Here is a 113,566-nt window from a genome sequence, read left to right as displayed (position 1 = left end):
GCCGCGGACAACGCGCTGGAACTGCGCCGAGTAACGGTCACGCGCTACAACGAGCGCACCGTGGTGATCAGCCAGGGCATCAAGGAGGGCGAGCGCGTCGTGCTGCAAGGCGTGCATACGGTGACCGCCGGCGAGAAGGTCCGTGCGATCGCGCCGCTGCATCCCGAGGACTTCGCTTCATGAGCACCACGCCTGAAGAGGGACGCTTCAACCTGTCCGCATGGGCACTGCGCCACCAGGCGCTGGTCGTTTTCCTGATCGCGCTCGCCACCGCTTTCGGTATCCTCGCCTATACGCGGCTCGCGCAATCCGAAGACCCGCCCTTCACGTTCCGCGTGATGGTGATCCGCACCTTCTGGCCCGGCGCGACCGCGCGCCAGGTGCAGGAACAGGTCACGGACCGCATCGGCCGAAAATTGCAGGAGACGCCCGCGATCGACTTCGTGCGCAGCTACTCGCGCCCCGGCGAATCGCTGATGTTCTTCTCGATGAAAGACTCGGCGCCGGTCAAGGACGTGCCCGAAACCTGGTATCAGGTGCGCAAGAAAGTCGGCGACATTGCGGCCACGCTGCCGCAAGGCATACAAGGCCCGTTCTTCAACGACGAATTCGGCGACGTCTATACCAACATCTACACGCTCGAAGGCGACGGCTTTTCCGCCGCGCAACTGCACGACTACGCTGACCAACTGCGCACGGTGCTGCTGCGCGTGCCGGGCGTCGGCAAGGTCGATTATTTCGGCGATCCCGATCAACACATCTATATCGAGATCGCCAATACGCAGCTCACGCGTCTGGGCATCTCGCCGCAACAACTCGGCCAGGCCATCAATTCGCAGAACAGCGTCTCGCAAGCCGGCACGCTGACCACCACCGATGACCGCGTGTTCGTGCGTCCCACCGGCCAGTTCAAGGACGTCAACGCTCTCGCCGACACGCTGATTCGCATCAACAACCGCTCGTTCCGTCTCGGCGATATCGCCACGATCAAACGCGGCTACGACGACCCCGTCGTCACGCAAATGCGCTCCGGCGGCAAGGCCGTGCTCGGCATCGGTGTGACCATGCAGCCGGGCGGCGACGTGATCCGCCTCGGCAAGGCGCTCGATCAGCAGATGGTCCAGTTGCGCCGCGCGCTGCCCGCCGGCTTGCAACTGGTCGAAGTGTCGAGCATGCCGAACGCGGTCGCGCATTCGGTCGACGACTTTCTCGAAGCCGTCGCCGAAGCCGTGGCGATCGTGCTGGTGGTGAGCCTGGTGTCGCTCGGCGTGCGCACCGGCATGGTGGTCGTGATCTCGATTCCCGTGGTGCTCGCCGTCACCGCGCTGTGCATGTACCTGTTCGATATCGGCCTGCACAAGGTGTCGCTCGGCACGCTCGTGCTTGCGTTGGGACTGCTCGTCGACGACGCGATCATCGCCGTCGAAATGATGTCGGTGAAGCTGGAGCAAGGCTGGAACCGCACGCGCGCGGCAGCCTATGCGTACACCAGCACCGCGTTTCCGATGCTCACCGGCACCCTCGTCACCGTCTCCGGTTTTTTGCCGATCGCATTGGCCAAGTCGAGCACCGGCGAATACACGCGTTCGATCTTCGAAGTGTCGGCGATCGCGCTGATCGCCTCGTGGCTTGCCGCCGTGGTACTGATTCCGCTGCTCGGCTATCACCTGTTGCCCGAGCGCAAACGCGAGGCGCACGAGACACATCTGCCCGACGATCACGAGCACGACATCTACGACACGCGTTTCTACCGGCGCCTGCGCGGCTGGATCGGCTGGTGCATCGAGCGGCGCTTCGTCGTGCTGGCGATCACAGTCGTACTATTCGTGCTGGCCATGGCGGGTTTCACGCTGGTGCCGCAGCAGTTCTTCCCGAGTTCGGACCGCCCCGAGTTGCTGGTGGATGTGCGCCTGCCCGAAGGCGCCTCATTCGAAGCCACATTGCGTGAGGCCACGCGGCTCGAAAAAGCACTAGTGGGCCGCCCGGAAATCGATCATACGGTCGACTTCGTCGGCACCGGCGCGCCGCGTTTCTATTTGCCGCTCGATCAGCAATTGCCGCAACCCAATTTCGCGCAATTCGTGATCACGGCGAAGTCGGTAAAGGATCGCGAAAAGCTTGCGCAATGGCTCGAACCTGAATTGCGCGACCATTTTCCGGCCATTCGCACGCGCCTGTCGCGGCTCGAGAATGGACCGCCCGTCGGCTATCCGGTGCAGTTCCGCGTAAGCGGCGACGACATCGCCACGGTGCGCTCGATCGCCGAGCGCGTGGCCGCGACGCTGCGTGCGGACCACGGCACCCGCAACGTGCAGTTCGATTGGGACGAACCCGCCGAGCGCTCGGTGCGCTTCGAGGTCGATCAGAAAAAAGCGCGCGAACTCGGCGTGAGCTCAGAAGACATTTCGAGCTTCCTCGCGATGACGCTCTCCGGCTACACCGTCACGCAGTACCGCGAACGCGACAAGCTGATCAGCGTCGATCTGCGCGCGCCCAAGGCGGAGCGCGTCGATCCCGCGCAACTCGTCACGCTGGCCATGCCTACGCCGAACGGTCCCGTGCCGCTCGGCACGCTCGGCCATTTGCGCAACGATCTCGAATACGGCGTGATCTGGGAGCGCGACCGTCAGCCGACCATCACCGTGCAATCCGACGTCGCGCCGGGCGCGCAAGGTATCGACGTCACGCATGCCGTCGACAAAGCGCTGGGCCAGATTCGCGGCAGCCTGCCGGTGGGCTACCGGATCGAAATCGGCGGCTCGGTCGAGGAAAGCGGCAAGGGCCAGACGTCGATCAATGCGCAGATGCCGATCATGATCATCGCCGTGCTCACGCTGCTGATGATCCAGTTGCAAAGCTTCGCACGCGTGCTGATGGTCGTGCTGACCGCGCCGCTCGGGCTGATCGGCGTGGTGCTCACGCTGCTGCTGTTCGGCCAGCCGTTCGGCTTTGTCGCCATGCTCGGCGTGATCGCGATGTTCGGCATCATCATGCGCAACTCGGTGATTCTGGTCGATCAGATCGAGCAGGACATCGCCTCCGGGCATAAGCGGTTCGATGCGATCGTCGGCGCGACCGTGCGGCGTTTCCGTCCGATCACGCTGACTGCCGCCGCCGCCGTGCTCGCGTTGATTCCATTGTTGCGCTCGAACTTCTTCGGCCCGATGGCAACCGCGCTGATGGGCGGCATTACGAGCGCGACCATCCTCACGCTGTTCTATCTGCCCGCGCTGTACGCCACGTCGTTCCGCGTGCGTGCCGATGAACGCGAGCCGCAGACGCCGTCCGCGTCCGGCACGACGCATACGGGGAATTGAGTATGACCACGCCCACGTTCTTCCGATATTCGCGCCTCGCCGCGCTCACTGGCGTGGCATGCGCGCTCGCCGCCTGCTCGTTCGGACCGAGCGGCGAGCCGCCCGCGATGCCGCAGCCGGCGCACTACGGCGCCGCAGCGCAGCCGACGCAAACCGTGCCCGCGCAAGGCGTCACGCAGCAGTTCGTGGTCGGCGAAAAGCCGGTGCCCGAATGGTGGAAGCTTTATCAATCGGACACGCTGAACGCTTTGGTCGACGAAGGCCTGCGCAACAGTCCGACGCTCGCCGCGACCGACAAAAGCCTCGCCGCCGCGCGCGAGCAGTTGCGCGCGCAGATCGGCAGCTCGATGCTGCCGACCATCGACGCCGGCGGCCAGGCGACCCGCAATCGCGCGCTGGCGATCCCCGAGATCGGACCCAACACGTTTCTGTACAACGTCTTCGTCGGTCAATTGCAGGCGCATTACACCTTCGACCTGTTCGGCGCCGCGCGTCTCGCCGATGCCGCGCTCGCCGCGCGCGTCAACGTTCAGGCCTATCAGTTCGACGCCGCGCGCCGCGCGCTGGCCGCCAATATCGTGACGGCCGCGATCACCAGCGCCGCGCTGCATGCTCAGATGGAGACGACCGAACGGCTCGTGACGATCGCCAACGATCAGGCGCGCGACACGCAGCGGCGGTACGTGCTGGGCGCGGTCTCGCATGCCGATCAGTTGAGCGCGCAACAGAGCGCGGCGAGTCTGTCGGCGAGCTTGCCGGGTTTGAAGCAACAATGGCTGAGCACGCGCCACGCATTGGCGGTGCTGCTCGGACGAACGCCTGATGCGGCGCCGGACGATCTCGAGCTTGCGCAATTGCATGTGCCTGAGCAGGTACCGGTGGTGGTGCCTTCGGAGCTGCTGCGCTCGCGGCCCGACATTCAGGCTGCCGACGCCGCGCTGAAGGCCGCGGCGGCCGACGTCGGGGTCGCCACGGCGCAGATGTTCCCGAGTCTGTCGTTGAGCGCGTCGATGGGACAAGGCGGTTTTAGCTGGCCGGTCGCGCTCTCGGGCGCGGGCGCGATCTGGAGCATCGGAGCGTCGCTGTCGCAGCCGCTGTTTCATGGCGGCGCCCTGTTCGCGCAACGACGTGCGGCGGTCGATACCTACGACGCCACGGTCTCGCAGTACAAGCAAACGGTGCTGGCCGCGTTCCAGAACGTCGCCGACACGTTGGCCGCGCTCGAACACGACTCGCAAGCGCTGGATGCCGCGAATATTGCGGCGCGCTCGGCGCAAGGCATCTTCGATGAAACCTCCGGACGCTACCGGCTGGGCGCGCTGCCTGTTGCGTCGACCCGTTCGAGCGAGCAGCAGTTTCGCAACGCGCAGCTCGACGAGATCCGCTATACGAGCGCGCGGCTGACGGACACCGCGGCGTTGTTCCAGGCCATGGGGAATCCGCCGGTTGAGACGGGGGTGGGTGGGGCTTCGGCGGCGGCGGCTTCGGCATCAGCGGCGAGCGCGGGAGTCGCTGAGTAGCTAAACCTGGGATTCCGTACGGACGGTTAGGAAGTTATCCCCGTTTTCTGTTCGCAAGTCCGTGGATAAGTCTTCGCCAATCACGCGAAATCCCAACCCACAAAGGTTCGCGGGCCACCTGAGGGGAATTTAGGCATTCCCCACGGCCCGACAAACACCGTTGTATGCGATGCCTGTTAATAGTACGTGTAGTTCATCGCTTAACACGGACTTGTGCTCGGGACGAAGAACCAGCTCCACAGGTCCCGCGCCCCGGTGCTCTTTCAGATACCGGTAAAGCCCATCCGTGATAAAGGCGCACGCGCTCATGCCTGGCCGAAAACTCAACGTCATACATCACACCCCCATGATCTTTTTGAGGGTCACGCCGCCGCTTCTGCGGGTGCGCTGTGAAGAGAAGACCGCTTGGATGCTGACCTGGACTCATAGGACCAGCGGGCTACCCGGCGCTGCGATCAGAATTGCGATGGTCGCAGCGCCGGGCACTTGGTCAGTTACTCCTCTGGTGACGCGTCAATGGGGTGTTGCGTAACGTTTAAACGCTTTTTGACTTCGGGCCGCCCCTCCGCGATCACGTTAAGCATTGCTACGCCGAGCTGCCGCGCTAACTCGTCGTCAAATTCGAACTCGTCGTCGTCCACAAAGAATGGTACTTCCATACACTCGGCCAGAAGCGGAGCCACCCTAGCTGACTCAACAATTTGCATGATCAACTGTTGTGGATTCTCGACGTAGGTCACAACCATTGAATACGGCGGACGTTTAAGCATCAATACCCCCTGCATTGTTGATATCTGTCAAAAGCGTTCGCCAAGCATAGAGCCCAGTTTCGCTTCCCTCTTGGTCCGGCCAGGAGACGGCATTCGTCTCTGTCGTTTTCATACTGAGCATAGCATTCGGCTTCATGAGTTTCCCTACCGCCGCATTTAACGAATCCACCATCACCTCCCTTGAACAGGCCGCTGTAAAGCGTTGACCGCTTCGCAGAACTCGTCAAATCCGGCACGAGCGAAGGATAGGGAACCTGCGCCTGATCGCTCAGCATCAACTCGGTGGTTTCGCGCCATGCCGGCAGTCAGGCGGGGTTTCGGTTAAGTTACATTACTGATCAATTAGTGCGAGGTCGTTAATACACGCATAGTTGCCCATTCCGCCAGGCGTATTGCTGGTCACGTCGAGCTTGCATGTCTTGGAGCCCGGCGTGGCGCCGGACTTCGCGTACAGTGAGAAGCAGTCGTCTGCATTTGCGCTGAACGCAAGTATCAGCAACACGAACGCAGCCATTAGACGGCCCGAAGATCCGGCCGCCTCCCCGTACAGTCTTTGTCTTTTCATTTTTATCCCTATTGGCTTGCTTTGTACTTGTTTGACGCACAAGCAACCTATAGGGACCAAGATGACCGGAAAATCCGACAACTCTTAAAATTACGCGCGACTTGCGTTCACACAAACCCGGACCAGGGAATGCCGACGCAAGCTGTAGGAACCCATAACAAAAATTATCAGATATCGTTGAGCCAAAGCAAAAGAATGGCGAACCCAAGGCATCCGATTCAGCCATATTCCCCGAGGCAACGAAGAAAAAATTTTTGGAGCACCGAGGACGATTACGACGTTTTGATAGATGCAGAACTGGCGCGCCGCCTTCACTTCAGCAAATAAGCTCGGCATTCTCGCCGTAGAGATCAAGCGCAGATATCAGACTCTAGTGCTGCGCCCGCAGAAAGCGGGCTATAGGAGTGTGTTCGTGCTGTGGTCGAGCGTTCCCGCTGCGAGGGCCGTGCACGGCTCGGTTGATCTTGCGACGAGCGCCACGCGCGACCATGCACCAAGTGGCATTTCGCGCGACTCGCCATCGAAACGGTAGCGGGAGTGGACACTGGTTCCCTTCGCCCCAGTACTCACTCGGCCGGGGAAGCGGGTGCCCTCGTCCGAGTGCGGCCATGATCGGAGACCTTGTGCATCGTAGGACACTTTATCCACAGTTTGTGTTGATAGAGCTGTTGATAACATCCGGAGATACCTACTAAGTCCTTGGCCGCGCACGAGATTCGTCCATCGATGCGTTTAACTACGCCGCCTGCTCACGCTTGGCCTGGCGCCGCGACCCCCATTGCAGCAGCCCGTCACAGGTCTGCATCAATAAACACTCGCCTCACCCGCCGGCCGGTTCTTGAACCGCTTGTGCACCCAATAATATTGATCAGGAATCCGTCTAACCTGCGTCTCGAGAAACGCGGTGAGACGCCGCGCGTCGACCGACACGTCGTCGGACGGAAAATCGCTCAGCGCTTCGAAGATATTCAGCTTGTATCCGCGGTAGTCCGGCAACACCTCCGTGACGAACGGCACTACCCGCGCATTCGCCGCACGCGCCATCCGCGAGACGGAGGTCAGCGTGCAGGCCGGCACGCCGAAGAACGGCACGAACACCGAATCGCGCAAGCCGAAATCCATATCGGCGGCCAGCATTACGGGCTTGCCTTCGCGCAACGTGCGCAACGCGCGCCGCACGCTGTCGCTGCGCGGGATCATCTCGGTGCCGAAACGACCGCGCTGGCGCTTGGCCATCGCGTCGAAGAGAAGGTTCGACATCGGCGTATAGAGCGATGCGACCGGATGCCGCGTCGAATACATCATGCAGCCCGCCTCGATGCCGACGAAATGGAAGCCGACGAAAATCGTCGGCTGACCCGTCATATCCGAGAGATCGATTGCGCTCTCCACCTCGACGAGGCGTGCGAGCGCCTGCGCATTACCGAACCACTGCGGCCCACGCTCGACATAGCTGCGGATAACGTGACAAAAGTGCGCACGCGCCAGACGTTCGCGCGCCTCGTCGCTCATATCCGGAAAACACAGCTTCAGATTGGTATGTACGACGCGCCGGCGCGTGCTCGGAATGCGGTAGAGCAACGCGCCGATACCCGTGCCGATTCGTGCGACCACGCTATACGGCAGAAACGCAAACGCGCGCAGCAGACCTGTCATCAGACAGATCAGAATTCGATTTTTCACGAGGCGGGACCCGGTGGATGCTGGATGGCAAACACGCCGCCCGCCGCAACCTCAACATTGCCAACGGACGAAGTGACAGGCGCGCGCGTCATACCGGGTCTCGCGCGGCGCGGAGTTCGAGAATGGACGTCCCGCTCGCGGCGAGACGCAGTGGTGCTGGAGGCCGAAACCGTTTAGGGAATAGGCGTCCTTTAGGACCCTTGATAAATGCACCGCAGGCGTGATTAAAACACACTGCGCCTGCCGCGCACACAATCCGCCGGGTGGGCCACGCGGCAATCCGAGCGAAAGCCGCGCCAGGCGCCGCTTCGCTTCACTTTCAGAATCTTGCGTGCGCGGACTCCGCCGTGCTCATGCGGCCCGCACACGCCTGCTGCGCCCCACTGAACGTCCCCTTGCGGGACATCAGGGCTTGTTGGACTCGAACAGATCCATGATCTGCTTCTTCTCGTTCGACGAAACGCTAGGCGGTGGCACGACCGGCGGCGTCATGCCCGCGGGTCCCACGCCGCCGACCGCGTCGCTCACGCCCGCGGTCGGATTCGCCGAATCGAGACCGATGCTGGCCACGAAGCCATTGCCCGGCGTCATGTCCGTGTAGAACAGCTCGCCGTCGACCGAAGTCACGCCGTCCGGCTGCGCCGGCTCGCTCTGCGGCACGCCGCGCAACGCGCGCTGCATGTACTCCACCCAGATCGGCAAGGCCAGTTGCGCACCGAATTCACGGCTGCCGAGCGTCTTCGGCTGGTCATAACCCATCCACGCTACCGCCACGAGCGATTGCTGATAGCCGGCGAACCAGCCGTCTTTCGCGTCGTTGGTCGTCCCGGTCTTGCCCTGCAAGTCCGAACGATGCAGCGCGTTGGTGCCGGCACCCGTGCCGGCCGTCGCCACCGAATGCAGCAGGCTGTTCATGATGAACGCGTTACGCGGCTCGAGCGTACGCGGCGCATCGCGACCGGCTGTGAGCGGTTGCGCTTTGGAAAGCGGCTCGCCGCGCGCGTCCGTCACCTCGTTGATCAGATACGGATTGATCCGGTAGCCACCGTTTGCGAACACCGAATACGCACCCGCCGACTGCAACGGCGTGACGAGGCCCGCACCGAGCGCCATTGGCAGATACGGCGGGGTCTTGTCGGCGTCGAAGCCGAACCGCTGCGTAACGAAGTCTTGCGCGTACTTGGTGCCGATGAACGACAGAATGCGGATCGACACCAGGTTCTTCGACTTCTGCAACGCGAGACGCATCGGCATCGGACCGTCAGGCTGGTCGTCGTCCTTCGGCTCCCACGCGTCGCCGCCCGGCGTGCTCGACGGGAAATAGAGCGGCGCGTCGTTGATGATCGTGGCCGGTCCGAGACCCTTGTCGAGCGCCGCCGAATAGATGAACGGCTTGAAGCTCGAACCCGGCTGACGCCACGCCTGCGTGACGTGGTTGAACTTGTTCTTGTTGAAGTCGAAGCCGCCCACCAGCGCGCGAATCGCGCCGTCCTGCGGCGTGAGCGACACCAGCGCGCCCTCCACCTGCGGCAGTTGCGTGATCTGCCAGTTGCCCTTGTCGTCGGCGAGCACGCGCACGATCGAGCCGACCTTGATCTTCGTGGCGGCCGTGGCGCGCGCGCTCAATGCGCCGGCGACGAAACGAAGACCGTCGCCGCTGATCGCGAGCTGCGTGCCGTCCACCAGTTGCGCCTTGACCTGCTTCGGATTCACGTCCGTCACCACGGCGGCGATGATCTCGCCGTTATCGGGGTGATCGGTGAGCGCGTCGTCGATCGTCTGATCGCGGTCGTCACCCGGCGCGGGCAGTTGGACGAAGCCTTCCGGCCCGCGATAACCATGGCGCCGCTCGTAATCCATCACGCCCTTGCGCACCGCGCGATAGGCGGCGTCCTGGTCGGCGGAGTCGATCGTGGTGGTGACGTTCAGGCCGCGCGTATAGGTTTCGTCCTTGTACTGCGCGTACATCATCTGCCGGACCATTTCGGCGATGTACTCGGCATGCACGCTATATTCGTTGCCCGGATTCTTGGTGTGGATCTCTTCCTTCACCGCCTGGTCGTATTGCTCCTGGCTGATGTATTTCAGCTCGAGCATGCGCCGCAGAATGTACTCCTGACGTATCTTCGCGCGCTTCGGATTGACCACCGGGTTATACGCGGACGGCGCCTTCGGCAAACCGGCCAGCATCGCCGATTCCGCCAGCGTGATGTCTTTCAGGTCCTTACCGAAGTACACGCGCGCGGCAGCGGCAAAACCGTATGCGCGCTCGCCCAGATAAATCTGGTTCATGTACAGCTCGAGTATCTGATCCTTGGTCAGCGCGCGTTCGATCTTGTACGCGAGCAGCATTTCGTAGATCTTGCGCGTGTAGGTCTTCTCGCTGGAGAGGAAGAAGTTGCGCGCCACCTGCATGGTGATCGTGCTCGCGCCCTGTGAGGCGCCGCCGTGCGAAAGGTCGGACACACCCGCCCGCAGAATGCCGATGAAGTCGACGCCGCCGTGTTCGTAGAAGCGGTAGTCTTCGATCGCAAGCACCGCTTTCTTCATCTGATCAGGAATGTCCTGGAAGCGCACGAGACTGCGCCGCTCCTCGCCGAATTCGCCGATCAGCACATGGTCCGCGGTGTAGACGCGCAGCGGCACCTTCGGCCGATAGTCGGTCAGCGCGTCGAGCGACGGCAGTTGCGGCCCCATCACCACCAGCGCATAGCCGATGATCAGCGCGCCCACCACCGCGATAGTCGCGATCAGGCCGGCGAACCAGATGGCGAGGGTCGCGCCGATTGAACGGCGGCTGGCCTCGGCGTCGCGCGAAGCGGCATTGCGACCTGGCGTGCGTTGGTAGGAATCCCGGTCTTCACCAGACGGAGAATTGGATGAATGCGGTCGTTTGATGATTGGCATGACTGGAATAGTGGGCGCATGACTGAACGCCTTTCTGCACGCGCTCATGGCGCGCACATGGTTCGTGATCGAGCAGCGTAGCCTGAGGCGCAAACCACCGCGCGGCCCTTTGCCCCCGGCCGGCCGCACGGCATGCCCGGACACTGTCCGGCGCAACGTAACAGCGCATTTTAAAAGAAATCGCGCGCGCTCCAAGTTAGTTTTTTTGTAAGAATTCCCTTCGCGCGAAAGGAGTCTGTAGTTCCGGGCAGTGATACGAGCGCTTTTGCGCCCCGCTGGAGTTATTCACAGAAAATGTTGAAAGGCCTGTGGACAAGCCGCCCGCAAACGCTACAACTCGTTGATGTCACGGGATTTTCACGTCGCGCCCGTTCCGCATCGGAGCAACTCGTCATATGATGGACTCCGCGCGCTAACACGTGCGCGCGCCGCGGCGTCCGCCAAATGCCCGCTTTGAACCGCCCATGCCAACAAGTATGCGAGCCGACCATGAACAAGCCCAGCGAACGCATCGTCGTATTCGTCACCACCGCGCAGAAACGCGCGATCACCTCCACAGCGGAGAATCTGGGCATCAGCGTCAGCGAGCTGATGCGGCGCGCGGTGCTGAGCTTCGGCGCGACTAGCGAACAGGTGAAGGCGGCGAGCATCGTCGACCGGCTGCGCGCGCCACGCGCGCCAGACGCGCTCGACGCCGCGCTGCAACGGGTCGCGCGCGGCACGCGGCATGCACGCGCCGCGCTGCCGCCGGCCCTGCAAACGCGTGTCGATGGTGCAACCGGCGGGTCCGCGCATAGCGAGGCAGGTTCCGCTTCGTCAAGGCCGGTCGCGAGTGAGTCGCAGCGCGCGCCAGTCGAAGGCGAACCCGCGCCTTTGCTCCCGGCGGGCGTCGCCGCCGCCCTCGCCGCCGAAATCGACGAGGAAGCTGCGGCAACCGCGGAGGCAGTTGCGCGCGTGGCGGCGGCCAAGGCGGCTTCGGTGCAAGGCTCCGCGCCTGACCCGTCCGACTCGGAAGCGCAACTGCGCAGCGTTCTCAAACGCCCTCGCCTCGACAGCGCGCACGAAGACGACGATCCGCTCGGTGATCCGAGCACGAAGGGCGGCCGCTTCGCCTGACCATCTGGTGCGATGCCTGTCGCGCCATGCCAGTGGGCACGTTACCGTTGCATATCGTTACATGTCCGTTCATTCGAATGCGCGAGCTTTCGGCAAATCCTTTCAGCAAGCCCTTTCGGCAATACACATGTGCCAAGGTTGGCGAATCTGTCATCGCTCCCTTTAAGGCGGTTTTAAGAGAGCACGTGGTGTAATATCCGCGAGCGTCGGATTGACGCGCCGCGCGATTTAACGATTGAACAACTCGCCGCTCGATATTCGAATCGGACAATCGAACGGGACAATTTACGCCGCCGCTATTGCAATCGGTGCGGGTGCCCCGAACTCCGGTCCGAACGTTGCGCAGCTTCGCGCGCGGCGGCGTAAAGTAGCAGTTGAATGCAGTTGGGCGCGCGGGGTTATTCAGCGCCGTTTACATTCTTTGGAGGTTTTCATGTCGCTTTTTGACAGCATTTCGCGCACGCTCAAAGGTCTCCTGAACGACGCAGCCGATTCCGTGCAGGATCCGTCGCGCGACTCGCGCCAGATCGTGCGCGAACTCGACGAGAGCATCGCCAAAGCCGAGAACTCGCTGATCGAGATTCAGGCACAAGTGGCCACGCAGCAAAGCAAGCGCGATGTTGCAGCGGACAAGGCGAAGAAGTACGAAGACGGCGCCAAACGCGCGCTGCAATCCGGCGACGAAGCGCTCGCGCGCGAAGCCCTCGGCGCGCAAGCCACGGCCGAAGCCGAACGCGATGCGCTGGCGAAGGAGTTGACCACGCTGGAGCCGTCGGTGGCACAGCTGAAGAGTCAGATCGAAGACATGCGTACCCGTCGCAACGACCTGAACGCACGCTCGAACATTCTGCAAGCCAAGCAGCAGATCGCTCAAGCGAAAGATGTCGCGGCTACGGCGTTGGGCGGCATCGGCGGCAAGAATCTGTCCGAGGACTTCCAGAAGCTGGAAGACAAGGTTGCGCTGTCGAATGCGCGTTCGGACGCGCGCCTGAATTCGGCCGACGTGAAGAGTGGCAAGGCCCTCGACGACAAGCTCGCGGATCTGAACCGCGGTCCGTCCGTCGAAGATCGTCTCGAAGCGTTGAAGAAGCAGATCAACACGCCGGCCCAGTAATTGCGTCGGCAGCAGTACATACCGGCGGCCCTTGTGTGAGCCGCCGGAAACGACTGAAGGAGACGGGCGCAGCGCGCCCGGTCCGTAAATGAAAAAATTCCTCGCAACCGCGTTTGCCTCACTGCTGTTCGTGTCGGCTGCGGCGTTCGCCGTGCCGACGGTTCAGCAGATCGAATCGGCCATGTCGCAAGGCAACTGGCAACAAGCCGACGCCGGCCTGAGCGAAGTGCTGCAGGCGCATCCGAACAATGCGCGCGCGCATTATCTGTACGCCCAGGTGCTCGACCGTGAAGGCCGTTCCGCCGACGCCCTCGCGCAGGTGCAACAGGCCAAGACCCTCGACCCGCAAATCCGCTTCACCGACCCGACCCGTTTCGCGCAAACCGAAGCACGCATTCGCAAGGACGCGGAACGCGCGGGCGCGGCGGCCGGCAACACCACGAGCCACGCGGCCAACCCGTTCGTGCAGCAGACCGCGCCCGCCGTGCAGCAGCAGTCGGCCATGATGTCGCAAGCGCCGCAACGGCATGGTCCGGGCGTGGGCATGTGGATCGGCATTCTTGTCCTCGTCGGCGTGATCGCGCTCGTGCTGCGCTGGACCTTGCGTCGCGCCCGTACGCAGGGCGATACGCGCGCCGACGACGATCGTCGCGTGCAACTCAAGCGCGCCACTGAAATGCTCAACACCGTGCGTTCGCTCAAGCTCGACGTGAAGCTCTCCACGGTGCAAGGGCATGAGGCGCTGGAGAAGGAAGTCGAAGCGACCGAAGACCAGTTGCGCGGCCTCGTCGAATCCCTGTCGAACAGCAAGAGTCCGGTGCCGCCGTATCAGCTCGACGAACTCGAACAACGCCTCGGCAGTCTGCGCGCACGGGTGGATGGCAAGCCCGATCCGTATGCCGCGCCGGCCGCCGGCACGCAACAGTCGCCTTATGCGCAGGAAGCCGAACGTTTCGGCAATCCGCCGCAAGCGCCCTATCCGCAGCAAGGACCGTATCAGCAACAGCCGCAGGTCATCGTGCAGCAAGGCGGCGGCGGTTTTGGCGGCGGCATGGGCGGTCTGCTGACTGGCGTGCTGCTTGGTGAAGCGCTGAATTCCGGGCGTGAGCGCGTGGTGGAGCGTGACGTGGTCGTCGACGACGAAGCGCGCCGCCGTGGCAATGACGGCGGCAATGGCGGTGGCCTCGACTTTGGCCAGGGCTCGAACGACTGGAGCGACAACAGCGGCGGCGTCGATATGGGCAGCAACGACGACTCCGGCGGCTGGAACGACACCTGAGCCCAGTCGCGGCTGAGATTCAATCAGTCGCGCAGGCATGCGTGGATGAAAACAGGCTCCTTCATGGAGCCTGTTTTCGTTATGGCGCTGCGGTTCAGATTTCAGGCTTCGGGCTTCAAACCTCCGCCTTCATGCGCGCATCGAGAAAGGCGCCCTGCCCGCCTCATGCTGCGCCAGCAACGCCGAACCCGCGAACAACCTCACGATAAAGCGCTCCGCATACGCGACCAGCGCATCGCGGCGTGCGCTGTCCGCATGAATGTACTCCGCCGACAAGTGGAACAGTTGCAGCACGGTCTGCGTGCAGACCTCGTCGACGGTTTCGCGCGAGAGCGTCGGCATCAGATCCAGTTGCACGACGTCGTCGGCCATTTCCGCCGACACCTCGTGCAGGTTCGCACGCACGGCCTCGCGCAACGCCCTCGACGTGCCATGATATTCGGCCAGCGCGCTTAGAAACGCCTCGCGGTTCTCCAGCGCGAACGCAAAGAACGCGACGCAGGCACGGCGCGGCACGCTATGCGGCTCGTCGTGCGCAGCGAGCCAGCGCTCGCGACGCAGCATCGGCCGCAAGCGGCGGCTCACCGATTCGACGGCTTCGCGCGCCAGATCGTCGAGCGTGTTGAAATGACGATAGAACGTGTTGGGGTTGAGCCCGGCCTCGCGCGCCAGTTCGCGCAAACCCAGGCTCGCAAAACCGCGGCCGCCCGCGGTCAGGCGCAATGCGGCTTCGATCAGTTTGCGCTTGCCTGGCGGCAATTCCTGCCCCGCGGCAATGCCATGCTCGGCGGTGGACGCCGCTTCGGGTACGGATGTCATGTGGATTCAATCGAGGCGCGTCACGCGCGTTTAATAGCAACACTCTAAACGATCTTGACGCGAGGTGTACAGTTGTCTACCCTGCGCGTTATGCTGAAGTAGACATCTGTATACGCATGCAATTCGCCCCATGCCGGAGACCGCCGTGACGCCTGCCTCATCCGCCCCGCCTGCCGCCCCACCTGCCGCGCCACGTATCGCGATTGTCGGAAGCGGCTTTGCCGGCATCGGCATGGCAATTCGCCTGCAACGCATGGGCATCACCTCGTTCACGATTTACGAGGCTGCCGGCGATATCGGTGGTACGTGGCGCGACAACACCTATCCCGGCGCGGCCTGCGACGTGCCCTCGCATCTCTATTCGTTTTCGTTCGAGCCGAATCCGGCGTGGTCGCGTGCGTTCGGCGGCCAGGCCGAGATTTTCGCTTATCTGAAGCATTGCGCCCGCAAATATGGCGTGGACCGCTACGTGCGCTACAACGCGCGCGCGAGCGCGGCGCGTTTCGACGAAGCACGCCAGGTCTGGTGCGTCGAACTCGATGTGAATGGCGTGCGTGAAAGCGTCGAAGCCGACGTCGTGATCGCCGCGAGCGGCCCGCTGTCGCGCCCGGCCATGCCGCGAATCGCAGGGCTGGAACGCTTCGAAGGCAAGCTGTTTCATTCGGCGCGCTGGGACCACGCGTATCCGCTCGACGGCAAACGCGTCGCGGTAATCGGCACCGGCGCAAGCGCGATCCAGTTCGTGCCGCAAATCCAGCCGCGCGTCGCGCACCTCGATCTGTTCCAGCGCACCGCGCCATGGGTCATGCCCAAACCCGACAAGCCGATCGACGCGCGCGCCCAGTGGCTGTTCCGGCATCTGCCGTTCACGCAGCGCTTCGTGCGCAGCGCGATCTACTGGCAACTCGAATCGCGCGCTATCGCGTTCGTGGTCAATCCGAAACTGATGAAAGTGCCGATGAAGTTCGGCCTGAGCTATCTCGAACGGCGCGTCAAGGACCCCGCACTGCGCGCCAAGGTCACGCCGAACTACCGCCTCGGCTGCAAGCGCGTGCTGCTTTCGAGCGACTACTATCCCGCGCTCAGCCAGCCGAACGTGGACGTAGTGACAAGCGGCATTCGCGAGATCGTCGCCGACGGTATCGTGACCGAAGATGGCGCGCATCATCGCGCCGACGCGCTCATCTGCGGCACGGGCTTTCAGGTCAACGACGTCGGCGCGCCCTTCGACGTGACCGGCCTCGACGGTGCGGATCTCGGCGCCCTGTGGCTGCGCGACGGACCGGAGGCCTACCTCGGCGTCAGCATTGCGAACTTCCCGAACTTCTTCATGATCGTCGGCCCGAATACCGGGCTCGGCCACAACTCGATGATCTACATGATCGAGTCGCAAGTGCAGTACATCGCCGATTGCCTGCGCGTACTGCGCCGCCGCAAGGCACGCACGATGACTCTGCGGCCCGACGTGCAGCGCGAGTTCAACGCGCGTTTGCAGAAGGACATGCAGCACTCCGTATGGGTGAGCGGCTGTCACAGCTGGTATCAGACCCGAAGCGGCAAGGTCACTGCGTTGTGGCCCGGCTTCACTTTCAGCTTTCGCAAACGCACGCGGCGCGTGCGTCCGCACGACTATCGCTTCGCGCCCTGACGACATGAGCGGTGGCTGATGGACTGGGAGAGTGAGACGCCGCCGATGCAATCCGATTCGAAGCCAATCGAACCAAAAGGGAGACAACAACCATGGCAAGCATCGACTCCAGCACGTCCGCCTCCAACCCGTTGCCGTCGCGCTCGCTCGCCGCGCGCCTCGGCATCACCAGCGTGCCGCGCGAAGAACTGCGGCGGCGCTACACGCAAAGCGGCTCCAGATTCGTGAAGATCATGGGCGCCGACGTGCATTACGTCGACGAAGGCAGCGGCGACATCATCGTGATGATCCACGGCTTCGCGTCTTCGCTGCACACGTGGAATCGGGTCGCCGACGAACTCAAGCGCGAGTATCGCGTGATCCGCCTCGATCTCCCGCCGTTCGGCGTGACAGGACCGTTGCGTTCCAGCAGCGGCGCAATCGAAACGATGAATCTGCCGACCTATCGTCGTTTCATCGACACGTTCCTGCAGGCACTCGCCGTCTCGCGCGCGACCTTCATTGGCAATTCACTCGGCGGGCTGATCTCGTGGGACTACGCGGTTCGACATGGCGAAGCCGTTGAACGGCTCGTGCTGATCGACTCGGCCGGCTTCCCGATGAAGCTGCCGATTTACATCGGCCTGTTCAATAGCGCGCTGGTGCGGGTCAGTTCGCCGTGGTGGCTGCCCGAGGCCATCATCAAAAGCGCGGTGCGCAATGTCTATGGCGATCCGCACAAGATCGACGCGGTGACACTGCGCCGCTACGTCGAGTTCTTCCACGGCGAAGGCACGCGCGAAGCAATCGGCAAGATGGTGCCCACGCTCGACTTCAAGGAAGTCGACACGGACGTGCTGAAGACCTTGGACGTGCCGGCGCTGGTGCTATGGGGTGCGAAGGATCGCTGGATTCCGACGGCGCATGCGGCTGAATTCGCGAGCCGCATTCCGCGCGCGAAATCGGTCATGTATGCGGGGCTCGGCCACATTCCCATGGAAGAAGCGCCGGAGCGCGTCATGGCCGATCTGCGCGCGTTTCTCGGCACGCCTTGCGCGGGTCTTCCGGTTGACGAAGGCACGTATCGCGCGCCGGTATGATCCGACGCTTTTTCAGTTCCGCAGTTTTTCCCCGCTGACTCCTTCAATCGATGATTCGCGCGCGGCCGTAGCGCGCGAATCTCGCACGCCTTTTTTGCACGCCCTTCTCCTGCACCGCGCCGGCGCGCTCAGCCACCGCCAAGCAGAAGCAGCAACCCCCACAGAAACTTGCAGAGCATGACGATCAGCTCCCACAGATGAGAGAGCTGTTGCCAGCCCGAAACGCGCGCGAAGGAGTCGATCATGGTTGCTAATAAGAGAAAGAAAGGTCTGCGGTGAAGCTGCGGATCGCGATTTGACCGCACATGATAGCGACTGCGGGATACCCCGTATCAAGTCGACTGAAAGTCTGCCGTAGATGCATCAGGAAGACGCTGCATCCGTATTGGATGACTGTGTCGATTGAATGCGCCAAGCGCGCCATCCAGGAGACGACCATGACGCGTTTCAGCTTTCGCCGACCGGCCCGTTCGCAGACGGTTGTCGGCGACATTGCCGCGCAAGCCGGCAAGCTGGGCATCGAGATCTGCGACGTATCGGGCCACGTCGACGAAGTGGCCGCGCGCGTGCAGCGCCAGGCGCACGTATGCCGCGCGCTGCGCGAATCGGCAGCGCAGACGCTCGCGGGCAATCACCGCATTGCCGAGGCCGCGCGGAAAATGAGCCATGTATCCGCGGAAGCCGCGACCGGCGTGCAGGACTCGCAGCAGACGCTCGAAGCGTCGCTGGCCGACATCCATGGACTCGTGGAAGGCGTAACGGTGATCGAAAGCCAGATCGGCGCGTTGCGCAGCGCGCTGGCGCATGTGAGCCGCGTATCCGAGGAGATTTCGCTGATCGCCCGCCAGACGCATCTGCTCGCGCTGAATGCCGCGATCGAAGCCGCGCGCGCCGGCGATTCCGGCAAGAGCTTCGCGGTGGTGGCGGCCGAGGTGAAAAACCTCTCGGCGAAAACCGCGCAGGCCACGGGGCAGATCGAGACGACGCTCGCCCAACTCACGCAGCAGACCGAGCAGTTGATCACGGAGGGTTCCGCCAACACCGAACGAGCACACCGCGTGCGGGAAGGCACGCGGAAGATCGGCGACGTCGTGCACGCAACCGGCGATGCAATCGCGCATCTGAACACGGAAGCGGGACAGATCGCCGTGTTGACCGGCGAGATCGAAACGCAATGCGACGGGCTCGAGGCGCAGGTGTTGGAAATCGCGAGCGGCGTGGAGGATTCGAGCGAAAACTTCGTGCAGGCGAAGGACCGTTTGGGGAATCTGCTCGGCGTATCCGAGACCTTGATCGAACTGACTGCCGCGACGGGTGTGGAAACGGCGGATACGCGGTTTATCGAAGCCGTGCAGAAGGCGGCGGCGGCCGTGAGCAAGGCATTCGAAACGGCCGTGGCGCGCGGTGAAGTGTCGATCGAGGATCTGTTCGATCAGCGCTATGTGCCGGTGACCGGGAGCAATCCGCCGCAGTTTTTAACGCGGTTTACCGCATTCACCGACCGTGTGTTGCCGGCTATTCAGGAGCCTTTGCTCGATCTCGATCCGCGAGTGGCGTTTTGTGCGGCGGTCGATTTGCGCGGTTATCTGCCAACGCACAATCTCAAGTTCTCTTTGCCGCAGCGTGATGACGTGGTCTGGAATATGGCGAATTGCCGTAACCGGCGCATGTTCGATGATCGAACCGGGATCGCCGCCGCCTCGCATACGAAGCCGTTCTTGCTGCAAACCTATCGGCGCGATATGGGCGGCGGGGAGTTCGTGCTGATGAAGGACGCCTCCGCGCCGGTTTTTGTCGGAGGCCGGCATTGGGGCGGGGTTCGGATCGGCTATAAGGTTTGAGGTTACCGGTTGGGTGGCCGGTCCGTTGCGGACACACACCCAACCACCACCCTAAGCTCTAAACCGCCATGACTGCCCGCTTCCTCTCGGCCCGCTGCATGAAATAGTTGGCGAGCACCACCCCAACTGTCACCACCGCAATAAACAGCGTAGCCAACGCATTCATCTCCGGATTCAGCCCCAACCGGACGCGCGAGAAAACGACCAGGGGCAAGGTCGTCGAACCAGGCCCGGACAGGAACGCCGACAGCACCAGATCGTCGATCGACAAAGTGAACGACAACAACCAACCGGACACAAGCGCCTGGGAAATTAACGGCAGCGTGATGAAGAAAAACACCCGCAACGGTGTAGCCCCAAGGTCTAACGCCGCCTCTTCCAGCGAAGGATGCAACTCCTTCACCCTCGACTGCACGATGATCGCCACATAGGAAATACACAGCATGAGATGCCCGATCCAGATCGTGAAAATGCCACGTCCGGCCGGCCATCCCAACCACTTGGCCATTTCGATAAAGAGGAGCAGCAACGAAATCCCCTGAATCACCTCGGGAATCACCAACGGCGCGTTGATCATGCCCGTATACAGCGTGAAGCCGCGAAACCGCCCCATGCGCGCAAGCACGAACCCCGCCCACGTACCGATGATCACCGAAGCAAACGCCGTCAACAACGCCACCCGCAACGACAGCCACGCGGCCGCGATCAGCTCGTCATCCTGCAGCAACGCCGCATACCAGCGCGTCGAAAACCGCGTCCATACCGTGACCAGTTGCGATTCGTTGAACGAATACACAATCAGACTGACGATCGGTATGTAGAGAAACAGAAACCCGATTCCCAGGGCAATGAACTGCAATATCCGGTTCGGCTTCATCAGCGCCTTTCCTCCATCGCCTTCGCCTGCGCGTACTGGAAAAACGCCATCGGCACCAATAACAACAACACCATCGCGCACGTCACGGCTGACGCCATCGGCCAATCGGCATTGTCGAAGAACTCATTCCACATCACGCGGCCGATCATCAGCGTATTCGCGCCGCCCAGCAATTCGGGAATCACGTACTCACCCACCGCCGGAATGAACACGAGCAGGCAACCGGCGATAATGCCGTTCTTCGAAAGCGGCAAGGTGATCTGCCAGAACGCCTTCCACGGCCTCGCGCCGAGGTCGTAGGCGGCCTCCAGCAGCGTCATGTCCATCTTCACCAGATGCGCATACAGCGGCATGACGAGAAACGGCAGATACGAATAGACCATGCCGATATAAACGGCAGTGTTCGTGTGATACAGCTCGATCGGCGAATGAATCAACCCGACAGACATCAGGAAGTTGTTCAGCAAGCCGTTGTTCTTCAGGATGCCGATCCACGCATACACGCGAATCAGGAAGGAAGTCCAGAACGGCAGCATCACGGCCATCATCAGCAGATTGCGGCTGGCGGGATTCGAACGCGCGATGTAATACGCCATCGGATAGCCGATCAGCAGACACAGCAGCGTCGAGATCGCGGCCACCACCACGGAATTCACGTAGGTCGCGAAATAGAGGCTGTCGGTCAGCAAAAACGCGTAATGCGACAGGTCGAGCGTGATGTGAACCGCGCCGTCCGCGAATTTGGTCAACTCCGTGTACGGCGGAATGCCGAGCTGCAAATCGGCGAAGCTGATCTTGACGACCAGCAGGAACGGCACGAGGAAAAACAGCAGCAGCCAGATGAACGGCCCGGCCACCACCGCCGTGCGGCCGGTCAGGTTGAAGCGCCGCACCGGCCAGGTGGCGAAGGAATTGAACGAGCGCTTCATGACGTCAACACCACACCGGCCGAGGCGCTCCAGCGCACGTACACTTCGTCGCCCCAGGTGGGCGGATCGATCTCGGTCAGCGCGAGGCTCGTCACATTCGCGATTACCGTTTTGCCGGCGTCGAGCTTCACGTGATAGAGCGAATAGCCCCCCATGTAAGCGATATTCGTGACGACGCCTTTGCCCCAGTTGTACGCGCCCTCCGGCGGTTTGCGCGTGAGCGCGATGCGCTCGGGGCGCACCGAAATCGTCACCGGCATGCCGAGCGGACCGGTGATGCCGTGGCTCACATACAAGCGGCACGGCAGATCGGGCGTTTCGATGAACACGTGATCGGGCTCGTCTTCGACCGTATGGCCTTCGAACAGATTCGTCGAGCCGATGAATTCGGCCGAAAAGCGGCTATTCGGATACTCGTAGACTTCGTGCGGCGTGCCGAGCTGAATGATCTCGCCTTCGCTCATCACCGCGAGGCGGCCCGCCATGGTCATCGCCTCTTCCTGATCGTGCGTCACCATCACGCAGGTCACGCCGACCTTGTCGAGAATGTTCACCAGCTCGATCTGGGTGCGCTGACGGATCTGCTTGTCGAGCGCGGACATCGGCTCGTCGAGCAGCAACAGCTTGGGCCGCTTGACCAGCGAACGCGCCAGCGCCACGCGCTGCTGCTGGCCGCCGGAAAGCTGATTTGGCTTGCGCTTCGCGAAGCGGCCCATCTGCACGAGTTCGAGCGCGGTTTGCACGCGGTCCTTCAGTTCGGCCTTGGGCACGCCTTCCTGCTTCAGACCGAAGGCGACGTTGCCCTCTACCGTCATGTGAGGAAACAGCGCGTACGACTGAAACATCATGTTGACCGGCCGGCGGTACGGCGGCAATTGCGCGAGGTCTTCACCGTCGATCAGGATCTTGCCCGAGGTCACGCTTTCGAGCCCGGCCATCATGCGCAACAAGGTCGACTTGCCGCAGCCGGAACTGCCGAGCAGCGCGAACAGTTCGCCCTTCTTCACCGACAGGTTGACGCCCTTGACCGCCACGGTCTCACCGAACTTCTTCACGACGTCGACGATCTGGACGAAGTTGTCCGTGGCGTCACCCGTAACGGCGTTCAGGCTCGGGGACGGCGCGGCGGCCCCTGCCAGCGCGCCCGACTGGTCACTACTCATCACAATGCTTTACTCCGGCGTTTGACGAACAAAGCCCCCGGTGAACACCGAGGGCTTCATGATGATGCTTACCCGTTCACACCGGCCGCGGGTCAGCGGCCGGACTTGAATTCAGTCCACAGCCGCGTTTGCAGCCGCTGTATTTCCGGCGGCAACGGCTTGAGCAGGAACAGGGTCTTGATGACTTCAGGCGAAGGATAGACAGCCGGGTCGTTCGCCACGTCCTTGTCCACGTACTTGCGCGCTTCGAGGTTGGCGCTCGGATAGTAGACGGCGTTGGTAATCGCGGCGTGAACCTGCGGCGTTTCGATGTAGTTGATCCACTCGAGCGCGGCGTCCTTGTTCTTGGCGTCTTTCGGAATCGCCATCACGTCGAACCACACCGGCGCGCCGCCCTTCGGAATGTAATACTCGACCTTATAGGGCTTCTTCGCCTCGACCGCGCGATGCTTGGCGATCACGACGTCGCCCGACCAGCCGTACGCAAAGCACACGTCGCCACCCACCAGGTCGTTGATGTAGCCCGACGAGTTGAACTGCGTGATGTACGGGCGGATCTTCTTCATCATGTCGAGCGCGGCGCGATAGTCGGCCGGGTTCGTGCTCATCGGATCCTTGCCGATATAGTGCAGCGCGGCGGCGAACATCTGGTCCGGCGCGTCGAGCACGGACACGCCACAGGCCTTCAGCTTCGAAATGTTTTCCGGCTTGAAGAGCACGTCCCAGCTGTCGAGCGGAACGCTCTTGCCGAGGATCTGCTGCGCTTTGGTGACGTTGTAGCCGAGGCCGGTCGTGCCGTAAGCCCAGGGCACGGTGAATTTATTGCCGGGATCGGCGCCGGCGACGAGCGCCATCAGCGACGGATCGAGGTACTTCAGGTTCGGCAGTTTGGATTTGTCGAGCGGTGCGAAGATGCCGGCGGCGATCTGCTTGCCGGCGTAATTGCTGGTCGGCACGACGATGTCATAGCCGGAATTGCCGGTTAGGAGCTTGGCTTGCAGCGTGTCGTCGCTGTCGTAGTTGTCGTATTTGACCTGGACACCGGACTGCTTGGTGAAGTTGGGAATGGTGTCCTTGGCGATGTAATCGGACCAGTTATACACGTTCAGCTGCGTGTCTTTCGCAGCGGCCGTCAACCAGGGCGTCGCGCACAAGACCAGCGCCGCCACCTGCCCCACTACCCGTCTTTTCATCCCGTTCTCCGATCCTGGCCGGCCGAGCCGACCGTCTTCACCTACGCCGCGGCACAGCGCGCGGCTCCCCTGAAAAACCCGAAAAGTACCATCAATTATTGCGCGCTTCAAAAAAAATACCGGGCTGTCGCGCAAACGGTACAGCGTAAGCCGCACCGCTTTAAAATTGGCCGCAATTTTAGCGGGTTATGAGCGCGTGTCTACCCGAAATAAACACCTGTATCGGCTGCGCTCTGATCGCGTTGCCATTCCGCTGTCATCCCGCCATCGATTCGCCGCCGTGAAGGCGCGCCGCGCCCGCACAACGGGGCGCGGCCCATGGCGGCCTGGCATGGCCCGGATACGCGTCGCCCAGGCTGCGGCAAGCGCGAGCCGACTGGCGTCCGACGGAGCACAATAGTCCTCAATGGCCGGTGACAGCGCGCCACCAATCGCGCGGCGATGTCACCACCCCACGCCCACCGGGCACGCGGCTTGCAAGAAGATGCAGTCTTGAACCTCAGGCATCGATGAACACCAATCCGTCCGCATTGCGACCCCACCGCCGCCGGCGTCTGCCGGGCAGTGGACCTGCACGTCCGGCGCACTGGTTTTCATTCGTCGGCGCGGGGGCGCTCATCGCAGTCGGCTATATCGATCCGGGCAACTGGGCGACCGCGCTCGGCGCCGGCGCGGGCTACGGCTACCGTCTGCTCGGCATCGTGCTGCTGGCAAGCCTGATGGCAATGTTGCTGCAATGGCTGTCGTCGCGCCTTGGCGTGGTGACCGGGCGCGACCTCGCGCAGATCTGCCGCGAACGCACGGGCCGCCGCGGCACCCTCTTCCTGTGGCTGACGAGCGAGGTCGCGATCATCGCGTGCGACGTCGCCGAGGTGGTCGGCAGCGCCGTCGCATTACAATTGCTACTCGGCGTGTCGCTCACGGTAGGCGTGTTGATGTCGGCGGTGTGCACCTTCGCGCTGCTCGCGCTCCAGCACAAAGGCGGGCGCAGGCTCGAAGCGGTGATCGCCGCGCTGATCGGCTTCGTCGGCCTATGCTTCGTGGTTCAACTGGCGCTGGCGCGGCCGGACTGGCACGCGGCGCTCGCCGGCACCGTGCCGAGCGTCGAATTGCTGCGCAATGCGGGCATGGTGTGGCTCGCGGCGGGCATCGTGGGCGCGACGGTCATGCCGCACAACCTCTATCTGCACTCGGCGCTCGTCAAGCACCACGCACCGGACGGCAGCGACGCGCAGATCAAGGCCGCTCTGCACGTCGTCAATCTCGACACGTTCGGCTCGCTTTCCTTTGCGTTCGTGATCAACGCGGCCCTGCTGATCGTGGCCGCGGCGGTGTTCTATGTGAGCGGCCATCGTGACGTGACCGATCTCGCCGACGCCCACCGGCTGATCGCGCCGCTCGTCGGCACGCACTGGGCCGGCATTCTGTTCGCGGCAGCGCTGCTCGCCTGCGGACTGAGTGCGACTGTGACCGGCACACTGGCCGGCCAGGCGGTCATGGAGGGCTTTCTGCGCATCCGCCTGCCGCGCTGGCAGCGCGCCCTGCTGACCCGCGCACTGGCGATCGGCCCCGCGCTCTTCGCGGTCGCGCTGTTCGGGCAGCACGGTTCCAATCAATTGCTGGTGGCAAGTCAGGTGGTGCTGAGCCTGCAGTTGCCGCTCGCCGTCGTGCCGCTGATCCGCTACACGTCGGACGCCGGGCTGATGCGCGGCTGGCGCGTGCGCGGCCTGCCGCTCGCACTCGCGTGGCTGTCCGCCGCGTTCATTGTCCTGCTCAACGGCGCGTTGTTGTGGCAACTGGCGTTCGGGGGCTGAAGAACGTTTTCTCGACCTGGCGGAAGGTGAAGTGATTTTGTAAGTATTTTTCTGAGCTTCTCAACATGACCGGCGACGCTGCCCGTTAGTACGGCGCGCCGGCCGTGCGGCCCGTTTCACCTCGGCTGCCGGGTTTCTTGCGGCGGCCGTTTTTTTGCCCATTTTTTGCGCCACTTTGGCGCTTCCGCGCGATCGAGCCGGATGCGCGTTGCATGTGTCGCCGCCTGACGCCTGCCGCATCCGTTTCGCTCGTTGCCCTGCTCCTGGACGACAGCCCATGCGCTTTGACGCTTCCATCGACCGCGTTGCCCGCAATGCCCTCTCTCACGCGCGCCAACCCATTGCGCGCCTTTCCCGCACGGCGCTAGTCGCTGCCTTCCTCACCGGCGCTGTCGTGTGCGGCGAAGCCCGCGCGACGGTCGCGATGCTGCAGCCGCCTCGCGTGGCCGCGGCCAACGAGCCGCTGCAGATCACGATGCTCTACTCCGCCGACGACGCCAAGTCCTTGACCCTCACCGTCCCGCCGACCATTCGCGTGAGTTTGAGTGCAGGCGAGCAGTCGCCGCAGCCACTTGATTTACAGCGTGAGCCGGGCGTGCCCAACACGCTGCATCTGCGGCCGGGCCAGTTCCGCAAGGTGCGTTTCTCGGCGCCCTGGCCGGAGTCGGCGCGCGGCGAAGTACGCATCGACCCGGTGGGATTCGACGCCTCGCCCGCGCTCGTCGTGATCAATCGCGGGCCGCAGCAGGACGCGATTGCGCAGGCGGAACGCGCGGAAAGCCAGGCGACCACGCCTGCTCAGGCCGCGGCGACGGCGGCCGTGGTCGGCGGCCCGACCGGCGACGCCATCTCGCCGCCCGGCGACTCGCTCGCGACAACGGGGCGCGGCGTGTTCTCTCACCTTTCCTTTTATGAACCGATGTACATCGCCGCCGGCCACAACGGCGACACGAACGCCCGCCTGCAGTTGAGCTTCAAATACCGCATCCGGATACCGGACGATCTGCGCTCGAAGGCTTTTGTCGACAACCTGTACTTCGCGTATACGCAGACCTCTATCTGGGATCTGTCCGCCGATTCACGCCCGTTCCGCGACACGACCTACTCGCCGCAACTGTTCTACTACGTGCCGGACACCGGCTGGACAAGCCCATTCTTCACCCGCATGGGTTTTGCGGCGGGTATCGCGCACGAATCGAACGGCAGGGCCGGCGACGCATCGCGCAGCATCAACATGCCGTTCATCCGGCCGACCTGGGAGTTCGGCGATCTGACGGCTAACCATCTGACCGTGTCGCCGAAAATCTATTACTACGTCGGCACGAGCAGCAACCCCGATATCGCCGACTATCGGGGCTACGTCGATCTGCTGGTCAAATACGGCAGCCCGGACGGCTGGCAACTGGCGACCACGCTGCGCAAAGGCACCAAGCACTGGTACGGCAGCGTGGATACGCAATTCACCTACCCGCTCGCCAAAGTGCTGGGCAGCGCGTGGGGCGGCTATATCTGGGTGGGCTACTTCAACGGCTATGGCGAGGACCTGCTCGACTACAACAACCGTCAACACTGGATGGCGCGGATCGGCTACAGCATTGCGCGCTGACACGAGCGAGCCGTATCGCTGCGGAAAATGCGGCGAAACATGCCGCACAAGCGGCCAACCGTGCGGGAATGGCGGCCACGCCGTTCGCGCACGGCGCGGCCTAGGTCGCGCATCGGTTAACATAGCGGAACTTCGCTTCTTCGCCCCAAGGTTTCCGATGGCTTCGAATCTCCACGATCTTCCCGACAGCCCGTGCATCGGCGTCTGTTCCACGCTGTTCGACGAGGTATGCAAAGGCTGCGGCCGCACCGCCACTGAAGTGTCGAACTGGGTTTTCCTGAGCGACGAGGAAAAGCGCGCCGTGTGGGTCCGCATCGAGCAGGAAGGCACGGCCATGCGGTTCGCGAACGACAAGCTATAGGCTGGTCGGACGCTTCCCGCCGCTAGCCTGCGGCAAAGTCGCGTCCAGCTCGAAGCCCCAATGAAAACGCCGGGATATCCCGGCGTTTTTTGCATGGCGCTTGCGCTCGACGCTTCGCGGACGGGCCGCGAGCGCGCGTCAGAAACGCATCCCGACACCCAGGCCGACCACCACCGGATCGATGCTCAAGCGGCCGAGCGCCTGACCGCCGAGCGTCGCATCCGTGTGCATCCATATCTTCTTGATGTCCGCGTTGACGAACAGCGACTTGGTCACCTGGACATCGACGCCGGCTTGCAACGCCGGGCCCCAACTGTGGTTGGTGACGCCGATCGACTGACCGCCCGCGTTCAGGCCGTTGTTATAGAACAGCGTGTAGTTCACACCCGCGCCGACATACGGACGAATGCGTCCCGCGTGATTGAAGTGATACTGCAGCAGCAGCGTGGGCGGCAACACGTTCACGCCGCCGAGATTGCCGAGACTCGAGGTCAGTTGATGCCGCGACGTGGCAAGAATCAGTTCGACGCCGAGGTAATCGCGAATCATGTACGTGAAATCCAGCTCGGGCACGATGGCGTTGTTCACACCCACGTTGAGCGCCGACAGCGTTCCGGTCGTGCTCGAGTTCGGCATGATGCTGATGGCGCGCAGACGCACCAGTACGTCGCCGGCGTGAATGCCGCTCATCGTGTCGTCGCCCGCGGCATGCACCTGCGGCGCGAAAGCGCTTGCACATAGCAGGCTCGAAGCGATCGCGGCGGCCTTGAGTCGGTTCCTCAACGAGTAGTTCATGTGTTTCCCCAAGTAGTTGTTTGCGTGTGGGGATTGTCGAAGCTCTCGGCGCGCGACATGTTGACTCGTATCAAGCCAGCGAGAATGCCAATCGCCCTGCGACAGCCGGTCGCGCCGCGCCCGTGAGCAGCAGTTCGAGCAGGTCGTGCACGCTGCGAATGGCCGTGCCGAACGGCAATGCTTCGCGGCCGCGGAAGAACAGACCGTTCGCCACGTCCCCGCGCAAAGCCGCCGCGAGCCGCGTATCGATGCAGAAGTGGCCGAACTTCTCGATACCGTCGCGCCAGCCGCACGCGCTGAGACATTCGAGCGCGGTTGGGCAAGCGTGTTTGAGCGCGCCGACTTTCTCGCGGATTTTCGTTTCGTGGCGCAGATAACGCGCCAGCCACGGCGTCTTTACGGCACGCGCCGGCAATCCCGTCACGCTGACGAATTCGACGATGTCCTCGGGCGTCGCTTCGGCCAGCACGCGCTTGAAGTTCGGATGCGCGTCGCCTTCTTCGGTGACGGCGAACGGCGTACCGAGTTGCACGCCGCTTGCGCCCGCGTTCAGCAGCGCGCGCACCGCTTCGTGACTATTGATGCCACCAGCAACAATCAGCGGTACATCCTGGCGGTTCAGGCCGAGCGAAGTAAAGACCGCGTCGAGTTCTTCGAGAATGCGGAAGAAATCGAAGCGTTGATCGTGTTGATCGGCCAGGTTGTTGACACCGAGATGACCCCCAGCGTGCGCCGGATGTTCGATCACGACGGCATCGGGCAGCCGGCCTTTTTTCATCCACTTCTTCAACACGAGCGCGACGCCGCGGCTGTCCGACAGAATCGGAATCAGCGCGATGTCGTGACCTTGAGTCATGTCCGGCAAATCGAGCGGCAGCCCAGCGCCCATGACGATCGCATCGGCACCGTTCTCGCATGCGACGCGCACGTAGTCGGCTTGCGCGCTGACCGCTTTCATCACGTTCACGGCAATCATGCCGCGGCCTTCGCTCAATGCCCTCGCTGAATGGATCTCGCGGGCCAGCGCGGTGAGGTTGGCCTGTTCGAGCGTGGCGCGTTCGGGCGACTCGCGGCAGCGTTCGACCAGGTCGCGATGATGATGCCGCAGGTCGATGCTGGCGATCGTGCCCACTGCGCCTTCGCGGGCGACGCTGCCGGCCAGCCGGTGCGCCGAGATGCCGACGCCCATGCCGCCTTGCACGATCGGCAGTAACGAGCGGCCGCGGATGACCAGCGGCGGGAAAGAATGAGAGTTGAGCATGACTGGCCCAATGACGGATTATCGAAGCGGTGATAATCGTCGGTCGGGCGCAGCCTGCGTTGTTTCAGGTCAATGAGTCGGCACAAGACCGAATCGTATGTGCCGCTCAGTTGATGCCGGTCATCTGAATTGAATCACGCCTTGAATTGCATGGACTTGAGTTCGAGATACTCTTCGAGTCCATAGACCCCGTTTTCGCGCCCGAATCCCGATTGCTTGAAACCGCCGAACGGCGCGGCCATATTCCATGTTCCGCCATTGATATCCACCTGGCCGGTTCGAATCCGCCGCGCGATGCCCGCGGCACGCTCGTCGCTGCCGGCCCAGACCGCGCCGCCGAGACCGTATGGCGAATCGTTGGCAATCCGAACGGCTTCCTCTTCGTCCTTATAGGTCAGAATCGACAGGACCGGGCCGAAGATCTCATCCTGAGCGATCGTCGCCTTGGGGTGCACGCGGCCAAACACGGTAGGCTTGACGAAGAAGCCCGTCGACACCCCGTCAGGCAAGCCCGCACCGCCTGTCACCAGCTCGGCGCCCTCCTCGATCCCCTTCGCGATGTATTGCTGCACGCGTGCCTGCTGCGCCGCCGACGCCAGCGGGCCCAGGCGGGTCGTCTCGTTGCGCGGATCACCGGCGACATACTTCTCGGCGGCCTGCTTCGCCAGCGTGCGCGCTTCGTCGTAGCGGGCCTCGGGCACCAGCATGCGCGTGTGAGCGGAGCATGTTTGTCCGGAATTCAGAAAGCACGCGCTGACCGTGCCCTTGACCGCCGCGGCGAAATCCGCGTCGTCGAGAATGATCGAGGCCGACTTGCCGCCGAGTTCGAGCGCCACGCGCTTGACCGTCGCCGAGGCCAGCTCGGACACCCGCTTGCCGGCGCGGGTCGAGCCGGTAAACGACACCATGTCGACCGACGGATGGCTCGCCAGCACCTCGCCCACCACCGGCCCATAACCGCTCACCAGGTTGAACACGCCGGCCGGCAGCCCGGCCTCGTGAATCGCCTCGGCAAGCACGAACGCGTTCAGCGGCGCGATCTCCGAGGGCTTCAGCACGACTGTGCAACCGGCGGCGAGCGCGGCCGCGACCTTCAGCGTGACCTGATTGAGCGGATAGTTCCACGGCGTGATCGCGGCCACCACGCCGACCGGCTCGCGCACCACGAGCGAATTGCCGACACGCTCTTCATATTGGAACTCGCTCGCGAGCTTCGCATACGCGCCCCAGTTGTAGACGGGGCCGCCCACCTGAATCGCGCGAGCCAGCTTTATCGGCATGCCGACTTCGCCGGCGATCAGTCCGGACAGTTCGTCGGTGCGCGCTTTCAGGTTCGCCGCGATCTTGTACAGATACTCGCCGCGCTCGGCGGCAGGCGTCGCGGCCCAGGCGTCGAAGGCCACGCGCGCGGCGGCGATCGCGCTTTCGGCATCGGCCTCGATGCCTTCAGGGATGCGGCCCATGATCTCTTCCGTGCCCGAGTCGATCACGTCGATCGTGCCGGTGCCGCACGGCGCGATCCACTTGCCGTCGATATAGAGTTGGTTGTAGGTTTTCATGGTGGTCGGTCCCTGTCTTTGTCTCCGGAATGGTCTTCTATTCTAACCAGCAGGGCGGAGCGGGCCGATGCGTGGGGCGCGCGCCATAAAAAAGCCCGCTTCTTCGAAGAAGCGGGCTTTTTACGGTGCAACGAGATTCCGCGGGCGGTTCAGGCGCGCTTACTGCACGCCCTGGCTCAACAAAAAGTCTTCGTAATTACCGCCAAAGTCGTTCAGCGTGCCATCCGTCTTCACCTCGATGATCCGGTTCGCGAGGCCGCTCACGAACTCACGGTCGTGCGAGACGAAAATCAGCGTGCCTTCGAACTTGTCGAGCGCGATCTGCAGCGACTCGATCGACTCCATGTCCATGTGGTTGGTCGGCTCGTCCATCAGCAGCACGTTGTGGCGGCCCAGCATCAGCTTGCCCCAGATCATGCGGCCCTTCTCACCGCCGGAGAGCACCTTGACCGACTTGCGGATGTCGTCGGCATTGAACAACAGCCGGCCGAGCGTGCCGCGCACCATCTGTTCGTCGTCGCCTTCCTGGCGATAGCCGTCGATCCACTCCATCAACGTGATGTCGTCCGGAAATTCTTCGTACGTGTCCTGCGGCATGTAGCCGATGTTCGCATTCTCCGCCCACTTCACCGTGCCGTGATCGAGTTGCAGTTTGCCGAGCAGCGAACGCAGCAGCGTGGTCTTGCCCGCGCCGTTCTCGCCGATGATCGCGATACGCTCGCCCGGCTGCACGCTGATGCTGAAGTCGTTGAAGATGGTGCGCTCGTACTTCTTCGAGATCTTCTCGGCCACCACCGCGATGTTATGCAGCTTCTTCTCGTACTCGAAGCGAATGAACGGATTCTGCCGCGACGACGGCTTGAATTCCTCGATCTTGATCTTGTCGATCATCTTCAGACGGCTGGTGGCCTGACGCGCCTTCGACTTGTTCGCCGAGAAGCGGCGCACGAAGTCCTGCAGGTCGGCGACACGTTCCTTCGCCTTCGCGTTGGCGTTCTGCTGACGCTCGCGCGCCTGCGTGCTCGCCAGCATGTAGTCGTCGTAATTGCCCGGATAAACCTTCAGCGTGCCGAAGTCCATGTCGGCCATGTGCGTGCAGACCTGGTTCAGGAAGTGTCGATCGTGCGAGATGATGATCATCGTCGAGTTGTACTGGTTGAGCACGTCTTCCAGCCAACGGATCGAGTTGATGTCCAGGTTGTTGGTCGGCTCGTCCAGCAGCAGCACGTCCGGCTTCGAGAACAGCGCCTGCGCGAGCAGCACGCGCAGCTTCCAGCCCGGTGCGACGTTGCTCATCGGGCCGTTGTGGTCCTCGATCGCGATGCCGATGCCGAGCAGGAGTTCGCCCGCGCGCGCTTCGGCCGTGTAGCCGTCGTACTCGGCGAACTTCGCTTCGAGTTCGGCGGCGTGCATGTAGTCGTCGTCCGTCGCGTCGGGGTTCGCGTAGATCGCGTCACGCTCGGTCATGGCGGCCCACATTTCGGCGTGACCCATCATCACGACGTCGAGCACGCGCACGTCTTCGTACGCGAACTGATCCTGGCGCAGCTTACCGAGGCGGATGTTCGGCTCGAGCATGACGTTGCCCGAACTCGGCTCCAGGTCGCTGCCCAGAATCTTCATGAAGGTGGACTTACCGCAGCCGTTCGCACCGATCAGGCCATAGCGATTCCCTCCCCCGAACTTGACCGAGATATTCTCGAAGAGGGGCTTTGGCCCGAATTGCATGGTGATATTGGCGGTAGACAGCACGGCGCGTCCCTTTGAATGTGATATCGGCGAAAAACCCAATATTTTAGCAGGTTATCGCGATTTCAACCCGCGCGCGCGTCGCGCTACTGGCTTTGGATACCGCGCGGCGTCTGCAAAACGTCGATGAAGGCCGACAGGTCGGCCTCGCCGAGACCCATCGCCGCCCCCAGCCGCAGCAATTGCTGGACCGTCGACGAGACCGGCATCGGCGTGCCGGTCTCGTACGCGGTCGCCGCCACCGTGTCGATGTCCTTTTGAAAGGTCCGGAACGCGCCGACCGGTGCGAGGCCGCTTTGCGTCATGCGCGGCACGAAAATCTGCAACAGCACCGAATCGGCCCAGCCGCCGGCGAGACCTTCGGTCAGCCGGGAGGCGTCGAGCCCGCTGCGCTGCGCGAGGCTGACCGCCTCGGCGATCGCCGCCAACGTTGCCGTGACGATGGTCTGATTGCACAGTTTGGCGGTCTGACCCGCGCCGACTTCGCCCATGTGCGTGACACGCGACGCGTAGGCGGCGAGCAGCGGTTTGACGGCCGCGACGTCCGCCGCAGCGCCGCCCGCCATGACGGCCAGCGTCCCGGCCGTGGCGCCGGCCACGCCGCCTGAAACCGGGGCGTCGATCCAGCTCACGCCGCCGACCGACTCGCCCGCGCCTGCGTTCGTGCCTTCATTCGCGCGAATTGCCGTCAGCGCCGCCGCACGCTGCGCGAGAGCGCGCGTCGCGGCTGGCGGAATGCTGGAGTGATCGACGATCCAGCGCAAACGGCCGGCTATGGGCGCATCCCCGCTCAAAAGGCCCGACGCGCCGAAAACGGTTTCTTCGACCGCGGCCGCGTCGGCGACGCACAGCAGCACCGCCTCACACCGTACCGCGAGTTCGCGCGGCGTGTCGACCACCTGAGCGCCGTCCGCCAGCAGCGCTTCAGCCTTGGCACGCGTGCGATTCCAGACATGCACGGTATGCCCCGCGCGCAGCAGATGCCGGATCATCGGCGCGCCCATCAAACCGGGACCGCAAAAACCAATTTCCACTTTCGAACCTCGTCGGATTTCAGATTGAGTTGCGCGGACATAATAACGGCCGCGTCTGGCCGCGGTATAGCGGGCACGGCATGTGCGGATTGACTTGCTCGAGCGAGGGCCGTTCGCGGCGCTGGCGTTGCCTATACTTTTTGAACACCAACGAAGATCAAAGGAGGAAGTTCATGTCAGAACACGTCTACAAACAGATCGAACTGACCGGCTCGTCGACCAAATCGATCGACGACGCCATCAGCACAGCCATTGCCAAAGCGTCGAAAACGCTGCGCAATCTGCACTGGTTCGAAGTGACGGAGACTCGGGGCCAGATCGAAAACGACAAGGTGGCTTACTGGCAGGTGACGATCAAGGTCGGCTTGCGCATCGACTGACGTAAGGCCGGCGAGAGCCGGCAATGTCCGGCGGGAAAAATCCGAAGTAAAAAAAAGCTGCGTCCGAACCGGACGCAGCGCTCTAGAGCAGCGGTTGCTGAGACCGCCGCCTGGTCGACCTTCTGGCGCCGCTTCCTGACGCGGCACGCCACGGACGCAGTTACTTCGGCAGCGACCCGTCCACGCCTTCGACGTACCAGTTCAGGCGTTGCAGTTCCGGATCGGTGAGAGTCTTGCCGGCCGGCACCTTCACCGCGCCGGACTGGTCCTTGATCGGGCCGGTGAACACGTCCCACTTGCCGCCCGCCAGTTCGTCGCGCTTGGCCGAAACCTGCTTCTGCGCGTCAGCCGGAATCGCGGACGTGTTCAGATCTTCGAGGTTGACGGCCTTCTGCGGAATGCCCCACCACACCGGATCGTTCTTCCACTTGCCGTCCAGCACCTGCTGGATCGCCGCGTTGTAGTACACGCCCCAGTGCGCGACCACCGAACCGAGGTGCGCGTCGGGACCGAACTTCTTCATATCCGAATCCCAGCCGAACGCGTGCACGTGCTTGGCCGACGCCGTGGCGAGCGTGGCGCTCGAATCGGTGTTTTGCAGCAGCACGTCGGCACCCTGGCCGATCAGCGTTTCAGCCGCCTGCTTTTCCTTGCCCGGATCGAACCAGCTGTTGATCCAGATGACCTTGGTATGCACCTTCGGGTTCACCGAACGCGCGCCGAGCGTGTACGCGTTGATGTTGCGGATCACTTCCGGAATCGGCACCGAAGCCACGAAGCCGAGCGTGTTGGTCTTCGTCACGTAACCCGCGGCGACGCCCGCGAGGTAAGCGCCCTGGTACATGCGCACGTCATAGGTGCCGAAGTTCGGCGCCTTCTTGTAGCCGGTGGCGTGCAGGAAAACGGTGTCCGGAAAATCCTTCGCGACCTTCAGCTCGAAGTCCTGATAGCCGAAGCTCGAACCGATGATGATCTTGTTGCCCTTGTTCGCCAGATCGCGGAACACGCGCTCGGAGTCGGCCGACTCGGGCACGTTTTCAATGCGCGTGATCTTGACCTTGCTGCCGAACTTCGCTTCCGCTTCCTTCGAGCCCTGATCGTGCGCGAAGGTCCAGCCGGCATCGCCCGGATTGCCGAGGTAGACGAACGCGACGCCCGGCGCATCGGCGGCCTGCGCGCTTTGCGCGAGCGGCGCGGCGAGCGCGAGCGAGGCCGCGCCCCATGCGAAAGCGGTCAGCAGATTTCTTCTCTTCATGTTTTCTCCTGTCGTGTTTGTCGAATGATGTGAAACGTCGGGTCGATGGTCGGTCAGCCCGCCGAGAAAAACGGCTTGCCCAGCGATGCGGGCGCATTCAGACGAATCGTGTTCGGATTGCGCGAGATCAGCACCAGCACGACGACCGTCGCGACGTAAGGCAGCATCGCGAGGAATTGCGTCGGCACCGGCACGCCGATCGCCTGGGCGTAGAACTGCAGGCCGGTCACGGCGCCGAACAGCAGCGCGCCGATCAGCAGGCGCCCCGGGCGCCACGTCGCGAACACGACCAATGCGAGCGCGATCCAGCCGCGGCCCGAAGTGAGCTGCTCCTGCCACAGATGCAGATTGACGATCGAATAATAGCCGCCCGCGAGCCCGGCCATGCCGCCGCCGAAAGCCACCGCGCCGTAGCGCACGCCGACCACTGGAAAGCCCACCGAGTGCGCGACTTGCGGCGACTCGCCGACCGAGCGCAGCACGAGACCCGCGCGGGTACGGTACAGGAACCAGCCGATCACCGCGAACATCAGGAACGCGAGGTAATCGAGCGGCGTGAGGCTGAAGAACGCGGGCCCGAGCACCGGAATCTTCGAGAGGCCGGGAATGGTCCACGTGTCGATGGTCGCGCGCACCGCGGCCGACGTGTAGGGCTTACCGACATACGCCGAAAGACCAATGCCGAAGATGGTCAGCGAGAGGCCGGTGGCGACCTGGTTGGCGAGCATGGTGAGCGTGAGAAAGGCGAACAGCAGCGACATCGCGAGACCGGCGCCGATCGCGGCGAGCACGCCGAGCCACGGGTTGCCGGTGATCGCGGTGACCGCGTAGCCGGTCACCGCGCCCATCAGCATCATGCCTTCGACGCCGAGGTTGAGGACGCCCGATTTTTCGGTGACGAGTTCGCCCGCGCCCGCGAACATCAGCGGAATCGCGGCGGTGACGGCGCTCGAGGTGAGCGAGCTGGCTTGTTGAATGTCCATGGAGATCCGGCGCAAAAATCAGTGAGCAATGAGCGAATGTTGGCGAACCGGTCAGTGAACCTGGGCGGCCAGGGAGCGGCGGCGCACACGGTAGTTCACGAACAGGTCGGCACCCAGCAGGCAGAACAGCAACAGCCCCTGGAACACGCCGGAAAGCGCCTGCGGCAGTTGCATCGAGGTCTGCACCGCTTCGCCGCCGAGATACAGCAACGCCATCAGCAGGCTCGCGAGCACGATGCCGAGCGGATGCAACCGTCCCACGAACACGACGATGATCGCCGTGAAGCCGTAACCCGGCGACCACGTGGCCTGCAATTGTCCGATCGGGCCGGCGATCTCCCCCATGCCGGCGAGGCCCGCGAGGCCGCCACTGATCAGCAGCGAGGTCCAGATGGTTTTCTTGTCGGAGAAGCCGGCGTAGCGCGCGGCGAGCGGCGCGAGACCACCGACGTTCATGCGATAGCCCGCGAAGCTCTTGCGCATGAAGACCCACACGAGCGGAATTGCGATCAGCGTGACGAATACCGAGGCGTTCAGGCGCGTGCCGCGCAGCCATTTGATGTGCCAGTCGCCGGAGAAAGTCGGATAGAGCGCGTCGCCGCTGAACATTTCCGAGAGCGGGAAGTTCATGCCTTGCGGGTCGCGCCACGGGCCGCTCACCAGATAGATCAGCAGTTGCGTGGCCACATACGTGAGCATCAGGCTGACGAGAATCTCGTTGGTGTTGAAGCGGCTCTTGAGCAGCGCCGGAATCGCCGCCCACGCCATGCCGCCGAGCACGCCGGCGATCATCATGGTCGGCAAAATCCACCAGCCGGTGGCCTGATCGAAATAGATCGCGACGCCGCTCGCGGCGATGCCGCCGAGCAGCATCTGCCCTTCGGCGCCGATGTTCCACACATTGGCGCGATAGCCGATGGCAAGCCCGAGGCCGATCAGGCACAGCGGCGACGCCTTGAGCAGCAGCTCGGACCAGCCGTTCACGCTGGAGAGCGGCTCGATGAAAAACGCGTGCATGGCCTGTAACGGATCACGGCCGACGAGGCTGAAGATCAAAAAGCCGATCGCGAGCGTGAGCAACGCGGCGATCAACGGCACGGCGAGCTGCATGGTGCGCGAGGGCGTCGTGCGTGCTTCGAGTCGATACGGAAGGATCATGGGTAGCGTGTGCTTATCTGGGTTCTGCTTCTGGTTCTGGTTCTAATGCCAGGCGACCCGCCGCGCGTGCGCGGCAGACGTCGGATCAGGCGTGCGCCGGCTGTTCCGCGGATGGCGCCGCGCCTTCGCGGTCGCCGAACAGGCCCGCCATCCAGCGGCCGATTTCCTCGGCATTGGTCGCCCCCGTGGCGCGCACCGGCGAGAGTCTGCCGCCTGCGAGCACCGCGATGCGATCGCAGATGTCGAACAACTCTTCCAACTCCTCCGAGATCACCAGGATCGCCACGCCGCGCGCCGACAGGTCGAGCAGTTGCTGGCGAATGAACGCCGCCGCGCCGACGTCGACGCCCCACGTAGGCTGCGCGACCACCAGCACCTTGGGCGCCTGCAGAATCTCGCGGCCCATGATGTACTTCTGCAGGTTGCCGCCAGAAAGACTTTGCGCGAGCGCTTCGGAGCCGCCGCAGCGCACGTCGAACGCCTCGATGCAGCGTTTCGCAAACGCCCGCATCGCGCCCGCCTTGATCCAGCCCGAGCTCACCATCTGCTGACGATGCGCGGTAAGCAGCGCGTTTTCCGACAGCGTCATGGCCGGCACCGCGCCGCGGCCGAGGCGCTCTTCCGGCACGAAGCCGAAACTGAGCGCGCGCCGGCCGCCCGCGCCGAGGCGCCCTGCCGCCTTGCCGCAAATCGTGACGGCGTCGGCGCGCACGCCCCGCTTTTCGCCCGACAGGGCCGATAGCAATTCCGCCTGTCCGTTGCCCGAGACGCCAGCGATGCCGAATATTTCGCCGGCATGCACGCCGAACGACACATCACGCAGCGAGGTGCCGAACGGGTCGTCGCTTTCCACCGAGAGCTGCTTCACGTCGAGCAGCACCGCGCCCGGATTGTGCTCGCGACGCGTGTAATCCGGCAGTGAATGACCGACCATCAATTGCGCGAGCGACGCGTGGGTTTCGCCCTTCGGCTTCACATGACCGGTCACGCGCCCGCCGCGCATCACCGTCGCGGTGTCGCACAGTTCCTGGATTTCGTCGAGCTTGTGGCTGATGTACAGGATGCTGCAGCCTTCGGCGGCGAGGCGTCGCAGCGTCTCGAACAGCTTGCGGACCGCTTGCGGTGTCAGCACCGAAGTCGGTTCGTCCATGATCAGCAGACGCGGGTTCTGCAGCAGGCAGCGCACGATCTCGACGCGTTGCCGCTCGCCCACGGTCAGGCTATGCACGTGACGCTGCGGGTCGATATCGAGGCCGTAGTCGGCGGAGACTTCGCGGATACGCTTCGAGAGCGTCTTCAGATCGAAGGGTTCGTCGAGTGCAAGCGCGATGTTTTCGCCGACCGTGAGCGTCTCGAACAGCGAAAAGTGCTGGAACACCATGCCGACACCCAGCTTGCGCGCCGCTGCCGGACTGCCAATCTCGACCACCTCGCCTTCCCAGCGAATCTCGCCGGCGTCGGGCCGCACCGCGCCGTAGATGATTTTCATCAGCGTGCTTTTGCCGGCGCCATTCTCGCCGAGCACGGCATGGATTTCGCCCGGCGCGACGATCAACGTGACGTCGTCGTTGGCTCGCACGGCCGGATATTGTTTGGTGATGCCCTGGAGCACCAGCCGGGGCGCCGTCTGTTCCGGCCTGTGTGCCGGCTGCGCGGCGGCGCCGTCGCTATAAGAAGAGTCGCTCATGTGATTCCGTAGTACGCCAGTGACTGCCGGTTTCAGCGCGTCCGCCCACCTTGCCGGCAGACGATCCGTCACCACAACCGGATGACAATACCTAATTCGACCCAGTCAGTCGAGCCATCAAAATTCCCGCAAACCCGCGCCGCAGCGTGCTCTGCGGGTATCCCACTCTTGACGCGGCTTTGTGTTCATATTAAAAGTCATATACACCCACGCCCGCTCGATCAGCCAGAACATATATTTCGGAGAAGTCATGAGTCAGCAACGCGAGGCGATCGATACGTACCTATTACGCGTCTTGCATACCCTGTTGATGGAACGCAGCGTCACGCGCGCGGCCGTCAAACTGAATCAATCGCAACCCGCCATCAGCGCGGCGCTGCGCCGTTTGCGCGACATCACCGGCGACCCGCTGCTGGTACGCGGCAAATCCGGCATGGTGCCGACGGAATACGGTCTGCGCCTGCTCGAACCGGTGCAGAACGCGCTGCGCGAGATCGAACGCATCAAGTTCCAGCAGCACAACTTCGATCCGGCCACTTCCATCCGTTGCTACCGGATCGGCTGCCCGGACTATCTGAACGTGCTGTTCGTGCCGACGGTGGTCGAACGCTTTCGCCAGGCCGCGCCGAACGCGACGCTCGAGTTTCATTCGCTCGGGCCGGCCTTCGACTACGAACTCGCGCTCGAAGACGGCAAGCTCGACATCGTGGTCGGCAACTGGCCTGAGCCGCCCGAGCAGTTGCACCTGTCGAACCTGTTCGTCGATCAGATCGTCTGCCTGATGAGCAACACGCATCCCTTCGCCAAACGCGGCGGGCTCACGCTCGACCAGTACCTGAACGCTCCGCATCTCGCGCCTACTCCTTATTCGGTGGGCCAGCGCGGCGCGATCGACGTGCACCTCGCGCGCGAGCGGTTAAAGCGTCATGTGGTCGTGACCTTGCCGTACTTCAATCTGGCGCCGTACGTGCTGATCAAGTCCGACCTGATCTTTACGACGACGCGCCTCTTTGCCGATTACTACGCCAAGTTCCTGCCGCTCACCGTCGTGCCCGCACCGCTCGATTTCCCGCCGATGCAGTACTACCAGCTGTGGCACGAGCGCGTGCATTACTCCGACGAAGTGCGCTGGCTGCGCAGTCTGGTCGCCGAAGCGACCAAGACGTTGATCGACAAGCCTTAATCAGTTGTTTTGCCGGTTACCGGCGGCCGCGTGTGTCGCCGCCGGCAGCCTTGCCTTCACGGTGCTTGCTTCTTCGTTCTCTCTTCTTGTTACGCCGCCGCTTCGTAAAGCGTCTTCGCCAACCGGTTGTGCTGCTCGATGACCGGTGCAAGTTCCAGCGTCGTCAACTGCCCTTCCTTCACGACCACCTTGCCGCCGATCACGCTGTAGCTCACCTGCGAAGGCGCGCAGAACACCAGCGCCGCGACCGGGTCATGCAACGCGCCCGCAAAAAGCGGCTGGCGCAGGTCGAACGATACAAAGTCCGCCGCCATGCCTGGCGCCAGCGCGCCGATATCGTCGCGGTTGAGCACCTTCGCGCCGCCGAGCGTCGCAATCTCCAACGCTTCGCGCGCGGTCATCGCATCGGGACCGAAGCCGACCCGCTGGAGCAACAGCGCCTGACGCACTTCGGCGACCATCTGCGCGCCGTCGTTCGACGCTGAACCGTCGACACCCAGGCCCACCGGCACGCCCGCCAAACGCATGCGCTTGACCGGCGCGATGCCCGACGCGAGCCGCATGTTCGAACACGGACAATGCGCGACGCCAGTGCCGGTGCGCGCGAACAGTTCGATGCCCGCGTCGTCGAGTTGCACACAGTGCGCGTGCCACACGTCGTGACCGACCCAGCCGAGGTCTTCCGCATATTCCGCCGGCGTCATGCCGAACTTCTCGCGGCTATACGCGATGTCGTTGACGTTCTCCGCCAGGTGCGTATGCATCGACACGCCGTACTGCCGCGCCATGACCGCCGATTCGCGCATCAGATCGCGGCTCACCGAGAACGGCGAGCACGGCGCGACCACCACACGCAACATCGCGTAACGGCCTTCGTCGTGGTACGTCTCGATCAGACGCTGCGTATCCTTCAGGATGTCCGCCTCACGCTCCACCACCGAATCCGGCGGCAGTCCGCCGTCTTTCTGCCCCACGCTCATGCTGCCGCGCGCCGCGTGAAAACGCATGCCGATCCGGCGCGCTGCGGCGATGCTGTCGTCGAGCCGGCTGCCGTTCGGATAGATATACAAATGGTCGCTCGAAGTCGTGCAACCGGACAGCAAAAGCTCGGCCATGGCTGTGAGCGTCGAGACTTCGATCATCTCCGGCGTGAGGTTTGCCCACACCTTGTAGAGGCTGGTCAGCCAGCCGAACAACTCGGCGTTCTGCGCGGCAGGAATCGCGCGCGTCAGGCTCTGATACATGTGGTGGTGCGTGTTCACGAGACCCGGAATCACCAGATGCCCGCGCATATCCAGCACTTCGTCGGCGGCTTGCGGCAGTTCCGCCGTCGGGCCGACCGCGACGATGCGGTTGTCTTCGATATACAGGCCGCCGTCGCGCAGTTCGCGCCGGTCGCCGTCCATCGTAACCAGCACGTCTGCGTGCTTGACCAGCATCGTTTTCTTCGGCTTATTCGTTTGATTGGCCGTCTGTTCCATCGTCATTCGTTTCTCCGCTTCATTGCTTCCGTGCAAAGCCGTTCGAACGCGATGTGACGGCACGCCACCGTGCCGCCGCGTCCCGTCGAACGCCGTTGGCCCGGTTACCCAGCGTGTTTCCGCCGTCTTCGGGGTGCGTTGCGGCTGGTTCGTCATCGATTCCTGTTTGCTGCAACGCACAGACGTAACCTTCGACGGCCAAAATAATGCTGACAACTCACGCCAATGCGATACCCAACCTCACGCTGCCGATATAGTGGGCCTTTTTTGGCGCCGGTACGATCCGCCGGTAAGACAAATGCAGCGAAAAGGTCGGGAAAACCCGCTCGTTATGGCTTTCAGCAGGCTGTCTGTCATGCGCCAGCTATTATCTTTCCTATCTCGCGCGCGCTGAACGGAACAACCTTTTTACAATGGCTGCCACGGCGCTCGCTTCAATTCGCCGACGGGTATGTAGCCACTGACGTGGAGCCTCGATCCGCCGCAAACGTATCTGGATCGGGCTGCCGCCGAAACCTCGCATTCACATAAGGAAAATTGCGAATGGGAAAGCTCACTACCCATGTGCTCGACACCGCGAACGGCCGTCCCGGCGCGGGCATCAAGGTCGAACTCTTCGCGCTCTCAGGCGATACGCGCCGCGCGCTCAAAACCACCACCACCAATGACGACGGTCGTTGCGACCAGCCGCTGCTCGAAGGCGACGCGCTAGTCGCGGGCGAATACGAACTCGTGTTCGGCGCCGGCGACTACTTCGCGTCGATCGGCACGAAGGTTCCGGAGCCGCGTTTCGTCGATCGTGTCGTGCTGCGCTTCGGCGTGGCCGATGCCGGCGCGCACTATCACGTGCCGTTGCTGGTGTCGCCGTGGTCGTACAGCACCTATCGCGGCAGCTAAGGAGATATCTGCCACGAGGTGTTGGGAAATCGAGGTCGAGTTCGCGCCACCTGCCGATCGCGCTCGATTGCATTGCGCAGATGCTCGCGCAGACTCATGCGAGTACCCGCGAAACGCAATCGAACACATGCGGTTCCAGCGAACCCGATCCGACCCGACGAGCCAATAAAAAACGGCGCGTGCGAACTGAGCGCACCGCGTCTTTCGTCCTCAGGGGCCTGGCACCGAAAGATGGCCCCTTGGGGGCACCCCGCAGTCTGCGCAGCGACGTTTTGTCTGCCGACAACCCGCTAGCCGGGTTCCAGAAGGCACCCAACGTCGTTGCGTGTACAACGAATCAGAAGTGGAGGAGTTTCATGGAAGGCTTTATCACAGACTGGTTGAATCTGGCGATTCGCTGGTTCCACGTCATCGCCGCGATTGCATGGATCGGCGAATCGTTCTATTTCGTCGCGCTCGACAACAGCCTGAAACCGCCAACGGACCCGAACCAGCGCAAACGCGGCGTGTTCGGCGAGTTGTGGCACGTGCACGGCGGCGGCTTCTACAACATGCAGAAGTACACCGTCGCGCCGCCGGAAATGCCGGAAGATCTGCACTGGTCGAAGTGGCCCTCGTACACCACGTGGCTGTCGGGCTTTGGTCTTTTCACCGTGCTGTATCTGTTCTCGCCGAGCACTTACCTGATCGACAAGAACGTGCTGGATATGGGCCCGGTGGTCGCTGTGGCCGCGGCGCTCGGCTTCCTCGCCGCTGGCTGGATCGTGTACGACTCGCTGTGCCGCATCCTCGGTAACAAGGATAAGGTGCTGGGCATCTGCGTCGGCGTGTATGTGCTGATCGCGGCATGGCTCGCGTGCCATATTTTCGCGGGCCGCGCGGCTTACCTGATCATGGGCGCGATGCTGGCGACCATCATGTCGGCGAACGTGTTCTTCGTGATCATTCCGGGCCAGCGCAAGATGGTCGACGCCATGCTCAAGGGCGACACGCCGAACCCGATCTACGGCAAGCGCGGCAAGCAGCGCTCGGTGCACAACACGTATTTCACGTTGCCGGTGGTGTTCGCGATGCTGTCGAACCACTACGCGATGACCTACACGCATCCGTACAACTGGGCTGTGCTGCTGGTCATCATGCTGGCTGGCGCGCTGATTCGTCAGTTCTTCGTGATGCGCCACCGTGGCCAGGTGCTGTGGTATCTGCCGCTGGTGGGTATCGCGTTGATGTTCGGCGCGCTCTTCTGGACCATGCCGAAGCCGATCGTGCCGCAAGCGCAAGCCGCGAACGCGCCGACGGTGAAGGTGGCCGATATCGCCCCGGTTCTGCAACAGCGCTGCGTGGCTTGCCACTCCGCGCATCCGACGATGATGGGGAGCGCTCCTGCCGGCGTGCTGCTGGATACGCCGGATGAGATCTCGCAGAACGCGCAACGGATCTATCAGCAAGCCGTGACGTTGAAGGCCATGCCGCTTGGCAACGTGACGCATATGACCGACGACGAGCGGATGAAGATCGCCGCGTGGTTTGAAGGTGGTGCGGCGAAGTAACCACTAGCCGGGCATGCCGCCCGGCGTCGCGAAGAATCGAGCGACTTTGAAGCGGGCTTTTCGCGTGAGCGGAAAGCCCGCTTTTCATTGGCCGGCTGGTGTCGGTTTCTCCGTGACGAGCCGCATCGTCACGGGCTCGGACGACAACACGCCGGTTCCCGGCTTCAACGAGTTCTATTCCATGCGCGTGCTGGAGCCGCTCGGCGTCGCGCATCGAACGCTTCGACATCGACGCACTGGGAGTGCCGGCGTACGGCGTCGAGGATATATGTTGTTTATTGGGTTGTAATGGCACGCCGTCGGGAAGCAGAAGCTTCACGCCTGAGTCGATAGCATGGCGTCTTTGCGCTCGCCGAGGAAGAGCCTGCAATTCGAGAGACTCAAACCGGCGATAGAAGCGGCGGGTTTTTTCGCGCCTGACCCGGCGCAACGCGTGCGCCAAGTAATCGGGCAATCGCCGCTTCTCGCCAAACGGAGCTAAACGCACAACGACGGCGTAGCTCGGCTTTTGGGTTGGCCACCAAAACAAAAACCCACAGCACTGGTAATGCTGTGGGTTCTTTCAAATCAACCTGCTCGCTACGCCGTAGCGGTAAACCTCAAACCGCCACCGCGCTCAACGCATCTTCCGTGAGCCACAACGACTCCGCGAGGTCCCGCTCATTGAGATTGAGTCCATCCCCGCCGCGATCGACGACGATAAAGTCGCTCACCTCACCCAACGCAATCAGCGGATGATGCCACACGCCCTTCGCATAGTTCACGCCCTGCCAGCCGCTCGTCACGAAAGCGCGAATCTTCGACACGTCCAGCTCACCTGCCGGCGCCACGACCACCAGATACGCTTTGTCGTTCAGCGGGACGAACGCCTGGCTGCCGAGCGGGTGCCGCTCGAGCATCTTCACTTCGAACGGCAGCGTGCGCGGTTGCCCGCGAAACAGGTTCACGAGCGTACGGCCGTTCTCGTCGGCGACATCCACTTTCGCGAGATCGTGATAGCGGATCGTCGTGCCGAGGTTGATCGGGATCTGCTTCGCGCCTTCGAGTTCGATCACGTCGCCGAATGCGGCGAACGCTTCTTTCGTCAACGGTTCGATCGCGAGCGTTTTCATGATGCGAGCGTGCCCCACAGGCGCAGGCGCGACACGCCGCCGTCCGGAATGATATTGAAGCGCACGTGCGTCACCGGACCCAGTGCCGCGATCTCGCTTTCGAAATAGTGCTGGTTGTCCATCTTCAGTTTCTGTTCGCCGAGCAGCACCGGCCAGAACATGGCTTGCGTGATCAGCGAGCTGTTCGTGCCACCCGTGACATACGCGGCTTGAATCGAGCAGCGGTCCGGAAAGTTACCCTTGAAGTGCGCCGTATCGACTTCGATTTTCCTGATCACGCCCGGTTGCGCCAGTGCGACGATCGCCCAGTCGTTACCCGGCTCACGACGGCGGCGCGTTTCCCAGCCGTCTCCCATGTTCACGCCACGGCCCGGCATCAGGATCGTCGACGCTGCGCCGAAGTGCTGGTTGTTCGCCGCGACGAGATAGGCGCCGTTCTCCATCGCAGCCAGATCGAACTGCTCCGTGCGGCTCGCGCCGGCCCAATCGACTTGCGGCTGACCATACACCCGCAGACGCGCAATGCCGCCGTCCGGATAAATGTTTACGCGCAGGTGGGTGTAAGCGTTCGTGTCGCTGACTTCGTGATAATGATGGCTATTGCCTTGCAACGTGGTCGACGGCACGATTTCGGTCCATTGCGTCGACTGGTTCGGCGCGCCGTCCACCACGCGCGCGGCTTCCACCGACGCCGCCGGCGGGAAATTACCCGTGAAGTGGCTGGTGTCGAGATCCAGCCCCTTGATCACGCCCGGACGAGCCAGCTTCACGACGCACCAGTCATAGCCGTTGGCGCGCTTGCGGCGGGTTTCCCAGCCGTCCATCCACTTGCCGTTGTCGTCGTATTTGCCCGGAATGAAAACGGCCGGCTCCGGATTCAGCATGCGCTCCTTCGGTGCGAAGAAGTCGTCGCTGGCCTCGAGCGCCTGCGCGCCCAGACGCGGGTCCGCCAGGTTCACATAGCGGCGCGTGAATTCCGGTGCGTTGGGGTCGAGAATCGGGAGTGCCATTTTTGTCTTCCTTGATATTTGCCAGTGCTGAAAAAACGTTTCGGTTCGAGGTCCGCGACGCGTGGTTAAGCCTTATGCGTCGATCAGGTCGTCGAGCCTGAAACGTGCGATGCGGTAGATCTGATCGAGGCTCGCGCGCAGTTCTTCGGCGCGGCTATTGTTCACGCGCGCTTCGAAGTTCGCGATGATGCCGTGACGGTCATAACCGCGCACGGCGAGGATGAATGGAAAACCGAACTTCTCGCGATAAGCGGCGTTCAGCGCGAGCAGCTTGTCGAACTCTTCCTGCGTGCATTGCGCGAGGCCGGCGCCGCTCTGCTCGCGCGTGGATTCGGCGGTCAGTTCGCCGCGCACCGCGGCCTTGCCGGCGAGTTCCGGGTGAGCATTGATCAGCGCCAGTTGCTTCTCTTCACCGGCCGTTTCGACGATGTTCGACATCTTGCGATGCAACTCGTCGATACTGGCGAAAGGCCGTTGCTGCGCGGCGATTTCCGCGACCCACGGCGAGTGCTCGAAAATACCCGACAGCGTTGCCACGAACGCTTCGGTCGAGATGCTGTTGAGTTGGTCCAGAGTGTATTGCATCGCCTTCATGCCGCTGCCCCGCGGTTGTCTTGTTGGTAAGGGTGATGTTCGCGCCAGTGGCGCGCAATATCGACGCGCCGCGTCACCCACACGCGATCGTGCTGTTCGATATGGTCGAGAAAACGTTGCAGCGCGCGAAAACGCCCAGGGCGCCCGAGCAAACGGCAATGCATGCCGATGGAAAGCATCTTCGGCGCTTCGTCGCCCTCTTCGTAGAGCACGTCGAATGCATCGCGCAGGTACGTGAAGAAGTGGTCTGCCGTGTTGAAGCCTTGCGGGCTTGCAAAGCGCATGTCGTTGGTGTCGAGCGTGTACGGCACGATCAATTGCGGCACTGTCGTGCCGCCGGTAACGTCCACGTCCATCCAGAACGGCAGGTCGTCGCCATAGTAATCGGAGTCGTACAGGAATCCGCCGTATTCGGCGACCAGACGATGCGTATTGGGACTGTCACGGCCGGTGTACCAGCCAAGCGGACGCTCGCCCGTCACGCGTTCGATCGCTTCCATGCCGAGACGCATGTGCTCCGCTTCTTTCTCCGGCGACACGTCCTGATAGTGAATCCAGCGATAGCCGTGGCAGGCAATCTCATGACCGAGTTCCACGAACGCGCGCGCCAGTTCCGGATGCCGTTCGATCGCCATGCCAACGCCGAACACCGTGAGCGGCAGGCCGCGCTTTTCGAATTCGCGCAGAATGCGCCAGACGCCCGCGCGCGAGCCGTATTCGTAGATCGACTCCATGCTCATGTGGCGAGCCGGATAAGCCGCGGCGCCGACGATTTCCGACAGGAACTGCTCCGAGCCAGGATCGCCGTGCAGCACGCAGTTTTCACCGCCCTCTTCGTAATTCAGAACGAATTGCACCGCGACACGCGCTCGCCCCGGCCAGTTGGCCTGCACCGGGTGGCGGCCGTAGCCGATCAGATCGCGTGGGTAGTTCGGGTCGAGTGGCATGGTTTGACGAATGCGTGGTGACGTTACGTAAAATTCGCGTGGAGCTCACGTGTATGCACGTGGGGTGGGCGCGGCCGAATAAACACCGGAAACAGCGCCTGAAGCAACACAAAAAACCTTTCAGGCACCCCGCGCCGAGTTGGACCAGTGTAGCGAAAACGCCCCGGTGCGCCCATACACCGGGGCAGATAGTGCGTGTCACACTGAATGTATGTGCCGGCCCGGTTCCGTAGTGTTTACCCGCACCAGATCGGACGTTCCTGCATTTTCCGGCGCATTTGCCGAGGAAACTTCGGTAGATCCGCGCAGCGCACGCGGGTTCGGATCGGCGTCGACCGGACTGAACGATGCCAGCGCGCCGTCGTAGCGCTTGGCCAGCGGCCGCGCATAGTCGCCGCGTTTGGCGGTCGAAAGACGCAGCGAGACCAGCGCCTCGGTCCATTTCACCGCTGCTGTCACGCCTTCGATCACCGGCGCGCCGAGCGCGTCCTCGATCTCCGCGCACAGTTCGGCCATGCCCGCGCAGCCGAGCACGATCGCTTCCGAGCCGTCCTCGGCAAGCGCGCGCCGGCATTCGTCGAGAATGATGCGGCGCGCCGCCGAGCCAGGCTTGTCGAGATCGAGGACGGCGACGTCGGTGGCGCGAACGTTGCGGCAAAACCGCTTCATGCCGTAGCGCTCGGCGAGGTGCCACGCCATGCCGCAGGTGCGCGCCAGCGTGGTCACCACGGAGAAGCCAGGCGCCAGCACGCTGGCCGCGTGCATTGCCGCCTCGGCGATGCCGATCACCGGACCCCGCGCCAACTCGCGTGCCGCGTAGAGACCCGGATCGCCGAAGCAGGCAATCACGTAACCGTCGCAGCCTTCGCGCTCGCCGGCCGCAACCTCGGCCAGCAAGCCTGGCGTCGCCAGCGCTTCGTCGTAATAGCCTTCGATCGACGGCGGCCCCATGGTCGGATTCACCGCGATGACTTCAGTGCCCGGCGCGGCGACTTCGCGCGCGCAGCGGCCCATTGCTTCCGTCATGCGCTGGGTCGTATTCGGGTTGATCAGTTTGATGCGCATATCCACTCCTGTTGCATCTGCACAATTCAGCGTGCGATTCAGCGTGCAATCACGCGATAGAACAGCGCGGCGAGGCCGGCGCCAATGAACCACGAGAAATTCGCCATGCCGTCGAGCGCGGGCACCATCACGCAGAGCACGGCGATCACGGCAGCCGGCAGCAACGCGGCGACCGCCCGATAGTTCACGCCGTTGCGATACCAGTACGAGCCGGTGGGCGCAACCGTATACAGATCGTCGAGCACGATTTTCTGACGCTTCACGAGATAGTAATCGACGATCAGGACACCGTACAAAGGTCCGATGAAGCTGCCGAGAACATCGAGGGTGTAGTGGATCACGGCGGGGTTGTTGAACAGATTCCACGGCGTAATGAAAATCGATGCCACCGCTGCGAGCATGCCGCCCGCGCGCCAGCTGATCAGGCGCGGCGCGACGTTGGAGAAGTCGAATGCCGGCGAGACGAAATTGGCGACGATGTTGATGCCGATCGTCGCGATCGTGAAGGTCAGCGCGCCGAGAATCACCGCGGTCGGATAATCGATGCGGCCCACGGTTTCAACCGGGTCCGTGATCAGCTGGCCGAATACCGGCAGCGTGGCAGCGGTCGTGATCACCGTCACCAGCGAGAAGGCCAGAAAGTTGACCGGCAGCCCCCAGAAGTTGCCACGCTGCACGCTGCGAAAGCTCTTGCCGTAGCGCGAAAAGTCGCCGAAGTTGAGCATCGGTCCGGAGAAGTACGACACCACCAGCGAAGTCGCCGTGATCATCACCGGCACGACTTCCATGCCGTGATATTTGACGCCGCCCAGGTTGATGCCGATGTTGCGCCATCCCGCGCGATACACCATGTAGCCCGCGAGAATGAACATCACCACGTAGACGGCCGGGCCGGCGAAGTCGATGAACTTCTTGATGGTCTCCATGCCGTGCCAGAACACAAGTGCCTGCAGGACCCACAGCAGCATGAAACCGGCCCAGCCGAGCGTCGACAGGCCCATGAAGCCGTGATGATGGACATCGGCATACGGCAGCAGCTGGGGAACGAACTTCAACACCACGATCACCAGCGCGCTCGACGCCAGATAAGTCTGAATGCCGTACCACGCGACCGCGATCAGGCCGCGAATCACCGCGGGAATATTCGCGCCGAGCACGCCGAAGGTCGCACGGCACGCGACCGGATAAGGCACGCCGTTCGCCTGGCTAGGCTTGGCGATCAGGTTGCACAACAGGTTCACGATCGTAATGCCGACCAGCAACGCGATCAGCACCTGCCAGCTCGTCAGCCCGAGCGCGAACAGGCTGCCCGCAAACACATAGCCGCCGACGCTGTGCACGTCGGACATCCAGAACGCAAAAATGTTGTACGCGCCCCAGGTTTGGTGGCGCAACGGCGCGAGGTCTTCGTTATAGAGCCGTTCGCTGTAGCCTGCGGGCATTGACGGATCGCCGGTTGCGCCGCCGTCTGCGTAAGTGGGAATTGCGGGATTGCCGGGCGCTGCACTGAACTGAGCCATGATTCCTCCTTGGGATAGAGACCATCGATAGCGAATCGAAGGACGATGCATCGGCCATGCCAGTCGCGCGCGCTTTGCCCGTTCGGGACGAAGCACAGGCGAGCCGCCTGGTTTGCCGTGCCGCGGATATCTCCGTACTGAAGTACTTGTGGTTATCGCACCGTCAGCAGCCGCGGAGCGCCGGCGTTGCGTTGCTGCTACTCGATGTCCGTCGCCCGGCGACGGACACGCGTGCGCAAGCCGGCAGCGCTCACGTCGAGCCGCCTTGCAACACGTGATTCGTTCAGTTCAATTCAGTGCGGCGCGCACCAGTCAGGCGCGCACGCCGGCCGCCTGCCTCAGCATGGCGTGGACATTGTCGTGGGTCATTCTCTAGGCGCACCGTTGAGGGCGCCGAATACTTCCCGCAGATCGGCCGCACCACGCGCCGGGCGGTCCAGCATCTTCAGCTCGACGCTTTGCAAATGGCGCGACATGAGTGCCGCCGCCTCTTTTGCATCGCCGGCGTCGAGCGCGGCGAGTATGGCTTCGTGGTCTTCGAACGAGCATGGGCTGCGTCCGAGCGACTCGTACAACGCGGAAATCAGCGTGGAGCGCGCCACCAGCCCGTTCAGGCAATCGCACAACACCGTGTTGCCGGTCAGTCCCGCCAATTCGGTGTGAAACTCGCCCGACAGGCGAATCCACGCCGGAAAATCACGTGTTTCGAACGCTTTGCGTTCCCGGCCGATCATGCTGCCAATGCTCTTCAAGCGCCGCATGCCGTGACCGCTGCAAATCTTTTCCACCACCGCCAGTTCGATGATGCGGCGCATCTCGAACACCTCGTGCACTTCCTGTAGCGAGGGGCTCGCCACGAACGCGCCGCGATTCGGTTCGAGATCGACGAGGTGGTCCGTCGCGAGTTGCGTCAGCGCCTGCCGGATCGGGCCGCGCTTCACGCCGAATACTTCGCACAACTGCGCTTCGGTCAGCTTGGCGCCCGGCGCAAGCCGATGCTCGAGGATCGCGGCGCGGATGCGCTCGGCGATCACTTCAGGTTTCGTACTATTGGCGGCGGTAGGGTCTGCGTCGGACATGATGTGTGTCTCGGTATGTTGGTCATCTTAGGATGGACATAAAGATTGTCAACAATTTTTGATTTTAATTTTGACAATTTTCACGGCAAGGGAAGGCTGACGGGCTTATAGATCAGTCCCGAAGCCTTGATACAGGCTATGTATAAGTTTAATTAGACTGAAAGGACGCCGTCTGTTGAGGGCGGGTTTTGTCAACAAAACCAATGGACCTTCACGGGTCGTTCTGCTCGTGGTCGATTCCAAAACACAGGCCGTTAGTTGCGTTACTGGAGTAGAAATAAAGCGGGCAATGGCCCGCTTCGCTCGCACGTCCGCTCACGCGAGATACGGATAGCCCGACAAGCTCAGTTCGAATCCCTGTGCGTTGGCAACGAGATGCGCGTCCGCGCCCACCGGCAGCGTCAGCATGTTGCGGACATGACCGAATTGCAGCCCTGTCACGATCGGAATGCCGATCACCGACCTCGCCTGCTCGATCACCGAGTGCAAGTCGTAACCATTGTCGTAGTCGTAGGATTTGGCGCCGGAGAAATCGCCCAGCACGAGTGCCTGCTGCTGCGCGAGGATGCCGGACAGGTGCAGCTGATAAATCATCCGCTCGACCCGGAACGGTTGTTCGTTGACGTCTTCGATAAACAGGATTCCGCCACTCACCGGCGGCATGTACGGCGTGCCGATCAGCGACACGAGCACCGCCAGGTTGCCGCCCCACAACATGCCCGAGACATCTACTGGCTGTGCCTGCGGCGTGTTGCTCGAGACCGTCATGGTCGGTTTCGTCAACGCGGACCAGAAGTGCTGCATGGTGAACTCGCTGAGTTCCTCCGCCCCGAAATCACTCATCACCATCGGACCGCCGAAGGTTTTCACCCCGGCTCGCGCCAGCAACGCAAGCTGGATCGCGGTGAAATCGCTATGCCCCACGAGGGCAACCGGTTGATCGGTCAGCCGCCGTTGCAGCCCTTCGTAGTCGAGTCCGTGCAGAATGCGCACCGCGCCGTAGCCGCCGCGCACGGCCAGCACGATATCCGGCAACTCACGCGACGGGTCGGCGAGCCGGTTCAGATCGGCAGCGCGCTGGCCGTCGGTGCCGGCGAAGCGCAGGTAGCGACGCCGCGCCGCTTCCGCGCCCTCGATGCGATGGCCCTGGGCATGAAAACGCTGCAGCGCGCGATGCAGCACCTCCGGATCATGCGGATACCCGGACGGCGCGATCAGTTCGATGGTGCGATGGACGCTCATGAGCAAGACCTTGTTTGACGTTGTAGTTTCAGAGCGCCTCGGCCGGGCCCGCTTCGTTGCCCGCTTCGTTTCCCGCTTCGTGGCCCGATGCGTTGCCCGATTTGCTGTCCGATTCATTGCCCGCATCGCCACGTGCCGAAGCGCGCGCTTCGCGGCTGGCGCGCCGCCGCTCGGCAAAGAACGATTTGAGCGCGGCGCCGCATTCGCTTTCGAGCACGCCGCCGGTCACCGTGGTGTGATGATTCAACTGCGGATTAGCGAAAGCATCCACGACACTACCGCACGCGCCGGTTTTCGGATCGCGCGCGCCGAAGACGACACGAGCGATGCGCGCGTGCATGATCGCGCCGGCGCACATCAGGCAAGGTTCGAGCGTCACGTAAAGCTCGCAACCCGGCAGACGGTAGTTTTCGACGGCCTGCGCCGCCGCACGCAGCGCGGCCATTTCCGCATGCGCCGACGGGTCGTGCGCACCGATTGGGTGATTGAAACCTTTGGCGATGACTTCGTCACCTCGCACGAGCACTGCGCCGACGGGCACTTCACCGGCAGCACGCGCCTCTTCGGCGGCAGCCTGGGCGAGCGCCATGAAGCGGCGATCGCGCTCGGAGACAACGGGAGTTGCGGGTGAATCGCCGGGCGAGAGCTCAGCATCCGGCAATACGGCGGCAGAGCCAGAATCCGTCGCGGCCGATCCGGCGACACCACCCGCCAAGGCTTGAGAACTCATCGTATTCGGCACTTCGTGAGAATGGAAAGAATCCGCATCCGGCACGATGGAGTGAGCTAGCGGCTCGCTCACGGCGAACCCGCATCTGCCGCATTCAGGCTGCCGACGCGTTCGGACAGCCGTTCGGCAATACGCCGGCAGTATTCGCGCGGCAAAACCAGCGGGCCGCCGCGCAGCGATTCAAGCGCCATGTCGAGCGCAAGCATGCGCGCCTGCAGACGGCAGCGGGTAGCCTGGTCGCTCACGGCATTCAACTCCGCTTGCAGGTCGCGCAACGCGCGCAACTGCTCGACAGCGGGCGGCACAAAGCCCGCATTCTTCAAAATCCGGTTGGCGACGCGTACCTCTTCAGGAACCAGAGCGTCGTCGCCCAAGGATAGCGGCGCACCCGCGCCGGGTAACTCGTCGAACTCCCCGCGCGCGGCGGCGGCGGCAATACGCTGTTCGACTAATGCATCAAGCAATCTCATCTGCGATCCACTACGTTGCGGCCCAAGCATTCTATCAGGCAGCGCACGCTCGTTCCGGCTCCGCAACCGACGAAACCCCCTACGTTTTCAGATTTTTCGTCATTCGAGAGCACACGGCCGGACGCTAGGCTCAAGGGTTCGCCGCCACGCCGCGTGCCGCCCGCTCCCGCGCTAAAACCTGACAGAAAACTTTCAACGGACCGCGCAGTTCGCGCCTTTGCTCGTGGCCTCTCAAAACCACCGCCGATATGCAATCCGGAATGACTTACCCAAGCCGAAACCACGCCGCCATCACGTTCGAGACTGCCATAGCCGCACACCCTCTCCACCTGTGCAAACGCATATCCCGGGCACCCCTGCGCGCAGCGCTGGCCGCCGTGATGATCTCGCTCGTGCTATCCGGCTGCGGCGTGTTCTGCGGTGGCGCAGGCGGCAGCGGCGGCGGCTTCGCCGGTGGCTGCGCGACCGGCATGCGTTTCTGAGCCGTCGCGCCTGGACACGTCGGCATCAACTGCGGCGCCGTGCATTATGAGCGTGCATCCGCCAATGGCCATCGAGCCAGCATGACGTGCCGCGTACGCCCGAGCAAACTGTGCATCAACGCGAATTCGCGCACGTTCCAGCACAGCGGTTCAACCGGACGCGCAGCGGCCCAAGGCATGCCATACGCCAGTGTGACGTGCGGCGTATAGTCCACCGCGGCTGACATGGCATGCTCCCCGCACCCTGCGTCTTGCAACGCGCGGCATAAAGCGTCGTGCAGCCGATGCAGACCGTTCACGCCCTCGCCCCCGCCCAACACTAACGGCCCCGGTCGTGGCTTGGATGCAAAGCTCACCACCGTATCGAATTCGACGCTGAACGGCTCCATCCTGACCAACGAGGCAGCTTTCATGGCCGCCTCGACCCGCGCCTGAGGCAAACCGCCCGCGAAATTTCCGAGGTGCTGCAAGGTAACGTGCAGACGGGCCGCCGCGAGCGGTTTGCTGCGCGCGCGACTCTCCCCGCAAAGCTGTTGCGCGAGCTTCGAAATACTTGCCGCCGTATTGGCGTCAGGAAAGACAGCGAAAAACAGGCCGTCTGTCGGCGTTGGCGGCGCCTCGAGGCCAGGCAGCCAGAGTTGTTCAGGCATGGGATTTCTGACCAGATAAAGCCGGCATGTAGATGAATCTCCGTTCATTGTGCGGGCTTGCCTGAGCGCGTGATCGACTCAGACCACTCGACTATGCGAGGTTGCACGATCGCCTTGCTACGGCAAGCCCCGGAACTCGCAAGGTATGGCTGGGCCGCAGGCGAAAGCGTCGCCACCCGGCGCGCACGCCATTGCCGTTGAAGCGCTTTCGCTTCCCACTCAAGAATTGCTCGCCGTGACGGGCCCACGCACAAGACTGTACATCCATACAGTACGAACGGCAACGGGGGACTGGACAAAAAGTGGCAAGTATTCGCCAGCGCGGCGGAGGGTGAAACGGCGTGCGTCGGCGTATGCGGGGCTCCCGCGGAGATCGGCGCGGAGGTGGCAAGGATGCCGCGCCGACAGCACATGACGCGACCGGCGCAATGCATCAACCATGCCGTGGAGCGGCAAACCAACCGCGACCTGGCCCCTACCGGGTTCCAACTTGACTTGAGTCAATTGGCCGGAGCGATAGCGGCTCTATCTTCAGCAGACGCACCATACACAGGCTGGCGATCTCCGGTTTTGCATCTCTTCATCCGGAAGCGTTTGAACCGAACCAAAAACCATGGCCATATCGAAACACCGGATGCAGGCCCTGCTCGCGCTAGTCGCTCTTGCCGCGGCCGGCGTAGTGGTGTGGCGTTGGCCGGTGCTGTTCGGCTCCCATCATGATACGACCCATATCATCGTGTCCGGCAACATCGAGGCTCACGAGAGTGTCCTGAGCTTCACGCAGGTCCAGGCGCCGATTGTCTACCTGCCATTCGACGAAGGCGCTTACGTCAAGCGCGGCACCGTGCTCGCGCGCGTGGACGATCGCCTGTATCGGCGGCAGACGGAAATCGACCAGACCAACCTGCAAGTTGCCACGGCGCAGATCAGCGCCAATGAGAGCACCTTGGCGGCGGCACGTCACAACGTCGTCAGCGATCAATTCGATCTCAGCGAAAAACAGCTCGACCTGGGGCGAGCGGAAATCCTGGTGAAAGGCAACGCGATTCCGCGTCAGGCACGTGACCTCGCCTTCACCGCCGAACGGCAATCCGCCGCGGCCCTCGCGCACGACAAGGCGCTGGTGGAAGTGGCAAGCAACAACATCACGCTCGCGCGCGCCAATCAGGCCGCCGCCGCGGCGAAGCTCAAGCTCGACGAAGTGATGCTCTCCTACACCGAGCTGCGCGCGCCGTTCGACGGCGTCATCGCAGTACGCGAAGCGGAACTCGGGCAGCTCGCGGGATCGGGCGTCGCGATCGTTACGCTCGATGAACTCGATCACGTCTGGCTGCGCGCGTATGTGAACGAGCCCGATATCGGCAAAGTTCGCCTCAACGAAGCCGCCACCGTGACGACCGACACCTACCCCGGCAAGCGCTACCAAGGGCGCATCAGTTTCATTTCCCCGCAGGCCGAGTTCACGCCCAAAACCGTCGAGACGCACGCCGAGCGCGTGACGCTCGTCTACCGGATCCGTATCGATATCGACAACCCGACGCACGAACTGCTGCCGGGCATGCCGGCCGATGCGTCCATCGCTTTGCTGGCAGCGGGCAAATGAGCACCGACCCGGCAGCGGCGGCCATCCGCGCGCACGACCTGGTGCGCAGTTTCGGCGCCGTGCAGGCGGTGCGGGGTGTCAGCTTCGACATCGAACGCGGGGAAATCTTCGGCCTGGTCGGGCCGGACGGTGCGGGCAAAACGACCATCATGCGCATGCTGGCTGGCGTGCTGCGGCCCGACGCCGGCCAGATCTCGCTGGAAAATATCGACGTGATAGCGGCGCCGGAACGCGCAAAGGCTGCCCTCAGCTATATGCCCCAGCGTTTCGGCCTGTACGAAGACCTGACCGTCGCCGAGAACATTTTCTTCTACGGCGAACTCTTCGGGGTATCGCGCAAAGCCAATCGGACCCGCAGCGGCGAACTTCTCGAGGCCGCCGGCCTCGTGCCATTCCGCGATCGTCTCGCCGGTCAACTATCGGGCGGCATGAAGCAGAAACTCGGGCTGGTGTGCGCGTTGATTCACACGCCCCGCGTGCTGCTGCTGGATGAGCCGACCACGGGCGTGGACCCGGTGTCGCGGCGCGATTTCTGGGCGATCCTGTACAACCTGCGCGAAAGCGGTGTCACGATCGTGCTGTCCACCGCATATATGGACGAAGCCGAACGCTGCTCGCGGCTCGCGCTGCTGCATACCGGGCAGATCCGCCAGTGCGACACGCCGGCGCGGCTGAAGCAGGCCATGCCGGGTGCCCTGTTCGCCATCGCCGCGGCAGACCCGCGCGCGGTTCACGACGCCCTCGTGGATGCGCCCGGCGTGCTGAGCGCGTTGCTGATGGGCGACCGCGTGCACGTGCGCGTTGACGAGGCCGCGCGCCGTCTGCCGGAATTGCAGGAGCGGCTTGCCACACGCGCCATTGCAAACGCAACCATCACTTCCATCGAGCCGGGCATCGAAGACGTGTTCGTCGCGCTCGTCGGGTCGGGAAGCCCGACATGAGCGCCGCGGCTCCCGTCGTCGAGGCAATCGGCCTGACCAAGCGCTTTGGCAAGTTCACGGCGGTCGACCGGCTCGACCTGTCCATCGCCAGGGGCGAAGTCGTCGGCTTCATCGGGCCGAACGGCGCGGGCAAGTCGACCACCATCCGCATGCTGTGCGGGCTGCTTTCGCCCAGTGCGGGGCGCGCTTCGGTGGCGGGCTACGACATTGGCACCCAGGCCGAGGCGCTGCGCTCGCACATTGGCTATATGTCGCAGAAGTTCTCGCTGTACGGCGACCTGACCTGCTACGAAAACCTGCGCTTTTTCTGTGGCATCTACCGGGTTCCGCGACACGACATCGCCGAGCGTATCCGGCTCGCCATTTCGACCGCGGGACTCGAGGGGCGTGAAAATATTCTCGTGCGAACGCTCGCGGGCGGCTGGAAGCAGCGGCTCGCACTCGGCTGTGCGAATCTGCACCGTCCGCCCGTGCTGTTTCTCGACGAACCGACGTCGGGCGTCGAGCCCGAGGCGCGCCGCCGCTTCTGGGATCTGATTCACGGCCTCGCCGCGGGCGGCGTGACGGTGCTGGTCTCTACGCATTACATGGACGAGGCGGAATACTGCCACCGCATCGCGCTGATCGACGCGGGCCATCTCGTGGCGATCGGCAGCCCGAATGAGCTGCGCGAACACAATCTCGGCGGCAATCTGTTCGAACTGGTGTGCGCGCCGCCTGGCGCGGCTCTCGCCGCGCTGCGCGAGGCGCCCGAAGTAATCGACGCCGCGATCTTTGGCGACCGGCTGCACGTGCTGATGCACCCGGGCGTGCCTGAAACCGTGCTTCAGCCGTTTCTTGCAGGACGGCATATCGAGTTTATCGCCGTACGCGCCATCCGGGCCAGCCTCGAAGATGTGTTCGTCCAACTGGTCACGCACGCGGATAAGGGAGTGCACTCACCATGAGCCTGCGGCGGCTGCTGGCGATGGCCTTCAAGGAAACGCTGCAGATCTGGCGCGATCCGCGCAGTCTCGCCATTGCGCTGCTGATGCCGCTGTTGCAGATGGTGCTGCTCGGCTACGGCGTCAGCCTCGATATCCGGCAGGTGCCGCTATGTATCAACGACGAGGAACACAGCCAGTTGAGCCGTGAACTGGTGCAGGACTTCGTGTCGTCGCACTGGTTCCTCGCGGTTCGGAACGTGACCCACGAACGCGCATTGCGCGACGCGATGGATCGCGGCACGTGTGCCGGCGTCGTCACGATCCCCGTCGATTTCTCGCGCGTGTTCACCACGACGGGTACCGCCTCGGTGCAAACCGTGTTCGATGCGACGGACGCCAATACGACCAACATTGCAATCGGCTACGCCCAGAACGTGATCGCGCGCATTACGGCTGAATTCCAGTTGCGCTGGCGGCAAAGCCACGGCATTCGGCCGCAAACCGTCGGTCTGGTCGATCTCGAACCGCGGGTCTGGTTCAACGAGACGCTCGACAGCCGTAACTTCATTATCCCGGGCGTCGTCGCGGTCATTCTCGCGCTGGTCGGCGCGCAGCTGACGTCGTTGACCATCTCGCGCGAGTGGGAGCGCGGCACGATGGAGCAACTCATCTCCACGCCGGTCACCGCGCTCGAAGTCATGCTCGGCAAACTGCTTCCGTACTTCGTGATCGGACTCGTCAATGCCGCATTCTGTCTGCTCAGCACGGTTTACTGGTTTCACGTGCCGTTGCGCGGCAGCGTCGGCACCCTGATCGTCACGACCGCGCTGTTTACGCTGGTCGTGCTTGGCATCGGCTATCTGGTGTCGGTTCACATTCGCAGCCAGCTCGGCGCAAGCCAGGTTGCGCTGCTGCTGACGATGCTGCCGACCAGCATGCTGTCAGGCTACACCTTCGCCATCGACCAGATGCCCGCGCCCATTCGCCTTGCCACGCTGCTCGTCTACGCCCGCTATTACATCACCATCCTGCGGGCCGTATTCCTCAAAGGCAGCACCCTTTCCGATCTCGCCGTGCCGATTCTCGCGCTGGCCGTGTATGCGCTCGCCATCATCTGGATCGCCGCCCGGGCGTTCCGCAAACATCTGGACTAGCCCATCATGTTCGACCGTCTGCAGGTCATGTTGATGAAGGAGTTTCTCGAACTCAAGCGCGACCGGTGGGCGATGTTCCGGCTGGTCGTGCCGCTGTTGCTGCAGGTGATCATCTACGGCTACGCCGCGACTTTCACCGTCAATCATGTGAGCCTTGCCGTGCTCGACCTGGACCGCAGCCAGGCGAGCCGCAACCTCGTCTCGCACTTCGTCGCCACCGGTAAATTCGACGTGGTCGATAACGCCGGCACGGACCGCGATATCACGCATGACATAGATAGCGACAAGGCGACGATGGCGCTCGTCATCCATGCCGGCTTCGCGCAGCATCTCGGCAACGGCCAGAGCGCGCCGCTGCAGGTCGTCGTGGACGGCACCAACTCCAACACCGCGCTCATTGCGCTCGGCTACGTCAGCCAGATCGTCACGCAGTTCCAGAACGATCAGATGAGCGAACCGTGGTCGAACTATACGGGCCCCGCCCGCACCGAGGTCGCCGTGACGCTGCGTGAGCGCCCCTGGTACAACGACACGATCGACGATCGCTGGTTCTTCATTCCAGGCGTGGTCGGCACGCTCACGCTGATGCAGGTGGTCAGCCTCACGGCGTTTGCCGTGGTTCGCGAACGCGAGATCGGCACGTTGGAGCAGATCATGGTCAGCCCGATCAGGCCGGTCGAGTTCATCCTCGGCAAAACCGTGCCGTTCTTCCTGATCGGTCTGGTCGACGTTGCCCTCGTGACGGCGGTAGGCATAGGATGGTTTCGGGTTCCGTTCGTCGGCAACCCGCTCGTCATGCTGGTCGGCGCATCGCTGTTTCTGTTCGCGGCATTGGGTCTCGGTTTGCTGCTGTCCACCTTCTCGCGCACGCAGCAACAGGCGTTCGCGCTCAATTTCTTTCTGATCAATCCGCTTTTCATTCTGTCGGGGTTTGCGTTTCCTATCGCCGCGATGCCCAAAGTCCTGCAATGGATTACGTTGATCAACCCACTGCGTTACTTTCTCGTCGTGCTGCGCTCGGTTTTTCTGAAAGGCACCGGATTCGCCGTGCTATGGCCGCAGTTCGCGGCAATGGCAGCGCTCGGTGCAGTCATGCTGACGCTAAGCGTATTGCGCTTTCGCAAATCGCTCGATTGAATCGCAGTGTTTTCGGCTCGGGGGGGTGCTCATTTGGCGCATTGGCGATTTGGCGATTCGGCCCCGGCGGATATCTGCTGCATTCAGTAAGCCAGCGCTTCTCCCAGCAAGCCGATACCCACGCCCGCACAAATAGCCGAGTAGCCGCGATTGCAGGTCAGAATTTCTTTTTCAAACTGCATGGCGAATCTGAATTCGGGACATCTCTCGTAAGCGATAAATACCGAGCACACCAAGGCCGACAATACAACCATTGAAAAGGCAATCTTCTCCAGAATTCGATAATGATGCGACATACCCATGCTCCCAAATCTTCATTCGCCCGGTCATCGCTTCGAAAGCGATGAAGGGATCATGCAGCGAGCCGCTGTCCGCGAGGCCCGACGGACTGCAATACCGGACATGTGCCTACTGCACTTTTCGCCCGAGGCCTCAAGGTCGGTGCGTTCTCCGTGTTGAGACTACGCACATTTTCCCCAGCCCACTTGACGTGTCACAACAAATCGCGAACGTTGAAAAACAGCCATGGCCGACGGACTCAATCAACGCAAGATCGGCGATCTATCCCCATCGCTGTGTTCTAGCGCTGAGTTTGTTGACTTCGCTCAAACGTGAGCAACCGTTCTTTCGTGAAGATGTGAGTTACCGCGACCGGTGACATGGGACCAGACCCGTCCATTCATCGGCTGTGCTGTCTGTGTCATGCGCTTGCCGATTTGCGCACGCGTTTTGAACAGACTGAATAAATTCAACCGAAGTCGTCCATCGACCGATCATGACCATCACGCTGAACGACAGGAATCCGCCTCGCCCCGTCCTGCGCGCGCGACTCGCCGGCTGGGTGTCGAGACCAACTTTCAGGCGGGACATCGTCATTGTGCTTGTCGTCAAACTGGCACTGCTGATGGCGCTCAAATACGCGTTCTTCAACCATCCACAGGCAGAGCACATGTCGCTCCCGCCTGAGCAAGTCGCGCAGGCGCTGCTGTCCGTGCCTGCCTCGCATCCGTCCCAAGGTGATCAACATGCCCGTTAGCGAAGTCGTAGAACTGTCGCGCCTCCAGTTCGCCATCACGGCGCTCTATCACTTCCTGTTCGTGCCGCTCACGCTCGGCCTGTCCTGGCTGCTCGTCATCATGGAATCCGTCTACGTGATGACCGGCAAGCAGATCTACAAGGACATGACCCAGTTCTGGGGCAAGCTGTTCGGCATCAACTTTGCCATGGGCGTCACCACCGGCCTCACGCTCGAATTCCAGTTCGGCACCAACTGGTCGTACTACTCGCATTACGTGGGCGATATTTTCGGCGTGCCGCTCGCCGTCGAAGGCCTGATGGCGTTCTTCCTCGAGTCCACCTTCGTCGGCCTGTTCTTCTTTGGCTGGAAGCGTCTCTCGAAGGTCCAGCACGTGGGTGTCACGTTCCTCGTCGCGCTCGGCTCGAACCTCTCGGCGCTGTGGATTCTGGTGGCCAACGGCTGGATGAACAATCCGGTCGGCGCCACCTTCAACTACCAGACCATGCGCATGGAGCTCGACAGCATCTTCTCCGTGCTGTTCAATCCGGTCGCGCAGGTCAAGTTCGTGCACACTGTCTCGGCGGGCTACGTGACGGCCTCGATGTTCGTGCTCGGCGTGTCGTCGTGGTATCTGCTCAAGCGCCGCGACACCGAATTCGCGCTGCGCTCGTTCGCGATCGCCGCCGGGTTCGGCCTCGCCTCCACGCTGTGCGTGATCGTGCTCGGCGACGAATCCGGCTACCGCACCGGCGAAGTCCAGCAGGTCAAACTGGCCGCGATCGAATCCGAATGGGAAACCGCGCCCGCTCCGGCACCGTTTACGATCATCGGGATTCCGAACCAGAAGGAAGAACGCACCGACTACGCGATCCGGGTTCCCTACGCGCTCGGCCTGATCGCGACGCGCTCACTCGACGAACCCGTGGTCGGCCTGAAGGACCTGATGGTGCGCAACGAGGCGCGCATCAGGAACGGCATGCTCGCCTACGCCGCGCTGCAGAAGCTGAAACAGGGCGACGTCACCGACGAAGCCAAAGCCGCCTTCGACGCGCACAAGCAGGACCTCGGCTACGGCCTGATGCTCAAGCAGTTCACCGCGAACGTCACCGACGCCACGCCCGACCAGATCACCCAGGCCGCAAAGAAAACGATCCCGCCCGTGGCGCCCGTGTTCTTCTCGTTCCGCCTGATGGTGGGCCTCGGCATCCTGTTCCTCGCCACCTTCGTGCTGGCGTTCTGGTTCTGCGCGCAGCGCTCGCTGCTGCTGGAGAAGCGCCGCTGGTTCCTGCGCTGGGCCGTGTGGGCGATTCCGCTGCCGTGGCTCGCGGCGGAATTCGGCTGGATTGTCGCGGAAGTGGGCCGCCAGCCGTGGACCATCGCGGGCATTCTGCCCACCAGCCTGTCGGCCTCGAGCCTGACGGCAGGCGACCTGTATCTGAGTATCGGGGGCTTCGTGGTGTTCTACACGGTGCTGTTCATCATCGAGATCATGCTGATGTTCAAGTATGCGCGGCTCGGTCCCTCGTCGCTGCATACGGGCCGCTATCACCATGAACAACAGCCGCCGAATCAGCCGCTGAACCAGCCGTTGCCGACCAACACGGTCGCCTGATTCGCCGCCACCGAGTTTCAAGGGAAAAGAACATCATGGATTATGCAAGCCTCAAACTCATCTGGTGGGTACTGATCGGCGTGTTGCTGATCGGCTTTGCGCTCACCGACGGCTTCGACATGGGCGCGGCGATCCTGCTGCCCTTCATCGGCAGGACCGACGCCGAGCGGCGCATCGTCGTGAACACCGTGGGCGCGACCTGGGAAGGCAACCAGGTGTGGCTCATCACCGCCGGCGGTGCGATGTTCGCCGCGTGGCCGCTGGTGTACGCGGCCTCGTTCTCCGGGTTCTACTTCGCGATGCTGCTGGTGCTGTTCTCGCTGTTCTTCCGGCCGGTCGGCTTCGACTACCGCAGCAAGCGCGAAGACCCGCGCTGGCGCAGTGCGTGGGACTGGGCGCTGTTCGTCGGCGGCTTCGTGCCGGCGCTGGTGTTCGGCGTCGCGTTCGGCAACCTGCTGCAAGGCGTGCCGTTCTCGTTCGACACCGACCTGCGCGTGACCTATCACGGCGGCTTCTTCGCGCTGCTCAATCCGTTCGCGGTGCTGTGCGGGCTCGTCAGCGTGTCGATGCTGGCCGCGCACGGCGCCGCCTTCGTGAAGATGAAAGCGGACGACGTGGTTGCCGAGCGCGCATCGCTCGCGCTGCGCATCGCGTCGCTCGCGGCCGTGGTGCTGTTCCTGATTGCGGGCGCGCTGATCGCCACGATGATCGGCGGCTATCAGCTGGTCGACGCGGCGCCGCTCGATACGGTTGCCAATCCGCTGCTGAAGAGCGTGATCGGCGCACCGGGCTTATGGCTCACCAACTACGCCACCTATCCGTGGATGGTGGCCGCTCCCGTAGCCGGCCTGGTGGGCGGCGTGCTGGCCGCGTTGCTCGCGCGTTCGCGATTCGAAAAGAGCGCGTTCCTGTCGACCTCGCTGATGATCATCGGCGTGATCCTTACGGCGGGCTTCTCGATGTTTCCGTTCATCATGCCCTCCTCGCTCGACGGCCGCAGCAGTCTCACCGTATGGGATTCGACCTCAAGCCGCATGACGTTGCAGATCATGCTGATCGCCGTGATCGTGTTCCTGCCGATCATCCTGATCTATACGAGCTGGGTGTATCGCGTGATGCGCGGCAAGGTGACTGCGGCAGCGCTCGAAGAAAATCACCATTCGATGTATTGATCGCCAATACGCGAATCTTGCTTCAATCACTGGACCTGAACAACCGGGAGCACACAATGTGGTATTTCAGCTGGATTCTTGGTATTGGCGTGGCGCTTTCGTTCGGCATAGTCAACGCGCTCTGGCTTGAGTCACGCCAACCGGTTCAGGAAGCGAAGCGCCCTGAACAGAGAAGGACCTGAGCAGAGAGGTCTTGAGTCGGCACGGCGTTCAAGGCGACGTGCGCTCGCGCGGCTTGACTGAGATAACCGCGAGACTGACGCGCTCACCGTCCTGACTAAAAAACAGATGATCGGATAAGGACAGGTGCACGCTCAAGATCGTCGAAGCGCAACCGCTCATGCCGGGCAGGAAGGAGCATCGAATGAGCACCGCCACGCCGCTAGCGCAGACAACAGACGCATTCCCTCTGGAGCGCGGCTATCTGTTTTCAGCTGACGGCGTGGGCCGCAAGATAGACGCAGACTCGGCGACCCGGTGGTTAGCCAATCGCAACGACAACAGCGGCGAATTCATCTGGCTGCACTTTCATGATATTCCCGCCGTGCTGGAGAGTTTGCCGTTGCAACACAGCGTGGCCATGCCCGAGGCTTTCGCCGAAGCCCTCAGGGAAGGCTCCCGTTCAACCCGTATGACGCACGTCCACGACGACGTCATTGCCGTACTCAACGACGTCGAATACGACTTCGGAAGGCAAAAGCCTCTCCAGGTGGCAACGTTATGGCTCAATGTCAGCGATCGCTGCCTGCTCAGCGCGCACGCTCGGCCGCTGCGTTCGGTCAATCAATTGAGACTGGCTGTCGAAGCCGGGCAACCCTTTCGCAGCCCGCTGTCGCTCCTGATCAACCTGCTGGAAGAGCAGGCCGATGTGCTGATCGGGATTGTGCGGTTGGCGGCGAGATCGGCCGATAAGGTGGATGAAACGCTGCTCGCCGGTAAATTGCCGAAGCGTTCGGGCCTCGGCATCATTCGCCGCGATCTGGTCAGCCTGCGCCGCCTGTTGGCGCCGGAGCCCGCCGCGCTCTTTCGCCTCGTCAACCGGCCGCCCAAAGGGGCACGTGACGAAGACATGCAGTCACTGCGGCAATCCGCCGAGGAGTTCTCGCTAAGATTGCGCGACATGAGCAGCCTCGAGGAGCGCATCAAGTTGCTGGAAGCGGAGATTGCCGACCGCGTTGCCGAGCATACCAACAGGAGCGTGTTGATCCTGACCGCCGTCACCGTGATCGCGTTGCCGATCAACCTGATCTCCGGTTTGCTCGGGATGAACGTGGGTGGCCTTCCCTTCAAATACGACACGCACGGATTCTGGATCATCGCCACGATCGCGGTGCTGTTCACCAGCCTCGCAGCGTGGCTGATATTCCGCCCAAGGCGCGATTGATGTTAGATGCCTCGTCATCGCGCATGGCCTCGCCCAACACCAAGCGGGCTCGCAAACCAACGGGAGCAGCCCCTCTTGCGCGGAAGCGCAAAAAAAAAAGCCCGGACGAACCGGGCTCAACACGCTACTCCTTGGGGGTCCCCACCCCCAATACGAACCTTATCGCGGGCCCGCCCGATCATCTTTGTGCTGAATCAAGGCACGCGCTGAACATCATTTGATCAGACCAGTCACACTCCCGACTTCCAGGGCCACGACGGGTACAAGCGCTCGTCGTTTTCCACGCTCTCACGCGAAGCCGATGACGGGTCGCCACTTTCCCGTTCGACATCGCCGGCACCCGGCCGCGCCATCTGCGCGTCGCGAGCCAGAGGCTCCGGCTGTTCCGCATCACTGCTCGTGGCCTCGTCGGCTGCCTCGCTCGCTTCCATCGGTTCCTGACCCGAGCCAAACCACGCGACCGACTCGCGCAGTGTCGCGACATAGTCCTGCCAGCCTTGCGCGTTGCCGGCAAACAGCGCCTGCCGCACCGTACGAGCGAGCTGCTCGCGATCCAGTTCCAATTCAAGCAACGCTTTCGGCCACGAAACAAAACCAGCGGCGACATGCTCGATGAAATCCCGTGAGTTCATCGAGGGCAATACGTGCGTGAGCAACGGTAAGCCCTTGAGCGAATCATTCGCGGCCACCGCCTCGTTCACGGTATGCCTGTCGGCGCCACAAGCCATGAGACGATTGACCGTCTCCAGCACGTCGCCCAGATGAAGCAGCAATGCACGCCGCTCGTACGCATCTTTCACGTTTTCAACTCCCTGCACACAACATCTCTTCGAACCCCGCGCATGTCGGCCCGGGGTGCAAACGAGACAGTCCGAATCACACCACTGGCCACTCGCTCGAGGAACCCTTGTCTGCCCTGCGCAAACGGGCGCATGGTCAAAGAATAGCCGGCTTACTCGGCAGTTCCTCGAACGTCCCGGTTTCCGCGGGGAAATGCTTCTTGAGCAACTCCGTTACCTGCGCGACGCCACTCAGCACGCCAGCCTCGTAGTTACCCCGTCTGAATTCCGCCTCCATTCGCTGGCAGATGGCTTCCCACTCGCCCGGCTTGACCCTCGCATGCACGCCACGGTCGGCAACGATCTCCACATCATGGTCGGCGAGCAGCAGATAGATCAGTATCCCATTGTTGTGCTCCGTATCCCAGACTCGCAATTGGGAAAACACGTCGATCGCACGTTCTCTGGCCGACATGCCCTCCCATAGCGCCGCGATGTGGAGCGTACCTTCGACCGCAAACCGGATCTGCCCCATGTGCGCGCGATGGCTGTCGCGGACGGCTTTCTCGATGGCGCGCAGCACGGGGACCGGAAAGGCCCGGTTCACATGCCAGCGAGTCAGGAACAAATGTCTGACGATGCGCTCGAGGTTCATGGCTACCACCTGCCCGACGCGCCACCGCCGCCAAATCCGCCGCCACCGCCCCGGAAGATCGTGCGGCCCGAGTCGCCGCCGAACCTGCCGGGCTGCCCGCCGATCACGCGAGCGCCGGCGACCGCGCCGAGACCGCTGCCGAGCAGCGTAAACGCGAGCGCAATCACCCCCGCGACGGCGGCGATGAACAGCGCGCCCGACAACATCCAGGCCACGAGCGCAACCGCGCCCCCGGTCACGACGGCGCCGGGCAACCGCCCCAGCAAGACGCGCAACACACCGCCCGCGACGAGCGTCAGCACGAAAAGAACCGGCAGATAATGTGCAAGCTGCGCCGGGCCGCTTGCGCGCTGGTCCGGCGGCGGCAACGGCTCGCCATCGACCACACGCATGATGCTGTCGACGCCGGCGGCGACGCCGCCGTAGTAATCGCCCTGTTTGAACCGCGGAACGATCGTCTCGTTGATGATGCGACTGCTCGTCGCGTCGGTGAGCGCGCCTTCGAGGCCATAGCCGACTTCGATGCGAAGCGTCCGGTCCTCCTTCGCGATGATCAGCAGCACGCCATCATCGATATTCTTGCGGCCCAGCTTCCATTGCTCGACAACGCGAAGCGAATATTGCTCGATGGTTTCCGGCGCGGTGGTCGGCACCATGAGCACCGAGATCTGGCTGCCCTTTTTCGCCTCGAACGCCTGCAAGGTCTGTTCGAGCGATGCGCGTTGAGCGTCGGCGAGCGTGCCCGTCACGTCCGTCACATGCGTGGTCAGGGCCGGAATCGGCGCTTGCGCGCCGGCGCCGGACGACAAAAATGCTGAGAGCACAAATAGCCATGTGCCGGCGACTTTGAGGAAGTTCAATTGGCTGCTCCGCTTGCCGGCGTGGGCGCCGTAGTGAAATCGACCTGCGGCGGCCGAGCGATCTCCGCTTCGTTCGTGACCGAAAAATTGGGCTTTTCCTTGTAGCCGAACACACTGGCCGTCAGATTGGAAGGGAACGACCGAACCGTCGTGTTGTAGTCCTGCACTGCCTTGATGTATCGGTTTCGGGCCACCGCAATGCGGTTTTCGGTGCCTTCGAGTTGTGCCTGCAGGTCCCGAAAGTTCGCGTCAGACTTCAGCTGCGGATACGCCTCGGATACGACGAGCAGCCTCGAGAGCGAACTCGACAGTTGGGCCTGAGCCGATTCGAAACGGGCAAACGCCTGCGGGTCGTTCAGCAGTTCAGGCGTTGCCTGCAAGGATCCGACACGCGCGCGAGCCTCGGTAACGCCGATCAGCACAGACCGCTCCTGGCCAGCAAAACCCTTTACCGTATTCACGAGGTTCGGCACCAGGTCGGCGCGGCGCTGGTATTGGTTGACCACCTCCGACCAGTCTGCCTTTACCTGCTCGTCCTGCCTCTGAATGGCGTTGTAACCGCATCCGGAAACCGCCATGACCATGACAGCCAGCAAACCAAGACATAGGATGCGCATTGAGCCTTCTCCCTGTTTTAATGACCCCGTGGACTGGGCTGATGAATGCAGGCATCGGTGCACGCTACCCGGCGCAAACTCGTGTATCCCTGCAGACCTACAGTATTCGCTGTGAACCTGGCTTCGTTGATCACGGTCAAGCCCATGAGAACTGGCCGGCGCAACGTTATCCTCGGCTATGCAGAGAATTCTCCGGATCGCTCTCCGGGGCAGGTATGAAATCGTGCGAGACCGCGAACAGGCAAGAACAGCACACGAATAACGCCCGCGTGGCTTCGCAGGCGCGGCAAACGATCGGCGCCGGTATCGACTGACGGGTCCAATAGAACCTTGAGGAGGCAGCATGTGGTACGCATGGCTGGAAACACAGCGCAACCTGATGCGCATGCTTGGCGCGTGGAGTCTGCCTGCCGGCGACGGCAGCATGCAAGCGCCCGAGACGCGAGCCGCCGCGGTGGGTTACGACTGGCTCTATCGCCTGATTCAGCCGCCGGCGGAAGCGCCCCGTTTCGACATCCCGACAGTACGCATCGGCGGACGGGACGTTGCGGTCGTCGAGCAGGTGATCGAGCGCACGCCGTTTTGCGCGCTGCGCAAGTTCAGCCGCGCGCCGGACGTCGGGGCGTTCCTGCCGGAGCCGGGCAGCGACGCGCCCGCGGTATTTCTCTGTGCACCGCTCGCGGGCCACCACGCGGTGATGTTGCGCGAAGCCGTTGAAACGCTGCTGCAGGACGGTGACGTGTACGTCACCGACTGGGCGAACGCGCGCGACGTGCCGTTGGACGCCGGGTCGTTCGGACTCGACGACTACGTCCTCGTCATCCAGCAGTTCTTGCGCGCGACGGGAAGCGCCGCGCTGCACATCGTCGCCGTTTGTCAGGCAACGAGCCCCGCGCTAGCGGCCGCCGCGCTGTCGGCAAGCGCCGGCGAGCTGCCCGCGCGCAGCATCACGCTCATGGGCGGTCCGATCGACGCGCGTATCGCTCCAACGCAGATCGGCAAGTTTGCTGGAACCCATTCGCTCGACTGGTTTCGCAACACGGCGATCGACACGGTCCCGCCGCCCCACCCCGGCGCCGGCCGGCGCGTCTATCCCGGGTTCGTCCAGCATGCGGCGTTCGTCGCCGCCAACCCCGACCGGCAATGGGCGCTCGAATCGGGCTACTGGGCCGCCCAGTGTTCGGGCGATCAGCGGGCGAGCGCGAGTGCTTTGCGGCGCCTGAACGAATATGCGGCCGTCCTCGACATGACCGAGGACTACTTTCTCGATTCGATCCGTGTGTCTTTTCAGGAATACTCGCTGGCTCGCGGGACCTGGCAGATCGGCACGCAACCGGTGCGGCCTCAGGATATCGTTTCGACGGCGCTCTGCACGGTCGAAGGCGCACGCGACGACATTACCGGAGCCGGCCAGACACATGCGGCACAGACGCTTTGCAGCGGTATTGCGCCGGCCATGCGGCAAATGCTGACCGTTGAGAATTGTGACCACTACGACCTGTTCACCGGGCCGAAATGGCACGATGTCATTTACCCTGCGCTGACCGCGTTCTGGCGCTCCATCGATTAGCGCGTCGGCTCCGGTTCGTTTTATCGCCGGGTGCTGCCGTGCCGTTCAGGCGCGGGCAGTCCGGCGCGTGGATCGCTAACCGCTATCCGGGTCAACCGTGTTGCTCGACTGGAGACGGACTGCCTGCCACGTGCGCCTCAGGCGCCGCACGGCCGGAAGCGCCCGGCGCGACACCTGGTATCTCCGCCTCCGGCGTGCCTGGTTGCCGCCCTGCGGCCGGCGCCGCGTCGCCAGCCATCACCTGCAGCAAGGTGGCCTGATCGAGCACTTCGCACTCCAAAAGCCGCCTGGCGATGCGGTCCAACTGCTCGCGGCGCTCAGCGAGCGTGCGCGTGACACGTTCATGCGCCTCGGCGAGTGTGCGCCGAACCTCGTCGTCGACCAGCTTCGCCGTGCTCTCGCTGAAGCGCTCGCCGCGCCCGCCCGCCGACGGATAACCCAAGCCGGGATCGCTGCTGTCGAACGTGAAAAGCCCCAATGGTTCGCTCATTCCATAGCGGGTCACCATATGCCGCACCAACGCCGTGGCCCGATCCAGATCGTTCTCGGCGCCGGTCGAGACGTCGCCGAAGACGATCTCCTCCGCCACTCGGCCGCCGAGATACGCGTCGAGCCGGTCCAGCAGTTCGCTTTTGCGCAGCACGTAGCGGTCTTCGGTCGGCACCTGCTGCGTATAGCCGAGCGCGGCGACGCCACGCGGAATGATCGATACCTTCTTGACGGGGTCGCAATGCGGCCGGGTCAGCGCGACCAGCGCGTGTCCCGCTTCGTGGTAGGCAATAGTGATCTTTTCCTGTTCGTTCATCACGCGGCTTCGGCGTTCCATGCCCGTCATCGCACGGTCGATCGCTTCGTCGAAGTCCGCCATGCCTACCGCCGGCTTGTCGAGTTCGGCAGCATGCAAGGCCGCCTCGTTGACCACGTTGGCGAGATCGGCTCCGGCGAAACCGGGCGTGCGTGATGCGATCTCGGCCAGATCGACGTCGGCGGCCAAGGTCACTTTCTTCACGTGGACCTGCAGAATCTGGTGGCGTCCGTTGAGGTCCGGGCGGTCGATCGCGATGTGCCGGTCGAAGCGTCCAGGACGCAGCAATGCCGGATCGAGAATCTCCGGGCGATTGGTCGCCGCCAGAATGATCACGCCGGAATTCGGCTGAAATCCGTCCATCTCGACCAACAGTTGATTCAGCGTTTGCTCGCGTTCGTCGTTGCCGGACGTGACCCCGGCGCCGCGCACTTTGCCCAGCGCATCCAGTTCGTCGATAAAGACGATGCACGGCGCCTTCTTTTGCGCCTGTTCGAACAGGTCGCGCACGCGCGCCGCCCCCACGCCCACGAACATCTCGACGAACGCCGACCCGCTAATCGAAAAGAACGGCACGCCCGCCTCTCCCGCCACGGCTTTCGCGAGCAAGGTCTTGCCGGTACCCGGCGCACCGACGATCAGCACACCCTTCGGAATCTTGCCGCCGAGGCGGCGATAGCGCTCGGCGTTACGCAGAAATTCGACGATCTGTTTCAGTTCGGCTTTCGCTTCGTCAATGCCGGCGATGTCGTCGAACGTAACGTCGGTATCCTGCGCGACGTAGATTCTGGGCTTGCTTTTGCCGATCCCGCTGAAATCGCGCAAACCACCGCCACCGCGCCGCATGAAAACACTCCAGACGGCCGCAAACATCAGGACCGGAAAGATCCAGCCCAGCAATGCCGCCAAGCCCATCTTGTCGGCCACACCGGTATAGCGGACGCCCGAGCCGGCCAGATCCTCGATCAGATGCTCGTCGCTCACCCGCACGGTCGAAAAGCGCCACGGCTCGCCGTTGGCGGCGATTCCGCTTGCGGCGGAGGCCGGCAACAGCGCAGCCGCGCCGGGCATACGGACGCTGCCGGTGATCTGCTCCGTGCCGATTTCCAGATTGTCGAGTTGCCGCGCGACCAGCAGCCGGTGAAAGTCGCTGTACGCGATCGGTTCGATCGGCTGCCGGTACAGGAAGATCTGCGCCAGCAGCAGGAGGACGACGCCGATCGGTATCAGGAAGCCAGTGAAATTGGATTTTTCATTCATCGCGGTTTGCGTCGATCGTCGGTCAGTTGGGGAAAACCGGCCGCGCCTGTCACTTCACCGATGAACGGGCCCAATGGGCACGCAGTAGCCCTTCGTTGTCCCGGTAGCTGATCTCCAGCGTTCCCTGATGCGCATGCAACATCGCCGCGCCGAGCCGGCGAACCAGATGCGGCCCCGTCGTCTGCACGACGATATGCTCCGGGTTTTGCTGGATATCCATGATCCGTTCGAGCGGATGTTCCTTGCTCTCGCCATCCGCCTGGTGATGAAGCAGCGCCAGGACCTCGTCCGCGCGGCTCAGCAAATAGTCACCTTCGAACGTGATTTCTCCAGCCGGCGCCTGCTCGTGGATCCGCTTGCACGCCGGGCATTGCAACTGATGCATCTGCTCGGCCGACATGCGCCACGTCCAGCGGCCGTCGTCATAGATCGCGCCGCAGTCGGGGCAACGCGATGCGCCGGCACTCCGTCCGCGCGGCCGGTAACTGTCGTAGATATGGGCCTGAGGCTGTTTGTCGCGGCGCATCTGTTTGCGCTTCAATCGTGCTTGTATCGCGGTCATTTCGGAACCCCTCGTCATAGAAGTCGCAGTAGTTGCGAACAGGGTAGGAAGGCGCGTAGCGCCCACAGTGTTTCAGATCAAGCGCAGACGTTCCGGCGCGCGCATGCTGCGCCGATGCCATTCATGCGACGACCAGTTGGTCGACCACCCACCGGACGCCCTTGGTGCCCCAGGCGACGCCGCAGGCCACCCGCTTGTCGAGCAGCGAGTCGACCACGCCGGTCAAGCGGACGACGCCATCGTGCACGTCGACCGAAATACCGCCCGACTCATGCCGCGAACGTCGTTGCAATGCATCGGCCACCTGTTTGCTGACGTCGGCGGCGACCGGATCGATTCGTACCTCGATCTGATTGGCCACGCCTACGACCCCTCGCATCCGGCTCACGAGTACTTCGGCCATCTGACGCTGGAAGCCGTAATCCACCTCGCCGGTCAGCGTGACGCAACCGTGTTCCACCAACACCTGGATCGCGTCTCCGGGAAGTCCTTCCTGCCATCGCAACGCCGAGACGATCGCGTCAGCCAGTTCCTCGTCCGTGTGCTTCAGCGGGGACGGCGCGCGAACCACCAGGTCGAGCACCACCGCACGACTGCCGGCCACCCGCTGCACGGCTTTCTGCACGGCGAGTTTCTGGGCGCAACTGTTCACGGAACCTTCGAGCGTGACGATGCGGTTGAGCACCGTGGCGGTGATGGTTCTGGCATCGAGCGCAGGATCCCAAAGCAACTCCTGATCCACGTCATGCTTGAGTTCCAGATCTGATTTCATCGATATCTCCTGCCGCTATGCGCCCTTCGCCGCGCGCGATGCGCGCCGTGAATGCGAAAGAATCCGGGACCGGATGCGTGAACCATAGTCCTGCGCCGGCGACTCCCGATTGACTCAAGTCAAGCACGCCCGGACCACGTCACGCTCATGCGCCGCGTCGCGCCGTTCTGGTTCGGCAGTGACTTCGGGGTTGATGCACATCAACGGCGTCCAAGGTCGCGCGCATATGCTGAAAGAGTCACGGTGAAGCGATGCAGACCGTTTGGTTTGGTGCGCGGCTCGATGCGCGGCACAGTGCGCGGCGAGATCCGCGCCTGCATCACGTCGTGAACACCCGACGCTGTTGAGACCGGCATGGAACGACGACGTCCCCATGCCCATAGGAGGAGACAACATGAACTGGCTGGCCGAATATTTCGCTCAGCGGACTAGCCCGCTGACGCTCGCCCTCTGGGCCTATCCGCCCCTCCTTGTCGGGCCTGAAGGGCCTGTTGCGCCGCCGGCTTACGCTTTGTGCTATCCCGGCGTCCAACTGACTTTCACACCGCCAGAAACCGTCACACACGGAAAGTTTCGCTTCGAGCTACCCGCGCACTACGACACGGCGGAGCCGTTGAGCGCCGCGACACCCGACGCACTGCTCGATGAGCCATCGCTCAAGTTCTTCAAGAACGTTTCGATCTACGCGCCTTCCCGGTTCAACCCCGACTTTCTGGTCACGATCAACGACGTCTATTCATTCGTGCCGGCGTTTTCATCCGATGGCAGTCCGGGCTTCTCCGGCTCCTGCACCGGCCCGTTCGATGAGCCGACCCACGCTTCCCGTTTGAAGCTTCCCTGGATTTTCCAGGGTTTCCTTACGATTTGACGCCCGGCCAGGGCCGACAAGCCCGGCCCATCTCGCCGGCCGCGGCCGACGTTCGCGCCTGGCTCGCGCCTGGTTCACGGTTGGTTCACGTCTGCCGGCATATCGGTATCTGGCCGCCGCAAAGGAGTAGCACATGGACGATCAGCACGTTGTCTGGTTCGAGGAACTGCGGCGCACCGATGTGCCTCGCGTCGGCGGAAAGAATGCTTCGCTCGGTGAAATGGTGGCCAATCTCGGGGCGCGTGGCATTAAAGTGCCACCAGGCTTTGCCGTGACAGCCGACGCGTACCGGCACTTCATCGAAGCGAATGGCCTGACGAACACACTGTCGTCCGTGCTCGCGGAACTGGCTGACGGCAAGATCCCTTTGGCCGAAGCCGGGCAGACTATCCGCCGGGCCATCCTGCGCGGTGAATGGCCCGATGACACGGCTCAAGCCATCCGCCGCGGCTACGCGGAACTGAACCGCCGCGCCGGATCGACCGAGATGGACGTGGCCGTGCGTTCGAGCGCGACCGCCGAGGATTTGCCGGACGCCAGCTTCGCCGGACAGCAGGAAACGTTTCTGAACGTGAGGGGCGAGCGCGCGTTGCTGGAAGCCTGCAGGCGCTGCTATGCATCGCTCTTCACGGACCGCGCGATCAGCTATCGGCAGGCGAAAGGATTCGACCACCTGAAGGTTGCTCTCTCGGTCGGCGTACAACGCATGGTGCGCTCCGACCAGGGTGGAGCTGGCGTGATGTTCTCCATCGACACCGAAACCGGATTCGAGAAGATTGTCCTGATCAACGCGGCCTGGGGCCTCGGCGAAAATGTCGTGCAAGGCACGGTCGATCCCGACGAGTATGAAGTGTTCAAACCGCTTCTGTCCGACCCTAAACTGTCGCCCATCATTGAAAAGAAACGCGGCGGCAAGGGCCTCAAGATGATCTACACGAACGAGAGCGAGCGGCCCACCAAAAACGTGCCGACCTCGAAGGCGGAGCGCGCAGCGTTCGTACTGAACGACGAGGAAATTCTCACCCTGGCGCACTGGGCGTGCACGATCGAAAAGCATTACGGCCAGCCGATGGATATCGAATGGGCCAAAGACGGCAGTACCGACGAAATCTTCATCGTTCAGGCCCGGCCGGAAACTGTCGAGTCGCGCAGGGAGGCCAGTGCCGTCAAGACTTATCACGTCAGAAAGGCGGGCCGCAAGCTCGTATCCGGCGTGAGCATCGGCGAAGCCGTGGCAGCCGGAGCGGTTTGCGTGATCGACAGTCCGCGCGAGGCGGACCGCTTCGTCGACGGATCGATTCTCGTCACGCGAACGACGGACCCCGACTGGGTGCCTCTCATGAGACGTGCTGCCGCGATCGTCACCGATTTCGGCGGGCGTACCTCGCACGCCGCGATCGTGAGCCGGGAACTCGGTCTTCCGGCTATCGTCGGTGCGAGCAATGCGACCCATGTGCTGCACGATGAGCAGAACGTCACCGTTTCATGCGCAGAAGGCCGCGAAGGATTCGTGTACGAAGGCACCGCCGACTATGAGGTCGAGGAAATCAATTTCGACAACATCCCCGCAACGCGCACGAGGATCATGCTGAACCTCGCCAATCCGGCTGCGGCGTTCCGCTGGTGGCGAATCCCCGCCGACGGCGTCGGGTTGGCGCGCATGGAATTCGTGGTCAGCAACCATATCAAGATTCATCCAATGGCCCTTGTCCGCTACGACACGTTAAAAGACGAGGACGCAAAAAAGACCATCGCCGAACTGACCGCCGGCTATGAACCCCGAACCGAGTATTTCGTGGACCGGCTCGCGCGGGGTCTGGGCCGGATTGCCGCCGTTCAATACCCGCATCCCGTGATTGTTCGTATGAGTGACTTCAAAACGAACGAGTACGCCAACCTGATCGGCGGCTCCGAGTTCGAGCCGAAGGAAGAAAACCCGATGCTGGGTTTCCGCGGCGCGTCGCGCTACTACTCGGCGCGCTACCGCGAAGGTTTTGCGCTGGAGTGCCAGGCTATTCGCCGCCTGCGCAACGAAATGGGCTTTGACAACGTGGTTGTCATGATTCCGTTCTGCCGCTCGACGAAAGAAGCCGACCGCGTGCTCGAAGTCATGGCGGAAAACGGGCTGAAACGCGGGGAAGCAGATCTCCAGGTGTATGTGATGTGCGAGATACCGTCCAACGTGATTCTGGCCAAGGCTTTCGCGCAACGCTTCGATGGCTTCTCCATAGGCAGCAACGATCTGACGCAGTTGACCCTGGGCGTGGACCGGGACTCCGTCGAACTCGCCGAACTGTTCGACGAACAGGATGACGCCGTCAGATGGATGATCGAGCGTGTCGTGGCCGAAGCGCACAAGGCGGGCGTGCATATCGGTCTGTGCGGCCAGGCGCCGAGCGACCATCCTGAGTTCGCCGGGTTTCTCGTCGAATGCGGCATTGATTCGATGTCGGTGAGCCCCGATAGCTTCATCGCGGTCAAGCAACGCGTTGCCGCCGCCGAGCAGGCCGCGGTGGCGGCATCGGCGGCATCGGCGCTGCCGGTGATTTCGGCGGCCTAGCCGCTCGCCGCGCCGAATCGAAGGAGACTGGCCGACCATGCCGGACATCGTGACGATCACACTCAACCCCGCCGTCGATGTCGCGACATCGATCGAACGAGTGGTCGATACTCGCAAGCTGAGATGCAGCGCCGCGCGGCGTGATCCGGGCGGCGGCGGGATCAACGTCGCCCGCGTCATCCAGCGTCTTGGCGGAGACTGCTCGGCCTTCTATCTCGCGGGCGGCGCAACCGGCCAGATGCTGAGACGTCTGCTGGACGCCGAAGCGTTCACCGGCGTGTGCATCGAGATCGCCGGGGAAACGCGCGAGAATTTCTCCGTCCACGAGCAATCCACCGGTCTGGAATACCGCTTCGTGTTGCCGGGGCCGACGCTCGCCGCGCTCGAATGGCAGCGCTGCATCGACGAGGTGCGCGCACTGAGCGCGCCGCCGCGCTATCTGGTGCTGAGCGGCAGCCTGCCGCCCGGTGCGCCGGACGACATTTACGCGCGCTTCGCGAACCTCGCATCGGCGCAGGACACGCGGGTCGTGCTCGACACGTCGGGACCGGCACTCACCGCGGCGCTCGACGCGGGCGTCTGGCTCGTCAAGCCGAGTCTGAACGAGTTGCGGGATCTCACGGGCCGGCCACTGCGCGAAGAACCTGATTGGATCGACGCCGCGCAGGAGATCGTGCGGGCCGGTCGCGCCCGGATCGTCGCGCTGACGCTCGGAGAGCAAGGCGCGTTGGTGGTCACCGCCGAGCGGTGCTTGCGGGCGGCGGGACTGCCGATGAAAGTGACCAGTTCAATCGGCGCCGGTGACAGCTTTGTGGGCGCGCTGATCTGGGCGCTGAATCGAAATGCGGGTATCGATGAAGCGTTTCGCTATGGCATGGCTGCGGCATCGGCGACTTTGCTCGGTGCGGGCACGACGCTCTGTGAGCGCGGGGAAATCGAGCGACTCTATCGCGAGATATCGATCAGGTGAGCGACGAGTGCCGCAGTATCGCGCATTCGGAGGGAGACGGGACATGACAATCTATCCTCGCAAGATGGGCCGATTGTGGATCGAAGCGGTGATGCCATGATCTGGAACCGGATAGAGACAGAGCCTCCGTTCCGCGATCGCGCCGACGCAGGGCGCCTGCTCGCGCGGCAATTGGGCGACTACGCAGGGCGCGCCGATGTAATCGTACTGGCGTTGCCGCGTGGCGGCGTGCCGGTCGGCTACGAGGTCGCGCATGCACTGGGCGTCCCGCTCGACGTGCTGATCGTGCGCAAGCTGGGTGTGCCGCAAGATCCGGAAATGGCCATGGGCGCGATCGCCTCGGGCGGCGCGCTTTATCTCGACGAGCAGACGATCCGGATGGCAGGCGTCAGCCAGTCGGAAGTCGTCACCGTACTCAACGATGAACGCCGCGAGCTGGCACGGCGAGAAGCGCTCTATCGCGGACAGGATCCACCGCTAAATCTCGAGGGCCGCACAGTGATCATCGTCGACGACGGCGTCGCTACCGGCTCATCGGTACGTGTCGCCATTGCGGCGTTGCGCAGCGGCAAGCCGGCTCGGATCGTGGTTGCCGTACCGGTCGCGCCGGAAAGCACGGCCAGGCGGCTCGCCGCCCTCGCCGATGAGTTCGTCTGTCTGCACCGCGCGCGTCATTTCGGCGGCGTCGGCCAGTTCTATCAGGAGTTCGAGCAGACCAACGACGCTGAAGTACGCGCGCTCCTCGCCCGTCCATCTCAGGACACGCAGTAGTGCACGCGGCGTCACTTCGTGGCTGGCCCCGCAGCCTGAGCGGAAAGCGTCTGAGCCAGAGACGCATCAGCGAACGCTCGTTCAAACGCGACCGTAAATTCCCTCAGCCGATCATGCGGAAGCCGGCCGATACCCGCCGCAGCCTCGCGCCCTCCTCCGCCTGAGAACTGCCTGCACAGTTCGACGGCACCATAAGGATTCGCCAGCGGCGCGCGCACGCTGACGACGTATTCCCCCTGAACGCTCTGGCTCAGCACGGCGTGAGCACGATCAGGAGAACTCGTCGCCAGAAAATTGCCGAAAGCGCCGCGCACCCGTTGTGCCCACGGTTCATTGGGCAGCACATAGATGGTTCCGCCCGCTAAAGCGGTATCGGGCGGCAAACTCAGCGCCAGTGCCATGTCCCGGCGTAGCGCTTCACAGAGCGTCCGCGCGATCGGCTCGTTCTTCAGAAAGTCGAATGGGTCGGCATACGGGCGCAAAATTTCGTAAAGCCTGACAGGCGGGATCAGCAAATCCGCCTCACTCTCTCCGTAGGCGTTGTAGTTGATCGACTCGCCCAGTTCACGCAACTGGTCGAGTTGCGCGGGCTCGAGCGTACAACTCGCGGCAAGCGTGCGCGCCGCGTGCAGGAGGTTGTCGCCGTAAGCGCCCACGATAGCCCACAGCCGCTGTCGCCCGCCCACATGGCGATCCACGAGCAGGCTCGTACACGTGTCGGGCGCGGTATCGATGTGCGCCTTCAGGTTGTGATGCCCAGGAATGGCTCCGCAAAAGTGATGATCGAAGTACTCGACTTCGGCGCCGTGTCGAAGCAATTCGAGCAACGCGGCCCGATTGGAGTCCAACGAGATGTCCAGGACGGTCACGGATATGCCGGACCTGGCTGGAACGCGGGCGAGCAGTTCCACGTCACGCTTGACACCGGTGATCAGCAACGACTTCAACGGCTTCGTCAATCGCAATTGATGCAGCGCGCAGATTCCGTCGGCGTCACCATTGAACACATCGAAATGTTTCATGCCTTGTCACCGGACGAGGATGGAGCGTCGTCAAAAAGCAGATCCGCGAGTTCAGTGAATCTGCCCCGATGTCCGCATTGTGGCCCGCATGGCGCTCTCCTGGGGCGTATTACTGTCACTTTCGCGGGGCCCGTCGCAGCCTTGACACACGTCAATCTGCCATGAGCCGCGAACCTTATGCTCGATCAATGGAGAAACCAATCGGGGTCCGGAGGCGATATGTTGAGAAGCACAATACTCGTTGGCCTTTTAATGCTGCCGGGCGCGTTCCTCGTCCTCGGCCTCGCCTGTATTCATCCGCGCCTTCGCCGCGAGATCGTGAACTTCAGCGGCCTGTCCAGTTCATTGACGAAGGCCGGGCGCTCGTGTGCGGGGATCCGGGCAAGGTTGCTTCATCGCTAACCCATCGGATAAAAACTATGCACAAGTCAATCGCGTGCATCGCCTCGCTTGCCATTCTCCTTGCGGGGTGCGCGCATGATCCGGCGGTCCCGCCGCACGCGCAAGCATCCCAGTCCGCCTGCGTGGCAGGACCGCCAATCGATCTGCAGCGGTACATGGGCCGCTGGTACGTGATCGCGGACACCCCGTTTCTCAGCGAATCCGATTATGTCGGCAGTTACGACGAGTGGACCTTGCGCGACGACGGAAGCATCGACGACAAGTACCTCGGCCGGCGTCACGGTTTCGATCAGCCGCCGACGGGAAGCCAGTTCGTCGCGAAGGTGATGCCCGGAACCGGCAACACGAAATGGCGAGTGGGACTGATCTGGCCGTTCGAAGTGGTGGTTGTCACCGCGTATGTGGACCCCGACTATCGCTACACGATTCGCTGCATGGCCGACGGCAACATGGTGTGGGTACTCGCACGCGCGCCGGCGATGGACGATGCCACCTACGCCGGCATGCTCGCCCGGCTAGCCGCGATGGGCTTCAACACCGACAGGCTACGGCGGGTTGCGCAAAGCGCCGGGCAAATCGGTCAACCGGGCTTTCAATGAAAGTTTTGCGGTAACGAAGCGGGCGGGAGCGCGCATGACAAGCATCCATAAAAACGAGGCAACGCGTGTCGGCACGGTGGTCGAGCATCGTGCGGACCCCGCGTGCGCGCAGTGTCAGGACGCGCCCGCCGTGGCCGAATCCGTGCGAAGAGCGCGGCGTCTCCACGCGGACGCCCCTTCCGAACGTTCGGCGCGCGTGCGCCATATGATCGAAAGCCCAACCTACCTGGAAGCGGACGAAGACCTCGCCTTTCTGCGGCGCCCGGAAATGTGCGGCATCCGTCTGCAACTCGACTACTGGAAGACTGAGGAGACGTTGCAGCGCCATGCGATACAGCACACGATCGTGGTGTACGGCAGCACACGGATCATCGCGCCGGCCGCCGCCCGCCGCCGGGTCGAGGAAGCGCGGCGGACGCTCGAAAGCCGGCCCGGCGACCCCGAGAGCGAGAGCGCCTTGCAAGTCGCGAAGCAACTGCTCAAGCGCAGTCGCTACTACGGGATCGCGCGCGAATTCGGCCGTATTGTCGGCAGCGCGCGGTGTACGGGAGCGCTGTCGTCGCTCGCCGTCGTCACCGGCGGCGGCCCCGGCATCATGGAAGCAGCGAATCGAGGTGCGTACGAACTCAAGGCGCCGAGCATCGGCTTGAATATCGCGTTGCCGCGTGAGCAGGAACCCAATCCCTACCTCACACCTGAACTCTGCTTCAAGCTTCACTATTTCGCCATTCGCAAGCTCCATCTGCTGGAACGCGCGCAAGCCGCCGTGTTTTTTCCGGGCGGCTTTGGAACCTGTGACGAGTTGTTCGAAGTGTTGACCCTGCTGCAAACGAACAAGATCCGGCGGCTGCCCGTCGTGCTGGTCGGCGAATCGTTCTGGCGCCGCGCGATCAATTTCGAGTTTCTGATCAGCGAAGGCATGATCGCGCCACAGGACGCCGCACTATTCATTTTCTGCGAGACGGCGGCGGATATCTGGTCCGCCATCGTCCGTTGGCATGAAGCACACGCCGCGCTCGACAACCGCTCACGACAACCATGAGCGCGGCGGCAGCGGTCTGCTTCGTCAACCGACCACCAGACGGTCGACAACGGCCGTCACACCCGGCGTCGAGCGCGCCGCGCCCGTCACGATGGAGCGCTCGACGCCCGAACTGAGACGCCCCGACAAGGTTACCTTGCCGTCGTCGACTTCGACGCCCACATGCTTCAACTCGCGATCGGTATGGCGTTGAATGGCTTTGCGGATGCTGTACTCAATGTCGAGCGGAGAAGCCGAACCGCGGATCCTGATCTCATTCGTCACGCCCGTCACACCACGCATATGGACGACATTTTTCTCGGCGATGTGGCTGCGGTAACCGTCCTCGACTTCGCCACTCAATGTCACCCAGCCTTTCTCGACCTTGATCCTGATCGCATGCTCTTCGAGGCCGGCGATCCAGTCCAGGGCCGCGCGCACGCTCAAGGCGATGTCCTCGTCGGTACGCCGCTCGGATTCGCGCAGTTTCACGTCGATACCGACTACCACCGCGACGACACCGGCGATTCGCATCGCGCATTTTTCGGCCGCGACTTTCGCCGCATAGTTTGGAACGTGTCCGGTGATCGTGACCACACGGTCGACCACGGCAACACCTATCCCGTTTGCGTCGACGGCCGGACTGCTCATCAGTTCGTCCTCGACTTCCTGCTTCAATTGACTGTCCGACTTCATGGAATTTCTCCTCCGGCATGACCTGGCAGCGCGATTGCGCGCGGCTGCGAACTGATTCGACGCGGCAAGCATTCCCGCAAATAAGTTGCACCCCACCGGCAATGCGCCACCTCCTCAGACTATGGCCCTGCGGCACGATGCGATTGATCGAGGTCAAACCTGCCGTGATGGCTTCGCCGCATGGACAGACTCACAGCCATACGGCAAGAACAGGACGCAGAGCGAACAGCCGGGCAAGCGCCGGCCAGGTCATCAACACGCCCGCAGCGAGCGTCGTAAGCAACACGACGGCCCACCCATAAAAGTTCGTCTGGCGTGCGCGGCGCGCCGACGGCCGGTGCGGCAACGCGCGCACGGCGAACATCAGCCCGACGTTGCATGCCACGAGCAGCAGGAAGCCGGCCGTGCGAGCGTCGAGCGGATCGAATCCGCGCCCGAGCAGTGCCGCATACACGCCTACGACGATCAGGGCGGCTACGCACCCGAGCGCAATGCTCAGCCCCAGGATGCGGTTGGACATGAGCCGCTCGCCGATTCGCCGCGGCGGATCACGCATGAGCGAGCGGCTCTCCGGTTCGTTTTCAAAGACAATCGAGCAAACGGGTGTGATGATCATTTCGAGGAACACGATGTGCACCGGCGCGAGCATGAGCGGCCAGCCCGCCACCACGGGAAGGGTCGCGGCGGCGATCATCGGAATATGAACCGCGATCGTGTATGCCACCGCCATCTTCAGATTCTCGTAGATGCGCCGGCCGAGCCGCAGGGCCGACACGATCGGCGTCAGATCGTCACGCAGCAACACCAGCGACGCCACCTCGCGCGCAACCTCCGCGCCCCGCGTGCCCATCGCGATGCCGATATGCGCGGCTTTCAGCGCGGGCGCATCATTGACGCCGTCGCCCGTCATCGCGACGACCTCGCCCGCATGCCTGAACGCGTCGATGAGCCTCAGCTTCTGCTCCGGCCTGACCCGCGCGAACACGCTTGCGTCGACGATCGCGCGTTGCAACGCGGCATCGTCCATGCCGGCAAGGTCGGCGCCGCTTACGACGCGGCCGCTGTCGATGCCGACTTCCGCCGCGACCGCCCGCGCCGTCGACGGATAGTCGCCGGTAATCATCACGACCCGCACGCCCGCGACCTTCAACTGCGCAACCGCGCCTTCCACCTCCGGGCGCACCGGGTCGAGCAGTCCGACGAGCCCCACCAGCGAGAACGCGAAGTCGTGCTGCTGATCAGGCCACGTTTCGCCGCAATGCCGCGCCCGCGCCACGCCGAGCACGCGTAACCCGCTTTCCGCCATATGCGTGGCGCGCTCCATCAGCGCTCGCGCCTCACCGGCTTCGAGGTGGCACAGCGAGCAGATCGCCTCAGGCGCACCCTTGCACGCCACCAGCCGATGATCGAGTTCGGGGCTCTCCCATCCATGCGACATGGCGGGCAGTTCAGGCGTCAATGCGTATTCCTGCACGAGCGACCATTGTTCATGCAGCCGGTCCGTGCCGGCCAGACAGGAGCGGCCCGTCTCGTGGAACGCGCGCTCCATGGGATCGAGCGGCTCGATTTCGCTCGCGAGCACGAGGTACTCCAGCAGTTCATGAAACTGCGGGCCGATCTTGACCGCGCCGTCCTTCAGCCATAGCTCTTCGCCGCGTGCATACAGCACGCGCACGGACATACGGTTCTGGGTCAGCGTGCCCGTCTTGTCGACGCATAGCACCGAGGTTTGCCCGAGCGTCTGGATGGCACTCAGACGCCGTGTCAGCACGCCCTCCCTCGCGATCCGGCGCGCGCCCAGCGCCATGAAGACGGTGAATATCACCGGCAGCTCTTCGGGCAAAATGCCCATCGCGAGCGTAATGCCGGCCAGCAGACCCGGTATCCAGCCGCCCATGCGCCAGCGATAGGCGAAGACGAGCAGCACACAGATGATCACCGCGAGCGTCGCAAACCGCCTGACGAAGCCGCGCATCTCGACCTGCAAGGGTGAAGGTGGCTCGCTCACTTCGGCAAGGCTCGCGCCGAGCCGGCCAAGCTCGGTCTGCGCGCCCGTCGCCGTGACGTACATGCGGCCCTGACCCCGCACCACCATCGACCCTGAAAACAGGCAGCTCCGCGACGGGTCTGCGGGCGATTCGCCGGATGAACCGGCAAACTTCTCGACGGCGACGGACTCGCCGGTGAGCAGCGATTCGTCGACGCTCAGTTCGTGGGCTTCCGTTACCGCACCGTCGGCCGGCACCTTCGCCCCTTCCTCGATAATGACAAGATCGCCGGGCACCAATTCCGCCGCCGATACGTATTCCCGCTTGCCGTCGCGCAATACCTGCGCTCGCGGCGCCGACAGATCACGCAGCGCTTCGAGCACGCTCGCCGTCCGATGGCTCTGGACAATGGTCAGTACCAGCACGGCAACGACCAGGGCGAGCAGCGTCGATGCCTCCGTCATGTCGCCGATCAGGCCATACAGGCCGCTCGCGCTGAGCAGCAGCAGGAACATCGGCTCGGTGAACGCATCGCGCACGGTGCTCCACCAGAGATGGCGATTGCCCCGCGTGATCACATTGCGGCCGTGCCGCACCTGCAATGCCAGGACCTCCGCGTGCGTCAGTCCACCCGCCACATGCCGCGCAGGCACGGCGGACGCCGGCACGTCGGATGTCGCGCCTTGCGTCGCCATGATCAGGGTTCGCTCTGGCCGCGCATGGGTGCACGGCAATGCGCACAGTTGGTCCGCGCATTGCCGGTGGCACGTTCCTGCAACACGATGTGCAGATCCGCCCCGCCGCGGCGCGGCACGTCGACTGTCTTGCCGATCTCCGTGCTCCCGGCATGTGCGACGATACGATAGCGTCCGGCCGGCAGCATGACGAACAGGAACGGCCCTTCGGTGCGGGTGTCGAGGACAGCGCGCCCCGATGCGCTTGCGATCGTCACATCCACATCGGAGAGATAGTTGCCCGCAGCCGTGGTAAACATCATGCGCAGGCTGTAGCGAGGCGCGAGTGCGCGAAAGGCTTTCGCGTCGTCCTCGCCGATGCCGCCCGTCATGTACAGCACGCCGTCACGGCTGACCGCCTCGGGCAGTGATTGCCCGGCAACGGCGGCACTCAGGACAAGAAACCCGAATGCAACGGCGGTGCGCAGCGCGTGTGAGTTAAAGATCGACATGTCGGAAAGATCCCCAGGTTCGTGAGCGCCCGGAGGTGTGTCAGCCGGCGTTTCGCGCCGGCGTTTCGGCCACTCCCCGCGCTCGCATGGCGCGACAGGCGCGCAGTGTGTTCAGCCGATGTCCGTCGCCCGTTTCACGTTTCGTGGCCCGGTCGCGCCAGCAGTAAAGGCGTGCCGGCGAGACGCGCGGTGCGCGCGGCCACGCTGCCGAGAAACCAGCGCGCGACGCCGCGCCGCCCATGGGTGCCGACGACGACCAGGTCCGCGTGCCACTGTTGCGCGTCGCGGATGATCGCGTGCGCGACGTCGTCACGTGCGGGGGCCGTTTCGACCGCCGTGGTCTCAGCCTGATTCGGCAATTCGGCAAAGACCTTCGCTGCCGCGGCCAGAATCACTTTTCCTTCTTCGACGAACGCCTCCTCGAGCATGCGGATCGGCACGATATCGGTTAGCCGGACGGCGCGATCTATCACATAGACGGCGCGAAGGCGGGCCTCGGGTGTGGCGAGTTGAAGCCCGAAATGCAACGCGTCGCGCGACGCGGCGCTTCCATCCAGCGCGAACAGGATCCGGCGCGGCGACGACTGGATCTCCGTTTCGTAACTGGCCGGCACAACGAGAATCGAACAGGGTGCCTGGGTGGTGACGAATTCGGAAACCGTACCTTCGATCCAGCGCAACATACCGTGATGCTGACGCGCGCCCACGACGAGCAGATCCGCCTGCCATTGCGCCGCGGCATCGATCAATGCGTTAGCGGTATAGCCGCCTTGCCGCGAAATTTCCACGACGTCCGACTCGACGTCGATGCCGGCATCCGCGAATATACTTTTTGCGTGGGCCACGGCGTCACCCGCGTCGCGGGCAAGTTCGGCGCGTGCAAGCTGCAGCTCGCCATCCGTCATCGACCCGAGCGGCAACAGGGTGCGGGGATTTTCGGCGACACTCACCACGCGGACCCGCGCGCCGGGCAGCTTCAGGTGACACACATACGCCGCTGTGCGCGCTGACTCCGGCGAAGTGTCCACAGCCACGAGGATGCGTCGGATTGAGTGAATGGCATGACCGCCAAGGTGCGTTGTGCTCATGATCGGGTCCCCAAAGAGGGCGTGCGTTCGCCCAGCTGACGTCGATATCTGATTCTCTGCGCCCTGCCTGGTCACTCATTGATACACGTCAAGCCACTATCACCGCCGCCCGGACGACCGGCGCCAAATGCAGATTGGAGTTCCGGCCCGCCTATGCACACGAATGGACAGCGGTCGCGAGCGGAAACCACTCGTCCGATACACCACAGTGAGCATGCGGAGACAAGTGCGGTCCACACAAGCTCACACGGCAAATTGAATTAAACAGGCGTTTTCGCGTGATCTACGTCACGCGCCCTTGACGGCGATCAATCAAACCATCTGGGCGCACCTCTATGCTGGTCGATACAGCGGGACTGAGTCGCGCGTTGCGGCGCATTCACATGGCCCCGTCATGGACTTGTCTCGTCGGATCGCAACACGTCCTGTCATCACGAAATGGGGCCCGTCACGCACATGGCTCGAATCGATTCCAATGAACGAGACCTTGCCCATATCGGTTCGATGATCGGGCAACTCGAACGGCTACTCCAGTGTGAAGCGCCGCGCTCCGCTCACTTTGTTTTCCAGCCGGCCTACTGGCGAGCGCGTATCGAGTCCGCGGCGGCCCAAACCGACGCGCAGAGCCCGATAGGCGCGCGGGCGTCAGCGCTGCTCGCCAAACTGGACGCCCTCGACGGCGCATCGGCGCAACCGAGCGCCAAGCGCAAGCAATCGATCGATGAAACGACCCACGGCCTTTAAATGCCGTGATGGCGCATTCGCTCGTGCGCTTGCGCGCCCGATGCTGGCGCGCGCTGCCCATTGAACTGCGCGGACTCTCGTTCATGTTCGTCCAGCGCAGCATGGCAATGCGCTGCTCGACGCAGCGGGACTCGACCGGATCGACGCGATCCGTGTCGCGTCTTTGCACAACAGGCATGGGCGTTATTGCCCGCGAGCGTCTCTGCAAGCAGGGACCTGCTTCGCCTGATCTGTATCAATCGGCAGCGGAGATTTCGGACTAACGTGGAATGGCACTTGTCGTGGGCAGCGTGGCGGTGCCACGGCCACCCTCGGCGCAATTAAACGGAGTCCGATATGACCGACATGCCACTCCTTGCGTACCAGGCCGCGCCTCTCCTGCGGCCGCCGCTCGCCACCGGCGAAACTCCCGCTGTCATTACGCTGCCCAAGCCCGAATTGCACACCGGCGTGCCGCTGATGACCGCCTTCGCGCAGCGCGCGAGTTGCCGATCGTTCGCGCCGACAGCATTGCCGCCCACGGTGCTGGGCGAGTTGCTCTGGGCCGCCGACGGCATCAACCGGCCCGCAACCGGCGGCCGCACCGCGCCCTCACCGCACGCGTTCAACGAAATCGACATCTACGCCGCACTGCAAAACGGCGTGTACCGGTACGACGCGCCGAACCATCAACTGGTTCTCAAACATGCCATCGACGCGCGCGGGCAGACCGGCTACCAGGATTTCGTCGGCGAGGCGCCGCTCGACCTCGTCTACGTAGTTCGCACGTCGCGCTTACTGGACATGCCCGCGCAGCAGCGCGAGCGGTTTTCCGCCGTGACGGCCGGAGCGATCGCGCAGAACGTCTCGCTGTATTGTGCGTCGGCGGGGCTCGCCTGCGTGATCCGCGGCTGGATCAATGCGCAACTGCTCGCGACCGCGCTGTCGCTCAACGAAGACGAACTGCCGATTCTCGCGCAGACGGTCGGCTTCAGTCCGATCCAGCACTAGTGGCATTGAGAGCTTGGGCGTGGCGGCGACGGCCGCTGACGCCCGGCCGCCGGCGTCCTTTTTACAGCCCCGACGGTATCTCGTCCTGATCGCGTGGAGTCCTGACAAGCAGCACCGGAACGTGAGCGCTCCGCAAGAACGTTTCCGCAACGCTGCCCTGCAACAACCTTCCTATGCCGTGCCGGCCTTGCGTGCCCATCACCACCAGGCCGGCGCCCTGGCGCTGCACGCAACGGGCGAGGCAATGCGGGATATCGTCCGCTGCATTCTCTGTCTCCTCGATCTCGGTGTCGCCGGGCACGCCGCGCTCGGCCATGGCCCGGCGCGCTTCGTCGAGCGCGAGACGGCCGTCTTCGCGCAGCACGTTACGAAGCTGTTCGGCATTGAAATAGCCCGCGTAGCGCGACACGCACCAGGGATTGACGACGTACACCGCGTGAAGCCACGCTTGCGTCAGCTGAGCAAATTCGAGCGCTTCATACAGCGCCCATCTGGACGACTCGCTGCCATCCAGAGCCACGACGATCTTCTGATACATGACCGGCTCCTCGTAGACGTTGCAGAACCCCCGCTCGACGTCTTGATACTGTCCATCGCTGCAGATTAGATGGATGATCGGCGCGAATGGCTCTGTCGGCCTGACCTGCGTCAAGCAATCGCATTGCGCGCGGGAAGCGCGAAGGCGCATGCAAAAGCGGCATCGACCGCATGCGCGTATCACGCCGCGCGGCGGTTCGCATGCCGGGCCACCGGCCCACCCCGGATTCACGACGCGGCAACGCTTGATCAAGCTCAACGACTCGTACTGCCCGCCGCCCACAATGATCCGATCGACAGGCGGCGGGCACTACGACAGTCACCTTCCCGCTCGCCTGCTTTTCCAACACCGGTACATTCGGGAGATACGACATGGCGGAACATCTGTGCGAGCTTTGCGGCGTCAGGCCGGCAACCATCCGCGTCGCGGTCATTCAGGGAGGGCGCAGAAGGCAACTCGACGTCTGCGACTACCACTACGCGCAACTCACGCGGCATCAACGACAGGTGTCGCCGCTCGAATCGCTGTTCCGCGGCGGTCTCTTCGAAGGCTTGCTGGACCCGGCGGCGAATGGCCCGGGCCCCGAGTCCGCCCGCACGCAGCACGACGGTCCCGTGAACAAAGGAATCGACCTGCAACAGCACTTCAGCGAGCAGGCGAAGGAAATACTGCAACGCGCCGCCGAACGCGCGGTGCAATTCGGCCGTCACGAAGTGGACACCGAACACGTGCTTTATGAACTCGCTGAAAGCGAAAGCGTGCAGCGGATTCTGTCGGCAGTAAAAATCTCCGCCAGCGAGCTGCAAAAGTACATCGAGGCGAACGCTCCAAAAGGACATGCCACGACGAAAGCGCCGCAGGGCGAAATCTCCGTTTCTCCACGCCTGAAGAGTGCGCTCGAACGCGCCGTTATCGCGTCGCGTGAATTCGGACAGAACTACGTCGGCCCCGAACACATTCTCACCGGCCTTGCCGAGGTGACCGACAGCTTTGCCGGCGATCTGTTGATGAAGTACGGCCTGTCGCCTCACCAGCTGCGTCAGCAGACCTTGAAGGTGGCGGGCCAGGAAGAAGCCGCGCAGGCCCCCAGCGACACGCCGCAGCTCGACAAGTACAGCCGCGATATCACGCGGCTCGCCCGTGACGGCAAACTCGATCCGGTTATCGGACGGTCGAAGGAAACAGAGACGCTCGTCGAGGTGCTGGCCCGACGCAAAAAGAACAACCCCGTGCTGATCGGCGAGCCCGGCGTCGGCAAGACCGCGATTGTCGAAGGACTCGCGCAGCGGATGATCAGCGGCGACGTGCCGGAAACACTACGCGAAAAACGCCTGATCGAACTCAACGTCAACTCGCTCGTCGCGGGCTCCAAATATCGCGGTGAATTCGAGGAACGCGTCAAGCAGGTCATGGACGAAATCTCAGCGCACAAGGATCAGCTGGTCCTCTTTGTCGATGAGGTGCACACGATCGTCGGTGCAGGCCAGGGCGGCGGCGAAGGCGGCCTGGATATCGCCAACGTGTTCAAGCCGCCCATGGCGCGTGGCGAGCTCAATCTGATCGGCGCAACCACGCTCGCCGAATACCAGAAGTACATCGAGAAAGACGCAGCACTGGAACGGCGCTTCCAGCCCGTGCTGGTCGGCGAGCCGAGTGTGGACCAGACCATCGGCATTCTGCGCGGGCTTCGCGACCGTCTGGAAGCGCATCACAAGGTCACGATTCTCGACGAAGCCTGTGTGGCCGCCGCCGAACTGTCGGACCGCTACATCACGGGCCGCTTCCTGCCGGACAAGGCAGTCGACCTGATCGACCAGGCGGCCGCGCGTGAGCATCTGTCGTCCACGTCACGCCCGGCCGAGGTGCTGGAACTCGAATCGGAAATCGCCCAGGTTCGGCGCGAACAGGAATACGCGGCGTCGCACAAACAGTTCGAGCGTGCGAAGGCGCTCGGAGAACAACTGGCCGGCAAGCAAACCCAGCTCGACGACGCGACGCAGGCATGGAAGCGCCGCGTGAGCACGAGCAGCGCGGAGGTCACCCGCACGCTGGTCGCCGAGATCGTCGCGAAGATGACAGGCATTCCCGTTGCCGACCTGACGCAGGAAGAGAAAACCAAACTGCTGCAAATGGAGGCCCGTTTGCACCGCCGCGTGATCGGCCAGGAAGAAGCGATCGGCGCGGTCAGCGATGCGGTGCGGCGCAGCCGCGCCGGTTTGCAGGCCCGCCATCAGCCGCTCGCGGTGTTTCTGTTCCTTGGCCCGACCGGCGTCGGCAAGACCGAACTGGCCAAGGCGCTCGCTGAAGTCGTATTCGGCGACGAAGACGCCATTGTGCGTATCGACATGAGCGAGTACATGGAGCGGCACGCGGTGGCGAGACTGATTGGCGCGCCGCCCGGCTACGTCGGCTACGACGAAGGCGGCCAGTTGACCGAGCGCGTGCGGCGGCGCCCGCATAGCGTGATTCTGCTCGATGAAATCGAAAAAGCGCATCCGGACGTCTACAACGTTCTGCTGCAGGTATTCGACGACGGGCGGCTGACCGACGGCAAGGGTCGCGTGATTGACTTCGCCAACACTTTGATCATTGCGACCAGCAATCTCGCCTCGGACGTCATCATGGGCACGCCTCGCAAGCGTCCGGGTTTCATTGCGTCGGAAAATGGCAGCGATACCGGCAAGAGTGCCCGTAAAGGCCGACAGCCGGACGGCGTGCGCGAAGGCGTGATGACGGTGCTGCGGTCGCATTTCCGCCCCGAGTTCCTGAACCGCATCGACGAAATCATCATTTTCGAATCGTTGAGCGCGGATCAGATTCGTTCGATCGTGCGCTTGCAGCTCGAAAAGGTTGCGCGCGTCGCGAAGAGCCAGGACATCGACATCGTATTCGACGACAGTATCGTCGACCAGCTCGTGACCGAGGCTTATCGACCGGAATATGGGGCGCGTGAGCTGCGGCGGCGCATCCGCCAGACCATCGAGAATCCGCTCGCGAAGCAGATGCTCGACGGTGCGATCCGCGAGGGCAACCGGGTCTTGTGCCGTTTCGACGCGCTCCAGGATGATACGGTCTTCGAACTCACTGAAGCGCCACAGCCGGAACTCGCCGGCGCAATAAAGCCGGAAGACCATGCGCCCGTTAATGGAGAGGATGACGCCGGGCCGACCGGGAAACCCGCGCGCAAGCGTGTCAGCCCGGCGCGCAAGCGCGGCAAAGTCGACGGCGGCGATCTCGCGGCCGGATAAAGACGAGCGGCGTCGGGACGACGACCCGCCGCTCCGCTAGATCGGCTGCGTGGCGGTCGCCGCCAGTTCCGCGATATCGGCGGTGATTTCGTCCTGACGGACCCGACGATAGCTTTGCGTCAGTTCGTCGAGCGTGTCTCTCACATTGGTGCGGGCGGCCAGCATCGCCCTCACCCGCGCTTCGTTTTCCGCGGCGAACGAGAGCATCAACGCTTCGCATATCTCGACAAACACATATTCCTCGACCAGCCCAGGCAGCAGACGTTCGACCGGCAAGGTGAGCAACGGTGGCACGGCGCGCGCCGCCACCGGAAACCGCGAAAAATCGAACGGAATCAACCGGTGTTCGACCATCTCGCTGGCAGCAGCGACGCCAGGCAGCGCATGGATGATCGAGACGTGGTCCACCGCGCGAGCGCCAAGACGCACATAGAGCGCATCCGTGACACGGTTGGCCAGCGACGGCACGTCATCGGCATGGGACGCCGCCGGCGAGCTCCATGCGACCGGAAGGTGGCGTTCGTTCGCCGCCATCTCTCCGCGCGTGCCGACGAGCAGGAGTTCACACCGCGCGTTATCCAGACGAGGCCGCACATAGTCCAGAACCTGCTCGTTGAACGAGCCGACGAAGCCCTGTTCAGAACACAGCGCGATCACGATCCGCGCGCCATGATCCGGCTCCGACAGGGCGGCTTGCGCCGCTCTTCCATGAGCAAGGACGGCGCCGATCGCAGCCCCCACGGTCGCGGCCGAAGAGCGGATACCCGGCAGCCGCCGCTGCGCTTCACGCGAACGCGCCGCAGCGATGCCACGCATTGCGCCGATCACGGCGTCCAGTTGTTGCGCGGTCGCCGTGCGCGTTTCGATTTCCGCGAGTCGGCCGCTCATTTCGCGCTCCCGGCCGGGGCGGCGCCGTTCGGCGCTTGCAGCGTCGCTTGCAACGTCAGGCGCTGCACCAGTTCGCGAACCGCCGTAACGAGTCCCGCTTGAGTCGGGGCGTCCAGCGGCGCATCCGCCCATCCGGCTGCCATGCTGCCGCCCGGCAATTGTTCGGCGAGCTGGCTCCGCACTTCGGCGGCGATGGCTGGTGGCACGCCGTCGAACACGCCTTCGGACAACGCGGCCAGCAACGCGATTTCATCGAGCGTGCGCAGCGGCTTGAAGCGTGGCTGCGCGATCAATGCCCGGATGCGCTCCCCGCGTGCGATCTTGCCGGCCACATGAGCATCCGTCAGACCGCCGAAGCGGGAGAACATCTCCAGCTCCAGGAACTGCGCGTAATCGAGCCGCAAGCGGCCTGACACGTCGCGCAAGGCGGGATGCTGCGCCTTGCCGCCGACACGGCTCACGCTCAACCCGACATCGACGGCCGGACGCTGGTTGGCGGCGAACAGCGCGGTGTCCAGCACGATCTGGCCGTCCGTGATCGAAATCAGATTGGTCGGGATATAGGCGGACAGGTTGCCCGCGTCGGTTTCCGCAATCGGCAATGCCGTCAACGACCCGCCGCCGAGCGCCGCCGACAGTTTCGCCGCGCGCTCCAGCAATCGCGCATGCACGTAGAAGATGTCGCCGGGATAGGCCTCGCGCCCTGGCGGCTCGCGTGTCAGCAGCGCCAACTCCCGGTGCGTCGCGGCGTGTTTGGTGAGGTCGTCGATCACGACCAGCGCATGCTGTCCGCGGTCGCGAAAGTACTCGGCGATCGTGACGCCCGCAAACGGTGCGATCCATTGCAATCCGGCCGCCGAAGCCGCCGCCGCGACCACGAACACGCAGCGCTCGGGTGCGCCGTACCGCCGCACGGATTCGATCACTTGCTGCACCGCTGTCGAGCGTTGGCCGATCGCCACGTAGACACAGATCATGTCCGAGTGCTTCTGGTTGACGATGGCGTCGAGCGCCAACGCGGTCTTGCCCGTTGCACGATCGCCTATGATCAGCTCCCGCTGTCCGCGTCCGACGGCGAAGAGCGCGTCGACGATCAGCACGCCGGTTTCGACAGGCTCGCTGACCAGATCGCGATCGATGATCGCCGGCGCGGGCCGCTCGATCGGCATGCGCTTCACCGCCGACACAGGTTCGTCGCGATCGAGTGGCCGGCCAAGCGGATCGATCACACGACCGAGCAAGCCTTCGCCCACGGGCACTTCGATCACCGCGCCGGTGCGCGTCACGCGCGCGCCGGCTTCGACGGTGGCGCCGTCGTCGAGTAACACGACGCTCATGAGATCGGCCTCCAACGAGTGCACGAAGCCGCTCGCGCCGCTTTCGAATCGCAGCAATTCGTCGAGCGCCGCATCGGCCAGTCCCGAGACGAACGCGATCCCGTCACCGATCCGCTCGACACGGCCGAGCGTATCGGCATAAGGCGCGCATGCCGTGCGGGCCAGCGCCCCGCGCTGCGCCGCAAGCCAGGCGTCGTCGCTCGTTTCAGCGGGAAGCATGACTGTCATCGAGCAGCGCCTCCTTGATCCGGACGAGTTCCGCGCCGAAGCTGTTGCGCACCACGGCATGCGGCGAGCGCAGTTCGAGGCCGGCGATCAAATGCGGATCCACTTCGAAGTTGACCGGCGCATCACGTTTCAGGCAGGTTGCGAGCATCGTGCGGCACTGCTGCTGCTCCCGCTCGCTCAACACACGCGGCGCGGCGAGTGTCGGCACCGCGCCGTCGCCCCAAAGCGCCGCGCGGGCGGTTTCCGGAAGTTGTGCGATCCCCTCGGCGAGACCGTCGATAAAGCCGCTCACGCGCACGCTCTCGGGCAATCTGTCGAGCAGCTTTGCCGCGATATCGACGGCAAGCCGGCTGGCCCGTTCGGACGCGAGCTTGTCCTGCTCGGCGCGCGCCCCCGCGGCCTCGCCTTTCGCCGCCGCGCGCAAGGCGTCCGCGTCGGCTTGCGCGGCGCTCAGAAGCGCCTGCTTTTGCGCCGCGGCCTCCACGGCGACGGTTTTCATCGCTTCGCCGTGCGCCGCCGCCAGCTGTTGCGTTTCGTGGGCCGCCTTGTCGCGCTCCTGAATGGCTGCGAGCTTCGCCGCCTCGGCATCGGCGATCAGCGCGCGCGCCGCCTTCTGACGTTCGGCGATGATCCCGGCGACCGGGCGGAACAGAAAACGCGCGAGCAGCCATATCAACACCAGTGCATTGATGGTCTGGAGCGCAAGCGTCCACCAGTCGATTCGCATGGAGTCCGCCTATTTCGCAAACGGGTTGGCGAACAGCAGCAGCAAGGCGATCACGAGGCAATAGATCGCCATCGTCTCGATCATGGCCAGCCCGACGAACAGCGTGCGCGATACGGTGCCCGCCGAATCCGGCTGCCGAGCGATCGCATCCATCGCCGCGGCGACCGCACGGCCTTCCGCGAGCGCCGGCCCGATCGCGCCGAACGAAACGGCAAGCGCTGCCGCGGCGATACTGACCACTTCGATAAGGTTATTCATGAGACTTCGCCCTTTTTGACACTGACATGGTGCGGATCGCCGATCGCGGCACCGATGAAAACCATCGAGAGAACAGCAAAAATGTAGGCCTGCACCGCGCCCGTGAGCAGATCGAGCGCCATGAGCGGAATCGGCACCAGCAGGCCGGCAAGCGACAGCAGAATGCCGATCACGAACACGCCGCTCATGACGTTGCCGAACAGGCGCACGACGAGTGAAAACGTCCGCGTGATCTGCTCGACGACGTTTAGCGGAATCATTACCCAGCTCGGTTCCGCGAACGACGCGAGATAGCCCGTGGCACCCCGGCTGCGAATGCCATAGACGACCGTCGCGCCAAGCACGATCAACGCGAGCGCGGCATCCGTTTCGAGGTGCGCGGTGGGCGGCGTGACGCCCGGCACCAGCGCGCACCAGTTGGCGACCAGCACGAAGATGAACAGCGTGCCGATCAGCGCGCGATAGGTTGCGGCCTCGGTTTGCATGGTGTCGCGAATCTGCTGGTCGATGGTTTCGACCAGCAGCTCAACCGCGGTTTGCGTCTTGCCGGGCGCAAGCGAGAGTCTTCGGCTCAGCACGACAGCCGCCAGCGTGACGACGGCCATGATCGCCCAGGTGATCAACACGGGCGAGGTAAGCGCCACGGGTCCAATCCGCAGAAGCGGCGCGATCGTGAGCGGTGATTCGGTCATGACAGGCCTCCGTAACGCCGTAGCGCGATCCTGCGTGCGAGCAGCACGCCTGCCATGCCGGCGAGCAGCGCGAGCGCACCGATGCGTGCGAGCACCAGCAGCACCGCACAGGTCAACGCAATGCGCGCGAGTTGCAGCGCGAGCGCCGCAGCCGTTTTGCCCGTTGCGAACAGCGGCCAGTTCCAGCGCAACGAAAGGAAATGCCACGCGCCGGCCACCATGCCGAGCGTGAGACCGATCACGAGTTGGGCGGCGAGCGGCGGTAGCGGCCATGCCAGCGCGCTATTCACGGTGTGTTCCCTGTTGACGATGCATCCATTTCCACGCGGACCAGAAACCGAGCGCCGCCCCTAACATCAGAAGCGGCGCCGAGAAAAATACCCGCGTGCCGAACGTGCGGTCGAGCCAGTGCCCCAACGCGAGCCCGAGCAAAGTCGGCACGACGATCGCCCAGCCAAGAATGCCGATCTGGCCGAGCCGGCTGCCGAGCGACGGCTCCGGCTCTTCGCGCCCACGCGCCGCGCGCTCCGCAGCCTGTTGCGCCGCGCCGGCCAGCCTGTCGGCTTCGGTATTGCGCTTGTCGTGCCGTGGCGTGCTCATTGCGGTGTCGCCCCCGAGCCGGCCGGGTTGGCACTGTCGGTTCCGGGCCGCGGCCGCAAGTAGCGCAGCATCTGACGCACCGCGCGCGCATGCAGCCGCAACTGGTCGACCCGGGCACGGCGCGCCGCGTCGTCTTCGTCGGCGTGGCGGCTGCGCACCAGCACCTCGAGGCCTTCCAGCGAATCGCCCGGAATCGCTTCGCGGCAAGCGATGGACACCGTGGCGCCGCCCAATACCAGCAGCACGCCGCCGTTCACCGCGCAGTAGTGCGACACGTTGTCGGCACCCGTCCAGCGAACCACCGAAGAGGTCAGTTGCGTGACGAAATCGGCATGACCAATACGGATGCCGAACGAACCGCTTGCGTCTTCCGCGCGCAAGGAAACGATGTCGACGCCGTCGAACCATACCCGCGACGGCGTGGCGATGGTCAGCTTCAGTGCGCTGTTGCTCATGCCACGGGCTCCTTCTCCGCAGCAGCGGGTCGCTGCGCGGCAGCCTCTTCCCTGCTGCGCCCTTCGTCGAGTGAGCCGATCATGTAGAGCGAACTCTCCTGCCACGTATCGCACTCGCCCGCGAGAATCGCCTTGCAGCCGGCAATCGTGTCGGCGAGCGCCACCGAGCGGCCGGCTTCGCCCGTAAACGCTTCGGTGACCGCGAACGGCTGGGTCAGAAAGCGTTGCAGGCGACGGGCGCGGCCGACCAGCGCGCGATCGTCGGCGCCCAGTTCTTCCACGCCGAGCAACGAGATCACGTCCTGCAACTCGCGGTAATGCTCGATGATCCTGCGCACCTCGGTGGCCACGGCCGCATGCTCTTCGCCCACCACCAGCGGATCGAGCAGGATCGACGACGACGCGATCGGATCGACGGCGGGATACATGCCTTCGGCGGCCATCGCGCGGGACAGCACGACCATGCTGTCGAGGTGTGCTGCAATCGCGGTCACGGCGGGGTCGGTGAAATCGTCGGCCGGCACGTACACGGCCTCGATCGCCGTCACCGATACGCCGCCCACGGACACGATGCGCTCCTGCAAGCTCGCAACTTCGCTGGCCAGCGTGGGCTGATAGCCGACTCTCGAGGGCATGCGCCCGAGCAGACCCGACACTTCGGCGCCCGCCTGCACGAAGCGAAACACGTTATCCATGAGCAGCAGGACGTTCTGCCGGCGTTCGTCGCGGAAGTATTCGGCAATCGTCAATGCCGTGAAGGGCACGCGCCAGCGCGCCCCCGGCGGCTCGTTCATCTGCCCGTACACCAGCACCGTGCGCGGCAACACGCCGGAAGTGCGCATGTCGAGCAGCATCTCGTGGCCTTCGCGCGAGCGTTCGCCGACACCGGCAAACACCGAGATACCTTCATAGCGCTCGACCATCGCGTGAATCAGTTCCATCACGAGCACGGTCTTGCCGACGCCGGCGCCGCCGAACATGGCCGCTTTGCCGCCCTGCGCGAGCGGCGCGAGCAGATCGATCACCTTGATGCCGGTCGAGAACAGCGTGCTGGTGCCTTTCAGCGACGCGAGCGGCGGCGCCGCGCGATGAATCGGACGACGCTCGATCTGCGCGGGAAGCGCCGGGCCGTCGTCGCGGGTCGCGCCAGTCACGTCGAGCAGCCTGCCGAGCACGGCTTCGCCGACCGGCGCTTCAATGGGGCCGCCGGTGGCTCGCACACGCGTGCCGCGCCGCAACCCGGCGGTTGTCTGCAAGGCCAGCGCGCGCACCATGGTTTCGCTCAGATGCGCCTGCACCTCGGCGAGCACCGGCGCGAGATCGTCCGGCATGACAACGAGCGCATCGCCGACGGGGGGAAGCGAATCACCGTCGAACCGGACATCGACGATCGCGCCGCGCACGGCAACGATGCAGCCATCCCGTGCAGTCGACGGGCTGGCTGAAAACGCTGCTGCTGGACGAGTGGGCATGGTCGGGGTTTGAGGGTTTGCGCGGCGGTGATTGACCAATCAAAAGATATTCCTGGAATGCGCCGCGAAACTGACTTTCATCAAATGTCTGAGAGATAGGACCGAGAAATACGTAGGCTGCGCACAGACCCGCGCAAACCGTTCGCCCAATCGCCTGACATGCCCCGCTAAGGCGCGACCTTGCGCGGACTGATCCAGATCAACGGCCAAGCCTTCACGAAGTGACCTAATCCAGCTATCTGATGAACGGTGAGGTCCGTCATGAAGAACCTGGCAGATTCATTTTCGGCACCCTCCACTCCCGCCCCGGCCGGCCGGAGTGGCAACGCCGTGGCAAAACCATTGCGGCTCGGCCTGCTCACCGCGCTGGTGATCGGTTCGATGATCGGCAGCGGCGTATTTTCCCTGCCGCAGAACATGGCTTCCGGCGCGGGCGCCGCGGCTGTCCTGATCGGCTGGCTGATCACCGGCGTCGGCATGTTGATGCTCGCCTTCGTCTATCAGACGCTCACGACCCGCAAGCCCGAACTCGACAACGGCATCTACGCTTACGCGCGGGCCGGTGCCGGCGACTTCGTTGGCTTCAATTCGGCCTGGGGTTACTGGGTCAGCGCGTGGATCGGCAACGTCGGCTATCTCGTCATCGTGTTCGGCACGCTCGGCTACTTTTTCCCCGTGTTCGGCGAGGGCAATACGCCCGCGGCGGTGCTGGGCGCCTCCATCGCGCTATGGATCATGCATGCGGTGATCCTGCGCGGCGTGCGCAGCGCGGCGGTGCTCAACGCGATCACCACCGTCGCCAAGGTGATTCCGCTCGTGCTGTTCATCGTGCTCGCGGCCATTGCATTCAGAAGCCATGTGATTGCGCAGGACTTCTGGGGCAATGCGAAGCTCGGCAGCGTCTTCACGCAGGTCAAAAGCACCATGCTGATCACCGTGTGGGTGTTCATCGGTATCGAAGGCGCCAGCGTGTTCTCAGCCCGCGCGCAGCGGCGCGAGGATATCGGCCGCGCCACCCTGCTCGGCTTCGCGGTCGTACTGGTCCTGCTGATGGCGGTCTCCCTGCTGTCGCTCGGGATCGTCCCGCAAGGCGAACTCGCCGCGATGAAGAACCCGTCGATGGCCGGCGTGCTCGACAAGGCCGTCGGCGCCTGGGGCGCGGTACTCATCAGTCTCGGCCTGCTGATATCGGTCGGCGGCGCGTTGCTGGCGTGGACCCTGCTGGCGGCGGAAACACTCTTCACGCCGGCGAACGGCGGCGTCATGCCGAAGTTTCTGGCGCGCGAAAACAGTCACGGCGTACCCGCCAATGCACTCTGGGTCACGAACGGACTCGTGCAACTGTTTCTCATCATCACGCTCGTCTCCAACGCGACTTATCTGGCGCTGATCTCGCTCGCGACTTCGATGATCCTGATCCCGTACCTGTTCTCCGCCGTCTACGCGACTCGCATCGCCATACGCGGCGAGGGCTACGCGGCGGCGGAAGGCACCCGAACCCGCGACATGCTGATCGGTGCGGCCGCAACCGTTTATTGCTGCTGGCTGCTCTACGCCGCCGGGCCCAAGTATCTGCTGCTCTCCGCTCTGCTCTATGCGCCTGGCGTGCTTCTGTACGGCTGGGCAAAGCGCGAACGCGGCGCACGTCTGTTCAAGCCGTTCGAAGCAGTGATCCTCGCGGGCCTGCTCGTGCTCGCGGCCGTGGCGGCGTGGCTGCTGTCCACCGGCGCGCTCGGCTTGTAATCCGGCGATCTTCAGGAGAGAAAACTCGATGACATTCGGCGTCTATTCCGAAACAGGCACACTGCGCAAGGTCATGGTCTGCCGCCCGGGACTTGCGCAGGCACGCCTGACACCCGCCAATTGCCGCGACTTGCTGTTCGACGACGTGCTGTGGGTATCGCAGGCGAAGAACGACCATTACGCGTTTGTCAGCACGATGCAGGAGCACGGCGTCGACGTGCTCGAGATGCACGATCTGTTGGCCGACATTCTGCGAGGCCGTGAGGCGCGCGACTGGGTGCTAGAACACAAGCTCGCGCCCGGCACCGTGGATGCGGAACTGGCGGCACAACTGCGGCCGTGGCTCCAGGAGATGGAGCCGAGTGAACTGGCGACTCGCCTGATCGGCGGAATCGTTCGGGCGGAATTGCCGTTCAAGGCCGACGGGTTGCTCGCGCAATGCACGCTGCCTGCGGGATTCATCCTCCCGCCGCTGCCCAACACGCTCTTTACGCGCGACAGCAGTTGCTGGATCAACGACGGCCTCGTGCTCGGATCGATGTACTGGCCGGCGCGGCAACAGGAAACGCTGCTCGCCGCCGCGATTTACCGCTTTCATCCGCTCTTCAGCAGCGGGACGCGCATCTGGTGGGGCGGCCCGGAGGCGGACCACGGTGGCGCGACGCTCGAGGGTGGCGATGTCATGCCGCTGTCGCGCGACGTCGTGCTGATCGGCATGGGCGAGCGGACCTCGCCGCAAGGTGTCGCGCAACTCGCACGCGCGCTGTTCGCTCGCGAATCGGTCAAGCAGGTGATCGCCGCACAACTGCCGCGCTCGCGCGGCGCGATGCACCTCGACACGGTATTCACCTTCTGCGATCGCGACCTGGTCACGATCTTTCCAGAAGTGGTCGATGCCATCCGTTGCACGAGTCTGCGCCCCGGCAAGCTGCCGGGCCAGCTCGACGTGCGCCCCGAAAGCGCACCGTTTCTGCAAGTGGTCGGGCAGGCGCTGGGCATCGGCACGCTGCGCACCGTCGCCACCGGCGGCGACACGTGGGAATCCGAGCGCGAGCAATGGGACGACGGCAACAACGTGATCGCGCTCGCGCCGGGCATCGTCGTCGCTTACAACCGCAATGTGTACACCAACACGCTGCTGCGCAAGGCGGGGGTGGAAGTCATCACGATCCCGAGCGGCGAGTTGGGCCGCGGACGCGGCGGCGGCCATTGCATGACCTGCCCGATCGAACGCGCCCCCCTCTGACCCTCTGACGCGAAACACGCGCCGCACCCTTTGGAGAATTCGCCTATGGCATTCAATCTACGCAATCGCAGTCTGCTGAACATGCAGGACTTCGCGCCGCGCGACATCCGCTTCCTGCTCGATCTCGCCGCCGAGCTGAAGCGCGCCAAATACGCGGGCAATGAAGTCCCGCGGCTCAACGGCAAGAACATCGCGTTGATTTTCGAAAAGACCTCGACGCGCACGCGCTGCGCATTCGAAGTTGCCGTGCACGACCAGGGCGGCCACGTCACCTATATCGACTCCGCGAGTTCGCAACTCGGCCGCAAGGAGTCGCTCAAGGACACGGCACGGGTACTCGGACGGCTCTACGACGGTATCGAATACCGTGGCTTTCATCAGAGCGTGGTCGAAGATCTTGCGACCTATTCGCATGTTCCGGTCTGGAACGGCCTCACCGACGAGTTCCACCCGACCCAGGTGCTCGCCGACCTGCTCACCATGCAGGAATTCGGCGAGAAGCCGTTGCATGAGCTGTCGTTCTGCTACCTCGGCGACGCCCGCTTCAACATGGGCAACTCGCTGCTGATCGGCGGCGTGCAGATGGGCATGGACGTGCGCATCGCGGCGCCACGCGAATTGTGGCCGCATGACGAACTGGTCGCGCAAATGCGCCTGCTCGCCGAGCGCACCGGCGCCGGCGTGACGATCGTCGAGGACCCGCATGAGGCGGTGAGCGGCGTAGATTTCGTCTACACGGACGTCTGGGTGTCGATGGGCGAGCCTGTGGACGCGTGGGGTCCGCGGATCGAACTCCTGCAACCCTATCAGGTCAACGCCACGCTGATGAAAGCAACCGGCAACCCGCGCACCCGCTTCATGCATTGCCTGCCGGCCTATCACAATCTGGACACCGAAACCGGCCGGATGGTCCACGAGCATTTCGGCGTGTCCGAACTCGAAGTCAGCGACGAGGTGTTCGAATCGGATGCGTCGATCGTCTTTACCCAGGCCGAGAACCGCATGCACACGATCAAGGCTGTGCTTGTGGCGACCCTCGCTTAAAGTCGGCGCACAATGCGAATCTTCGACACCGACTCGACACTGACCTAACCTCCAACCGAAGTCCGCTATTCCGTGTGCATCGGTTGGATGGGCTTTTTGTGCGCAGACGTTTTCTCATTTTCAGTAGCGTCCGCCCCTGCGACGGCGGGCGCGGCAGACGTCTGCGGCTCGCCCACCACCTCGGCAGGCACGAGCGCCTGGGTGGCGAGCCCCCCCACCAGGCTGTCGGCCGAATGCCGTTGCCGCCCCGCGCCAACGGCGGGCGGCGCGGCGTCCCGCTGCAGGTCCGACAGGATCTCGAAGAACTGCCGGCTGTACGAGAGCGCCTGGGCCACGCCCACAGGCGCCAGCAACGTGGGAAGACACAGCATCTCCGGCAGATTGTCTGCCGCGCATGTCCGGGCCATCGCCTCCTGCGTTTCGGCAAGTCCAAACCGGATCGCCTCCAGGTTCAACGCGGTGAGCCGCTCAAAAGCCTCGAAGCTGCGCGTCGTGACGCCGAACAGATTGTCGAAACCGGCGCTTTCCATGTTGAGCCATTGCCCGGGAATGATCTGAGCCATCATGCCTCCAAAAGTTGATTGCCGAAACGCGCCGGCTCGCTGGTCCGCTAGATGCCCGGCATCACTGGATACGGCTCGGTGTGATCCTCCACACGTTTGACGCCGGGAATGTTCTGCGCCGCCACGCGAACTGCGTCGACGGCTTCCAGCGCATGAAATACGCCCCACAGGTGCACCACGCCATCGGTAACGACGATATTGCGGCCGGCGAAGCTCCATTTGCGGCCCGCCAGTTCGCCCATCAGCATCGCGCGGATCTCGGCGTCCGAGAGCGTCACATCCGATGTCGGCTCGTCCGGCACGCTTGCGAGCGCCTGCACGAGATTGGCGCGGCTTACGAGACCCACGAGCCGTCCCGCTTGCGTCACAGGTACACGTTTGATGCGCCGCGTCTCGAGAATGCCGGCCACTTCGCCGAGCGGCGTGTCGGGCTGAACGGTCACCACGTCGGCGGTCATGACATCGCGCACCTTCACCGCATGGGTCTTGATGTAATCCCGCGCTTCATGGTTCGCGGACCAGACGTCGAGCCATGAAGCGCGCTTGCGCTCGTCGGTGCCGATTTCAGTGCGGCGAAGCAGATCGCCCTCGCTGATCATGCCCGTGATACGACCCTCCGGATCCAGCACCGGCGCACCGCTGATGCCGTTGTCGACGAAAATTCTGGCGACGTCCCGCACAGTCATGTCGGGGGTGACAGAGATGACGTTGGTGGTCATGACATCGGATGCGCGCATAGTGAGCCTCCTGAACAGTTAGGATCATTGAATTCGCGGGACCGGCCCGTCTCGATCGTCAATATCTCGAAGCCGGTGAGCCCTCGGGTGACTTCAGATTAGGCCGCCACCGCATCCTCCCGTTTGACGTGGATCATCTCCAAGGTGGTACAGCACGAGCGTGATCCGAATAGCGCCGCGTAGCCATTGGATGACCCAAGTCAATTGCACCGTATGCATGACAGAGATACTGGTCGCCACGCGTTCAACGTCTGGAGAAAGGTTATGGCCCAAGTGATGAAAGCTGCTGTGGTTCACGAGTTCGGCGCTCCGCTGCGCATCGAAGAGGTCCCCGTCCCGAAGCCCGGTCGCGGTCAGATTCTCGTCAACATCAAGGCGTCCGGCGTATGTCACACGGATCTGCACGCGGCTGACGGCGACTGGCCGGTCAAGCCCACGCTGCCCTTCATTCCCGGCCATGAAGGAGTCGGCTATGTCGCTGCCGTGGGCGAAGGCGTCAAACACGTGAAGGAAGGCGATCGAGTCGGCGTGCCGTGGCTTTATACCGCCTGCGGTCATTGCGAGCACTGCCTTGGCGGTTGGGAAACCTTGTGCCATGAGCAGCAGAATACGGGCTATTCGGTGAACGGCGCCTACGCGGAGTACGTCCTGGCCGATCCGGACTATGTCGGCCATCTGCCAGCCGAAGTCACGTTCGAAGATATCGCGCCGATCCTCTGCGCGGGCGTGACCGTCTACAAAGGCATCCGCATGACGGACACGCGGCCGGGTCAATGGATCACGATTTCGGGGATCGGCGGGCTCGGCCACGTCGCGGTTCAATACGCGATTGCCATGGGCCTGCGCGTGGTAGCGGTCGACATCTCAGCGGATAAGCTCGCTCTCGCCCGCGAACTCGGCGCTACGCTCACGTTCAATGCTTCCGAATGCGACGCCGCGGCGGCGATCCAGAAGGAAATCGGCGGAACGCACGGGGTACTCGTCACCGCCGTATCGCGCAGCGCCTTCGCTCAGGCACTGGGCATGGTGCGGCGCGGCGGCACCATTGCGCTGAATGGTCTGCCGCCGGGTGAATTCCCGCTGCCGATTTTCTCGACCGTGCTCAACGGCATTACCGTGCGCGGCTCCATTGTCGGCACGCGCAAGGACTTGCAGGAATCGCTCGAATTCGCCGCGCAAGGCCGTGTGCGCGCTCGAATCCATCTCGATCGGCTGGACAATATCAATCAGGTTTTCGCCGATTTGAAGAGCGGGAAGGTAGAAGGACGTATTGTCCTGAAGCTCGACTGAAGCTCGACTGAGCGAGTGACGGGATGGCGAGATAAACGAACTAAAAAAAGCGAACTAAACCGAACGCGCGACAAAAGTCAGAAATCATTTAGGTTCGGCCGGAAATCCCCCCGGCAGAACCGACAGCGTATTCGACATCTTGAGGCGGACCCAGTCCATGCCTTCGCGCAAACCCGCCAGAACCGCTTCGCGCTCGGTAGGAAAAACACTGCTGTGTCTGAACTCGTGTTTGAAGATGCCCTCTGGGGTGTGGTGGCTGAGTTGGATCGAGCAATCGAAGCCGCCCGCTGTGCGATGTGTGGTTGCGGCGACCGACCAGTCGCCGTCACCCACACTACCCGAGATCGTCATGTGTCGCTCCTTGATAATGTGCGCCGCCCATGGATTGCCGTCCATGCTGCACCGTTCATGCGCCCGCGCACGGCTCACGCCACCTGCGCGGCGCCCGTCCCGTCCGCAGCCGGGCGGCGCATGGCGCCTGTCTATCCCACGGTCAGATTGTCGATAACCGCATGGACACCCGGCGCCGACCACGCCGCACCTCGCACGGCGGAGCGCTCCGCCATCGAATCGACCGAGCCCGTCAGCGTGACGGTTCCGTCATCCACCTTCACGGCAATGTGCTTCGCCTCGCGCTCCGCGTGACGTTGCAGCGCCTTGCCGATCTGTTCGCCGATATCGAGCGCGGCCACGTTGCCGCCGATCCGCACGAGGTTCGACACCCCTGTCACGCCGCGCATGTGCGACACGGTACGCATCGCGACATGGCTCTGATACGCCCAGTCGACCTCGCCGCTCAACGTCACCCAACCTTTCTCGACCTGCACCTTGACCGACTCTTCGCTCAAACCGACCGTCCAGCGCAAGATGGAACGAACGGCGTTGGCGATTTCTTCGTCGGTGCGCACGTCGGAATGCGGCAGGCGAACGTTCAGTTCCACTACGACAGCCTTCACGCCGGCCACACGTTGCGCGGCCTTTTCCGCCGCGAGCTTCTCCGCATAGCTCACTGGATGCCCGGACAACGTCACGACCCGGTCATGCACTTCAACGCCGATGTCCGTGACGGTCACCGCAGGATCCCAAGCCAGTTCGTCTTCGACCTGCTGCTTCAATTCCATGTCCGACTTCATTGCGTGCTCCTTGTTGGCATACGGCTAAAAGCCCGCGCGGCCCACGAAACCGCGGCGCTCCGCGCGGCCCCGGATCAATTGATCTGCAGGCGCTTGCGTTCGGAAGCCGCCTTCTTCGGCAGCGTGAGCGAGAGCACGCCGTCCTTGTACTCCGCTGCCGCCGCGCTCTCGTCGACTTCGCTCGCCAATGAAAAGGCGCGGCTGACAGCGCCTGCATAGCGTTCCCGGCGAATCACCCGTTCGCCCTCTTTCATTTCCTGATTCCGTTCGACTTTCGCGCTGATCGAAACAAGGTTGCCGTCGATTTTTACGTCGATGTCCTTTTTCTCGACGCCCGGCAGTTCGGCCTTCACGGTGTACGCGTTATCGCTTTCCGTCACGTCGACCTTGATATCGGCAAGCGGCGCTTCGCCGCCCGCGCCGCGCAGCGGCCGGAACAAACCTTGAAAGAGTTCGGACATGGGTTCGAGGGGAAACGGATCAAATCGGCTCAAGTTGCTCATCGTACTGCTCCTGATTTAGTCAATCACATCATGGATTTGCATTCGCGTCGCACGCCTCATACCGCCTCTTTCACGCTCGATCTTCAGGACGGGAGCGGTGCACTGCAGCGCGCTTCGATGCACGGCGTTCACCGTCGCGACGAGCAGGCTGTACCGGTAACTCTATGCTCGCCTTCGACTCGTGAATTGACGTGCGTCAAGCGGCCCACATCGCAGTCCGAGACCTCGAAAAGCATGACGTCGGTCAACCCCGCACGATGGGCCGCATCTATTCTGAAGAAACCATGATCGTGCGACGGAGAGTTCCATGCCTGCTGACTTTTCACCGGCACATCAGCGTCCGGTTCACCTACGGCAGCGCGAGCGGCTCGCGCAACGAGGCTGGCGTGCGCTCGACCGCGCCATGCAGAGGTCGTCTACCTACGGCCATCCGGCGGGACGCATTCGCCGTATCGAGACACATATCTCGGTCGTGTACCTGGCCGGGCGTTACGCATACAAAGTGAAGAAGCGCGTCGATCCGGGCTTCGTGGACTTCACGCAGGCGCAAGCGCGCGAACGCTCGTGCGCCGACGAGTTCAGACTGAACCGGCGGCTCGCACGCGAACTCTATTGCGGCGTCGTATCGATTACGCGCCGCGGACGCGCGTATCGCATCGCAGGGACAGGCAACACCGCCGAGCACGCTGTGCGGATGCGGCGCTTCGACGAACACGACGTGTTCAAGGCGTTGCAGGCGCGCGGCGAGCTCGGCTTTGCCGAAATAGACGCCTTGGCCGTGCAACTCGCCACGTTCCACCGGCAGTCACCACGCACGCCGACTCGCGAGGTCTTCGGGTCGGCGCCGTTTGTTCAGCAGCAGATGCGCACCGTGCTGGAGGCGCTCGACAGTGAGACCGGGGCGCGCTTGCCTGCGCGCCTCTCCGCCTGGTGCGAGAGCGAAGGCAAACGTCTTGCCGGGCACTTCGACGCGCGCCGTAGAGGCGGCTTTGTGCGCGAGTGTCATGGAGACCTGCACCTCGACAACATCGTGCGCCGCGGCAAGCGCGTACTCATGTTCGATTGCATCGAGTTTGACGACGCCTTGCGCTGGATCGACGTCGCCAGCGACCTGAGCTTTCCCTTGATGGATCTGCAGGCATACGGACGGCAGGATCTGGCAGCGCGGCTGTTGAACGGCTGGCTGCAACGTACCGGCGATTTCGCGGCGTTGCCTGCGCTGCGTTACTACATGGTCTATCGCGCGCTGGTGCGTGCCCTCGTCGCCTTGTTGAAAACACGAAATCAACCGCACGATGAGCACTTCGCGCGAGCCGCTGCCTACCTGAATCTGGCAGAGCGCCTGAGCGCGCCACAGCGGCACTACTTGCTGCTATGCCACGGCTATTGCGGATCGGGCAAATCGGTGGCGAGCGAAGCGTTAGTGAGCCTGCTCGGCGCCGTGCGACTGTCGAGCGACATCGAGCGCAAACGCGGTCGTCCGTTCACTCCCTTCGATCCCCGGCCTCTGCCAGCGGACGCGTACACACCGCACTCGATCGATCAGCATTACGACCTGCTGCAAGGGCTGGCGCAACAGGTGCTGTTGGCGGGCTACCCTGCGCTGGTCGACGCGACGTTTCTCAAGCGAGCGCATCGTGCCCGCTTCGTCGCGCTCGCGCGCTCGCTCGGCGTGCCCGTTTTCCTGCTCGATTTTCATGCGCGAGCGCGTCAACTCGAACAACGTGTGCAGGCGCGCGCCGCCGCTTCGAACACTGCGTCGGATGCCGGCCCGGTCGTGCTGATTCGCCAGATGGCCAACGAGGAACCGCTATCCGCCGAAGAAATGCAGCGAACGGTGAGCTTCGATACGGAGGTCCCGCTCGCTGATTTCGGCCGTCTGGATTACTGGCGAAAACTGCTGCGGCGGCTGTGCGAACCCGAAGCGGCCGCGCCGACGGAAGCGGCGCACGGCTAGCGCGGATGCACACACCCACCAAAAAGGTAAACCTTCAACGTTTCAGCGCATGTGCATGCCGCCGTGGATGGACGCAACGCCTTTAGCCGACAGGATGCCCTCGCTCCTGCGGCTGGCCCACCGGCGGTCGGCGCCGCGGCCGAACTCGCCGATTAGCGTTCATGGAGGACATCGCCGCCGAGTGCTCGCCCGCGAGGCATGCCCGCCGCGCTTTCCACGCGCTGTAGCCACTCCTGCCAAGGCTGCATGACGGGATTCATCGCGGCCTGCGTGGGCCATTGGTCAGTCGAAACCGCCTGCCAGGTCGCAAACGCTTCACGCATGCCTTCGAAGGATCCGGTTTGCAGCCGCACCGCCGCGCCGAGGCCTTGCTGCCAGAGATTGGTGGTGGTCGCCATGTAGTCGCGCAACACCGTTTGCCACGATACGGCGAGCGCGCTCCAGTCCTTTGCTGCCGAAGCGGCATTGCCAATTGCGCGCGCCGCCTCCAGATCACGCCGTATACGCTGCATCTCGAACTCGCATGCCTGCTGCCGGGCCTGGTGGCCGAAGCTCAGCGCCTGCAGCGCGAACGAGAGGTTGGCGCGGAACAGCTCGAAGGGCGTGACGGATTTGCCGGTCATAATGGACCTCCTGACGTGATGAAGCGGTCCGCCTGCGCGCTGTGGGACGCAGCGACGAGCACGCGCACGGCAGTAGTCAGTCCAATGTAGGCGTGCCCCCTGGAAGCCGGTTGACATGCATCAATCATCGAATGGCTTGCTGCGCGCGTAGATGGCACGCGCAGTTGCGCCGGCTATCGTCGGCGGAAAGGAATTATTCGGCGTAACCTCGGTGGATCTCGCTATCATTGCAGTGGACCGGTCGTTCGCCATTGACCAACTTTTCGGAGATGCCGGTGGTGTTCAACTGGAAAGATGCAAACCGTAAATCCGCCTCAGCCAACGACTCCGACGTACCGGTGGAGGACCGCTATCATCTGCTGATTGACGCGGTGCAGGATTACGCGATCTTCATGCTCGATCAGGACGGCCGCGTGGCGAGCTGGAACGGCGGCGCGCACAAGATCAAGGGGTATGCGCCCGACGAAATCATCGGCCGCCATTTTTCTGTCTTCTATACACCCGAAGACGTCGCCGCCGCGAAGCCGGAACGCGAACTGGCGCTCGCTATCGCGCAGGGCCGGGTGGCGGATCAGGGCTGGCGCGTTCGGCGCGACGGCTCGCGGTTCTGGGCGGACGTGACGATCACGGCAGTTTATGATGCGGCCGGTGCATTGCTCGGTTTCGCCAAGGTTACGCGCGACATGACCGAACGCATGCGCCTCGCCGAACTCGAGCATGCGAGCGAACTGGCCGCGCAGATCCAGCACACGCGCGAAGACGAGCAAAGACGAATTGCCCGCGAGCTGCATGACGACCTCGGCCAGCAGCTCACGGCGCTCAAGATGGGCGTCGTCGCGCTGGAACGGCGCATGGGCGAGAACTCGAGTGATCCGGAAGGACTCACCGCCGCGAGCGAACTGCAACGTCAGATCGACGCTATGGTGGCGTCTCTACGGCGTATCGCCGCCGACTTGCGCCCGCCATTGCTGGACGACCTCGGCCTCGTCGCGGCGCTGGAATGGCTGACGGACGATTTCACGCAACGCTTCAACGTGGTTGCCACGCTTCACAATACCGTGGACGATACGGGCTTCACGCCCTCCGCGTCTTCCGCGCTTTTTCGCATCGTGCAGGAAGCGCTGACGAATGTGGCCCGGCATGCGCAGGCTAGCCGGGTGGTGGTCGAAATATCGAGCGACGCAAACACCTGCTCGCTTCATATCGAGGACAACGGCCGCGGTGCGCTGCTCGAAGACACCGGCAGGCGCGGCTCGTTCGGTCTCCTCGGCATGGGCGAACGCGTACGCCAACTGCATGGCCACCTGGCGATCGACACCGCGCGAGGCCACGGCTTCCGAATCACCGCGAGGATTCCGCTGAGCGCGATTCGCCCGGATGAGACGCAGCCGGGCTGACCGGCTCGCTTGCAACCGCGGCAACGCGTGTTTCGCCGCCTGCGGACTGCACATCCTTTCTCAGCTCGGCAATCTCGTCGCGCAATGCCTTGATATCGCGATGCATTTCGCGCCGCAGAATCCGCTCTTCCTGTTCGACGAAAATCGCGGCAATGCTGGCAAAAACCAGCGACAACAGACCGTAGCCGAGCAACACCACGAAGGCCGCGAGAACACGTGACGCGGGCGTGGTCGGCGCCATGTCGCCATAGCCGACTGTCGCACTGCTTTCGAATGCGAGCCACACGCCTTCAGCGTACGTATGCACGCCCGGTTCGAGCCAGTAAAACCCCGCACCCGCGGACGCGAGCAGCAACACGGCTGTCACCAGCAGCAATCCCAGGCGCCCAGGCGAGAAAAACCCTCGTAACGACAACACGATGCGCGCCGCCACCAGCCCCACGAAAACGATGCGCAACACCCATTCGGCAGACGACCACGTCGACACGCCCCACGCCACGCTGATCGCCGAGCTGGCCGCGATCAGGACATCGTAACCGTTGCGCATGAGGAAACGCTTGGGCTTGCGGCTCAAACAGGCCATTCGCGCCAGCACCACCACGTATCCGGCGGACATGCAGGCGTAGAGCGCACGGCCGGCCAGATGAAACGGGGAGGCGGCGGCCAGTTCGAAATAGAATGCGGGAATGGCAAGCAGGCTCAAAGCGAATAGCGCCCACTGCATCCAGCGCCATGCCCGCACAGCTCGCGGGTCGTCGTGAGGGTCGACGCCGGCGAGACCGGCAATGTACCAACTCTCCTTCATATCGCCACCGTCGTCATGACGCCGCGCCGACGAACGCGCGGAAATCCGTTTCGACCGAGCGGATCTGTTTAGCACACGTTCCGTACAACCATCCGGGGTTGCCGTCCGCGCGGTACATACCCCGGCACATGCCTTTGACCTCGATGGTCGACACGCCGCTGGCGTTGCTTGTCCGCATTGCCCACACATAGACGGCGCCGAACATGTGCGGCTCTGCCGTTTCGATCGTCGTGTCGTCCGCGCGCCGGATCGGCGTCACTGAGCGTTGTGCGACGTACAGTCTCGTGCGGCTCCATATCCGGTCGCATTCGGCAGAAGAAGAACAGTCCACGTGCGCCTGATCGCGCGCCGTTTCCAACGCGATCTCGGTGTCGCGGTGCGCGGCGACGCTCGCTTCGGTGCTGCAGCCAGCAAGGATGATTATCGGCAGCGCAAAAGCTGCCAGCCGCCCGTATTTCATATCAGCCTGCCCATTGTTACGTTCAACCGCGCAATGCGCCGTTGCACACCACTGGCCTGTTTTTAGAAAGTTACCCATTTACAAAAGTATGGGCAGGACGCCCCAAGGCATTTGACCTGGATCATCGTCCAGCGTGGGAGCAGCATCGCGCTACGCCGCGTTTTCCCTAACATCCATCGTGCCCGGCCGTGTAGGGAAAGGCTGACATTGACGCAGGAACACCTACCCTAGTCTCAGCGACACCTGATTTATCCCGCCTGTTCGATGACCAATACTGAATTCATCCGAAGCACCAATCGATACGTTCACGCGGCAGGAAACGCAGTCTTGTCATACCTGCCCTGTCATCAGGAGACCATCATGCCGACCACCGCTTTGCACGCCCACACGATGTCGCCTGACGGCACGCTGCGCGA

105 protein-coding genes (2 of these 105 cut by a window edge) are annotated in these 113,566 nt (G+C 63.3%); 45 read left to right on the top strand and 60 right to left on the bottom strand.

What is annotated here, in order from left to right; genetic code table 11:
- The 3 genes in view from BLW71_RS04915 to BLW71_RS04905 are tightly spaced (at most 2 nt apart) and all read left to right on the top strand, a layout consistent with a single transcriptional unit that may run on beyond the window.
- Window positions 1–183: the 3' portion of an efflux RND transporter periplasmic adaptor subunit gene (locus BLW71_RS04915; protein ID WP_091793697.1), read on the top strand. Its footprint begins 969 nt before the window's first position; 183 of the gene's 1,152 nt are visible here — the last part of the coding sequence; its start codon lies beyond the left edge, outside the window; the stop codon is at window positions 181–183.
- Entirely contained in the window at window positions 180–3,317 is a 3,138-nt protein-coding gene (locus tag BLW71_RS04910; RefSeq protein ID WP_091793694.1) for an efflux RND transporter permease subunit, read from the top strand. The genes BLW71_RS04915 and BLW71_RS04910 overlap by 4 nt, the downstream gene beginning before the upstream one ends.
- 2 nt (window positions 3,318–3,319) lie before the next feature.
- Complete coding sequence (locus tag BLW71_RS04905) at window positions 3,320–4,837, top strand: efflux transporter outer membrane subunit (protein ID WP_091793692.1); 1,518 nt, start codon at window positions 3,320–3,322, stop codon at window positions 4,835–4,837.
- A 494-nt stretch (window positions 4,838–5,331) separates the two neighbouring features.
- On the opposite strand, the gene BLW71_RS04900 is transcribed toward BLW71_RS04905, so the two are convergent.
- The 3 genes from BLW71_RS04900 to BLW71_RS04875 form a co-directional block, all read right to left on the bottom strand.
- The gene (locus tag BLW71_RS04900) at window positions 5,332–5,607 is read right to left on the bottom strand and encodes a hypothetical protein (RefSeq protein WP_038457847.1); all 276 of its coding nucleotides are present in this window, start codon (window positions 5,605–5,607) and stop codon (window positions 5,332–5,334) included.
- A 1,369-nt stretch (window positions 5,608–6,976) separates the two neighbouring features.
- Window positions 6,977–7,855 carry a lipid A biosynthesis lauroyl acyltransferase gene (locus BLW71_RS04880; protein WP_091793688.1) on the bottom strand — a complete coding sequence of 293 codons (879 nt, stop codon included), beginning with the start codon at window positions 7,853–7,855 and terminating at the stop codon, window positions 6,977–6,979.
- A gap of 405 nt (window positions 7,856–8,260) precedes the next feature.
- On the bottom strand, window positions 8,261–10,762 hold the full coding sequence (locus BLW71_RS04875; protein ID WP_091793686.1) for a penicillin-binding protein 1A: 2,502 nt from the start codon (window positions 10,760–10,762) through the stop codon (window positions 8,261–8,263).
- Between the two features lie 489 nt (window positions 10,763–11,251).
- Here BLW71_RS04875 and BLW71_RS04870 point away from each other — a divergent pair, with 489 nt between their 5' ends.
- The 3 genes from BLW71_RS04870 to BLW71_RS04860 all read left to right on the top strand — a co-directional run bounded on the left by BLW71_RS04870 (window position 11,252) and on the right by BLW71_RS04860 (window position 14,271).
- A complete protein-coding gene (locus BLW71_RS04870; RefSeq protein ID WP_091793683.1) occupies window positions 11,252–11,878 on the top strand; it encodes a hypothetical protein in 627 nt (208 codons plus the stop codon).
- Between the two features lie 433 nt (window positions 11,879–12,311).
- Window positions 12,312–12,992 (top strand): PspA/IM30 family protein, encoded by a 681-nt coding sequence (locus BLW71_RS04865; protein WP_011488613.1) that lies wholly within the window; start codon window positions 12,312–12,314, stop codon window positions 12,990–12,992.
- Window positions 12,993–13,080: 88 nt separating this feature from the next.
- A complete protein-coding gene (locus tag BLW71_RS04860; RefSeq protein ID WP_091793681.1) occupies window positions 13,081–14,271 on the top strand; it encodes a tetratricopeptide repeat protein in 1,191 nt (396 codons plus the stop codon).
- A gap of 129 nt (window positions 14,272–14,400) precedes the next feature.
- Here BLW71_RS04860 and BLW71_RS04855 read toward each other — a convergent pair whose 3' ends face one another.
- Complete coding sequence (locus tag BLW71_RS04855; protein WP_091793679.1) at window positions 14,401–15,090, bottom strand: TetR family transcriptional regulator; 690 nt, start codon at window positions 15,088–15,090, stop codon at window positions 14,401–14,403.
- A gap of 145 nt (window positions 15,091–15,235) precedes the next feature.
- On the opposite strand from BLW71_RS04855, the gene BLW71_RS04850 reads away from it, so the two are divergent.
- From BLW71_RS04850 to BLW71_RS04840, 3 genes are all read left to right on the top strand, one after another.
- Entirely contained in the window at window positions 15,236–16,738 is a 1,503-nt protein-coding gene (locus tag BLW71_RS04850) for a flavin-containing monooxygenase (RefSeq protein ID WP_091800425.1), read from the top strand.
- A 92-nt stretch (window positions 16,739–16,830) separates the two neighbouring features.
- Entirely contained in the window at window positions 16,831–17,817 is a 987-nt protein-coding gene (locus tag BLW71_RS04845; protein WP_091793677.1) for an alpha/beta fold hydrolase, read from the top strand.
- A gap of 437 nt (window positions 17,818–18,254) precedes the next feature.
- Window positions 18,255–19,658 carry a methyl-accepting chemotaxis protein gene (locus tag BLW71_RS04840; protein WP_091800422.1) on the top strand — a complete coding sequence of 468 codons (1,404 nt, stop codon included), beginning with the start codon at window positions 18,255–18,257 and terminating at the stop codon, window positions 19,656–19,658.
- A gap of 58 nt (window positions 19,659–19,716) precedes the next feature.
- Here the strand turns inward: BLW71_RS04840 and BLW71_RS04835 are convergent, their stop codons facing one another.
- From BLW71_RS04835 to BLW71_RS04820, 4 genes are all read right to left on the bottom strand, one after another.
- Window positions 19,717–20,535, bottom strand: a complete 819-nt coding sequence (locus BLW71_RS04835) for an ABC transporter permease subunit (protein ID WP_091793676.1) — start codon at window positions 20,533–20,535, stop codon at window positions 19,717–19,719.
- Entirely contained in the window at window positions 20,535–21,464 is a 930-nt protein-coding gene (locus BLW71_RS04830; protein ID WP_091793673.1) for an ABC transporter permease subunit, read from the bottom strand. The genes BLW71_RS04835 and BLW71_RS04830 overlap by 1 nt, the downstream gene beginning before the upstream one ends.
- Window positions 21,461–22,627, bottom strand: coding sequence for an ABC transporter ATP-binding protein (locus BLW71_RS04825; protein ID WP_177204972.1), 1,167 nt, complete (start codon window positions 22,625–22,627; stop codon window positions 21,461–21,463). Before BLW71_RS04825 ends, BLW71_RS04830 begins: the two co-directional genes overlap by 4 nt.
- Before the next feature lie 92 nt (window positions 22,628–22,719).
- Entirely contained in the window at window positions 22,720–23,820 is a 1,101-nt protein-coding gene (locus BLW71_RS04820) for a polyamine ABC transporter substrate-binding protein (protein ID WP_091793671.1), read from the bottom strand.
- 509 nt (window positions 23,821–24,329) lie between these two features.
- Here BLW71_RS04820 and BLW71_RS04815 point away from each other — a divergent pair.
- From BLW71_RS04815 to BLW71_RS04805, 3 genes are all read left to right on the top strand, one after another.
- Window positions 24,330–25,634, top strand: coding sequence for an Nramp family divalent metal transporter (locus BLW71_RS04815; RefSeq protein WP_091793669.1), 1,305 nt, complete (start codon window positions 24,330–24,332; stop codon window positions 25,632–25,634).
- Between the two features lie 277 nt (window positions 25,635–25,911).
- Window positions 25,912–27,240: a phospholipase A gene (locus tag BLW71_RS04810; RefSeq protein WP_091793667.1), complete on the top strand. Its 1,329-nt coding sequence runs from the start codon at window positions 25,912–25,914 to the stop codon at window positions 27,238–27,240.
- A 157-nt stretch (window positions 27,241–27,397) separates the two neighbouring features.
- Entirely contained in the window at window positions 27,398–27,601 is a 204-nt protein-coding gene (locus BLW71_RS04805) for a DUF1289 domain-containing protein (RefSeq protein ID WP_091793664.1), read from the top strand.
- A 138-nt stretch (window positions 27,602–27,739) separates the two neighbouring features.
- On the opposite strand, the gene BLW71_RS04800 is transcribed toward BLW71_RS04805, so the two are convergent.
- From BLW71_RS04800 to BLW71_RS04780, 5 genes are all read right to left on the bottom strand, one after another.
- Window positions 27,740–28,396, bottom strand: coding sequence for an OmpW/AlkL family protein (locus BLW71_RS04800; protein ID WP_091793662.1), 657 nt, complete (start codon window positions 28,394–28,396; stop codon window positions 27,740–27,742).
- 70 nt (window positions 28,397–28,466) lie between these two features.
- Window positions 28,467–29,657, bottom strand: coding sequence for an NAD(P)H-dependent flavin oxidoreductase (locus tag BLW71_RS04795; RefSeq protein WP_091793660.1), 1,191 nt, complete (start codon window positions 29,655–29,657; stop codon window positions 28,467–28,469).
- 134 nt (window positions 29,658–29,791) lie between these two features.
- Complete coding sequence (locus BLW71_RS04790) at window positions 29,792–31,216, bottom strand: aldehyde dehydrogenase family protein (protein WP_091793658.1); 1,425 nt, start codon at window positions 31,214–31,216, stop codon at window positions 29,792–29,794.
- Window positions 31,217–31,375: 159 nt separating this feature from the next.
- Window positions 31,376–32,968, bottom strand: a complete 1,593-nt coding sequence (locus BLW71_RS04785; RefSeq protein WP_091793656.1) for an ABC-F family ATPase — start codon at window positions 32,966–32,968, stop codon at window positions 31,376–31,378.
- A gap of 83 nt (window positions 32,969–33,051) precedes the next feature.
- Window positions 33,052–33,999, bottom strand: a complete 948-nt coding sequence (locus tag BLW71_RS04780; protein WP_091793654.1) for an NAD(P)-dependent oxidoreductase — start codon at window positions 33,997–33,999, stop codon at window positions 33,052–33,054.
- Window positions 34,000–34,172: 173 nt separating this feature from the next.
- Between BLW71_RS04780 and BLW71_RS04775 the strand changes: the two genes are divergently transcribed.
- Window positions 34,173–34,379 (top strand): dodecin, encoded by a 207-nt coding sequence (locus BLW71_RS04775; RefSeq protein ID WP_091793652.1) that lies wholly within the window; start codon window positions 34,173–34,175, stop codon window positions 34,377–34,379.
- Window positions 34,380–34,539: 160 nt separating this feature from the next.
- Here BLW71_RS04775 and BLW71_RS04770 read toward each other — a convergent pair whose 3' ends face one another.
- From BLW71_RS04770 to BLW71_RS04755, 4 genes are all read right to left on the bottom strand, one after another.
- The gene (locus BLW71_RS04770; protein WP_091793650.1) at window positions 34,540–35,634 is read right to left on the bottom strand and encodes a BMP family ABC transporter substrate-binding protein; all 1,095 of its coding nucleotides are present in this window, start codon (window positions 35,632–35,634) and stop codon (window positions 34,540–34,542) included.
- Window positions 35,635–35,687: 53 nt separating this feature from the next.
- Window positions 35,688–36,617, bottom strand: a complete 930-nt coding sequence (locus BLW71_RS04765; protein WP_091793648.1) for an ABC transporter permease — start codon at window positions 36,615–36,617, stop codon at window positions 35,688–35,690.
- A 51-nt stretch (window positions 36,618–36,668) separates the two neighbouring features.
- Window positions 36,669–37,775, bottom strand: a complete 1,107-nt coding sequence (locus BLW71_RS04760) for an ABC transporter permease (protein ID WP_091793646.1) — start codon at window positions 37,773–37,775, stop codon at window positions 36,669–36,671.
- An 85-nt stretch (window positions 37,776–37,860) separates the two neighbouring features.
- On the bottom strand, window positions 37,861–39,462 hold the full coding sequence (locus BLW71_RS04755) for an ABC transporter ATP-binding protein (RefSeq protein ID WP_091793643.1): 1,602 nt from the start codon (window positions 39,460–39,462) through the stop codon (window positions 37,861–37,863).
- Between the two features lie 250 nt (window positions 39,463–39,712).
- Here BLW71_RS04755 and BLW71_RS04750 point away from each other — a divergent pair, with 250 nt between their 5' ends.
- Window positions 39,713–40,645 (top strand): LysR substrate-binding domain-containing protein, encoded by a 933-nt coding sequence (locus BLW71_RS04750; RefSeq protein ID WP_074764203.1) that lies wholly within the window; start codon window positions 39,713–39,715, stop codon window positions 40,643–40,645.
- 89 nt (window positions 40,646–40,734) lie between these two features.
- Here BLW71_RS04750 and BLW71_RS04745 read toward each other — a convergent pair whose 3' ends face one another.
- Window positions 40,735–42,132 (bottom strand): 8-oxoguanine deaminase, encoded by a 1,398-nt coding sequence (locus BLW71_RS04745; RefSeq protein ID WP_091793641.1) that lies wholly within the window; start codon window positions 42,130–42,132, stop codon window positions 40,735–40,737.
- Window positions 42,133–42,669: 537 nt separating this feature from the next.
- Here BLW71_RS04745 and uraH point away from each other — a divergent pair.
- On the top strand, window positions 42,670–43,023 hold the full coding sequence (gene uraH, locus BLW71_RS04740) for a hydroxyisourate hydrolase (protein ID WP_012433320.1): 354 nt from the start codon (window positions 42,670–42,672) through the stop codon (window positions 43,021–43,023).
- A 356-nt stretch (window positions 43,024–43,379) separates the two neighbouring features.
- Window positions 43,380–44,573: a urate hydroxylase PuuD gene (locus tag BLW71_RS04735; RefSeq protein WP_091793639.1), complete on the top strand. Its 1,194-nt coding sequence runs from the start codon at window positions 43,380–43,382 to the stop codon at window positions 44,571–44,573.
- 599 nt (window positions 44,574–45,172) lie between these two features.
- On the opposite strand, the gene BLW71_RS04725 is transcribed toward BLW71_RS04735, so the two are convergent.
- The 10 genes from BLW71_RS04725 to BLW71_RS04675 all read right to left on the bottom strand — a co-directional run bounded on the left by BLW71_RS04725 (window position 45,173) and on the right by BLW71_RS04675 (window position 54,342).
- Complete coding sequence (locus BLW71_RS04725; protein WP_091793637.1) at window positions 45,173–45,685, bottom strand: ureidoglycolate lyase; 513 nt, start codon at window positions 45,683–45,685, stop codon at window positions 45,173–45,175.
- Entirely contained in the window at window positions 45,682–46,695 is a 1,014-nt protein-coding gene (gene alc, locus BLW71_RS04720; RefSeq protein ID WP_091793635.1) for an allantoicase, read from the bottom strand. Before alc ends, BLW71_RS04725 begins: the two co-directional genes overlap by 4 nt.
- 72 nt (window positions 46,696–46,767) lie before the next feature.
- On the bottom strand, window positions 46,768–47,289 hold the full coding sequence (gene uraD / locus BLW71_RS04715; RefSeq protein ID WP_091793633.1) for a 2-oxo-4-hydroxy-4-carboxy-5-ureidoimidazoline decarboxylase: 522 nt from the start codon (window positions 47,287–47,289) through the stop codon (window positions 46,768–46,770).
- Complete coding sequence (gene puuE / locus BLW71_RS04710; protein ID WP_091793631.1) at window positions 47,286–48,236, bottom strand: allantoinase PuuE; 951 nt, start codon at window positions 48,234–48,236, stop codon at window positions 47,286–47,288. The genes uraD and puuE overlap by 4 nt, the downstream gene beginning before the upstream one ends.
- Before the next feature lie 198 nt (window positions 48,237–48,434).
- A complete protein-coding gene (locus tag BLW71_RS04705) occupies window positions 48,435–49,301 on the bottom strand; it encodes an aspartate/glutamate racemase family protein (protein WP_091793629.1) in 867 nt (288 codons plus the stop codon).
- A gap of 38 nt (window positions 49,302–49,339) precedes the next feature.
- Entirely contained in the window at window positions 49,340–50,821 is a 1,482-nt protein-coding gene (locus BLW71_RS04700) for an NCS1 family nucleobase:cation symporter-1 (RefSeq protein WP_091793627.1), read from the bottom strand.
- A 365-nt stretch (window positions 50,822–51,186) separates the two neighbouring features.
- On the bottom strand, window positions 51,187–51,900 hold the full coding sequence (locus BLW71_RS04690; RefSeq protein ID WP_091793623.1) for a GntR family transcriptional regulator: 714 nt from the start codon (window positions 51,898–51,900) through the stop codon (window positions 51,187–51,189).
- A gap of 315 nt (window positions 51,901–52,215) precedes the next feature.
- Window positions 52,216–53,142 carry a muramoyltetrapeptide carboxypeptidase gene (gene ldcA, locus BLW71_RS04685; protein WP_091793621.1) on the bottom strand — a complete coding sequence of 309 codons (927 nt, stop codon included), beginning with the start codon at window positions 53,140–53,142 and terminating at the stop codon, window positions 52,216–52,218.
- Between the two features lie 28 nt (window positions 53,143–53,170).
- Window positions 53,171–53,872, bottom strand: a complete 702-nt coding sequence (gene tadA, locus BLW71_RS04680; protein WP_502686814.1) for a tRNA adenosine(34) deaminase TadA — start codon at window positions 53,870–53,872, stop codon at window positions 53,171–53,173.
- A gap of 68 nt (window positions 53,873–53,940) precedes the next feature.
- Window positions 53,941–54,342, bottom strand: a complete 402-nt coding sequence (locus BLW71_RS04675; protein ID WP_091793619.1) for a DnaJ family domain-containing protein — start codon at window positions 54,340–54,342, stop codon at window positions 53,941–53,943.
- 260 nt (window positions 54,343–54,602) lie between these two features.
- Between BLW71_RS04675 and BLW71_RS40735 the strand changes: the two genes are divergently transcribed.
- Window positions 54,603–54,824: a hypothetical protein gene (locus BLW71_RS40735; protein WP_143048302.1), complete on the top strand. Its 222-nt coding sequence runs from the start codon at window positions 54,603–54,605 to the stop codon at window positions 54,822–54,824.
- 44 nt (window positions 54,825–54,868) lie between these two features.
- Here the strand turns inward: BLW71_RS40735 and BLW71_RS04670 are convergent, their stop codons facing one another.
- On the bottom strand, window positions 54,869–55,474 hold the full coding sequence (locus BLW71_RS04670; RefSeq protein WP_091793617.1) for a 2'-5' RNA ligase family protein: 606 nt from the start codon (window positions 55,472–55,474) through the stop codon (window positions 54,869–54,871).
- Window positions 55,475–56,087: 613 nt separating this feature from the next.
- On the opposite strand from BLW71_RS04670, the gene BLW71_RS04665 reads away from it, so the two are divergent.
- Genes BLW71_RS04665 through BLW71_RS04645 form a run of 5 tightly spaced genes read left to right on the top strand, consistent with a single transcriptional unit; the run spans window position 56,088 to window position 61,235 of the window.
- A complete protein-coding gene (locus tag BLW71_RS04665) occupies window positions 56,088–57,077 on the top strand; it encodes an HlyD family secretion protein (RefSeq protein ID WP_091793615.1) in 990 nt (329 codons plus the stop codon).
- Window positions 57,074–58,018, top strand: coding sequence for an ABC transporter ATP-binding protein (locus tag BLW71_RS04660; protein ID WP_091793613.1), 945 nt, complete (start codon window positions 57,074–57,076; stop codon window positions 58,016–58,018). The genes BLW71_RS04665 and BLW71_RS04660 overlap by 4 nt, the downstream gene beginning before the upstream one ends.
- On the top strand, window positions 58,015–58,965 hold the full coding sequence (locus BLW71_RS04655) for an ABC transporter ATP-binding protein (protein ID WP_091793611.1): 951 nt from the start codon (window positions 58,015–58,017) through the stop codon (window positions 58,963–58,965). The genes BLW71_RS04660 and BLW71_RS04655 overlap by 4 nt, the downstream gene beginning before the upstream one ends.
- Window positions 58,962–60,098: an ABC transporter permease gene (locus BLW71_RS04650; protein WP_091793608.1), complete on the top strand. Its 1,137-nt coding sequence runs from the start codon at window positions 58,962–58,964 to the stop codon at window positions 60,096–60,098. The genes BLW71_RS04655 and BLW71_RS04650 overlap by 4 nt, the downstream gene beginning before the upstream one ends.
- A gap of 6 nt (window positions 60,099–60,104) precedes the next feature.
- Window positions 60,105–61,235, top strand: coding sequence for an ABC transporter permease (locus BLW71_RS04645; RefSeq protein ID WP_091793606.1), 1,131 nt, complete (start codon window positions 60,105–60,107; stop codon window positions 61,233–61,235).
- A gap of 83 nt (window positions 61,236–61,318) precedes the next feature.
- On the opposite strand, the gene BLW71_RS04640 is transcribed toward BLW71_RS04645, so the two are convergent.
- Window positions 61,319–61,531 (bottom strand): hypothetical protein, encoded by a 213-nt coding sequence (locus tag BLW71_RS04640; RefSeq protein WP_091793604.1) that lies wholly within the window; start codon window positions 61,529–61,531, stop codon window positions 61,319–61,321.
- Window positions 61,532–62,010: 479 nt separating this feature from the next.
- Between BLW71_RS04640 and cydP the strand changes: the two genes are divergently transcribed.
- The 5 genes from cydP (at window position 62,011) to BLW71_RS04615 (ending at window position 66,421) form a co-directional block, all read left to right on the top strand.
- On the top strand, window positions 62,011–62,271 hold the full coding sequence (gene cydP, locus BLW71_RS04635) for a cytochrome oxidase putative small subunit CydP (RefSeq protein WP_091793602.1): 261 nt from the start codon (window positions 62,011–62,013) through the stop codon (window positions 62,269–62,271).
- Window positions 62,261–63,865 carry a cytochrome ubiquinol oxidase subunit I gene (locus BLW71_RS04630; RefSeq protein WP_091793600.1) on the top strand — a complete coding sequence of 535 codons (1,605 nt, stop codon included), beginning with the start codon at window positions 62,261–62,263 and terminating at the stop codon, window positions 63,863–63,865. The genes cydP and BLW71_RS04630 overlap by 11 nt, the downstream gene beginning before the upstream one ends.
- Window positions 63,866–63,900: 35 nt before the next feature.
- Window positions 63,901–65,037, top strand: coding sequence for a cytochrome d ubiquinol oxidase subunit II (cydB, locus tag BLW71_RS04625; protein WP_091793598.1), 1,137 nt, complete (start codon window positions 63,901–63,903; stop codon window positions 65,035–65,037).
- A gap of 56 nt (window positions 65,038–65,093) precedes the next feature.
- Window positions 65,094–65,219 carry a cytochrome bd-I oxidase subunit CydX gene (gene cydX, locus BLW71_RS04620; protein ID WP_091800412.1) on the top strand — a complete coding sequence of 42 codons (126 nt, stop codon included), beginning with the start codon at window positions 65,094–65,096 and terminating at the stop codon, window positions 65,217–65,219.
- 182 nt (window positions 65,220–65,401) lie between these two features.
- On the top strand, window positions 65,402–66,421 hold the full coding sequence (locus BLW71_RS04615) for a transporter (protein WP_091793596.1): 1,020 nt from the start codon (window positions 65,402–65,404) through the stop codon (window positions 66,419–66,421).
- A 230-nt stretch (window positions 66,422–66,651) separates the two neighbouring features.
- Here the strand turns inward: BLW71_RS04615 and BLW71_RS04610 are convergent, their stop codons facing one another.
- The 4 genes from BLW71_RS04610 to BLW71_RS04595 form a co-directional block, all read right to left on the bottom strand.
- Window positions 66,652–67,221, bottom strand: coding sequence for a hypothetical protein (locus tag BLW71_RS04610; RefSeq protein ID WP_177204971.1), 570 nt, complete (start codon window positions 67,219–67,221; stop codon window positions 66,652–66,654).
- Window positions 67,222–67,357: 136 nt separating this feature from the next.
- Window positions 67,358–67,855, bottom strand: a complete 498-nt coding sequence (locus BLW71_RS04605; RefSeq protein WP_091793592.1) for a TPM domain-containing protein — start codon at window positions 67,853–67,855, stop codon at window positions 67,358–67,360.
- A 2-nt stretch (window positions 67,856–67,857) separates the two neighbouring features.
- Window positions 67,858–68,715: a TPM domain-containing protein gene (locus BLW71_RS04600; protein ID WP_091793590.1), complete on the bottom strand. Its 858-nt coding sequence runs from the start codon at window positions 68,713–68,715 to the stop codon at window positions 67,858–67,860.
- Window positions 68,712–69,332 carry a LemA family protein gene (locus BLW71_RS04595; protein WP_091793588.1) on the bottom strand — a complete coding sequence of 207 codons (621 nt, stop codon included), beginning with the start codon at window positions 69,330–69,332 and terminating at the stop codon, window positions 68,712–68,714. Before BLW71_RS04595 ends, BLW71_RS04600 begins: the two co-directional genes overlap by 4 nt.
- Before the next feature lie 41 nt (window positions 69,333–69,373).
- On the opposite strand from BLW71_RS04595, the gene BLW71_RS40730 reads away from it, so the two are divergent.
- Both BLW71_RS40730 and phaZ read left to right on the top strand, forming a co-directional pair.
- A complete protein-coding gene (locus BLW71_RS40730; RefSeq protein WP_143048301.1) occupies window positions 69,374–69,646 on the top strand; it encodes a hypothetical protein in 273 nt (90 codons plus the stop codon).
- Window positions 69,647–69,675: 29 nt separating this feature from the next.
- Window positions 69,676–70,902, top strand: a complete 1,227-nt coding sequence (gene phaZ / locus BLW71_RS04590; RefSeq protein WP_091793586.1) for a polyhydroxyalkanoate depolymerase — start codon at window positions 69,676–69,678, stop codon at window positions 70,900–70,902.
- A gap of 91 nt (window positions 70,903–70,993) precedes the next feature.
- Here phaZ and ftsH read toward each other — a convergent pair whose 3' ends face one another.
- The 3 genes from ftsH to BLW71_RS04575 all read right to left on the bottom strand — a co-directional run bounded on the left by ftsH (window position 70,994) and on the right by BLW71_RS04575 (window position 74,301).
- Window positions 70,994–72,967: an ATP-dependent zinc metalloprotease FtsH gene (gene ftsH / locus BLW71_RS04585; protein ID WP_091793584.1), complete on the bottom strand. Its 1,974-nt coding sequence runs from the start codon at window positions 72,965–72,967 to the stop codon at window positions 70,994–70,996.
- Between the two features lie 49 nt (window positions 72,968–73,016).
- Window positions 73,017–73,529 carry a BCAM0308 family protein gene (locus BLW71_RS04580; protein WP_091793582.1) on the bottom strand — a complete coding sequence of 171 codons (513 nt, stop codon included), beginning with the start codon at window positions 73,527–73,529 and terminating at the stop codon, window positions 73,017–73,019.
- A 121-nt stretch (window positions 73,530–73,650) separates the two neighbouring features.
- A complete protein-coding gene (locus BLW71_RS04575) occupies window positions 73,651–74,301 on the bottom strand; it encodes a BON domain-containing protein (RefSeq protein ID WP_091793580.1) in 651 nt (216 codons plus the stop codon).
- Between the two features lie 394 nt (window positions 74,302–74,695).
- Here BLW71_RS04575 and BLW71_RS04570 point away from each other — a divergent pair, with 394 nt between their 5' ends.
- The 4 genes from BLW71_RS04570 to BLW71_RS04555 all read left to right on the top strand — a co-directional run bounded on the left by BLW71_RS04570 (window position 74,696) and on the right by BLW71_RS04555 (window position 79,470).
- Complete coding sequence (locus BLW71_RS04570) at window positions 74,696–75,169, top strand: hypothetical protein (protein WP_091793578.1); 474 nt, start codon at window positions 74,696–74,698, stop codon at window positions 75,167–75,169.
- 133 nt (window positions 75,170–75,302) lie between these two features.
- Entirely contained in the window at window positions 75,303–77,729 is a 2,427-nt protein-coding gene (ppsA, locus tag BLW71_RS04565) for a phosphoenolpyruvate synthase (RefSeq protein WP_091793575.1), read from the top strand.
- A 37-nt stretch (window positions 77,730–77,766) separates the two neighbouring features.
- The gene (locus tag BLW71_RS04560) at window positions 77,767–78,699 is read left to right on the top strand and encodes a 1-phosphofructokinase family hexose kinase (protein ID WP_091793573.1); all 933 of its coding nucleotides are present in this window, start codon (window positions 77,767–77,769) and stop codon (window positions 78,697–78,699) included.
- A 96-nt stretch (window positions 78,700–78,795) separates the two neighbouring features.
- The gene (locus BLW71_RS04555; protein ID WP_091793571.1) at window positions 78,796–79,470 is read left to right on the top strand and encodes a phosphoribosyltransferase; all 675 of its coding nucleotides are present in this window, start codon (window positions 78,796–78,798) and stop codon (window positions 79,468–79,470) included.
- Between the two features lie 11 nt (window positions 79,471–79,481).
- On the opposite strand, the gene BLW71_RS04550 is transcribed toward BLW71_RS04555, so the two are convergent.
- On the bottom strand, window positions 79,482–80,492 hold the full coding sequence (locus BLW71_RS04550; protein WP_091793569.1) for an acetyltransferase: 1,011 nt from the start codon (window positions 80,490–80,492) through the stop codon (window positions 79,482–79,484).
- A gap of 419 nt (window positions 80,493–80,911) precedes the next feature.
- On the opposite strand from BLW71_RS04550, the gene BLW71_RS04540 reads away from it, so the two are divergent.
- Both BLW71_RS04540 and BLW71_RS04535 read left to right on the top strand, forming a co-directional pair.
- The gene (locus tag BLW71_RS04540; protein ID WP_091793564.1) at window positions 80,912–81,493 is read left to right on the top strand and encodes a lipocalin family protein; all 582 of its coding nucleotides are present in this window, start codon (window positions 80,912–80,914) and stop codon (window positions 81,491–81,493) included.
- A gap of 34 nt (window positions 81,494–81,527) precedes the next feature.
- Complete coding sequence (locus BLW71_RS04535; RefSeq protein WP_091793562.1) at window positions 81,528–82,535, top strand: LOG family protein; 1,008 nt, start codon at window positions 81,528–81,530, stop codon at window positions 82,533–82,535.
- A 24-nt stretch (window positions 82,536–82,559) separates the two neighbouring features.
- On the opposite strand, the gene BLW71_RS04530 is transcribed toward BLW71_RS04535, so the two are convergent.
- The 4 genes from BLW71_RS04530 to BLW71_RS04515 form a co-directional block, all read right to left on the bottom strand.
- Window positions 82,560–83,210 carry a BON domain-containing protein gene (locus tag BLW71_RS04530; protein ID WP_091793560.1) on the bottom strand — a complete coding sequence of 217 codons (651 nt, stop codon included), beginning with the start codon at window positions 83,208–83,210 and terminating at the stop codon, window positions 82,560–82,562.
- A gap of 190 nt (window positions 83,211–83,400) precedes the next feature.
- Window positions 83,401–85,893, bottom strand: a complete 2,493-nt coding sequence (locus BLW71_RS04525) for a cation-translocating P-type ATPase (protein ID WP_091793558.1) — start codon at window positions 85,891–85,893, stop codon at window positions 83,401–83,403.
- Between the two features lie 2 nt (window positions 85,894–85,895).
- Window positions 85,896–86,384: a carboxypeptidase regulatory-like domain-containing protein gene (locus tag BLW71_RS04520; protein WP_091793556.1), complete on the bottom strand. Its 489-nt coding sequence runs from the start codon at window positions 86,382–86,384 to the stop codon at window positions 85,896–85,898.
- A 134-nt stretch (window positions 86,385–86,518) separates the two neighbouring features.
- Entirely contained in the window at window positions 86,519–87,472 is a 954-nt protein-coding gene (locus BLW71_RS04515) for a universal stress protein (RefSeq protein ID WP_091793553.1), read from the bottom strand.
- A 456-nt stretch (window positions 87,473–87,928) separates the two neighbouring features.
- Between BLW71_RS04515 and BLW71_RS04510 the strand changes: the two genes are divergently transcribed.
- A complete protein-coding gene (locus tag BLW71_RS04510) occupies window positions 87,929–88,216 on the top strand; it encodes a hypothetical protein (protein WP_143048300.1) in 288 nt (95 codons plus the stop codon).
- A 336-nt stretch (window positions 88,217–88,552) separates the two neighbouring features.
- On the top strand, window positions 88,553–89,206 hold the full coding sequence (locus BLW71_RS04500) for a nitroreductase family protein (RefSeq protein ID WP_091793547.1): 654 nt from the start codon (window positions 88,553–88,555) through the stop codon (window positions 89,204–89,206).
- Window positions 89,207–89,267: 61 nt separating this feature from the next.
- Here BLW71_RS04500 and BLW71_RS04495 read toward each other — a convergent pair whose 3' ends face one another.
- Window positions 89,268–89,744: a universal stress protein gene (locus BLW71_RS04495; protein ID WP_091793545.1), complete on the bottom strand. Its 477-nt coding sequence runs from the start codon at window positions 89,742–89,744 to the stop codon at window positions 89,268–89,270.
- Between the two features lie 371 nt (window positions 89,745–90,115).
- On the opposite strand from BLW71_RS04495, the gene BLW71_RS04490 reads away from it, so the two are divergent.
- Window positions 90,116–92,992: an ATP-dependent Clp protease ATP-binding subunit gene (locus tag BLW71_RS04490; protein WP_091793543.1), complete on the top strand. Its 2,877-nt coding sequence runs from the start codon at window positions 90,116–90,118 to the stop codon at window positions 92,990–92,992.
- Window positions 92,993–93,028: 36 nt separating this feature from the next.
- Here the strand turns inward: BLW71_RS04490 and BLW71_RS04485 are convergent, their stop codons facing one another.
- Genes BLW71_RS04485 through atpD form a run of 9 tightly spaced genes read right to left on the bottom strand, consistent with a single transcriptional unit; the run spans window position 93,029 to window position 99,649 of the window.
- Window positions 93,029–93,880, bottom strand: a complete 852-nt coding sequence (locus tag BLW71_RS04485; protein ID WP_091793541.1) for a F0F1 ATP synthase subunit gamma — start codon at window positions 93,878–93,880, stop codon at window positions 93,029–93,031.
- The gene (locus tag BLW71_RS04480) at window positions 93,877–95,445 is read right to left on the bottom strand and encodes a F0F1 ATP synthase subunit alpha (RefSeq protein ID WP_091793539.1); all 1,569 of its coding nucleotides are present in this window, start codon (window positions 95,443–95,445) and stop codon (window positions 93,877–93,879) included. The genes BLW71_RS04485 and BLW71_RS04480 overlap by 4 nt, the downstream gene beginning before the upstream one ends.
- Window positions 95,423–96,172, bottom strand: a complete 750-nt coding sequence (locus BLW71_RS04475; RefSeq protein WP_091793536.1) for a F0F1 ATP synthase subunit B — start codon at window positions 96,170–96,172, stop codon at window positions 95,423–95,425. The genes BLW71_RS04480 and BLW71_RS04475 overlap by 23 nt, the downstream gene beginning before the upstream one ends.
- 9 nt (window positions 96,173–96,181) lie before the next feature.
- On the bottom strand, window positions 96,182–96,430 hold the full coding sequence (locus tag BLW71_RS04470) for a F0F1 ATP synthase subunit C (RefSeq protein WP_091793534.1): 249 nt from the start codon (window positions 96,428–96,430) through the stop codon (window positions 96,182–96,184).
- Window positions 96,427–97,122, bottom strand: a complete 696-nt coding sequence (locus BLW71_RS04465) for a F0F1 ATP synthase subunit A (RefSeq protein ID WP_091793532.1) — start codon at window positions 97,120–97,122, stop codon at window positions 96,427–96,429. The genes BLW71_RS04470 and BLW71_RS04465 overlap by 4 nt, the downstream gene beginning before the upstream one ends.
- Complete coding sequence (locus tag BLW71_RS04460; protein WP_091793530.1) at window positions 97,119–97,412, bottom strand: N-ATPase subunit AtpR; 294 nt, start codon at window positions 97,410–97,412, stop codon at window positions 97,119–97,121. The genes BLW71_RS04465 and BLW71_RS04460 overlap by 4 nt, the downstream gene beginning before the upstream one ends.
- A complete protein-coding gene (locus BLW71_RS04455; protein ID WP_091793528.1) occupies window positions 97,405–97,722 on the bottom strand; it encodes an AtpZ/AtpI family protein in 318 nt (105 codons plus the stop codon). Before BLW71_RS04455 ends, BLW71_RS04460 begins: the two co-directional genes overlap by 8 nt.
- Window positions 97,719–98,177, bottom strand: coding sequence for a F0F1 ATP synthase subunit epsilon (locus BLW71_RS04450; protein ID WP_091793526.1), 459 nt, complete (start codon window positions 98,175–98,177; stop codon window positions 97,719–97,721). The genes BLW71_RS04455 and BLW71_RS04450 overlap by 4 nt, the downstream gene beginning before the upstream one ends.
- Complete coding sequence (gene atpD / locus BLW71_RS04445) at window positions 98,174–99,649, bottom strand: F0F1 ATP synthase subunit beta (protein ID WP_091800409.1); 1,476 nt, start codon at window positions 99,647–99,649, stop codon at window positions 98,174–98,176. The genes BLW71_RS04450 and atpD overlap by 4 nt, the downstream gene beginning before the upstream one ends.
- A gap of 261 nt (window positions 99,650–99,910) precedes the next feature.
- On the opposite strand from atpD, the gene arcD reads away from it, so the two are divergent.
- From arcD to argF, 3 genes are read left to right on the top strand one after another with little or no spacing between them, the layout of a single operon-like run.
- On the top strand, window positions 99,911–101,392 hold the full coding sequence (gene arcD / locus BLW71_RS04440) for an arginine-ornithine antiporter (RefSeq protein WP_091793524.1): 1,482 nt from the start codon (window positions 99,911–99,913) through the stop codon (window positions 101,390–101,392).
- Between the two features lie 28 nt (window positions 101,393–101,420).
- Window positions 101,421–102,638 (top strand): arginine deiminase, encoded by a 1,218-nt coding sequence (locus BLW71_RS04435; RefSeq protein WP_091793522.1) that lies wholly within the window; start codon window positions 101,421–101,423, stop codon window positions 102,636–102,638.
- A gap of 45 nt (window positions 102,639–102,683) precedes the next feature.
- The gene (argF, locus tag BLW71_RS04430) at window positions 102,684–103,682 is read left to right on the top strand and encodes an ornithine carbamoyltransferase (RefSeq protein WP_091793520.1); all 999 of its coding nucleotides are present in this window, start codon (window positions 102,684–102,686) and stop codon (window positions 103,680–103,682) included.
- 65 nt (window positions 103,683–103,747) lie between these two features.
- Here the strand turns inward: argF and BLW71_RS04425 are convergent, their stop codons facing one another.
- Both BLW71_RS04425 and BLW71_RS04420 read right to left on the bottom strand, forming a co-directional pair.
- Window positions 103,748–104,248, bottom strand: coding sequence for a phasin family protein (locus BLW71_RS04425; protein WP_286161931.1), 501 nt, complete (start codon window positions 104,246–104,248; stop codon window positions 103,748–103,750).
- Window positions 104,249–104,292: 44 nt separating this feature from the next.
- On the bottom strand, window positions 104,293–104,982 hold the full coding sequence (locus BLW71_RS04420) for a CBS domain-containing protein (RefSeq protein ID WP_091793490.1): 690 nt from the start codon (window positions 104,980–104,982) through the stop codon (window positions 104,293–104,295).
- Window positions 104,983–105,246: 264 nt separating this feature from the next.
- Here BLW71_RS04420 and adhP point away from each other — a divergent pair, with 264 nt between their 5' ends.
- Window positions 105,247–106,272, top strand: a complete 1,026-nt coding sequence (gene adhP / locus BLW71_RS04415; RefSeq protein WP_091793488.1) for an alcohol dehydrogenase AdhP — start codon at window positions 105,247–105,249, stop codon at window positions 106,270–106,272.
- A gap of 84 nt (window positions 106,273–106,356) precedes the next feature.
- Here the strand turns inward: adhP and BLW71_RS04410 are convergent, their stop codons facing one another.
- From BLW71_RS04410 to BLW71_RS04400, 3 genes are all read right to left on the bottom strand, one after another.
- Entirely contained in the window at window positions 106,357–106,668 is a 312-nt protein-coding gene (locus BLW71_RS04410; protein WP_286161930.1) for a UDP-glucose 4-epimerase, read from the bottom strand.
- A gap of 86 nt (window positions 106,669–106,754) precedes the next feature.
- Window positions 106,755–107,405, bottom strand: coding sequence for a BON domain-containing protein (locus BLW71_RS04405; protein WP_091793486.1), 651 nt, complete (start codon window positions 107,403–107,405; stop codon window positions 106,755–106,757).
- A gap of 74 nt (window positions 107,406–107,479) precedes the next feature.
- Window positions 107,480–107,908, bottom strand: coding sequence for an Hsp20/alpha crystallin family protein (locus BLW71_RS04400; protein WP_091793483.1), 429 nt, complete (start codon window positions 107,906–107,908; stop codon window positions 107,480–107,482).
- Between the two features lie 307 nt (window positions 107,909–108,215).
- On the opposite strand from BLW71_RS04400, the gene BLW71_RS04395 reads away from it, so the two are divergent.
- A complete protein-coding gene (locus BLW71_RS04395; RefSeq protein WP_091793481.1) occupies window positions 108,216–109,865 on the top strand; it encodes a bifunctional aminoglycoside phosphotransferase/ATP-binding protein in 1,650 nt (549 codons plus the stop codon).
- A 152-nt stretch (window positions 109,866–110,017) separates the two neighbouring features.
- On the opposite strand, the gene BLW71_RS04390 is transcribed toward BLW71_RS04395, so the two are convergent.
- A complete protein-coding gene (locus BLW71_RS04390; protein ID WP_091793479.1) occupies window positions 110,018–110,488 on the bottom strand; it encodes a hypothetical protein in 471 nt (156 codons plus the stop codon).
- Window positions 110,489–110,757: 269 nt separating this feature from the next.
- Here BLW71_RS04390 and BLW71_RS04385 point away from each other — a divergent pair, with 269 nt between their 5' ends.
- Window positions 110,758–111,885, top strand: coding sequence for a PAS domain-containing sensor histidine kinase (locus BLW71_RS04385; protein ID WP_091800403.1), 1,128 nt, complete (start codon window positions 110,758–110,760; stop codon window positions 111,883–111,885).
- Here the strand turns inward: BLW71_RS04385 and BLW71_RS04380 are convergent.
- Both BLW71_RS04380 and BLW71_RS04375 read right to left on the bottom strand, forming a co-directional pair.
- The gene (locus tag BLW71_RS04380; protein WP_091793477.1) at window positions 111,830–112,690 is read right to left on the bottom strand and encodes a potassium channel family protein; all 861 of its coding nucleotides are present in this window, start codon (window positions 112,688–112,690) and stop codon (window positions 111,830–111,832) included. The two genes, BLW71_RS04385 and BLW71_RS04380, sit on opposite strands and share 56 nt — an antisense overlap.
- Before the next feature lie 13 nt (window positions 112,691–112,703).
- The gene (locus tag BLW71_RS04375) at window positions 112,704–113,150 is read right to left on the bottom strand and encodes a hypothetical protein (protein WP_091793474.1); all 447 of its coding nucleotides are present in this window, start codon (window positions 113,148–113,150) and stop codon (window positions 112,704–112,706) included.
- Window positions 113,151–113,510: 360 nt separating this feature from the next.
- On the opposite strand from BLW71_RS04375, the gene BLW71_RS04370 reads away from it, so the two are divergent.
- Window positions 113,511–113,566, top strand: the start of a protein-coding gene (locus BLW71_RS04370; protein ID WP_091793472.1) for a type 2 periplasmic-binding domain-containing protein. Its footprint extends 184 nt past the window's final position; only the first 56 of its 240 coding nucleotides appear in the window; it begins with the start codon at window positions 113,511–113,513; its stop codon lies off the right edge, out of view.

It is taken from the genome of Burkholderia sp. WP9 (genome assembly GCF_900104795.1).
In the GTDB taxonomy this organism is placed as follows: Bacteria; Pseudomonadota; Gammaproteobacteria; order Burkholderiales; family Burkholderiaceae; genus Paraburkholderia.
Note: the sequence above shows the minus strand (reverse complement) of the source record. Positions and strands in the feature narration are given on the sequence as shown.

What these genes read in the sequence shown, in the direction of transcription:
- BLW71_RS04910 (WP_091793694.1), top strand. Translation starts at nt 180, where the DNA reads ATGAGCACCACGCCTGAAGAGGGACGCTTCAACCTGTCCGCATGGGCA.
- BLW71_RS04905 (WP_091793692.1), top strand. Translation starts at nt 3,320, where the DNA reads ATGACCACGCCCACGTTCTTCCGATATTCGCGCCTCGCCGCGCTCACT.
- BLW71_RS04900 (WP_038457847.1), bottom strand. Translation starts at nt 5,607, where the DNA reads ATGCTTAAACGTCCGCCGTATTCAATGGTTGTGACCTACGTCGAGAAT.
- BLW71_RS04875 (WP_091793686.1), bottom strand. Translation starts at nt 10,762, where the DNA reads ATGCCAATCATCAAACGACCGCATTCATCCAATTCTCCGTCTGGTGAA.
- BLW71_RS04870 (WP_091793683.1), top strand. Translation starts at nt 11,252, where the DNA reads ATGAACAAGCCCAGCGAACGCATCGTCGTATTCGTCACCACCGCGCAG.
- BLW71_RS04865 (WP_011488613.1), top strand. Translation starts at nt 12,312, where the DNA reads ATGTCGCTTTTTGACAGCATTTCGCGCACGCTCAAAGGTCTCCTGAAC.
- BLW71_RS04860 (WP_091793681.1), top strand. Translation starts at nt 13,081, where the DNA reads ATGAAAAAATTCCTCGCAACCGCGTTTGCCTCACTGCTGTTCGTGTCG.
- BLW71_RS04855 (WP_091793679.1), bottom strand. Translation starts at nt 15,090, where the DNA reads ATGACATCCGTACCCGAAGCGGCGTCCACCGCCGAGCATGGCATTGCC.
- BLW71_RS04845 (WP_091793677.1), top strand. Translation starts at nt 16,831, where the DNA reads ATGGCAAGCATCGACTCCAGCACGTCCGCCTCCAACCCGTTGCCGTCG.
- BLW71_RS04840 (WP_091800422.1), top strand. Translation starts at nt 18,255, where the DNA reads ATGACGCGTTTCAGCTTTCGCCGACCGGCCCGTTCGCAGACGGTTGTC.
- BLW71_RS04835 (WP_091793676.1), bottom strand. Translation starts at nt 20,535, where the DNA reads ATGAAGCCGAACCGGATATTGCAGTTCATTGCCCTGGGAATCGGGTTT.
- BLW71_RS04830 (WP_091793673.1), bottom strand. Translation starts at nt 21,464, where the DNA reads ATGAAGCGCTCGTTCAATTCCTTCGCCACCTGGCCGGTGCGGCGCTTC.
- BLW71_RS04825 (WP_177204972.1), bottom strand. Translation starts at nt 22,627, where the DNA reads ATGAGTAGTGACCAGTCGGGCGCGCTGGCAGGGGCCGCCGCGCCGTCC.
- BLW71_RS04820 (WP_091793671.1), bottom strand. Translation starts at nt 23,820, where the DNA reads ATGAAAAGACGGGTAGTGGGGCAGGTGGCGGCGCTGGTCTTGTGCGCG.
- BLW71_RS04815 (WP_091793669.1), top strand. Translation starts at nt 24,330, where the DNA reads ATGAACACCAATCCGTCCGCATTGCGACCCCACCGCCGCCGGCGTCTG.
- BLW71_RS04810 (WP_091793667.1), top strand. Translation starts at nt 25,912, where the DNA reads ATGCGCTTTGACGCTTCCATCGACCGCGTTGCCCGCAATGCCCTCTCT.
- BLW71_RS04805 (WP_091793664.1), top strand. Translation starts at nt 27,398, where the DNA reads ATGGCTTCGAATCTCCACGATCTTCCCGACAGCCCGTGCATCGGCGTC.
- BLW71_RS04800 (WP_091793662.1), bottom strand. Translation starts at nt 28,396, where the DNA reads ATGAACTACTCGTTGAGGAACCGACTCAAGGCCGCCGCGATCGCTTCG.
- BLW71_RS04795 (WP_091793660.1), bottom strand. Translation starts at nt 29,657, where the DNA reads ATGCTCAACTCTCATTCTTTCCCGCCGCTGGTCATCCGCGGCCGCTCG.
- BLW71_RS04790 (WP_091793658.1), bottom strand. Translation starts at nt 31,216, where the DNA reads ATGAAAACCTACAACCAACTCTATATCGACGGCAAGTGGATCGCGCCG.
- BLW71_RS04775 (WP_091793652.1), top strand. Translation starts at nt 34,173, where the DNA reads ATGTCAGAACACGTCTACAAACAGATCGAACTGACCGGCTCGTCGACC.
- BLW71_RS04770 (WP_091793650.1), bottom strand. Translation starts at nt 35,634, where the DNA reads ATGAAGAGAAGAAATCTGCTGACCGCTTTCGCATGGGGCGCGGCCTCG.
- BLW71_RS04765 (WP_091793648.1), bottom strand. Translation starts at nt 36,617, where the DNA reads ATGGACATTCAACAAGCCAGCTCGCTCACCTCGAGCGCCGTCACCGCC.
- BLW71_RS04760 (WP_091793646.1), bottom strand. Translation starts at nt 37,775, where the DNA reads ATGATCCTTCCGTATCGACTCGAAGCACGCACGACGCCCTCGCGCACC.
- BLW71_RS04755 (WP_091793643.1), bottom strand. Translation starts at nt 39,462, where the DNA reads ATGAGCGACTCTTCTTATAGCGACGGCGCCGCCGCGCAGCCGGCACAC.
- BLW71_RS04750 (WP_074764203.1), top strand. Translation starts at nt 39,713, where the DNA reads ATGAGTCAGCAACGCGAGGCGATCGATACGTACCTATTACGCGTCTTG.
- BLW71_RS04745 (WP_091793641.1), bottom strand. Translation starts at nt 42,132, where the DNA reads ATGACGATGGAACAGACGGCCAATCAAACGAATAAGCCGAAGAAAACG.
- uraH (WP_012433320.1), top strand. Translation starts at nt 42,670, where the DNA reads ATGGGAAAGCTCACTACCCATGTGCTCGACACCGCGAACGGCCGTCCC.
- BLW71_RS04735 (WP_091793639.1), top strand. Translation starts at nt 43,380, where the DNA reads ATGGAAGGCTTTATCACAGACTGGTTGAATCTGGCGATTCGCTGGTTC.
- BLW71_RS04725 (WP_091793637.1), bottom strand. Translation starts at nt 45,685, where the DNA reads ATGAAAACGCTCGCGATCGAACCGTTGACGAAAGAAGCGTTCGCCGCA.
- alc (WP_091793635.1), bottom strand. Translation starts at nt 46,695, where the DNA reads ATGGCACTCCCGATTCTCGACCCCAACGCACCGGAATTCACGCGCCGC.
- uraD (WP_091793633.1), bottom strand. Translation starts at nt 47,289, where the DNA reads ATGAAGGCGATGCAATACACTCTGGACCAACTCAACAGCATCTCGACC.
- puuE (WP_091793631.1), bottom strand. Translation starts at nt 48,236, where the DNA reads ATGCCACTCGACCCGAACTACCCACGCGATCTGATCGGCTACGGCCGC.
- BLW71_RS04705 (WP_091793629.1), bottom strand. Translation starts at nt 49,301, where the DNA reads ATGCGCATCAAACTGATCAACCCGAATACGACCCAGCGCATGACGGAA.
- BLW71_RS04700 (WP_091793627.1), bottom strand. Translation starts at nt 50,821, where the DNA reads ATGGCTCAGTTCAGTGCAGCGCCCGGCAATCCCGCAATTCCCACTTAC.
- BLW71_RS04690 (WP_091793623.1), bottom strand. Translation starts at nt 51,900, where the DNA reads ATGTCCGACGCAGACCCTACCGCCGCCAATAGTACGAAACCTGAAGTG.
- ldcA (WP_091793621.1), bottom strand. Translation starts at nt 53,142, where the DNA reads ATGAGCGTCCATCGCACCATCGAACTGATCGCGCCGTCCGGGTATCCG.
- tadA (WP_502686814.1), bottom strand. Translation starts at nt 53,872, where the DNA reads ATGAGTTCTCAAGCCTTGGCGGGTGGTGTCGCCGGATCGGCCGCGACG.
- BLW71_RS04675 (WP_091793619.1), bottom strand. Translation starts at nt 54,342, where the DNA reads ATGAGATTGCTTGATGCATTAGTCGAACAGCGTATTGCCGCCGCCGCC.
- BLW71_RS40735 (WP_143048302.1), top strand. Translation starts at nt 54,603, where the DNA reads ATGACTTACCCAAGCCGAAACCACGCCGCCATCACGTTCGAGACTGCC.
- BLW71_RS04670 (WP_091793617.1), bottom strand. Translation starts at nt 55,474, where the DNA reads ATGCCTGAACAACTCTGGCTGCCTGGCCTCGAGGCGCCGCCAACGCCG.
- BLW71_RS04665 (WP_091793615.1), top strand. Translation starts at nt 56,088, where the DNA reads ATGGCCATATCGAAACACCGGATGCAGGCCCTGCTCGCGCTAGTCGCT.
- BLW71_RS04660 (WP_091793613.1), top strand. Translation starts at nt 57,074, where the DNA reads ATGAGCACCGACCCGGCAGCGGCGGCCATCCGCGCGCACGACCTGGTG.
- BLW71_RS04655 (WP_091793611.1), top strand. Translation starts at nt 58,015, where the DNA reads ATGAGCGCCGCGGCTCCCGTCGTCGAGGCAATCGGCCTGACCAAGCGC.
- BLW71_RS04650 (WP_091793608.1), top strand. Translation starts at nt 58,962, where the DNA reads ATGAGCCTGCGGCGGCTGCTGGCGATGGCCTTCAAGGAAACGCTGCAG.
- BLW71_RS04645 (WP_091793606.1), top strand. Translation starts at nt 60,105, where the DNA reads ATGTTCGACCGTCTGCAGGTCATGTTGATGAAGGAGTTTCTCGAACTC.
- BLW71_RS04640 (WP_091793604.1), bottom strand. Translation starts at nt 61,531, where the DNA reads ATGTCGCATCATTATCGAATTCTGGAGAAGATTGCCTTTTCAATGGTT.
- cydP (WP_091793602.1), top strand. Translation starts at nt 62,011, where the DNA reads ATGACCATCACGCTGAACGACAGGAATCCGCCTCGCCCCGTCCTGCGC.
- BLW71_RS04630 (WP_091793600.1), top strand. Translation starts at nt 62,261, where the DNA reads ATGCCCGTTAGCGAAGTCGTAGAACTGTCGCGCCTCCAGTTCGCCATC.
- cydB (WP_091793598.1), top strand. Translation starts at nt 63,901, where the DNA reads ATGGATTATGCAAGCCTCAAACTCATCTGGTGGGTACTGATCGGCGTG.
- cydX (WP_091800412.1), top strand. Translation starts at nt 65,094, where the DNA reads ATGTGGTATTTCAGCTGGATTCTTGGTATTGGCGTGGCGCTTTCGTTC.
- BLW71_RS04615 (WP_091793596.1), top strand. Translation starts at nt 65,402, where the DNA reads ATGAGCACCGCCACGCCGCTAGCGCAGACAACAGACGCATTCCCTCTG.
- BLW71_RS04605 (WP_091793592.1), bottom strand. Translation starts at nt 67,855, where the DNA reads ATGAACCTCGAGCGCATCGTCAGACATTTGTTCCTGACTCGCTGGCAT.
- BLW71_RS04595 (WP_091793588.1), bottom strand. Translation starts at nt 69,332, where the DNA reads ATGCGCATCCTATGTCTTGGTTTGCTGGCTGTCATGGTCATGGCGGTT.
- BLW71_RS40730 (WP_143048301.1), top strand. Translation starts at nt 69,374, where the DNA reads ATGAATGCAGGCATCGGTGCACGCTACCCGGCGCAAACTCGTGTATCC.
- phaZ (WP_091793586.1), top strand. Translation starts at nt 69,676, where the DNA reads ATGTGGTACGCATGGCTGGAAACACAGCGCAACCTGATGCGCATGCTT.
- ftsH (WP_091793584.1), bottom strand. Translation starts at nt 72,967, where the DNA reads ATGAATGAAAAATCCAATTTCACTGGCTTCCTGATACCGATCGGCGTC.
- BLW71_RS04580 (WP_091793582.1), bottom strand. Translation starts at nt 73,529, where the DNA reads ATGACCGCGATACAAGCACGATTGAAGCGCAAACAGATGCGCCGCGAC.
- BLW71_RS04575 (WP_091793580.1), bottom strand. Translation starts at nt 74,301, where the DNA reads ATGAAATCAGATCTGGAACTCAAGCATGACGTGGATCAGGAGTTGCTT.
- BLW71_RS04570 (WP_091793578.1), top strand. Translation starts at nt 74,696, where the DNA reads ATGAACTGGCTGGCCGAATATTTCGCTCAGCGGACTAGCCCGCTGACG.
- ppsA (WP_091793575.1), top strand. Translation starts at nt 75,303, where the DNA reads ATGGACGATCAGCACGTTGTCTGGTTCGAGGAACTGCGGCGCACCGAT.
- BLW71_RS04560 (WP_091793573.1), top strand. Translation starts at nt 77,767, where the DNA reads ATGCCGGACATCGTGACGATCACACTCAACCCCGCCGTCGATGTCGCG.
- BLW71_RS04555 (WP_091793571.1), top strand. Translation starts at nt 78,796, where the DNA reads ATGATCTGGAACCGGATAGAGACAGAGCCTCCGTTCCGCGATCGCGCC.
- BLW71_RS04550 (WP_091793569.1), bottom strand. Translation starts at nt 80,492, where the DNA reads ATGAAACATTTCGATGTGTTCAATGGTGACGCCGACGGAATCTGCGCG.
- BLW71_RS04540 (WP_091793564.1), top strand. Translation starts at nt 80,912, where the DNA reads ATGCACAAGTCAATCGCGTGCATCGCCTCGCTTGCCATTCTCCTTGCG.
- BLW71_RS04535 (WP_091793562.1), top strand. Translation starts at nt 81,528, where the DNA reads ATGACAAGCATCCATAAAAACGAGGCAACGCGTGTCGGCACGGTGGTC.
- BLW71_RS04530 (WP_091793560.1), bottom strand. Translation starts at nt 83,210, where the DNA reads ATGAAGTCGGACAGTCAATTGAAGCAGGAAGTCGAGGACGAACTGATG.
- BLW71_RS04525 (WP_091793558.1), bottom strand. Translation starts at nt 85,893, where the DNA reads ATGGCGACGCAAGGCGCGACATCCGACGTGCCGGCGTCCGCCGTGCCT.
- BLW71_RS04520 (WP_091793556.1), bottom strand. Translation starts at nt 86,384, where the DNA reads ATGTCGATCTTTAACTCACACGCGCTGCGCACCGCCGTTGCATTCGGG.
- BLW71_RS04515 (WP_091793553.1), bottom strand. Translation starts at nt 87,472, where the DNA reads ATGAGCACAACGCACCTTGGCGGTCATGCCATTCACTCAATCCGACGC.
- BLW71_RS04510 (WP_143048300.1), top strand. Translation starts at nt 87,929, where the DNA reads ATGGCTCGAATCGATTCCAATGAACGAGACCTTGCCCATATCGGTTCG.
- BLW71_RS04500 (WP_091793547.1), top strand. Translation starts at nt 88,553, where the DNA reads ATGACCGACATGCCACTCCTTGCGTACCAGGCCGCGCCTCTCCTGCGG.
- BLW71_RS04495 (WP_091793545.1), bottom strand. Translation starts at nt 89,744, where the DNA reads ATGTATCAGAAGATCGTCGTGGCTCTGGATGGCAGCGAGTCGTCCAGA.
- BLW71_RS04490 (WP_091793543.1), top strand. Translation starts at nt 90,116, where the DNA reads ATGGCGGAACATCTGTGCGAGCTTTGCGGCGTCAGGCCGGCAACCATC.
- BLW71_RS04485 (WP_091793541.1), bottom strand. Translation starts at nt 93,880, where the DNA reads ATGAGCGGCCGACTCGCGGAAATCGAAACGCGCACGGCGACCGCGCAA.
- BLW71_RS04480 (WP_091793539.1), bottom strand. Translation starts at nt 95,445, where the DNA reads ATGACAGTCATGCTTCCCGCTGAAACGAGCGACGACGCCTGGCTTGCG.
- BLW71_RS04475 (WP_091793536.1), bottom strand. Translation starts at nt 96,172, where the DNA reads ATGCGAATCGACTGGTGGACGCTTGCGCTCCAGACCATCAATGCACTG.
- BLW71_RS04470 (WP_091793534.1), bottom strand. Translation starts at nt 96,430, where the DNA reads ATGAATAACCTTATCGAAGTGGTCAGTATCGCCGCGGCAGCGCTTGCC.
- BLW71_RS04465 (WP_091793532.1), bottom strand. Translation starts at nt 97,122, where the DNA reads ATGACCGAATCACCGCTCACGATCGCGCCGCTTCTGCGGATTGGACCC.
- BLW71_RS04455 (WP_091793528.1), bottom strand. Translation starts at nt 97,722, where the DNA reads ATGAGCACGCCACGGCACGACAAGCGCAATACCGAAGCCGACAGGCTG.
- BLW71_RS04450 (WP_091793526.1), bottom strand. Translation starts at nt 98,177, where the DNA reads ATGAGCAACAGCGCACTGAAGCTGACCATCGCCACGCCGTCGCGGGTA.
- atpD (WP_091800409.1), bottom strand. Translation starts at nt 99,649, where the DNA reads ATGCCCACTCGTCCAGCAGCAGCGTTTTCAGCCAGCCCGTCGACTGCA.
- arcD (WP_091793524.1), top strand. Translation starts at nt 99,911, where the DNA reads ATGAAGAACCTGGCAGATTCATTTTCGGCACCCTCCACTCCCGCCCCG.
- BLW71_RS04435 (WP_091793522.1), top strand. Translation starts at nt 101,421, where the DNA reads ATGACATTCGGCGTCTATTCCGAAACAGGCACACTGCGCAAGGTCATG.
- argF (WP_091793520.1), top strand. Translation starts at nt 102,684, where the DNA reads ATGGCATTCAATCTACGCAATCGCAGTCTGCTGAACATGCAGGACTTC.
- BLW71_RS04425 (WP_286161931.1), bottom strand. Translation starts at nt 104,248, where the DNA reads ATGATGGCTCAGATCATTCCCGGGCAATGGCTCAACATGGAAAGCGCC.
- BLW71_RS04420 (WP_091793490.1), bottom strand. Translation starts at nt 104,982, where the DNA reads ATGCGCGCATCCGATGTCATGACCACCAACGTCATCTCTGTCACCCCC.
- adhP (WP_091793488.1), top strand. Translation starts at nt 105,247, where the DNA reads ATGGCCCAAGTGATGAAAGCTGCTGTGGTTCACGAGTTCGGCGCTCCG.
- BLW71_RS04410 (WP_286161930.1), bottom strand. Translation starts at nt 106,668, where the DNA reads ATGGACGGCAATCCATGGGCGGCGCACATTATCAAGGAGCGACACATG.
- BLW71_RS04405 (WP_091793486.1), bottom strand. Translation starts at nt 107,405, where the DNA reads ATGAAGTCGGACATGGAATTGAAGCAGCAGGTCGAAGACGAACTGGCT.
- BLW71_RS04400 (WP_091793483.1), bottom strand. Translation starts at nt 107,908, where the DNA reads ATGAGCAACTTGAGCCGATTTGATCCGTTTCCCCTCGAACCCATGTCC.
- BLW71_RS04395 (WP_091793481.1), top strand. Translation starts at nt 108,216, where the DNA reads ATGCCTGCTGACTTTTCACCGGCACATCAGCGTCCGGTTCACCTACGG.
- BLW71_RS04390 (WP_091793479.1), bottom strand. Translation starts at nt 110,488, where the DNA reads ATGACCGGCAAATCCGTCACGCCCTTCGAGCTGTTCCGCGCCAACCTC.
- BLW71_RS04385 (WP_091800403.1), top strand. Translation starts at nt 110,758, where the DNA reads ATGCCGGTGGTGTTCAACTGGAAAGATGCAAACCGTAAATCCGCCTCA.
- BLW71_RS04380 (WP_091793477.1), bottom strand. Translation starts at nt 112,690, where the DNA reads ATGAAGGAGAGTTGGTACATTGCCGGTCTCGCCGGCGTCGACCCTCAC.
- BLW71_RS04375 (WP_091793474.1), bottom strand. Translation starts at nt 113,150, where the DNA reads ATGAAATACGGGCGGCTGGCAGCTTTTGCGCTGCCGATAATCATCCTT.